At 60.6% G+C, this 115,343-nt stretch carries 108 protein-coding genes (1 of these 108 running past the window's edge); 38 read left to right on the plus strand and 70 right to left on the minus strand.

Annotated features, from left to right (window positions below; translation table 11 throughout):
- Positions 1-455, minus strand: a 455-nt coding sequence (locus RAS12_RS30110) for a hypothetical protein (RefSeq protein ID WP_306951767.1), incomplete at its 3' end; no start/stop codon positions are given.
- On the minus strand, positions 452-967 hold the full coding sequence (locus tag RAS12_RS30115) for a prepilin peptidase (protein ID WP_306951769.1): 516 nt from the start codon (positions 965-967) through the stop codon (positions 452-454). The genes RAS12_RS30115 and RAS12_RS30110, both read right to left, overlap by 4 nt.
- A 515-nt stretch (positions 968-1,482) precedes the next feature.
- Here RAS12_RS30115 and RAS12_RS30120 point away from each other — a divergent pair.
- Positions 1,483-2,211 (plus strand): hypothetical protein, encoded by a 729-nt coding sequence (locus RAS12_RS30120; RefSeq protein WP_306951770.1) that lies wholly within the window; start codon positions 1,483-1,485, stop codon positions 2,209-2,211.
- A gap of 352 nt (positions 2,212-2,563) precedes the next feature.
- Here the strand turns inward: RAS12_RS30120 and RAS12_RS30125 are convergent, their stop codons facing one another.
- Positions 2,564-3,526, minus strand: coding sequence for a GlxA family transcriptional regulator (locus RAS12_RS30125; RefSeq protein WP_306951773.1), 963 nt, complete (start codon positions 3,524-3,526; stop codon positions 2,564-2,566).
- Between the two features lie 137 nt (positions 3,527-3,663).
- On the opposite strand from RAS12_RS30125, the gene RAS12_RS30130 reads away from it, so the two are divergent.
- Complete coding sequence (locus RAS12_RS30130; protein WP_306951774.1) at positions 3,664-4,890, plus strand: MFS transporter; 1,227 nt, start codon at positions 3,664-3,666, stop codon at positions 4,888-4,890.
- Positions 4,891-5,957: 1,067 nt separating this feature from the next.
- Here RAS12_RS30130 and RAS12_RS30135 read toward each other — a convergent pair.
- Genes RAS12_RS30135 through RAS12_RS30150 form a run of 4 tightly spaced genes read right to left on the minus strand, consistent with a single transcriptional unit; the run spans position 5,958 to position 8,559 of the window.
- The gene (locus RAS12_RS30135) at positions 5,958-6,458 is read right to left on the minus strand and encodes an SPOR domain-containing protein (protein ID WP_306951775.1); all 501 of its coding nucleotides are present in this window, start codon (positions 6,456-6,458) and stop codon (positions 5,958-5,960) included.
- A complete protein-coding gene (locus RAS12_RS30140; RefSeq protein WP_306951778.1) occupies positions 6,455-7,156 on the minus strand; it encodes a prepilin peptidase in 702 nt (233 codons plus the stop codon). The genes RAS12_RS30135 and RAS12_RS30140 overlap by 4 nt, the downstream gene beginning before the upstream one ends.
- A gap of 12 nt (positions 7,157-7,168) precedes the next feature.
- Positions 7,169-7,639, minus strand: a complete 471-nt coding sequence (locus tag RAS12_RS30145) for a hypothetical protein (RefSeq protein WP_306951780.1) — start codon at positions 7,637-7,639, stop codon at positions 7,169-7,171.
- Between the two features lie 29 nt (positions 7,640-7,668).
- Positions 7,669-8,559, minus strand: a complete 891-nt coding sequence (locus tag RAS12_RS30150; RefSeq protein ID WP_306951782.1) for a hypothetical protein — start codon at positions 8,557-8,559, stop codon at positions 7,669-7,671.
- 92 nt (positions 8,560-8,651) lie between these two features.
- On the opposite strand from RAS12_RS30150, the gene RAS12_RS30155 reads away from it, so the two are divergent.
- The 12 genes from RAS12_RS30155 to RAS12_RS30210 all read left to right on the plus strand — a co-directional run bounded on the left by RAS12_RS30155 (position 8,652) and on the right by RAS12_RS30210 (position 18,324).
- Positions 8,652-8,867 (plus strand): hypothetical protein, encoded by a 216-nt coding sequence (locus RAS12_RS30155; RefSeq protein ID WP_306951784.1) that lies wholly within the window; start codon positions 8,652-8,654, stop codon positions 8,865-8,867.
- 33 nt (positions 8,868-8,900) lie between these two features.
- A complete protein-coding gene (locus RAS12_RS30160) occupies positions 8,901-9,788 on the plus strand; it encodes a recombination-associated protein RdgC (protein ID WP_306951786.1) in 888 nt (295 codons plus the stop codon).
- Between the two features lie 52 nt (positions 9,789-9,840).
- A complete protein-coding gene (locus RAS12_RS30165; protein WP_306951788.1) occupies positions 9,841-10,245 on the plus strand; it encodes a hypothetical protein in 405 nt (134 codons plus the stop codon).
- Positions 10,246-10,259: 14 nt separating this feature from the next.
- A complete protein-coding gene (locus RAS12_RS30170; protein ID WP_306951791.1) occupies positions 10,260-10,550 on the plus strand; it encodes a hypothetical protein in 291 nt (96 codons plus the stop codon).
- Positions 10,551-10,712: 162 nt separating this feature from the next.
- Positions 10,713-12,785: a DNA cytosine methyltransferase gene (locus RAS12_RS30175; RefSeq protein ID WP_371321325.1), complete on the plus strand. Its 2,073-nt coding sequence runs from the start codon at positions 10,713-10,715 to the stop codon at positions 12,783-12,785.
- A gap of 147 nt (positions 12,786-12,932) precedes the next feature.
- Positions 12,933-13,676 (plus strand): methyltransferase, encoded by a 744-nt coding sequence (locus RAS12_RS30180; RefSeq protein ID WP_306951795.1) that lies wholly within the window; start codon positions 12,933-12,935, stop codon positions 13,674-13,676.
- A gap of 10 nt (positions 13,677-13,686) precedes the next feature.
- Positions 13,687-13,950, plus strand: a complete 264-nt coding sequence (locus tag RAS12_RS30185) for a hypothetical protein (protein ID WP_306951797.1) — start codon at positions 13,687-13,689, stop codon at positions 13,948-13,950.
- Between the two features lie 746 nt (positions 13,951-14,696).
- The gene (locus tag RAS12_RS30190) at positions 14,697-15,995 is read left to right on the plus strand and encodes a site-specific DNA-methyltransferase (RefSeq protein WP_306951799.1); all 1,299 of its coding nucleotides are present in this window, start codon (positions 14,697-14,699) and stop codon (positions 15,993-15,995) included.
- 97 nt (positions 15,996-16,092) lie between these two features.
- Complete coding sequence (locus tag RAS12_RS30195; protein WP_306951801.1) at positions 16,093-16,794, plus strand: hypothetical protein; 702 nt, start codon at positions 16,093-16,095, stop codon at positions 16,792-16,794.
- A 106-nt stretch (positions 16,795-16,900) separates the two neighbouring features.
- Positions 16,901-17,476 (plus strand): hypothetical protein, encoded by a 576-nt coding sequence (locus RAS12_RS30200; protein ID WP_306951803.1) that lies wholly within the window; start codon positions 16,901-16,903, stop codon positions 17,474-17,476.
- Positions 17,473-17,943, plus strand: coding sequence for a putative endonuclease domain-containing protein (locus RAS12_RS30205; RefSeq protein ID WP_306951805.1), 471 nt, complete (start codon positions 17,473-17,475; stop codon positions 17,941-17,943). Before RAS12_RS30200 ends, RAS12_RS30205 begins: the two co-directional genes overlap by 4 nt.
- Positions 17,944-18,108: 165 nt before the next feature.
- Positions 18,109-18,324 (plus strand): hypothetical protein, encoded by a 216-nt coding sequence (locus tag RAS12_RS30210; protein WP_306951807.1) that lies wholly within the window; start codon positions 18,109-18,111, stop codon positions 18,322-18,324.
- Here RAS12_RS30210 and RAS12_RS30215 read toward each other — a convergent pair.
- From RAS12_RS30215 to RAS12_RS30230, 4 genes are all read right to left on the minus strand, one after another.
- The gene (locus RAS12_RS30215) at positions 18,321-18,806 is read right to left on the minus strand and encodes a DUF1643 domain-containing protein (RefSeq protein ID WP_306951809.1); all 486 of its coding nucleotides are present in this window, start codon (positions 18,804-18,806) and stop codon (positions 18,321-18,323) included. The two genes, RAS12_RS30210 and RAS12_RS30215, sit on opposite strands and share 4 nt — an antisense overlap.
- Positions 18,807-18,968: 162 nt before the next feature.
- Complete coding sequence (locus RAS12_RS30220; protein ID WP_306951811.1) at positions 18,969-19,736, minus strand: DNA/RNA non-specific endonuclease; 768 nt, start codon at positions 19,734-19,736, stop codon at positions 18,969-18,971.
- Between the two features lie 89 nt (positions 19,737-19,825).
- Positions 19,826-20,548: a hypothetical protein gene (locus RAS12_RS30225; RefSeq protein ID WP_306951813.1), complete on the minus strand. Its 723-nt coding sequence runs from the start codon at positions 20,546-20,548 to the stop codon at positions 19,826-19,828.
- A 3-nt stretch (positions 20,549-20,551) separates the two neighbouring features.
- Positions 20,552-21,595, minus strand: a complete 1,044-nt coding sequence (locus RAS12_RS30230; protein ID WP_306951815.1) for a nucleotidyl transferase AbiEii/AbiGii toxin family protein — start codon at positions 21,593-21,595, stop codon at positions 20,552-20,554.
- 214 nt (positions 21,596-21,809) lie between these two features.
- Here RAS12_RS30230 and RAS12_RS30235 point away from each other — a divergent pair, with 214 nt between their 5' ends.
- From RAS12_RS30235 to RAS12_RS30245, 3 genes are read left to right on the plus strand one after another with little or no spacing between them, the layout of a single operon-like run.
- Complete coding sequence (locus tag RAS12_RS30235; protein WP_306951817.1) at positions 21,810-22,580, plus strand: MipA/OmpV family protein; 771 nt, start codon at positions 21,810-21,812, stop codon at positions 22,578-22,580.
- A 12-nt stretch (positions 22,581-22,592) separates the two neighbouring features.
- Positions 22,593-23,276: a response regulator transcription factor gene (locus RAS12_RS30240; RefSeq protein ID WP_306951820.1), complete on the plus strand. Its 684-nt coding sequence runs from the start codon at positions 22,593-22,595 to the stop codon at positions 23,274-23,276.
- The gene (locus RAS12_RS30245) at positions 23,245-24,627 is read left to right on the plus strand and encodes a sensor histidine kinase (RefSeq protein ID WP_306951822.1); all 1,383 of its coding nucleotides are present in this window, start codon (positions 23,245-23,247) and stop codon (positions 24,625-24,627) included. The genes RAS12_RS30240 and RAS12_RS30245 overlap by 32 nt, the downstream gene beginning before the upstream one ends.
- A gap of 276 nt (positions 24,628-24,903) precedes the next feature.
- On the opposite strand, the gene RAS12_RS30250 is transcribed toward RAS12_RS30245, so the two are convergent.
- From RAS12_RS30250 to RAS12_RS30325, 16 genes are all read right to left on the minus strand, one after another.
- Positions 24,904-25,236 (minus strand): hypothetical protein, encoded by a 333-nt coding sequence (locus tag RAS12_RS30250; RefSeq protein ID WP_306951825.1) that lies wholly within the window; start codon positions 25,234-25,236, stop codon positions 24,904-24,906.
- A gap of 914 nt (positions 25,237-26,150) precedes the next feature.
- The gene (locus RAS12_RS30255; protein WP_306951826.1) at positions 26,151-29,267 is read right to left on the minus strand and encodes a putative type IV secretion/conjugal transfer ATPase; all 3,117 of its coding nucleotides are present in this window, start codon (positions 29,265-29,267) and stop codon (positions 26,151-26,153) included.
- A 25-nt stretch (positions 29,268-29,292) separates the two neighbouring features.
- Positions 29,293-29,568 (minus strand): hypothetical protein, encoded by a 276-nt coding sequence (locus tag RAS12_RS30260; protein WP_306951829.1) that lies wholly within the window; start codon positions 29,566-29,568, stop codon positions 29,293-29,295.
- Positions 29,565-30,824: a hypothetical protein gene (locus tag RAS12_RS30265; protein ID WP_306951831.1), complete on the minus strand. Its 1,260-nt coding sequence runs from the start codon at positions 30,822-30,824 to the stop codon at positions 29,565-29,567. The genes RAS12_RS30260 and RAS12_RS30265 overlap by 4 nt, the downstream gene beginning before the upstream one ends.
- Before the next feature lie 12 nt (positions 30,825-30,836).
- Positions 30,837-31,493, minus strand: a complete 657-nt coding sequence (locus tag RAS12_RS30270) for a hypothetical protein (protein ID WP_306951833.1) — start codon at positions 31,491-31,493, stop codon at positions 30,837-30,839.
- Positions 31,494-31,525: 32 nt separating this feature from the next.
- Positions 31,526-31,885, minus strand: a complete 360-nt coding sequence (locus RAS12_RS30275) for a DUF6750 family protein (protein WP_306951835.1) — start codon at positions 31,883-31,885, stop codon at positions 31,526-31,528.
- Positions 31,886-31,954: 69 nt separating this feature from the next.
- Positions 31,955-32,470, minus strand: coding sequence for a hypothetical protein (locus RAS12_RS30280; protein ID WP_306951837.1), 516 nt, complete (start codon positions 32,468-32,470; stop codon positions 31,955-31,957).
- A 12-nt stretch (positions 32,471-32,482) separates the two neighbouring features.
- Positions 32,483-33,673 (minus strand): hypothetical protein, encoded by a 1,191-nt coding sequence (locus tag RAS12_RS30285; RefSeq protein ID WP_306951838.1) that lies wholly within the window; start codon positions 33,671-33,673, stop codon positions 32,483-32,485.
- 44 nt (positions 33,674-33,717) lie between these two features.
- Positions 33,718-34,917 (minus strand): DotG/IcmE/VirB10 family type IV secretion system protein, encoded by a 1,200-nt coding sequence (locus RAS12_RS30290; protein WP_306951840.1) that lies wholly within the window; start codon positions 34,915-34,917, stop codon positions 33,718-33,720.
- 16 nt (positions 34,918-34,933) lie between these two features.
- Positions 34,934-36,121, minus strand: a complete 1,188-nt coding sequence (locus tag RAS12_RS30295) for a DotH/IcmK family type IV secretion protein (protein WP_306951843.1) — start codon at positions 36,119-36,121, stop codon at positions 34,934-34,936.
- A 7-nt stretch (positions 36,122-36,128) separates the two neighbouring features.
- Positions 36,129-36,716: a hypothetical protein gene (locus tag RAS12_RS30300; RefSeq protein ID WP_306951845.1), complete on the minus strand. Its 588-nt coding sequence runs from the start codon at positions 36,714-36,716 to the stop codon at positions 36,129-36,131.
- Between the two features lie 41 nt (positions 36,717-36,757).
- Positions 36,758-37,354, minus strand: a complete 597-nt coding sequence (locus RAS12_RS30305) for a DotI/IcmL family type IV secretion protein (RefSeq protein ID WP_306951847.1) — start codon at positions 37,352-37,354, stop codon at positions 36,758-36,760.
- Between the two features lie 2 nt (positions 37,355-37,356).
- The gene (locus tag RAS12_RS30310) at positions 37,357-37,647 is read right to left on the minus strand and encodes a hypothetical protein (RefSeq protein ID WP_306951849.1); all 291 of its coding nucleotides are present in this window, start codon (positions 37,645-37,647) and stop codon (positions 37,357-37,359) included.
- The gene (locus RAS12_RS30315; RefSeq protein WP_306951852.1) at positions 37,647-38,009 is read right to left on the minus strand and encodes a hypothetical protein; all 363 of its coding nucleotides are present in this window, start codon (positions 38,007-38,009) and stop codon (positions 37,647-37,649) included. The genes RAS12_RS30310 and RAS12_RS30315 overlap by 1 nt, the downstream gene beginning before the upstream one ends.
- Positions 38,010-38,313: 304 nt before the next feature.
- Positions 38,314-39,036, minus strand: a complete 723-nt coding sequence (locus RAS12_RS30320; RefSeq protein ID WP_306951854.1) for a hypothetical protein — start codon at positions 39,034-39,036, stop codon at positions 38,314-38,316.
- A gap of 71 nt (positions 39,037-39,107) precedes the next feature.
- The gene (locus RAS12_RS30325; RefSeq protein ID WP_306951856.1) at positions 39,108-39,893 is read right to left on the minus strand and encodes a hypothetical protein; all 786 of its coding nucleotides are present in this window, start codon (positions 39,891-39,893) and stop codon (positions 39,108-39,110) included.
- 424 nt (positions 39,894-40,317) lie between these two features.
- On the opposite strand from RAS12_RS30325, the gene RAS12_RS30330 reads away from it, so the two are divergent.
- The 10 genes from RAS12_RS30330 (at position 40,318) to RAS12_RS30375 (ending at position 49,473) form a co-directional block, all read left to right on the plus strand.
- The gene (locus tag RAS12_RS30330; RefSeq protein ID WP_306951858.1) at positions 40,318-43,107 is read left to right on the plus strand and encodes an autotransporter family protein; all 2,790 of its coding nucleotides are present in this window, start codon (positions 40,318-40,320) and stop codon (positions 43,105-43,107) included.
- 239 nt (positions 43,108-43,346) lie between these two features.
- Positions 43,347-43,832: a hypothetical protein gene (locus RAS12_RS30335; RefSeq protein WP_306951860.1), complete on the plus strand. Its 486-nt coding sequence runs from the start codon at positions 43,347-43,349 to the stop codon at positions 43,830-43,832.
- Between the two features lie 181 nt (positions 43,833-44,013).
- Positions 44,014-45,015 carry a DUF5983 family protein gene (locus RAS12_RS30340; RefSeq protein ID WP_306951862.1) on the plus strand — a complete coding sequence of 334 codons (1,002 nt, stop codon included), beginning with the start codon at positions 44,014-44,016 and terminating at the stop codon, positions 45,013-45,015.
- 138 nt (positions 45,016-45,153) lie between these two features.
- Positions 45,154-45,432, plus strand: coding sequence for a hypothetical protein (locus RAS12_RS30345; RefSeq protein WP_306951864.1), 279 nt, complete (start codon positions 45,154-45,156; stop codon positions 45,430-45,432).
- Between the two features lie 103 nt (positions 45,433-45,535).
- The gene (locus tag RAS12_RS30350; protein WP_306951865.1) at positions 45,536-45,922 is read left to right on the plus strand and encodes a hypothetical protein; all 387 of its coding nucleotides are present in this window, start codon (positions 45,536-45,538) and stop codon (positions 45,920-45,922) included.
- Positions 45,923-45,983: 61 nt separating this feature from the next.
- Positions 45,984-46,499 (plus strand): hypothetical protein, encoded by a 516-nt coding sequence (locus tag RAS12_RS30355; protein WP_306951866.1) that lies wholly within the window; start codon positions 45,984-45,986, stop codon positions 46,497-46,499.
- A 139-nt stretch (positions 46,500-46,638) separates the two neighbouring features.
- Positions 46,639-47,484: an N-6 DNA methylase gene (locus RAS12_RS30360; RefSeq protein ID WP_306951867.1), complete on the plus strand. Its 846-nt coding sequence runs from the start codon at positions 46,639-46,641 to the stop codon at positions 47,482-47,484.
- Positions 47,485-47,665: 181 nt separating this feature from the next.
- Entirely contained in the window at positions 47,666-48,532 is an 867-nt protein-coding gene (locus RAS12_RS30365; RefSeq protein WP_306951868.1) for a phosphoadenosine phosphosulfate reductase domain-containing protein, read from the plus strand.
- Positions 48,533-48,593: 61 nt separating this feature from the next.
- The gene (locus RAS12_RS30370) at positions 48,594-48,911 is read left to right on the plus strand and encodes a hypothetical protein (protein WP_306951870.1); all 318 of its coding nucleotides are present in this window, start codon (positions 48,594-48,596) and stop codon (positions 48,909-48,911) included.
- A 34-nt stretch (positions 48,912-48,945) separates the two neighbouring features.
- Entirely contained in the window at positions 48,946-49,473 is a 528-nt protein-coding gene (locus RAS12_RS30375) for a hypothetical protein (RefSeq protein ID WP_306951873.1), read from the plus strand.
- Here the strand turns inward: RAS12_RS30375 and RAS12_RS30380 are convergent.
- The 13 genes from RAS12_RS30380 to parM all read right to left on the minus strand — a co-directional run bounded on the left by RAS12_RS30380 (position 49,470) and on the right by parM (position 65,854).
- On the minus strand, positions 49,470-49,889 hold the full coding sequence (locus RAS12_RS30380; RefSeq protein WP_306951874.1) for a hypothetical protein: 420 nt from the start codon (positions 49,887-49,889) through the stop codon (positions 49,470-49,472). The genes RAS12_RS30375 and RAS12_RS30380 overlap by 4 nt on opposite strands.
- 163 nt (positions 49,890-50,052) lie before the next feature.
- The gene (locus RAS12_RS30385) at positions 50,053-51,714 is read right to left on the minus strand and encodes a hypothetical protein (RefSeq protein WP_306951876.1); all 1,662 of its coding nucleotides are present in this window, start codon (positions 51,712-51,714) and stop codon (positions 50,053-50,055) included.
- Positions 51,715-51,766: 52 nt separating this feature from the next.
- Positions 51,767-52,393, minus strand: a complete 627-nt coding sequence (locus tag RAS12_RS30390) for a type 4 pilus major pilin (RefSeq protein ID WP_306951877.1) — start codon at positions 52,391-52,393, stop codon at positions 51,767-51,769.
- 74 nt (positions 52,394-52,467) lie between these two features.
- A complete protein-coding gene (locus RAS12_RS30395; RefSeq protein WP_306951879.1) occupies positions 52,468-53,610 on the minus strand; it encodes a type II secretion system F family protein in 1,143 nt (380 codons plus the stop codon).
- Positions 53,607-55,472 (minus strand): GspE/PulE family protein, encoded by a 1,866-nt coding sequence (locus RAS12_RS30400; RefSeq protein ID WP_306951881.1) that lies wholly within the window; start codon positions 55,470-55,472, stop codon positions 53,607-53,609. The genes RAS12_RS30395 and RAS12_RS30400 overlap by 4 nt, the downstream gene beginning before the upstream one ends.
- Before the next feature lie 760 nt (positions 55,473-56,232).
- Positions 56,233-57,621, minus strand: coding sequence for a type 4b pilus protein PilO2 (gene pilO2 / locus RAS12_RS30405; RefSeq protein ID WP_306951883.1), 1,389 nt, complete (start codon positions 57,619-57,621; stop codon positions 56,233-56,235).
- 2 nt (positions 57,622-57,623) lie between these two features.
- Positions 57,624-59,294: a type II secretion system protein GspD gene (locus tag RAS12_RS30410; protein ID WP_306951885.1), complete on the minus strand. Its 1,671-nt coding sequence runs from the start codon at positions 59,292-59,294 to the stop codon at positions 57,624-57,626.
- A 36-nt stretch (positions 59,295-59,330) separates the two neighbouring features.
- The gene (locus RAS12_RS30415; RefSeq protein WP_306951888.1) at positions 59,331-60,221 is read right to left on the minus strand and encodes a toxin co-regulated pilus biosynthesis Q family protein; all 891 of its coding nucleotides are present in this window, start codon (positions 60,219-60,221) and stop codon (positions 59,331-59,333) included.
- Between the two features lie 454 nt (positions 60,222-60,675).
- Positions 60,676-61,902: an ATPase, T2SS/T4P/T4SS family gene (locus RAS12_RS30420; protein ID WP_306951890.1), complete on the minus strand. Its 1,227-nt coding sequence runs from the start codon at positions 61,900-61,902 to the stop codon at positions 60,676-60,678.
- A 1-nt stretch (position 61,903) separates the two neighbouring features.
- Positions 61,904-63,619, minus strand: coding sequence for a type IV secretory system conjugative DNA transfer family protein (locus tag RAS12_RS30425; protein WP_306951892.1), 1,716 nt, complete (start codon positions 63,617-63,619; stop codon positions 61,904-61,906).
- Positions 63,620-63,628: 9 nt separating this feature from the next.
- Positions 63,629-64,102, minus strand: a complete 474-nt coding sequence (locus RAS12_RS30430; protein WP_306951894.1) for a DotD/TraH family lipoprotein — start codon at positions 64,100-64,102, stop codon at positions 63,629-63,631.
- Positions 64,103-64,283: 181 nt separating this feature from the next.
- Positions 64,284-64,778: a hypothetical protein gene (locus tag RAS12_RS30435; protein ID WP_306951898.1), complete on the minus strand. Its 495-nt coding sequence runs from the start codon at positions 64,776-64,778 to the stop codon at positions 64,284-64,286.
- A 2-nt stretch (positions 64,779-64,780) separates the two neighbouring features.
- Positions 64,781-65,854, minus strand: a complete 1,074-nt coding sequence (gene parM, locus RAS12_RS30440) for a ParM/StbA family protein (protein ID WP_306951900.1) — start codon at positions 65,852-65,854, stop codon at positions 64,781-64,783.
- Between the two features lie 267 nt (positions 65,855-66,121).
- On the opposite strand from parM, the gene RAS12_RS30445 reads away from it, so the two are divergent.
- The 3 genes from RAS12_RS30445 to RAS12_RS30455 all read left to right on the plus strand — a co-directional run bounded on the left by RAS12_RS30445 (position 66,122) and on the right by RAS12_RS30455 (position 69,128).
- Positions 66,122-67,642, plus strand: a complete 1,521-nt coding sequence (locus RAS12_RS30445; protein ID WP_306951902.1) for a hypothetical protein — start codon at positions 66,122-66,124, stop codon at positions 67,640-67,642.
- Between the two features lie 389 nt (positions 67,643-68,031).
- Positions 68,032-68,358, plus strand: a complete 327-nt coding sequence (locus RAS12_RS30450) for a hypothetical protein (protein WP_306951903.1) — start codon at positions 68,032-68,034, stop codon at positions 68,356-68,358.
- 2 nt (positions 68,359-68,360) lie between these two features.
- The gene (locus RAS12_RS30455; RefSeq protein ID WP_306951904.1) at positions 68,361-69,128 is read left to right on the plus strand and encodes a hypothetical protein; all 768 of its coding nucleotides are present in this window, start codon (positions 68,361-68,363) and stop codon (positions 69,126-69,128) included.
- Positions 69,129-69,216: 88 nt separating this feature from the next.
- Here RAS12_RS30455 and RAS12_RS30460 read toward each other — a convergent pair whose 3' ends face one another.
- The 3 genes from RAS12_RS30460 to RAS12_RS30470 form a co-directional block, all read right to left on the minus strand.
- Positions 69,217-70,548 (minus strand): hypothetical protein, encoded by a 1,332-nt coding sequence (locus RAS12_RS30460; RefSeq protein ID WP_306951905.1) that lies wholly within the window; start codon positions 70,546-70,548, stop codon positions 69,217-69,219.
- A gap of 38 nt (positions 70,549-70,586) precedes the next feature.
- Complete coding sequence (locus RAS12_RS30465) at positions 70,587-71,666, minus strand: hypothetical protein (RefSeq protein ID WP_306951907.1); 1,080 nt, start codon at positions 71,664-71,666, stop codon at positions 70,587-70,589.
- A 90-nt stretch (positions 71,667-71,756) separates the two neighbouring features.
- The gene (locus tag RAS12_RS30470) at positions 71,757-73,253 is read right to left on the minus strand and encodes a UvrD-helicase domain-containing protein (RefSeq protein WP_306951909.1); all 1,497 of its coding nucleotides are present in this window, start codon (positions 73,251-73,253) and stop codon (positions 71,757-71,759) included.
- A gap of 704 nt (positions 73,254-73,957) precedes the next feature.
- Here RAS12_RS30470 and RAS12_RS30475 point away from each other — a divergent pair.
- Positions 73,958-74,221, plus strand: a complete 264-nt coding sequence (locus tag RAS12_RS30475) for a hypothetical protein (protein WP_306951910.1) — start codon at positions 73,958-73,960, stop codon at positions 74,219-74,221.
- 467 nt (positions 74,222-74,688) lie between these two features.
- Here the strand turns inward: RAS12_RS30475 and RAS12_RS30480 are convergent, their stop codons facing one another.
- The 4 genes from RAS12_RS30480 to RAS12_RS30495 all read right to left on the minus strand — a co-directional run bounded on the left by RAS12_RS30480 (position 74,689) and on the right by RAS12_RS30495 (position 79,258).
- The gene (locus tag RAS12_RS30480; protein ID WP_306951912.1) at positions 74,689-74,976 is read right to left on the minus strand and encodes a hypothetical protein; all 288 of its coding nucleotides are present in this window, start codon (positions 74,974-74,976) and stop codon (positions 74,689-74,691) included.
- A 333-nt stretch (positions 74,977-75,309) separates the two neighbouring features.
- Positions 75,310-75,768: a M23 family metallopeptidase gene (locus RAS12_RS30485; protein ID WP_371321326.1), complete on the minus strand. Its 459-nt coding sequence runs from the start codon at positions 75,766-75,768 to the stop codon at positions 75,310-75,312.
- A gap of 291 nt (positions 75,769-76,059) precedes the next feature.
- Positions 76,060-76,452 (minus strand): hypothetical protein, encoded by a 393-nt coding sequence (locus RAS12_RS30490; protein ID WP_306951915.1) that lies wholly within the window; start codon positions 76,450-76,452, stop codon positions 76,060-76,062.
- A 2,515-nt stretch (positions 76,453-78,967) separates the two neighbouring features.
- Positions 78,968-79,258 carry a helix-turn-helix domain-containing protein gene (locus RAS12_RS30495; RefSeq protein ID WP_306951918.1) on the minus strand — a complete coding sequence of 97 codons (291 nt, stop codon included), beginning with the start codon at positions 79,256-79,258 and terminating at the stop codon, positions 78,968-78,970.
- 225 nt (positions 79,259-79,483) lie between these two features.
- On the opposite strand from RAS12_RS30495, the gene RAS12_RS30500 reads away from it, so the two are divergent.
- The 4 genes from RAS12_RS30500 to RAS12_RS30515 all read left to right on the plus strand — a co-directional run bounded on the left by RAS12_RS30500 (position 79,484) and on the right by RAS12_RS30515 (position 82,324).
- Complete coding sequence (locus RAS12_RS30500) at positions 79,484-79,957, plus strand: hypothetical protein (RefSeq protein ID WP_306951920.1); 474 nt, start codon at positions 79,484-79,486, stop codon at positions 79,955-79,957.
- A 110-nt stretch (positions 79,958-80,067) separates the two neighbouring features.
- Positions 80,068-80,496, plus strand: a complete 429-nt coding sequence (locus RAS12_RS30505) for a helix-turn-helix domain-containing protein (protein ID WP_306951922.1) — start codon at positions 80,068-80,070, stop codon at positions 80,494-80,496.
- Positions 80,497-80,868: 372 nt separating this feature from the next.
- Positions 80,869-81,807: a type II toxin-antitoxin system HipA family toxin gene (locus tag RAS12_RS30510; RefSeq protein WP_306951924.1), complete on the plus strand. Its 939-nt coding sequence runs from the start codon at positions 80,869-80,871 to the stop codon at positions 81,805-81,807.
- A gap of 238 nt (positions 81,808-82,045) precedes the next feature.
- A complete protein-coding gene (locus RAS12_RS30515; RefSeq protein WP_306951926.1) occupies positions 82,046-82,324 on the plus strand; it encodes a hypothetical protein in 279 nt (92 codons plus the stop codon).
- Positions 82,325-82,379: 55 nt separating this feature from the next.
- Here RAS12_RS30515 and RAS12_RS30520 read toward each other — a convergent pair whose 3' ends face one another.
- The 12 genes from RAS12_RS30520 to RAS12_RS30575 form a co-directional block, all read right to left on the minus strand.
- Positions 82,380-84,635 (minus strand): DotA/TraY family protein, encoded by a 2,256-nt coding sequence (locus RAS12_RS30520; protein WP_306951929.1) that lies wholly within the window; start codon positions 84,633-84,635, stop codon positions 82,380-82,382.
- Positions 84,635-85,180: a hypothetical protein gene (locus RAS12_RS30525; RefSeq protein WP_306951931.1), complete on the minus strand. Its 546-nt coding sequence runs from the start codon at positions 85,178-85,180 to the stop codon at positions 84,635-84,637. Before RAS12_RS30525 ends, RAS12_RS30520 begins: the two co-directional genes overlap by 1 nt.
- A 5-nt stretch (positions 85,181-85,185) precedes the next feature.
- A complete protein-coding gene (locus RAS12_RS30530; RefSeq protein ID WP_287145183.1) occupies positions 85,186-86,514 on the minus strand; it encodes a conjugal transfer protein TraW family protein in 1,329 nt (442 codons plus the stop codon).
- Positions 86,515-86,629: 115 nt separating this feature from the next.
- Entirely contained in the window at positions 86,630-87,145 is a 516-nt protein-coding gene (locus tag RAS12_RS30535; protein ID WP_306951934.1) for a hypothetical protein, read from the minus strand.
- Positions 87,146-87,207: 62 nt separating this feature from the next.
- On the minus strand, positions 87,208-88,137 hold the full coding sequence (locus RAS12_RS30540) for a hypothetical protein (protein ID WP_306951936.1): 930 nt from the start codon (positions 88,135-88,137) through the stop codon (positions 87,208-87,210).
- Between the two features lie 574 nt (positions 88,138-88,711).
- Positions 88,712-89,233 carry a hypothetical protein gene (locus RAS12_RS30545; protein WP_287145186.1) on the minus strand — a complete coding sequence of 174 codons (522 nt, stop codon included), beginning with the start codon at positions 89,231-89,233 and terminating at the stop codon, positions 88,712-88,714.
- A 3-nt stretch (positions 89,234-89,236) separates the two neighbouring features.
- Entirely contained in the window at positions 89,237-89,800 is a 564-nt protein-coding gene (locus RAS12_RS30550; protein ID WP_306951938.1) for a hypothetical protein, read from the minus strand.
- Positions 89,797-90,027, minus strand: a complete 231-nt coding sequence (locus RAS12_RS30555; protein WP_306951939.1) for a hypothetical protein — start codon at positions 90,025-90,027, stop codon at positions 89,797-89,799. The genes RAS12_RS30550 and RAS12_RS30555 overlap by 4 nt, the downstream gene beginning before the upstream one ends.
- A gap of 43 nt (positions 90,028-90,070) precedes the next feature.
- The gene (locus tag RAS12_RS30560; RefSeq protein ID WP_306951941.1) at positions 90,071-92,143 is read right to left on the minus strand and encodes a DNA topoisomerase; all 2,073 of its coding nucleotides are present in this window, start codon (positions 92,141-92,143) and stop codon (positions 90,071-90,073) included.
- A 79-nt stretch (positions 92,144-92,222) separates the two neighbouring features.
- Positions 92,223-98,135, minus strand: coding sequence for a strawberry notch C-terminal domain-containing protein (locus tag RAS12_RS30565; protein WP_306951943.1), 5,913 nt, complete (start codon positions 98,133-98,135; stop codon positions 92,223-92,225).
- A 274-nt stretch (positions 98,136-98,409) separates the two neighbouring features.
- Positions 98,410-99,186: a hypothetical protein gene (locus tag RAS12_RS30570; protein ID WP_306951945.1), complete on the minus strand. Its 777-nt coding sequence runs from the start codon at positions 99,184-99,186 to the stop codon at positions 98,410-98,412.
- 29 nt (positions 99,187-99,215) lie between these two features.
- Positions 99,216-100,619: a YqaJ viral recombinase family protein gene (locus tag RAS12_RS30575; protein WP_306951947.1), complete on the minus strand. Its 1,404-nt coding sequence runs from the start codon at positions 100,617-100,619 to the stop codon at positions 99,216-99,218.
- A 247-nt stretch (positions 100,620-100,866) separates the two neighbouring features.
- On the opposite strand from RAS12_RS30575, the gene RAS12_RS30580 reads away from it, so the two are divergent.
- Positions 100,867-101,187 (plus strand): hypothetical protein, encoded by a 321-nt coding sequence (locus RAS12_RS30580; RefSeq protein WP_306951949.1) that lies wholly within the window; start codon positions 100,867-100,869, stop codon positions 101,185-101,187.
- 480 nt (positions 101,188-101,667) lie between these two features.
- Here RAS12_RS30580 and RAS12_RS30585 read toward each other — a convergent pair whose 3' ends face one another.
- The 8 genes from RAS12_RS30585 to RAS12_RS30620 are packed head-to-tail and all read right to left on the minus strand — an operon-like array spanning position 101,668 to position 110,037.
- Entirely contained in the window at positions 101,668-102,630 is a 963-nt protein-coding gene (locus RAS12_RS30585) for a hypothetical protein (protein WP_306952086.1), read from the minus strand.
- The gene (locus RAS12_RS30590) at positions 102,630-105,506 is read right to left on the minus strand and encodes a TraM recognition domain-containing protein (protein ID WP_306951950.1); all 2,877 of its coding nucleotides are present in this window, start codon (positions 105,504-105,506) and stop codon (positions 102,630-102,632) included. Before RAS12_RS30590 ends, RAS12_RS30585 begins: the two co-directional genes overlap by 1 nt.
- On the minus strand, positions 105,503-106,096 hold the full coding sequence (locus tag RAS12_RS30595) for a hypothetical protein (protein ID WP_306951952.1): 594 nt from the start codon (positions 106,094-106,096) through the stop codon (positions 105,503-105,505). The genes RAS12_RS30590 and RAS12_RS30595 overlap by 4 nt, the downstream gene beginning before the upstream one ends.
- Positions 106,097-106,098: 2 nt before the next feature.
- A complete protein-coding gene (locus RAS12_RS30600; protein ID WP_306951953.1) occupies positions 106,099-107,082 on the minus strand; it encodes a thioredoxin domain-containing protein in 984 nt (327 codons plus the stop codon).
- Positions 107,083-107,092: 10 nt separating this feature from the next.
- The gene (locus RAS12_RS30605; protein WP_306951954.1) at positions 107,093-108,619 is read right to left on the minus strand and encodes a secretion/conjugation apparatus DotM-related subunit; all 1,527 of its coding nucleotides are present in this window, start codon (positions 108,617-108,619) and stop codon (positions 107,093-107,095) included.
- A complete protein-coding gene (locus RAS12_RS30610; protein ID WP_306951955.1) occupies positions 108,619-109,203 on the minus strand; it encodes a lytic transglycosylase domain-containing protein in 585 nt (194 codons plus the stop codon). Before RAS12_RS30610 ends, RAS12_RS30605 begins: the two co-directional genes overlap by 1 nt.
- Before the next feature lie 11 nt (positions 109,204-109,214).
- A complete protein-coding gene (locus tag RAS12_RS30615) occupies positions 109,215-109,796 on the minus strand; it encodes a hypothetical protein (RefSeq protein WP_306951956.1) in 582 nt (193 codons plus the stop codon).
- Positions 109,783-110,037: a hypothetical protein gene (locus RAS12_RS30620; protein WP_306951958.1), complete on the minus strand. Its 255-nt coding sequence runs from the start codon at positions 110,035-110,037 to the stop codon at positions 109,783-109,785. The genes RAS12_RS30615 and RAS12_RS30620 overlap by 14 nt, the downstream gene beginning before the upstream one ends.
- A gap of 248 nt (positions 110,038-110,285) precedes the next feature.
- Here RAS12_RS30620 and RAS12_RS30625 point away from each other — a divergent pair, with 248 nt between their 5' ends.
- Both RAS12_RS30625 and RAS12_RS30630 read left to right on the plus strand, forming a co-directional pair.
- Complete coding sequence (locus RAS12_RS30625) at positions 110,286-112,082, plus strand: DNA primase (protein WP_306951959.1); 1,797 nt, start codon at positions 110,286-110,288, stop codon at positions 112,080-112,082.
- A gap of 31 nt (positions 112,083-112,113) precedes the next feature.
- Positions 112,114-112,545, plus strand: a complete 432-nt coding sequence (locus tag RAS12_RS30630) for an H-NS family nucleoid-associated regulatory protein (RefSeq protein ID WP_306951960.1) — start codon at positions 112,114-112,116, stop codon at positions 112,543-112,545.
- Here RAS12_RS30630 and RAS12_RS30635 read toward each other — a convergent pair whose 3' ends face one another.
- The 3 genes from RAS12_RS30635 to RAS12_RS30645 all read right to left on the minus strand — a co-directional run.
- A complete protein-coding gene (locus RAS12_RS30635; RefSeq protein WP_306951962.1) occupies positions 112,546-113,922 on the minus strand; it encodes a hypothetical protein in 1,377 nt (458 codons plus the stop codon).
- Positions 113,923-114,368: 446 nt separating this feature from the next.
- Positions 114,369-115,106, minus strand: a complete 738-nt coding sequence (locus RAS12_RS30640; RefSeq protein ID WP_306951964.1) for a hypothetical protein — start codon at positions 115,104-115,106, stop codon at positions 114,369-114,371.
- Positions 115,107-115,108: 2 nt separating this feature from the next.
- On the minus strand, positions 115,109-115,343 hold the 3' end of the coding sequence (locus tag RAS12_RS30645; RefSeq protein ID WP_306951965.1) for a hypothetical protein. 1,187 nt of this gene lie beyond the right edge of the window; the window shows 235 of its 1,422 coding nt (coding positions 1,188-1,422); the start codon falls outside the window, past its right edge; its stop codon occupies positions 115,109-115,111.

The raw sequence follows: 115,343 nt of genomic DNA on the forward strand, positions 1-115,343 counted from the left end.
AGCGCAGCCTGGCTGGATGTCAACGGTCCAACCTCGACCCTCCAGTCCGCGTAGTTTCCATCGGCGCGCCGAACGATAGCGATGCGGTCATTGGGGGCACCCTTAGCAAGAAGAGCCTTGGCCAACCGTTCGGCTGCGTGGCCATCCCCATAAGCAGCGGACGTGAGCCAGCGTTCCGCCGGCGCTGGCGGCTGTCCGCGCTCGGAATCCCCCGCCCCCGAATCGGCATCGAGTGGTCGCAGCTCGTTCGGCTGAATTGGGGGAAACGGTCCACCAACCAGGCCCGCGTTAGGATCGAGGTGCCGGACTTGATCGTCGGAGGGGCCAAGGGAATTGCGGTCTGTTGTCCGCAGGTCGCGGGGGCGCTCAGTGGCCAGGGAATACACCACCAGTGCAGCGGCGCCGCCGCCGGCCGCCGCAATTGCGAAAGCCAGGATCCAGGCTAGAGATCTCATGGCAACCGCAACAAGAGTAGTTCAATGCCGGCCAGCTTCAAGATGGCCAGAATGGCACCGGTCACCGCCAGCGCAGGTCCAAATGCCATGACACCACGTCGACGCATAACCAGCTGCGCGAATACCTGCAACACGCACGAGCCCAATATGACGGCGGCCAACTCGCCGACAACTAGCCATGCCGACAGGCCCGCGGTCATCTTGAGATCCCCGTGGCCGATGGCCGCCATACGCCGGCAGCCGCAGTAGCCGGCGGCAACCAGCCACACCGCTCCGTATCCCACCACCACGCCGACCACGGCGGTTTCAATGGAGCCGCCCCAGGGCACGATGCCGGCCCAATGTGCGATCAGCCCTCCCCATACGGGTGAGCCAGTAATTTCGTCGGGGAGGACCCTGGCATGAGCGTCGACTAGCGCTCCCGCTGCCAACATGGTCAGATAGAAGGCGAAAGCCACAGCGCTCATCGGCGCCAGCGGGGCAATGGAACATGCAATCCAGATGGCCAGCATGCTCGCGCGCGCGCAGCCAGGCCTCCAGCCACTAGGCGAAGGCCGGCGGCGACGCGCACCCGCTGCATCGCGCGTGCCGTTGATCAAGGGAGCCGCTGGCCCACGAACCGCTCGAGTCCTTTCGCCCAAGACAGGCGGCGGCACACGCTCCGGCGACGCTGTGGCGCGCCTTGCTTTGGCAACTTCGAGTCGGTATGATCTTTGCTCGTTCGCTGTCGGTGTTGAAACACCCGCAGACGTAGCTTTGATGTTTGATGCCTAGTACCGTAGTAGCACCCTGACCCTTGATGCCGGCCCATACCCCAACGGGCGCCGCGCTGATGAGGTGACGACTTCCCAGGCGAACGAACCGCGCACTGTCCAAGCATGGATTGCATTCAGTCCATGAATCTGGCGCGGTATTCCATTTCGTAAATACACAGCCTCTGAGCTTTTTCATCCAACGAAAGCTCAGCGCTTGGCGTTCTTTCGCCTTGTGTGGCTTAACTCCCACTGGGAAACAGGGAATCACCTCCATGACCAATGCACACGTAACCATTCAACGCATCGCAAGCATTGCCTATCACGAAACCGCCGCAGCCTGGGAAAAGCGCGGCCAACGCATGCGCTTCAACAAGGAAGACTTCCAGGAACTGACTGCCGCCTTGTTCGGATACAAGAGTGAGGCCCTGTATCGCAAAGCCATCAAACGGAAGGCCATCCCGCGCTATCTTGAAAGCGTGCAGTTCGTTGTCGGCATGAAAGCGCTCCCGGCCTATACGCTTCCGGAAATTGCTGATGCGACCAAGGTGGAATTGCAGAAAACGATCGTCTCGGTGTTCCGGGAAATTCACCCGGGTGTTGTCTATAAGACCAATCCGAAGTCGCTCTTCAAGGGCAATACGGCGATGCGCATCATCAACAAACGCTTGCGGACGCACGGCGCACGCGAACGGTTCGGGGGCCTCTACGCCGTTTATCCGAAGGACAGTCAGCATTTCACGGCTGAACTGGGGGTGGAGAAGGGCACCATCACTTGCCGGATCGAGGGGTGGGCCTACCCCCAGGCGACGTTAGACTTGCCCGATCTGTTGGCTGGCGTCCCGGGTGCGGAGGCGGTCAAGTTTACCGCCGCGTTCACCCTTCAGAAGCAGGGACCGGGCTTCTACAACAATATGAAACTGGAATCGCTGGTCCCGCTCCCCCGGAAGCGCCGCCGCGATACGATGCGCGCCCATCAACCGGCCGACTCCATCCTGATCTAATAGCCAAAAGCGAACTCAAGGCCGGGACTGGCCATTCGCTATAGAAGCACCCAAGGCCGCATGCGGCCTTTTTCTATCGCCCCACAAGGGAAACTGTGGATTGTCCCGTCGCGCTCTTCCGTAAGGTCGCGAACAACGCGCCGCGCGGTTTAGAAGCGGGCCAGTTGCTCGCGGCCACCAACAGATCTCCGGCGAAACCAGCCGCATAGCCAAGTTGTACCGCCTGCGCAGTCGAAATCAACAGCGTCAGAATCTGCGCAGACCGCGCACGCTTTGCGCGATGCTCGTGTCAATGTCGGGCCGCGCGCCGCGCCCCCCCGGTTGCCCAATGCAGTTCAATGGACGTTGCAGCTCAGACCCGACCTTGCCTAGCCATACGCCGCAGCGCCTGAGGCGGCTGGCCATAGACGCGCAGGAACGTCCGCCGCATGCGTTCGCTGTCGGTAAAGCCAGCACGCCGCGCCACGCTGTCGATGCTGTCGGCCCCTGCCTCGAGATGCGCGCGCGCAGCTTCAGCCCGAATGCGTTCAACCGCCTTGGCTGGCGTTTCGCCGGTCTCGGCCTTGAAGCTGCGCAAGAACTGACGCGGGCTGACACAGGCCACGTCGGCCAAATGCTCGACTGTCAGCGCCGCGCCAAGATTTCCCCGGATGTGCTCCAGAACCGCACGGATGCGTTCGCTGTCGGGAGCCAGGTCCTGCAGCGCCGAGAACTGCGACTGGCCGCCCGATCGGCGGTGATAGACCACCATCTCACGAGCTGTGGCGCCCGCCACGTCCGCGCCCAGGTCGCATTCGACCATAGCCAGCGCGAGGTCGATGCCGGCGGTGATGCCGGCCGAGGTCCAAGTGTCGCCATCCCGCAAATGGATCCGGTCCGCGTCGACCTGCACGTCCGGATAGGTGCGCGCGAGCTGGACGGCATGGCGCCAGTGGGTGGTGGCGCGCAGGCCGTCCAGCAGGCCAGCGGCCGCCAGCACAAATGCGCCGGTGCAGACGCTGGCCACGCGCCGGCCGGCTTGGCGATGACCGTGCAAATATGTCCGCATGGCCGGTGTGACGGCCGCCGCCCGCGCGCCCTCGCCGCCCGGCACCACCAACGTGCCGGCGGGCGCGTCGCTCCAACGCCGAGTTAAGACTTCGACCCCACAAGAACTGCGGACCGGGCCGCCGAGCTCGGACACGACGTGAACCGCATAGGCCGGACCGGCGGTAGTCCGTGCCTGCTTGCCGGCAGTCTGGAACACCGCTGCAGGGCCAGACATGTCGAGCAATTGGAAGTCCGGCACCAGCAGGAAGATGACGTCGTAGGACATGGCGATTTTTAAGGGAATTATGTCATTTACGCCACAGTGTGTGTCGATAAAGTGAGGCCTGTCAAACCCGTGCAGTCCCACCCGGCCGCGCCTGCCGCGCCGCCCTCCCCATCTCGGTCATCCCCATCGTTCCCGCCATGCCGCCTTCAGCCTCCAACACTACCGGCCGTCGCAATGCACGTATCTTGGCCGTCTGCCAGGGCCTATTTGTCGCCGCCATTTCTATCGACCTGACTCTGACGGCGCTGACCGGTCACATGCTCGCGCCCAACAAGGCGTTGTCCACCCTACCATTCGCACTGATCACGGTAGCGGGCGCGCTCGTTACCTGGTTCGCCTCGTTGCTGATGCAGCGCATCGGCCGGCGCAGGGGATTTGCGCTGGGCGCACTGGCCGGCGCGGCGGGCGGCGGCCTTTCGGTATGGGCCGTGTTTCATGCCGATTTCTGGGTGTTCTGCGCTGGCACCGCGCTGGTCGGCGTGTTCCAGGCCTTTGCCCAGTATTACCGGCTCGCGGCGGCAGACGCGGTCCCGCCCGCCGCCAAGAGCCGCGCGATCTCGGTGGTGATGGCCGGCGGTGTCATCGCCGCGATCGCCGGCCCCGCACTGGCCGCGTGGAGTCGTGACCTGTTCGCACCGGTCACCTTCGCCGGCGCCTATCTGATGGTGACCTTGCTGGCGCTGCTGTCGGCCGCGCTGCTGTGGGGCGGCTATCGCGACGCCGAAGCGCCCGCCGCGGCCGGCGAGATCCAGGCCGGCCTGCCAGCGCGGCCGCTGCGCGAGGTTGCGAGCCAGCCAGTGTTCGTCGCCGCGCTGGCCAACAACGTGGTCGGGTCGGTTTCGATGATGTTCATCATGACCGCCGCGCCGCTGGCCGCGGTGGCATGCAGCCACAGCATCGGTGACGGCGCCAACATCATGCAGTGGCACCTGGTCGGCATGTACGCGCCGGCCTTCTTTGCTGGAACGCTGATCCAGCGCTTCGGTCTACCGCGGGTCCTGGGCGCCGGCATGCTGCTGAACGTCGCCTGCTCGCTGATCTCGATGGCCTCGCCGTCACTGCCCGCGTTCTATGCCGCGCTGTTCTGCCTGGGGGTGGGCTGGAATTTCATGTTCGTCGGCGGCACCACACTGCTAGCGCAGTCCTACCGCCCGTCGGAACGCGCGCGCGCACAAGGCGCGGCTGAGATGCTGCGGTATGCCGCTACAGCGCTGGCCACGCTGGCGGCCGGGCCGGCGTTGGACGCCTTTGGATGGGAAGCGTTGAACGCGGCTATGCTGCCGGTGGTGCTGGCGGCCGGCCTGATGACATGGTGGTGGGCGCGTGGCTCGGCCCGGGGGGAAGCGGTGACCGGGCCGGCTTGACCAGCAGGATGCAACTCACTGCGCCACGCCACTTCATACCGGCTGCCAAGCGCTCGACCGACGCTGCCAAACCTTGAGGCATTGCCGCGGCGTCTAGCGCCGGCTTGCTGGTTCCAGCCGAGTTGCAACGAATCCCTTGGACTTCAGTGCCCTACCGACGTCTTTAGGCCGGGGCTCCCTGCCGTAGGTAGCAAGGGGCTCGCCAAATGCCTCGTACACATCGCACACAAGACGCGAACAGAACTGCCCCTGCGACTTATTCCTCCACCGGTTCGGGAGGCGAAGCGCGCGGGCAGCGGCATGAGACCACGAGCGCGTGCTTGCAACACGTAGAAGCAGCGCAGGCAGAACGAGGGCTGCCCCAATAGCTATGAGGCCGGGCTGGGGGCCAAACTCGGTGAGCTTCCAGATGAGCGACGCCGCAGGGATCGTGAGCGAAACGAGGCCGATCCGCGTGAGGCCAGAAGCGACAGCGCTGGGTAAGTCGTATTCCTGACCTTTAAAGGCCAGTCCTGCCTGCTTGAGGCGAATCGCTTCCTCTGGCGTCAAGCCAATCGGTCGACGGAACAGCCACACCTCGTCGTGAAGTGCCAGGAACTCATCCAAGGTTTGCGTCCGAACGCCAAAGCTCTGGTTCGACGAATCTGATTCCGTCCCACTTTTTTCCGGGGGCACAGCCTCCAGCACCAAACCAGATTCGTCGAGGATTACGGCAGCGTGGCTGAAAGGACTCAACGTACCAAACCTGATGAGCCGGCTATTTCGACTACAACGAGAAGAGAAGAGAACATCGCCCGCGGCGAAAATTGAGTGCATGTTTGACCAGAGGAAGCTATGGAAGGACCGGCGTGGGGTTGGATACTCTGTATAACGCCGAGAAACGCGTACAGCAACTTGGCCCACGGGCAGACGTCAAACTGGCCAAACCCCGGCCTCCGCATGGATTCGAACTCGCGGCCGGAATGACGAGTTCATGCTAGTCAGCTTGTTTGGCTCACAGCTGTCGCGGTGTCGACCAAGTAGACTGGGACGGGCCTTCGGGCACCGGCTCCGCATCTGCCGGCAAACTACTCCACGCCGAATTCGAGTCCCTGCGCCTGAAGCAACGACTGCAATTCGACGGCTTGCTCGGCGGTAAGGGGGCCCACCTCCACCCGCCAGTCCACGCGACCCTGGCCGCTGGTACGACGAACGATAGCGATGACGTCGTTCGGGGCGCCTTTGGCGAGTAGAGCCCTCGCCAGCTGCTCCGCGGCCGGGCCCTCCCCAAAAGCGCCGGATATGAGCCAACTTTCGGCAGGAGCCGCGGGTAACGCTTGTGTGGCCTCGGCAGCAATATCATCGAGTGGCAGCAGCTCACTCGGTAGCAGGGGCGCCAATGGCGTGCCGATCAAGCCGGCGTTGGGGTCCATGTGCCGGACTTGTTCATCGGAAGGGCCCTGAAACGTGGGCTCTTCATTGCGAAAGTCACGGGGGCGCTCAGAGGCCACGGAGTACACAAGGAGTGCCGCACCGCCACCACAGAGGGCCGCAATGACGCCGCCGAAAATCCAGGCAATGGCTCTCATTGCACGAGCAGCATAGGGACCGCAACACCCGCAGCCTTCAAGATGGCCAGAAGGCCACCCGCCGCTGCGAGAGCTGGCCCAAAGGCCATCACACCGCGCCGGCGCATGATTAGTTGCGCCACGACCTGTACCGAGCAGGAGATAAGCAGGATGGCAGGCAAAGCACCAGCGCCCAGCCAGGCTCCCAGACCGGCCAGGAGCTTCAGGTCTCCGTGCCCGATCGCGGCCATCCCCCTGCTTACGCAGTATCCGGCGCTGATCAACCACACGGCACCGTAGGCCACCACGACGCCAAGCGTGGCGCCCTCGATGGAGCCGCCCCAAGGAGCGGCACCCGCCATGTGCACAATCATCCCACCCCACACCAGGGAACCGGTTACCTCGTCCGGTAGGATCTGGGCGTCGAAATCTACAAGAGCGCCGGCGAGCAGCAAGGTCAGAAAGCAGGCAAGAGCCACGGCACCGCCCGGTGCCAGAGGCGCGATGGCGCAAGCCCCCCAAATGGCCAAGACGCTCGCCCTCGTTGCGGCGCCCCCACACACCGCTCGGACGCCTCCAGAGAGCAGAGCCTGCAGCGTGGCGCCTGGGTATACGTTGCCATCCATGATCGTCGGCATGCGCTGGCGAAGGCGGAGAACGGCCTCCCCCGCCCCCAGGCCCGCCAGAACCATTGCGCCCAGAGAAATTGGCGTCATCATCAGCACCGTCGCTTAGTGGACCGTGGCGCCGCGCGTTCGCAGGCTGCCACTGCCGCCCACGCCCACGCTCACGCTGCCTTCGATCGAGAGAGTGCTCGACGATTCGTCAGCCACCAGGCGCTTGCCCTGGTGCTGAAAGCAATCCTTTGCCCGAGCATCCATGCGCGCAGCGACATCGGCGGGCAGGAGCCCCTGAGTCGCGCCCGTGGCACGAATCGTGTCCAGGCGAACGAATGCGGTGACCAATGCCCACCCTGAATCGCTCACCTGCAAATCATGCACTGCTTTCATCCATAGGCCGACCAGGCTTATGGCCTCAGGCTTCCAATCCACCTCCTCCGGGGCAGTCTGGGTGAAATGGCAGAAGGCCTGCCCGTACGGCAACAACGGCTCGCTGACCGAGGTCAACTCGTGGGGGGCAGCCGCCCCTTCACTGACCGCACCGCCGGCGTTCGATTGCTGATTGGTTTGGGTAGCAGACATCGGGTAGCTCCAAGGTGAGACGGAATGGATCAGCGTGGCTTGACGGCGTCGAACGCGGATGCTGTCACGGTGAAAAGGTCGTAAATGTCGTGGGGCTTCGGGGGCGCTTCAAGCCACCGCTGCAGGAATGCGGCTCGTGAGGCTGGCTCGTAGTGGTCGTTGTCGGCCGTGGTCGGCGTCAGCGCATCCTGCAGCTTCAGGATTGCTTTGGCTGCCCGGGTATTGCCGCTGGCGAGCGCGTACGCCATCGCAAACATATCGGCGAATGCCTCTTCGTCGCGGCCATTCATCGGTCCCATGCGACCCAGATATCGCTGGTGCGCAAGGAAGCAGTGTCCGGACTCGTGCATGACAGCATATGCAAGCCAGTCTTCCCGATTTTCGAATAAGGAACTGCTCAGACTGCCCGCGCGGCTTCCGTTGAAGAGGATGAAGCAAAAAGGCATGCGGACCTTGTTCACCTCCACCTGGGGATAGAACTGCATGGCCATGAAGTAATTCGAGAAGTTCGAGAGGGGGCGGCCGGTGCTGGTGCTGAGCGCGCGCCCGAGCAGCGGGTGCTCGATGTCAAAGACCTGTGCCTGCAGCGGCGAACTCTCTTTCAACGCATAGCTGGCAAGGGCGCCGCGCAGCAGCGCTTGCGCCTCGCGAACAAAATCCTCCCGCTCAGCTGGTCCCATAGGCGCCCCAAATCGCGTGACCTCGCGCAGACGCCCGTCAGTCGGTTGCTGACGCGCAATCGGCTTGGGCGCCGAAGCATCGTTCGAACGAGAAACAATCTCCAGTTCGACTGTCTGCCCGTCCGCCGGCGTCGCGAGCAGTGCCCCCATCACGACGAGGCAAGAAAGCGCCAGTTTTGTTCTGGCACGTCTTACCGCCTGCATGCCGTGGGCGGGTTGAAAAAAGTGCCCCAGGTTCAAGAGGGCCTCCGTTAAAGTTTTTATTTGTTAGTATGAATCATTATACTGATTCATACCTAATGCTAAAACTTTTACCACACTGGAGAACCGCAATGCCCAAGGCCGTCAATACCGTATGGCACTTCAACCAGGAAAGCCTGGTGGTTCGTTGGGTCAATGGCCGCGTCGAAGCCGTCGAATCGGACAACCTGGCTGGCCAAGAGCGGCGCCCCCGGGCGAGCGCATCCGCAGCCTCTCCCCGCCCGCTGTCTACGCGTCACCTCAGCGCCATCGCATCGGCGCGCTCGGAACAGCGCGTCGCAGCCTGACCCCAGTCGCCGAATCGATCAAAGCCCAAAGACATGTTCAAGAACCTCACTCTCTACCGCCTGCTTCCCGAATGGTCCGTCACGGGAGAACAGCTGCGGGAATCCCTTAGCCGGAACGCTCACCAAACTGGCGGTCTCGAGATGCAGCAGTGCGGCTGGGTTCCCCCGCGTAAAGGCGGCGAGATCTGCGTGATCAACGGGGGCGACCAGTGCCTGTTCGCCTTGCGCGTTCAGAAGCGGCTGCTTCCCTCCTCGGTGGTGAAGCAAGTTGCCGCAGAGCGGCTCGACGAAATCGAGGAAAAGCAGGGCTACCGCCCCGGGAAAAAGCAGCGCAAAGAGGTCACAGACCGCGTGCACGACGAGCTCTTACCCAAGGCCTTCGTCGTTCACCGCGATACCCAGGTGTGGATCGACCTGAAGAACCGCTGGATGGCCATCGACACAGCAACATCATCCAAGGCTGACGAAGTAATTGGCTTCCTGGCCAAGTCTCTCGACCCCTTTCAGATTGAGAACCTGTACGTGGCGCAGTCGCCGGCCGCGGCAATGACCGGTTGGCTGGCAGAAGACGAAGCTCCGCCCAACTTCTCTATCGACCAGGACACCGAGTTGCGTGCGTCCGGTGAAAGCCGCGCCGCCATCCGCTACGTCAAACACTCGATCGACGCCGACGACGCACGTCGCCATATCTCGGCCGGCAAACAATGTACGCGGCTGGCAATGACCTGGTCCAACCGTATCTCGTTCGTGCTGACCGAAAACTTCACCTTGAAATCGATCGCGCCGCTCGACGTGCTCAAGGAGGACTCAGGCCCCTCCAAGGACGAGGAGGAGCGCTTCCTCTCGGACTTCGCCCTGATGAGCGGCGAATTCAATCAAATGCTGACTGAGCTCGTCGCAGCCCACGGTGGCATGAAGTAGTAGCGCCAGCGGATCGACATGGCCCTTGGGCCGCCTTTAAGGAGACCAATTCATGCGAAAGCTATGCATCAATACCGACCGCGCCCCATCGGCTGAAGGTGCTCGGGTCCCCCCGGATTCTGAACTGTGGTTCTTGGATCCCGGGCCGGCTAATGAAGCCATTCATGAACGCTTTCCCGGCGGCGCGGCGGCCCGCGCCAAACTCGCGAGTTCGATCACCGGAGGATTAAGCGCACAGTTTTACTTCTCCATCGGAGAAATCGTGAAAAAGGCAGGCTCCACCTCTTCGTCACTGAAGTTCACAGGCTACGAATTCCGAGAGGCGACGAAGGGTTCACGTAAGGGCCGTTGGATTATTCCAGTACCGGGGACGAAGCGCACCGTCACCGTCAGCTCTGACGAAATCGCCGCATTCGAAGCTGTTCAGCCCGCCGCATCCGCGGCTTCGCGGCCGTGACACGGCGCTACCGCATGAACCCAGCGTCGGCGCTCGCGCTGGCGCAGTTCTATGTGATCGACGCCATCGAAGACGACATCTGGTACCGCGTCTTGCCCGGTGATGACTGGGCAGGCATCACCGCCAAAGCCGTCGCACGAATTGGGCTGCCCCACCTGGTGGGGCGTGAGATTGTGCTGCAAGCGACGAACGGCACCCTACGCACCTTTTCGCAGGCGATGCTTCAACTGTGCCCGCCGCCAGAGAGAAAGGAAGTGCCCGAGACAGAACTGGATCTCGAAACGCTCCTCGACGTTGCGATGTAGCGTGCTTCGCCGCAAAGTTTTCGCGCATGTAGGGTCTTCGATAGGCTGATCACAACCAATTCCACTTTGGAGATCAACAGTGCCCCCGCCCTACTCTCAAATCATTCACGTTTCCCGCGCAGCGCGTCTGGAACGACCCTCCCTCGCACAGGGGGGCCGAGCATGAAGTGCATGGCAAATGCAAGCCTGGCTCAGGGCCCTCAAGGCCTTCTGAATGCCTTCCGCGCGTCGGTGCCGCTGCCCTCCACCGAATCACGCCATACGCGGCGTGCCCGCGGGAACTACCGCCCGACTCGCTCGAAGGGCGACGACCGTCAAACGGATTCTCGCAACCTGTCGCTCGACCTCGGCGACGAACTCATCATCGACAACTTCGCCGGCGGGGGCGGCACGAGTGAAGGGCTGGAGCAAGCCTTCGGTCGCCCCGTAGATATCGCTGTGAACCATGATCCCGAGGCGCTTGCGATGCATGCCCTTAACCATCCCCATACGTTGCACCTGTGTGAGTCGGTCTGGACCGTGGATCCGATCAAGGTCACCGGCAATCGACCGGTGGGCCTTGTGTGGTTGAGTCCTGACTGCAAGCATTTCAGCAAGGCCAAGGGAGGAACGCCGGTTGAGAAGCATATCCGTGGCCTCGCTTGGGTGGCCCTGCGCTGGGCGGCGATGTGCAAGCCCCGGGCAATCGTCACCGAAAACGTGGAAGAGTTCTCGGCTTGGGGGCCCCTCATGCTGAAGGAGGACGGCAAGTGGTACCCGGACCCCAAGAAGAAAGGAAAGACGTTCCAGAGCTTTGTGCGTCAGCTGCGCGGGCACGGGTACACGGTCGAATGGCGAGAGCTGCGTGCCAGCGACCTCGACACGCCCACCATTCGCAAACGCTTCTTCCTGGTGGCGCGGCGCGATGGACGCCCGATCATCTGGCCGGACGCAACGAACGCCGCCCCCGACTCAATGGCCGTCAAACAGGGCCAACTACTCCCATGGCGCACTGCTGCAGAGATCATTAATTTCAGTCTCCCCGCTAACTCCATCTTCCACCGCGAACGGCAGCTGGTGGCGAACACGCTGCGACGCGTCGCTAAAGGTACATGGCGACACGTGTTGGCGAATTCGAATCCCTTCATCGTCCCTCAGACGACCAGCGACGCGGCGGCAGACAACATTGCGTTGACTCCGTTCATCGCCGGTCAGGGCGGCCCCGAATACGCCGGCAAACCCGTGCGCGCCACGCAGCCACTGGGCACACTCACAGCGGAGAACCACCGTGCCCTAGTTGCACCGGTGATGGCTCCTTTACGCGGAACACAGGAAGCCCACCTCCAGGGCGATAGCGTACTTGACCCCATCTCAACCATTTCCGCCGGCGGCACGCACCATGCGCTGTCCAATGCCCACCTAGTCGCGATCGAGTATGGAGAACGCCGGCGGCATGCCCACGTCGCTCACGGGGCGCAAATGCCTCGCGTTGCTTCGGCTACGGCGAACAAGCAATCAATGGTCGCAGCTCATCTGACCCACCTGACGCATCATGGCAACCGGCCGGGTGTATCCCCTGCCGCCCCCCTTCCCACGATTACTGGGGCCAACCGCGGCGAGCAGGTCATCGTTGCCGCATGCCTTGAGCAGGCAAATGGTGGCTTTTACGAAGGCGATGGCCGTGCTGTGGACGCGCCCGCTTCAACCCTAATGGGCTCCGGATCGCAACAACGCCTAGTTTCCGCGCACCTGATCAAGTACTACGGCGAGGGAGGTCAATGGTCGGCTGCCAACGAACCGATCCATACCCTGACCACCAAAGATCGCGTGGGCCTTGTGGAAACTGTTCAAGTTCGCCTGGACACCGTGCCCGCCCACATGCTCGCGAAGGCAAAGGCGTGCGCTCGGTTCTTCCATAAGTACTTGCCGGAGCACTTCCCCACGAAGGCAGACCTGATCATCGTGGGCGGTTGGGTGCTAGTGGATATCACGCTTCGCATGCTGGCCCCGCGGGAGCTATATCTCGCCCAGGGATTTCCCCGGGACTACGTCATCCACGAAATTCCGGATCCCAAAATGCTATTCGTCAACGGGCACCAAGTACCAGGCGATCCACGCGATATCCCCCGCATCCCGCTCAGCAAGACCGCTCAAGTTCGCATGTGCGGCAATAGCGTATGCCCACCAGTTGCCAAAGCGATCATCGAAGCCAATTTTTCGCACGAGGAACATATCGCCCAGCGCCGGGCAGCGTGACGCATAGCCGGCAGATCACTGCGCGATTAGCGTTGGAAAACGCCGCGGAAAATTTTGGCAGTGAAGGCCGGGTCCGTAGACTGAAATCACATTCAAACGAGTCCCGGGCATCCCGGGCTTCACGCCAACATGGAAAAGGAAAACACCATGCAAATCGATCAATCCGTACTTGCAGTCTTGAGCAACGCACGGGCGGAGGGCAACGCCGTCAGTCTCGCCGGCCAGCTGGACCGAAAGCTCTACGAGCGGACGGACAAGGTCCTGCGCGCCGCAGGGGGCGCTTGGAACCGCAAGGCACGCGCCCATATCTTTAACGACGATGCCGCTGCGAGGATCGAGCAGATCATCCTGACGGGCGAAATCGCGGTGCCGAAAGACGAGTTCAACTACTTTCCCACCCCTCCCACCGTCGCGAAGCTGGTGCTTGAACTGGGCGAAATTGTGCCGGGTATGCGGGTGCTAGAGCCCAGCGCGGGCCAGGGGGAACTCGCACGGTGGTGCTGCCGCGCCGGCGGCGTGGTCGATTGCTACGAACTTATGGACGAAAACTACGCGGTGCTGTCGCAGGCTCCATGCTTCTTTGCTGCGGTCCAGCAGATCGATTTCCTGACTGTCCAAGCCCAGCCCATCTATGACCGTGTGATCATGAATCCCCCGTTCATGAAGCAAGCGGACGTGCACCACGTCATGCATGCCCACAAGTTCCTGAAGCCGGGCGGGCGGCTGATTGCAATCATGAGTGCGGGCGTGACGTTCCGAGAGAACCGTCTTACTGTCTCGTTTCGAGAGTTGGTCCGAGACCGCGGAGGCTTCATCGAAGCGCTGCCCGAGGGAAGCTTTAAAGCCTCAGGCACCATGGTCAACACCGTCGTCGTCGCTATCCCGGCGTAGGTCAGCGGACATGAACGCCACCCACGACCTGGTCATGCAGATGGCCCGCGATGCGGGCATTAGCGAAACGGAGGCGATCGCACGCCTCCTCGAGAGCGCTCATGCGGCTCACGATGAAGCGTCTCTGATCGCACTGTCGGCGCTCATGGCGCAAATGATAGAGCTGTACGCGCCCCTGACCGCTGCTGAACTGGAGCTGGTTGCGGAACTCACGGCGGCACCCTACGAGGCCTCTACCTCGCAAGCAGCCTGTGGCGCGGCTGCGGGATTCTAGATATGGCCGACCCACTGCACCTCAAAGGGCCCCTTGCAGGGGGCGAATACACCGCCTGCGGCGTAGCCTTTGACGCCTTCTTCACCGGCGACGCGGACGAGCCAATTATCGTCGCCCCCCCTGGCCAAGTGGCCACTTGCACGGCTTTCCAAAACGCATTTTTAACGCGTCCGCGAGCGGCCTAAGACATTAAGGTCTGGATAGGCGACGCCGGCCGTACCGCATTCTCTTCTCAAAGTTTTCGCGTGCATGCCCGGGTGCGTATCGTGGTTTTGGTACACGATAACCATTCGGAGCCCAACCTTGGCACCCTCTTGTTCCCTATCGCCTCTCACGGCCAAAGATGTCTTTATCGCTGCGCTTGCGGCCGGGCGTGCGGTCCCTGAAGACGAAACGCACGTGGCCTTCGCAAACAGTCTTCTCGAGCAGATCCACAACAAGGGCCTCCGCCTAACGCCCGCGATGAGACTCGACGATTTTCAGTCGCACGGCGAAGCGCTGGCGGCAGCTATCTTGTCCTTGCGGCCGACGCGGCAGTTACCCGCCCCTTCCCCTGCGATCCAGGCGTCGGAAAACGCTGACCTGGGCGCGCTATGGCGGGCCTGCTTAGAATCCGCAGCGCAACGAGTGGCCGCGATGGATCTAGCGGACTTCACGCCTGCCTCCTGCGCGAATGCTCTACTCGCCCTCGCAGGCACCTCCGCACTGGCTCAACGTTCGCGCGCCGGGTTGCACGAGGAAGCCCGATGAGCGCCGTCCGCCCCCTCGCTCCACCGTCCGCGAATTCCTCCTCGGCGCAGCTCGACCTGTTCCAGCATGTGCTCGACGCATATCAAGTTGAGGGCGACCGGCCTCTCACAAACGCGAAGCTCTACCAGTCGGTGGCCCGTAGCGCGGGGCTCGCTGCCGGGGAAGTCGAAAGGACGGTCGAAATTTCCGGAAGCCAACACAGTCCGTTCAAGCGCGCCGTGAGGTGGGTACAGCAGACCATGAAGCACCTCGGTTTGTTGGAGCGTCAGCCGGGAGCGCGCGGTGTTTGGAGTCTTGCCCAGCGGAACAAGGATGGACTGACCGCAGCGCCTGTGGGCAAGAGGCTCGTGGCGTTTTCAACAGACCTCGGCATCGCGATCTGGGGAGACAGCACGCAGTCGTTTCCTCAGCTTGGCCAGCCCATTCACCTGGTCATCACTAGCCCGCCGTTCTTGCTGAGACGCCCCCGCGCCTATGGCAACCCGCTGACCGAGCAGGCGTACATCGACTTCATCTGCTCTGCCCTAGAGCCTCTCGTTTCGCAGCTTGCGGCCGGTGGGTCGCTCTGCCTCAACTTGACCAATGACAGCTTCCTAGTCGGATCCCCGGCCAGGTCCGTAGCGAAGGAGAGGCTTGTGCTTGCAATGGTGGACCGCCTAGGGTTGTACCTCATGGACACCTTGATCTGGCACAACGCGTCCAAGCCGCCGGGCCCGCTACAGTATGCGAGCAAGCGCCGGGTCCAATTGAACACGGGCTATGAACCGGTCTACTGGTTCACCAACGACCCAGAGAAGGTGTTCAGCGACAATCGTCGCGTCTTGCAGCCACATTCGGAACGCCACAAGAAGTGGCTGCGGCAGGTGCAGGACGCCGGTGGGTGTCCCCGCAGTGCCGTGTATGGTGATGGCGCCTATCGGCTTCGGCCCAGCTCTTACACAAATGAGACTGAGGGGCGAATCGCCAAGAACGTCCTGCCGATCGGCCACGCGTGTGCAGACACGCGCCAGTACCGGCGCGACGCAGCGGCACTCGGATTGCCCGTCCACGGAGCGATGATGCCGCTTTCACTCGCGCGGTTTCTGGTGGAGTTCCTAACGCTGCCTGGCCAACTTGTGGTTGACCTCTTCGGAGGTACGGCGAAGAGCGCCATGGCGGCCGAGCTACTCCAGCGTTACTGGATCACGTTCGAATTATTCGCGGAGTATCTTCGCGGTGGCGCGCAACGCTTCCAGCGGTTCCCAGGCTTTCGACTAGGTGAAGAGTTCTCTCTCGGCTTTCCGAAATCACTCTAGGAAGCTGGCGGGCACTCGATCAGGGGTCTCCCCCCAAAGTTTTCGCCTCAGGGCCTGTCTCCGTAGACTGATCAGGTCAACTCTCAAGAAACCCAAAATGAAAGCCTCCACTTACGCTGCGTTCCTCGGTCTCAATGGCATTCCGGTGCGCGAATTGCGGGAACGCACCGCTGAACGGGACGCCTGCATCATCCTGACCGACGACATCAGCATCAGCATCAAAGGTCGAACTTTCGACATCAATCAATGGGTGGAAGCCCAGCAGCAACTCTCCCGCTATTCCTACACCGACAAATGGAAGGCAGCGTCGTTGCTCGCGACGCTCCCTGGTCTCACCGCCCACTTTGTTGTGTCGGAAGACGTGGGGGGAATCGAGTATCAACGGACTACCTTGCTATCGGTCAGTTTCGCGCGCGCCGTGGAGGACGCTCGCGCTATTTACAGGCGGTCCGGTCGGTCGACCATGGTCCAGTTGCTGCAATGCTCTTACCTCCTGCTACTCATCCGGGGGGGCGATGAAGCAAAAGAAGAATACCCGCCGCTGGTCGCCCCTGTTCCGCAAGCGAATCGGGCTGCCCGCCCCGGCAGACGCAGACAGCATGTTGCCAAGCACTTGGCCAACGGAAATCGCCTCTACCGCGGGATTGAGATCGTCCGTGATCCTTCTCGTTCGGCCGAAGCCGGCGGACAGTGGCATGCGACGACTCGCGGCAGCCTCAGTCGCTTCGACAACGTTCAGGAAGCCAAGGACCACATCGACGAGATGTTTGGCAGCAAGCCACGCTCCCCGACCCGATAAAGGAGGGCGGCGGCACGGGACGGATCATGAGCGGCCCAAAGCCGACGATTCGTTCTATTGGTATGAACTAACGGTATTATTAATTTCTATAAATCGGAGGATTCAGATGCGAGTGCAGTTCATCGGAGATTGGCTGCCGGGCCCGCTGCAAGGCACCCTGAACACGATCCATCCAGCCTCTGGTCGAGCATTTTCGCCCCAGCTGTACAAATGGCTGGCAGCGAACGCCCATACGGTCCAGGGCGATGGGCCCATCACGCGCAGCGCCGGCACTCCGGAGTTGTTCCTCGTGACTCAGCGCAGCGTGCTTCACCGCGCGTATGGGCTGGCCATTGCCACCCCGGTCATGGGCTGCTTTACGGGAAAGGACGGCTGCGACTTCCGCGGCGTGCAACTTAGCGCGCTGTGCGCGCCCACCCGACCCGCTCGGACCGTGGGTTACTGGCACGGAGGCGCGTCTGGCCTGCTCAAGGATGAATCTTTCTGGGCCCGCTACGTCGCCTTCGGGCGCTGTGCGCTCGACCCGCAGCATCAGGACGAAAGCCTCGGCGACCGATTCTTCGTAGACGGCACCAAGCGCCGCTGCATTTGGTGCGGACATGAGCAACGGCTATTCACCGGCGATGTTGATGTGGGCGCTGATCGCTTATGGCTCGGTTCGTCGACCTGGAGCGATCTGTGAGGTTGACCCCCCGTGAACTGGCCGCTCTTGGCCGAGACCATCCCTTTGTTCGGCAACTGCAAGCGAAAGGCATCCTGCCCGGCCAGTCGGCGCCAGCGGCGGCCAAGGCGGGGCCGCGGCCCGGTGTGGCAAGTCAAGGCGAAGAGCAGTTCGCTTTGCAGTTGCGCGCCTTGCGCATACCTCCTCCGAAACGAGAGTTCCGGTTTCACCCCAAGAGAGCCTTTCGGTTCGACTTCGCGTGGCCTGACCTGCCCTGCGGCAGACGACTGGCAGTTGAGATCGAAGGGGGCATCCACAGTGGCGGGCGCCACGTCCGCCCCCAGGGATACAAGCGCGACCTGGAGAAGTACAACAGCGCGGTGGCGCTGGGTTGGACGCTACTGCGGTTTTCGTCGGCCATGGTGTTCAGCGGCGAAGCGGTGCAGTCGGTGCAAAATTGGCTCAACGGTACCAGCGGGCCAGGCTAGATGCACGCCTGGCGGCGAGGCCGCTCAACCATTGGGGGTATGAGCTCACGCCCCGCTGTACGACGTGCTCTCCGCTTAGGCAGGCATCGGCACGGGGGCGAACCATCCATCTCCCTTCATGGCAAAGATGGCCATCGTCGTGCGGTCGAAGAGCGCGCACTGGGCATGCGGAAAATCCTCCATCGGAACTGGCTCACCCTGGGAGCCGAGCATGGGGTCCGTGGCGGAAGCGGGGCAGAGACGGTGGTCGACGACCTGGTGGCGCGCACGCCTGATGTGGTGCGCACGGTCCGAGCGCCACTGCCCGCCGGATTCCCCATGCACGCGGCCAACATCAGCCTGGATGGCCAGCAGGCGGCTGCCGACATGCTGGCGGGTTAGCGCCATAGAACCAGTGGGGTGTCGTAGCCCAGCATCACGGGATGGCGAGGATCACCTGACTGGGTCAGGCCCAGGTGCTTGATCGGCTTGCCGCTGGCCCGCAGCAAGGCAAGCATTTCCTCGAGTTGCGGCCACAGTGCGCGTGGCATCTTGCCGCGGCTGCCCCAGCATGGCACCAGGATATCAGCCTCCGCCACGATTTTCTGAAGGTGGCGCATATGGTCTGGCCCACACACCGCAGACGCGCGCGACAGCTCACTGACGTCGGCGGCTCGCAGCGAAAACACATTGCCCACGATGAAGCGCCGGCCGCCGTTGCGCTGGGTGAACCCCCGCATTTTTTTCACGGTTTGATCGTCGAGCTTCTCATCGGCCGTACTTGGATTCACCCCGAAGAAGCCAAACACGTCACCAGAGGTTTGCACTTCTCGGTCCAGCCGATAGCGGTACTTCTCGCAGGGACTCAAAACTGCACTGCTCACGCCAGTCTCCTAGTCAATGTTGGCCGGCCACGGTCGGCCCGGCGCGGGAATTATCCACGTAATCAAGGCGGCTGGGGCCGCCCAGCCAGGTAGGCGTTGACTAAGGACGGCCGGACTCCAGGGGCGGAAACCCGCAGCACACCTGCGCCTTTGCTGGCCACGTCAATAACGGGGGCGCGGTAACCGAAGTTTGGCCACCACACCGACGCCGGGAAAAGGATCGACACCTGCAGCTTCCCTCAATTCGACAAGGCTCAGCTCGCGGTGGGCCTGGCGCGGCGCATTGGCCACCAGGTAGGCCGCTCCAGAGCCGGCCGACGGGTCGTAGACCGCCTTGTACAGATATGCCGGCACGCGCACGCGCCCCCGGCCCACAGTAGGCGAGTTATGCGGCTCCCAGATGACGCCGGTCACAACGTAAATTGGTCGGTGCTTCGCCATCGCGCGGACCGCCTTCTCAATCGCAGCCCACAAATTCCGGTTCAAGTGCGGATCCTGCGGGACGATGTTGCTCAAGAGAAAGCTCTCGCTATCAGCCTCGGGTGAGTCCATGTCGGCGGAGGGGGCCAGGTGACCTCTGTCGAAGCCAGATCCGCGGAAGTCCTCCAGCGTTGCTCGTGCACGCCGGGCGACGCGTTCATCGGGTCTGAAGTCATTGGCGCGGTTCTGGCGTTTGTAGGCGCGGAGCACGCGGTCCGGCGATAGAAGCTCGGCGGCGAAGATCGGCGATTTCGCTTCGGAGGAGTAGACCAAGCCGTATCCTTGGGAGCACAGCTCCATTGCGCCAACAGACACCGACGCATCCATGATCGCTGGGGGGCGTGCGTTGGCATAGTGGGAGGGACAGCGGCTTTCGCCTGCGGAGGCGCTGGCGGCGATCCAGGTGGAGCAGATGAGGGCAGCCAGGTGGCCAGGGCCGAAGATGGTCATAGTGGCGCAGTCCTTTCAGTATGAAATAGAGGTCTATTTCATACTAACAAACACAAAGCTTGCCCCAAAGCTCCGCGGGCACCGCCCCGTCAAGCTGAGTCATCGTCGGTGAAGAATCCATTGTCTTGTGGGGGCGTACCATCCGGCGGAGAGCCCGACCGATCAAACGCCTCCTGATCCAAGCCCCCGACCTGACCAGCCGGCTCGTGGCGGATCACGCCCTCCTCTACGTTCTCTGGGATGTAAAGGTCGTCAGGATCAGGAATCCACATGTCGCCTGTTCCATGCGCCCGGAGATCCTGCAGGGCAGCCATGGGCGTTAGTGAGTCCAAAGCGAATGGTGACTCGCCGTAGCGCAGGATTGCGCCGGCATCTTGCTGCTCGCGGTACCAACTGCGCGGCCGTGGACACAGGTGAACTCCATTGATGGCCATCATGCTGCGACGGGGTGTCACGGCCACATCCACAATCTGCGGAATCTGGGTAACCCAGCCATATGCGTGGAGCACGTGCGCCCCCAAGACAACGGCGTCTGGATACACTCTGCCCACGGCTTCAAGCAGGTTGTCCTGCGGTGAATTCGGGAAGCGCAGCAGGTTGAAGTACATCGCAGCGCGCGGGCCGACGAACTGAATCAGCCCACTACGGGCCATGCGCTTCACCCAGACCTTGGCGACTTCGACGGGCATCTCGTGCAGACGGCAGAGCTCAGAAAGAGAGAAGACGGCCGGCAACTCTCGCAGACGCGCTACCGACGAGACCCGGCGACCGGGCCCAGTGCCGGCGTCATCGGGGATCGTGTGGATGCCCATGTCTCACCCGCGCGGCACATCGCGGGGGGGCGCCGGTCGAGTCCCCTCGCCATCATTCTGGCGCTCGCGAACGAGATCCTCCAGACCCGCGGCACATTCCAGCGCCATCCTGCCGGCATCGTGAATCATCGTGGAGACCTGGCCTTGCCAATAGGAGTCCCACAGATGCACGCCGCCCATCGAATCGACCAGAAACGTCTTGAGCTCGGTTTGTGCCTTCGTGAGGTATTCCGGCGTGCCAATACTGTCCACCCACGCTCGCAGATGATTGGCCGTCGAAAGTGCGAGCGCCTGGTCGGAAGTAAATTCCAGTTTGGGTGCCTGCGCTTGTTCGGGGTCCATCTCCGCGTCGTACGCACTGGCATGGAAGAGGACGTCTCGGGCCATTTCCTGAGGAGTTGGCCGCACGAAGCTCCTTTCCTGTTGAATCCAGTACATATCAAAGATGTCGCGCGCCTTGAAATATCGCCGGTTCGCGACGGCTACGAGCTTGTCGCACATCACGGCATTCAATGTCGCCATGGGCAGCATCGAACTCACACGCACGAAGTACCCCGCCTGAGCCAGCTCCTGAGGTGGCTCAGGCAGCCGCGGCGCGGACGGATAGCGCTCGAGGTAGCTATCTTCGACGCCCCAGAACTCTGCCTTGACCATGGCCTTGCCTAAAAGCCCTGGTTTGGTCATAGACACCGCGTAGCGCGCCATCCGCCCGGTTGTCTTGCCACTGACTTCCAGTTGCAGCGCGGCATCAATACGCGCCAGGTGAGCACGCGCAAAGGCCACGGCGCTGTGAATATGCCTCTCGGCTTCCTGCAGGTGATCTTTCTTCACCAAAAAGTCCAAATCCTCCGACCAGCGTGGGCTTCCCCACCCCAATTTCAGACTCGTTCCCCCGTGAAACACAGCTTCTTCGCGAGTCCAGCGGGACCGCTCTACAAAGCCTGCAATCAGCAGCGTTTGCAGCAGAACTGACCACTGGTGTTTCGTGGTGCTGGGAAGCGGCTGGCGTTTGAGCGGAGATCCGCCACCGAATGCTTTAGGGCTCATGATGCAATTTAAGGGATCTTTTATGTTCCCTTATATTACCTCACCCCAAGACAAATCGAAAGCAGTTGGAGTGAGAGCGAGAAATACAGTCGGTCGCTCCCTGAACTAGTTCAACTGCAAAAAAGGCATTTTTTACTCAGCCTCGCGCCAGTAAGTGTGCGGTAAGACAGCCAGGGCGACCATGCGGACCTGTCTCCCCTTGAGTAGAAACCCCATGCGTATCCGTCCGCTCGTACAAACGTCCTTTTTTGCTGCGCTCGCCTTCACCTTCGTACCTCAGGTTGCCTTCGCGGATGAAACCGCACAAGCCTCGTCTGGCCAATGGGGCCTGGGTTTAGGCGGAGGAGCCGGTCGCCCGGCATACAAGGGGGCCGACACCAAAGGTTTTGGCCTTCCGATCATCTCCTACGACAGCCAACGTTTTCGTTTTGCCGGGACCACTGCGGACTGGAAGTTCGCAAACACTAATCAGCTGAGCTTCTCGCTTAGAACCCGCTACGCCCTGGGCGATGGCTACGATGAAGACGATGCGGACATCCTGGATGGGATGAAAAAGCGCAAAGCCGGCATCTGGGTCGGAGGGGCCGTAAACTGGAAAACGTCGCTGGCCACCATCTCCCTCGAAGTGCTCAAGGACGTCTCGGCCAGCAAGGGACTACAGGCGAACCTGGGCATCGAACGCAACTTCACCGCTGGCAATTTCGTGTTCACCCCGCGCGCCGCCGTCCTCTGGGGCAACAGCAAGTACCAGGACTATTACTTTGGCGTGACTTCCGGCGAGGCCACCCCGCAGCGCGCGCAATACAATGCGGATGCCACCACAAACTTCCAACTGGGCCTGAGAACCACCTACCTGTTCAACAAGAACCACTCCATGTTTGTCGATGTGGGTGCCACCTTCCTCGGCAAGGACATCAAGGACAGCCCTCTAGTCGAGCGTAGCGTCGTCCCGGGCGTGGTTGCCGGTTACATGTATCGTTTTTGATTGCCTCGCCGCATGAATCGAATCGCCCTTGTTGAAGATCACGAGCGCCTGGGTCAGTTGGTCGTCAGAGCCCTGGCGGCGGCCGGCATCCAGACTGATCTGTTTGCGAGGGCGGATCAGGCCGCCTACGCGGTGGCCCACGCCGAATACGCCTTGATGATTGTTGATCGCGGCTTGCCGGACGGAGACGGGCTCGATCTTGTCAAGAAGCTGCGCAGCACCGGCAACCGCCTCCCCTGCCTTGTACTCACCGCGCGCGACGCGCTGCACGATCGCGTTTCGGGCCTGGAGGCCGGGGCGGATGACTATCTGCCCAAGCCCTTCGCCATGCAGGAGCTCGTCGCCCGCGTACGCGCGCTGATGCGCCGGCCCATTCAAATGCAGAGCCTGACCGCCACTTTTGTCGATGTTGAAATCCGCCCCGAGTCTCGCAGCATGATTTGCAAGACCGAGTCGGTCACCCTTCCGGCGACTGAGCTGCAGATCATGCTGACGCTGGTGCGTGCGGGAGGCCAGACCGTGCGACGCACGACGCTAGAGAAGGCAGCATGGAGTTTTCATGACGTCACCCCAAACGCGCTCGATGTGGCGATCCACCGAATTCGCAAGAAACTCGATGCCATCGACAGCAAACTACAGATCGTCAACATTCGTGGGCAAGGGTATGCGCTTCAAGAATCCCAAAGTGCGTCGTAACCTTACTGTTCAGCTTCTGTTGGCTTCGGTGGGCGGGCTCGTAGCCGCCATCGCCCTGGTAGGCATGACAGTGGCCGTCCTTCTCGACTGGCAATCGTCGGCCCTCGCTGAGATTGGGGTGAGGGACAATGCGCTGGATATTGCCGCGAGCGTCAAGTTCGACCCGTCTGGTTACCCGGTAGCCGTTGACCTACCCGATGACCTTGAAAAAATGTTTGATGGGTTGCCGAAAGACGCCACGTTCCGCATCCTCGATGCAACGGGCGCCGTCCTCATCACCGCCGCGCCGAGTCCTGCGCTGACGACAATCACCGCCCGCATGACCGGGCCGCCAGAGGTCGGCACCCTTTTATTGGACGACGACTTCGCGTTTCGAGTGGCCACGGTGCCCATTGACCGCGCGCACGCCACGTTTTATGTCCAGATGGCTCAGAGCGAACGACTGACATCCATGGTGCGACTCACCGACAGCAAGACCGCGCTCCAAGTCGTGATCATTACCTGCCTGCTGGCCGCCCTGGTCTTCGGCGTGGCCATTACCTTGACGCTCAAACGCATGTTGCAACCGCTGCTCGATGCGTCGACCGCCGCCTCGCAGATCTCAGCCCGCAATCTTAGCGAGCGAATCGACGCGGCCCCGCTGCCGCAAGAGCTCAGCCCCCTGATTGCCGCCTTCAACAGTGCGCTGGGTAGACTGGAAACGGGATATCGCGTCCAGCAGGATTTCCTGGCAGCCGCGGCTCACGAATTGAAAACACCGCTGGCGCTGGTCAGGGCGGAGATTGAGTTGAGTGATATCCCCGCCAGAGAGGCGCTGTTGCAAGACATCGACCTTATGAGCCGCCAGGTGCACCAACTGCTGCACCTGGCCGAGGCGAGCGAAACCCATAACTACGTGTTTGAACCATCGGACGCCAATGCGGTGCTGCTGGATGTCGTGCAGTATCTCGAGCGATTGGCAGAAAGGCACGAGGTCCGCATTGAGGCGCCGCCAGCCAGCACATCGTTTGAACTGGTCGCCGATCGCGGCGCGCTCTTCACGCTGCTCAAGAACCTGATCGAAAACGCCATCCATCATGCCCCCTCGCATTCCGTTGTCGTTGTTCACTGGTCGGGGAAAAAGCTGCTTATCCAGGACGAAGGGCCGGGGATTGCACCTGGCAGCATGCCAAAGCTATTTGACCGCTTCTGGAGCGGCAAAACGGGCGCCCAAGAGGGCGCAGGCTTGGGGCTGTCGATCTGCAAAGAGATCGCGCTCGCCCACGGCTGGACCCTGAGCGCGCAGAACGCCTCCCCCCAGCCGGGAGCCGTCTTCACCGTCGAAATGCCGCGCGGAAAACTCAAAGAGTAACCTGCCATGACCCCATCCTCGGCGCAGGCCTGGTGGCCACTATCGCCTGCGCTAGCCGCGCGGCGCGCCGGCGTCGCCACCGCGGTCATCGAACGCGGCCAGAGGAGCGCGCGCGTCAGCGGCATCGGGGGGAGGAGGCTTACAGATAGCGCCAGCGGCCAGTGAGGTCATCCCCGTCGCCGCGATGGAAAAGGGAGCCTGATTATGTTGGAGCGGCGCCGCGCTGCCAGATGGGACGCACGACGCGTGCCAAGACTATGTGGGCTGACGCTGTACTCAGCTTTCGGCTTGGGAGGCGCTCTTCAGAGCGGCGCGATAGTCAGCAATGATCAAATCAAGGACTTTGAACTCCCCAAGATGGGTGCTTTCCTTGCAATAGACCAAGAACTTTAGCCGCGTGGATAGATCCACCGGCGACACGCCATCGTGCCTGCATGGCAGGCGGCCGCCATGAAGGGGCGAACGATATGCTTCAGCAGAGGCGGCCTGCTCAGGAGTCAGCCAGTATTGGAACTCAGCTTTGGGTCCGACGTCCGCCACCAACCTCTTGCTAATACGGCCGGCTCCGGCCTGCGACGACAGTACACGATGAACATCATCGGGCTTCATCCTCGTCATCGTCCGTACGAGCTTCCCCGGGACGGCATTTTCTCTTCCTACCGCGCGATCCAGGAGGAAGAGCATCACCTGCGCAGTCTTAGACTGGCGCGGCACTGGATCAGCTGGCGCATCCAACCCGCTCGGTGCAGATCGCGCAAGTAGCAAAGGACCAACCATCAGAGTTACGGCTGGATGCAGAGTGCTGTTCGCACGAACGGGGTGATGGGCTGGGTGCCCTCCCCGGAACCGGACTGGAACGAGCCATAAGACATGGGGGTGAACACCCCAGCGGGACAAGTGGTGGACGTCCAACATCCGCCCCCCGGCTGGCATACCTGAAAGCCATACCGAGGCGCGTCCTCGTAACCGCTCATCGTATAGAGCACAGTGCCACGAGCGACGGTAGGCAACACGACACATTCTCCCTGAATGTCCGACCAGGGATCTGCCTGGGACACACCATTCGTGAATGTCTTCACCAGTCGCGTTTGGAAGCGGGCCCCGGCATAGCCGGCGCCGCATCCCCAGGTAACGGTCTCTGTGCGAGCATTCGCGATCGAGACCGGAATTTGCTGCCGCACCGACTCGACATCTTGGGACCACGGAGCCTTCGAGTTCCCCACGGCAGCCCCAGGGCCCGTCGAGTCATCCCGCGGCAACTGGGTCGTGTCCGCTGCCCAGGCGCACGCCAGGCTACTGCTCATGAACAGGACGAAAGCCGCACGAAGCTGTCGGCCGAATTTTGATTGCATGGTAGTGCACCTCGAAATCGAATCAGTTGTCCGCAGACTGGCTAACTCTATTACTCGTTATGAATCATATGTATTGTACATACCTGCAATTCGAAGCCGCAGCACTCGGACGTGCAATTTCCCTATGCAAACCCGCTCTGAAACTCCGATTCATCGGAGTCTTTGCATGCTTCAGGCCGCGAGTTTTTCCAGTGCCCGCGCCGCGATCTCGCGGCCAACCGTTACCGTAAGCCCCCCGTCCTCGACGGCCTCATCCTCACCCATGCGCAGCTTTCGCGCTTCAATCAGCGTCCGGGCAGATCCACTGGGTAGCTGATCCGTAAGCGCGAGCAACGCTTGCCAATAGTCGCCGCCCAGCTGCTTTGTCGTCTCCGCGCGCACCGCCGCATCAATCGCTGAGCTGTTAAAGGCCCACAGTTCCAGAGGCGAGGCCGTGTGATAAAGCAGTTGGCTCACGACGCCTTTCACCGTCTTAAATACGGCAAAGATCGGGCTGCCCTTTGGGGTGGGGCCCAAGCACTTCGTCATGATGCATCGGCGCTCGGAGTCCGTGAGGTTGAAAGCCTCTTGCACTTCGCGCCCCTCTTCCTCGCTGCCGGCGCCCAAGATAAACACCGATGCCATAGACTTCAACATTGCGGGAGGTACGTCGCTAAACTGCTGCGTCACCAGGAAAGGGAACACCTGGTACTTTCGACCCGTCCGGTAGTCAGAGTCGATCAGCTCCAGCAGTGGTCCCACGCCTTTCGCAAAATGGAACTCGTCATACTCGAGGAACTTCGGAGAGGTGTAGATCTCACGAACCCGAGTCTCGTGATAGCGCAGGTACCGCGGCGGGCATGTCGTCGCAAGCTCGTCCCATCGCAAAAAGTAGTTCCGAGCCCCCACATTGCGGCCAAACATCATCATCACCGCGGCGCGCCGACGGGATTCCTCATCTTCTCCGCCAGAGACCAATTCTTCTAGGTCGATCGCCACAACGCGCGCATCGTCCAGGTCAAACTGGGTCACCGTGGACAGCAGCGCGTAATCGGCTGCGGCGGCACCAATAGCCCGCGTGAATACAGCAAGGATGGACTCACCCGAGGGTGTGGGCGTCGGTTCGCCCGGACGATCATATTGGTCGCGCACAGACTGCGACCGCGCTGCGGTGATCAGATCGTAGAGGACAGGCACCGCATAGCGTTGCACGACGACTGCCTCGTGTACTTTGCCATGGTCGAACAGCTCATCGACCAGGTCATAAACGCGGCGTCCTTCCGACTTCAACCCCAGGTCGTCCATCACGCGCGTCATTTCAGGATGGTTGGCCCGTTGCCAACGCTTCACCTCGGGGCTGTTGCGCGAAAAAAGCTCGAAGACCGCATCAATCACGGCACCGATGAACTTGCCGCTCTCCGGCCCAAGATTTGGGGCCATAGCCGCAATAACAAAGCGCTGGAAATCGCGTTCGCGTTCGGTGGGCCGATCAAAGCCCAACTGCGTATCGAAAGGATTGCTCGCATACTTCGATTCGTTTCTTACCCGTACAGAAACTGCCTGATGACGCTTATGTGCAGGCAGGATTGAGCGCAGAAGGGCAATGTTCAGGGCCGAACTCATCCCGAAGTCTGTGATGGTGATGTAAGGCAGATCCTGGAGGCCCGGACCCATCGCAACACTAAAGTTCAGCGAATTCAGCAGAAGGGATTTCCCGCGCCCGGGGGGCGCGATCACGCACCCACCAGTGTTTGCCTGGAGCGTCGAGCCAAACGCGATAGGAAAGAGCTTGCCGAACTCCGTACGCAGTAGCAGTTCCCCAATACGCCATGGTGAGGCAGCGCGAAAAACCGGAAGCGCTCGTACCGCGGCGGCCAACGGGGTTGGTACAAAGGGGACAGGGGACCGCGAAGCGACCCCAGGGGCAGCGGCCAAACACAGCTCTGCCGGCGCGCCTGATTCGTTACTGACGGTGCTCCCACCCCAATTCTGAACCTTGCTCTTCAATTGCGACGCGCGCGCAAAGGATTCCGATTCAGACTTGTGAGACCAGGTCGTGAAGACGCCACGAAGCGCAACGGCCTTTGATCGATGTGCGCGCAGGTGGTCCCAAGCCTGTTTGATGGACCGGTTGTAATCTCCCATCCCGCCAAGGAACGCCGCCATCGTCGAGCTGGCCTTTTTGTATCGCTCTCCATCAGGATATAGCTCAAACGACACCGCGTAGGGAAGGCGGCTGCCATCACTGGAACCAACGTCGCTCACGCTTCGAGCGAGTACGTTGAACCCCGGGGCCGGGTCCTCCGCCGGGAATACATCCAACGAGAAGCCTACGTGGGTCGTACCTTCTCGAGTGACCCCTTCGTAGTCTTTGAAGAATTCAATGCTGGGGGCAGTCAGAAGTTGTCGTCCAAGGCCTAGCGGAAGTAGGTCGGCAGCGTCAGTGCTACGGGCGCCGGCCGTCGCAGCTCCCCCCTTTCCTCCCAGTAGCGCCGGCGTCCAACCTTCCGGTGGTGACCGCCCATCCAGGAACGAACGCAGAACGGGCAAGGTCTCCGAAGATGGCATTACATCACCGATCAGCCCAATACCTGACTCGTGATCGGTCAGGTTCTTCATGAGCGTTGTCATGGCTGCTTCGTGGCGCATCGCCATCAACGGTGGGATGCCAATAGCATTCTGGGAAAACTGCGAATTAGCTCCACGAATCGCGTCGCGCCCGAGCCCCGCCTTCACCTTTGCGATCTCGTCAGCAGCTCTCTCGGCTTCGTCGGCGGACAGGCCGCTGCGCAACGTGAACAAGCCCAACACAATGCTCTCGTCAACGATGACACCCGAGAGGGCGCGGGCCTTCCGCTCCAACCAGACCTTCATCCGCTCGCCAGCTCCCATCCGACGGGCCGTCGCAAGAGCGGGCTGAAAGGCCTTCTTCAGGACATCAGGCGCGCCTTCCGGATCGGACCGAAACCCGACCACAATCCGATGCTGTCGAGCCGCCCCAGGGCCCAACACATGCTCGAGTGCGACCTCCAGCTTTTCCGCGAGCGCGTCAAACTCCTCCACTCCGATGTAACGCCCTCGCCCTTCGATTCTGATGTACGACACCAAGTCCCGACTTTTCGTGATGAGCGTCTTATCGTCGAACGTCGATACAAGCGAGATCGCGCCTTCGGCATCATTGCGCCAAACCATGCTGATGAAGTGCAAGATGGCAGATTCAATGCTGTCACGTTTCATCGTGCAGGCGATCAGAAACAGGATCTGCATCACGATCAAGAGGACGATAAGAACAATCGCGGTGGTACTCACTGGGGTGGACCTTAAACGTCAAAAACTAGTTGACCGCAGCGTTGCGGGACTTTGCAACATCACGAAGGGGAAGCACGTTCAGGATGGAATCCTGCGAGGGTTGCTGGCCATCCAGCGCGAGGTATAGCTTCGTCAACGCAACCACGGCGCCAACCGCGTCCTCCATGGCCACACACTCATCCAGTCGCGACTGCGTTCCGGCATCTGCGCGCCGAAACCGCTCCGCCAGGCCGTCAAACGGGCTGACAGCTTCGTCGTTGGGTTCAAACGAGAACTTCGGAAGGCGGGGGAGCGTGCTCATTGCGCTTGTCCTGGGCCGCCTACCGGATACTGAAATCCTTCCAGCTCCCAGAAACGTTGAGCCCTTTGCAAATCTCCATCTTGCAGTCGTAGCACGATGGAGCCTTCTCCGAATGACTCAACATGCAGCCCGTCTTTATGCGCACGCAGCGCCAGCTCGTGCATCAACGCCCTGTCCATAGCACGTAGCCATATGCTCCACACGTCGGCCTGCGTCACGTCCCGATCAGCCACATGGCGCGCGGTGGCCAGCGCCAGCCAATGACAGTGGGCGACCAGGCCGAATGCGTATGAAAGCGACCGCTCAGCGCGTTCAATCAAAGCGTCGGGTAGCAGCGCGCGCGACGGAAGCGGTCGGGTTCCGTCTTCGTCGACGAGAAAGCCGTCGGCTTGGATCTCCATAAATTCGGACAAAGAGGCAAGCTCCGGTTGCGAAAACCAGCCCCTGCGGCGCGCGTTGCGCCCCCCCTCGAAGCCGAGCGCCGCCAGCGTGACGGGCGAAGGATCGTCACATCCCTCCCGCAATGCGGCATCGGCTCGAACGAGGCACGGGCGAGCGAGCATTTCTTCAAGTACCGGCACACCGGCTGTCCCCTGCACATTCACCCAGTTCTTGCCAACGGGGAATTGCATCTGCAGCATTTGGCGCGCATACGCCATTCGGTTGAAACGCAACGTCACGAAACGTGTGCCAGGCCCAAGCGGCCAATCACCCCATTGTGGAATCGCGCGCGCCTGGTAGGCGGAAGTCAGGACATCTCTCTGGCTGGGGAAGCTTTCCACGCCGCTGAGAGGCCCACGGGGAAGACCTTTACCGATATCCTGGTATAGGTAGTCCCCCTTCAAGCCATGTACCCATCGATACGCAGAGCCCTGCCCATAGGCCGATGCGGCCGCGCGCAGCGCGCGATCCAACACGCCCGCCACGTGGGCAGCCGCACCGTCCGACAACCGCCCATCAGGTTGAACATCCAGCCCCAGATCGCGGGCGATCTCTTGAGCACTGGGCCCAACAAAGGCAGAGCAGCGAAAATTTCTCCTGCGCCGCAGGGGCTCATCCGCGGACCCTAGGTTGGTAATCCACAGCACGGCCGGATCCAGATCCCCAATCTGCTTGAACCTGCTCACCTCCCCATCGGGAAGAAAGGCCTTTCCACCAGTGGCCAAGTTCGGTTCGTCAAACTGCACGAACCCGGAAAGTGGAACGACCCCAGCATCTGCACGAGCTGCCGCTGCCTCATCACCAATGATTGCCATTGTCCTAACCCCTCACTTCGGCTCGGCATCGCCGGGACCGTCAACCATCAAACGACGTGTGGACTGCGTCAGCTCGGTCCACCTGTCACAGTTCATAAACTCACCATGGGATTGGCCAACTTCGGCCTGCAGCTTTTGCATGAGAGCAGGAGAGAAAACCAGCCGTAGTTCAGTCACGTCCCGCATTGCATACTCGCCATCCGACAGAAATCCCATGGCCTCGCGATAGGCTGGAGCCCTCATGGACCCGTATCCGTGCTTCGCGTCGTACATGCGTGCTTGAAGACGCTGTGAAACCTGCATTGCCCGCTCCCGTTCACTCGGATCCTCCAGTGCTACCGCAAGCGCCCAGTGCAGCAGGTTCATGTCCGTCGCGCAGATCTCCGGAACAACTGCAACAAGGCTCTGTGTCGCCATGTCCCGCCCGCGATTACTCGAATCCTTCTCCCCCGCAGTTGAATAGCTGGCGCACAGTTCACACTGATGCTTCTTGCTCTCGGCGTCAGCAGAAATTGCGAGAGCCGTCGGAACGGCAATCCCGCAGCTCTCACACCGGACCGTGAGCGGACCAGTCGAAGAAGCACTCGCCTCTGGATTTGATGCCTTCGGCCGCCGCATCGCGGCAACGGCCGAAGGCCCTCGGCGGATGGACAAAAACAGATCCTTCACAGCACAGACTCCTGGGAGAACGTCAGCTCGGCCTAGAACAGGCTCTTGCCGACGTCCCCTGATGTGGCGCCGAACGTTTCGTTCACCGAAGCGATCACAAAGCCCAGGACGATCAGCCCGCACCCGGCTCCCATCGCCGTCAAGATGCGCCCGACGCTGATATCTTCGCCGCGGTCACCAGCCTTTTTGCGCATGAGATTGAATCCGTAGATCACGGCCGCGACCCCAGCAAGGACGGCGCCGATGATCAGCACTTGCGTGCCCACCTTGGCCAGGTCGATCGTCCGATTGCCGACATCGATCAGGTCGGCGCGCGCAGTGGCCATGAGGGCCAGTTGAGCTACCGCAACGGCAAGGCTCCGAGCCGTGCCAGACTTCCAGATTTTCTTCATGTTTCCTTCCTTAAAATGCCCGTGTTCCCGGGCGATAGTTCTACTGAATCGCACAACTTCGAATTCCGTTCAGCCCCTTCCCCACAGTCCTCCTATGTTGAGCGCTATGGTCCCAAAGATGATGTGCCAGAGTCCTCTCCACATCAGGTCCCCTGGTTGGTTTGGGCTTCCGTTGGACATCTCTCGCCATAGCAAGAGCCCCCTAAACACTGCTATGGCGCCGAACATCGCCACCCAACTAACGATGGCCAGCGCGACCCGGCTAAAGAACTTGCTTTGAGACACCTGAGGCGGCAAATAGGAAAGCGCGCTCGCCGGCGGCGTCGGCGTGGCGCCAAACAGCAACTGAATGACGTCGGTGGAGAACCCGGCGAGGCGGAGGAGCATGTAGCCAAGCATGAAGTGGGCAACGACCGGGCCGAACAGCGGTCGGCCCTCGCGCTGGCCCTGAGCTTGGGCGACGCACATGCGAAGGCCCTGGTAGACGCAGAACACGCCCGCAAGGACCGCAAGCCCCACGAACACCATGCGCATGATGTTCTGAGTGAACGTGACCGAGCCGTCGAGAAAGGCGTCCAAGTTCATATCGGAATTCCGCTAGCGGGGGTGAATCGTGCCAGCGGTTGTCACCACCTTCATGCCATCAAACGCGGTGACCTTAGCTCCTCGGACCACACTGCCCACTCGCACCGCGGCCTCCAGCTTGTTGTCCTCGGTCATTACCCATGCGATCTGCGTTTCTCCACCGGTGGTCGGGTACGCGCCCTTCACCCACAAGCCGGCCAGTTTGCCCACCTTGGGCGTACTGCCACTGCTGACTCGGTTAGCACTGCTTGCTTGGGCTGTGGGCTTGGCTTTGCTCGCATCCCCGCCGCGCGCCGGTGGCGCCTTCGCCGAAGAGGTGGTTGCCTGAGGCTTTTCGGTCGCCTTCTCCCCGATCGCAGTCACGCCCTTGAGGATCGCCTGTTGTCCGGCCTCCAGAGCAACAAGTCGCCCCTGCAGCATTGCCACTTGGCTGTTCAGCTGCAGAACGTTGGCGGCGACAAGATCCATACTCGATTCGAGGTTTCTGCCCGCGGATACCTGTTCGGCGCGCCCCTCCATGCCCCGCGCTTCCGATCGGCTCGGGGACACTGCGGCCGCACTCATTTGGTCGTGGTCGGTCCGCCGATCTTCTTCGAACTCGGAAGCAGCGTAAGCCGACGCTCCCCGTCCGCGGCCTGTGGATTCCGGCCCTCGGGTGACCGCTGCTTCGGAACGCCGCTCGTCCTCCAGTCGCTGCTCGACAGGGGGGGGCGCTGCCGGCGCCATTGCCCGCTTTGGCGGCGGGACCCGGCCAGGCTCAGAGCGATCCGGAATCTCGGGCACGAATGCGTGTTGCATCGTGGTCTCATTCGCCGGAGCGGCTGCGTTTCGCGACGTCGACGGCTTGAAAAGGAAGACATATACAAGCACGGCCACGATCGTCAAGAAGGCAGCAACAGCCGCGCCAAAGATCAAATTCGATCGACGACGCTTTGCCTCTTTTTTTGCTTCGTCGTCGTCTTCTTCCTCGTCGACGTCTTCCGCAGGGCCGTGCTCATCATCGTCGTGGGTGTGCATGCCGCCCGCGGAATGGGCTTCGTCGTCCCGGTCCTGGTGATCTCGATCTGACGGGTTCCCCGATTCGCCGGTGCCGGCTGCCTCGCTGACAACTTCCCATGCGTCAGCTTGCGCGACTCGTGGATCAGTGGCGGTGCCCGCCGGCAGATCAGACTGCGTCGGATCGCGTTGGTTTTCAGTGCTCATTCAGACTTTCTCCGTGTTGGTCGGCGTTTCGCCAGTCTTTCGCGTTACTTCGCGTCCTTCGCATACACCGGCTGTTCGAATCGAATTCCCAGCGGCGTAAATTGAGGCAAGGTCATACGGTTCTTTTTGGCCGCTCGGCGCTGAACCTCAGCTTCCGCGACCTGCTGCGCCTTAGAGATCCCCGCTCCAATACCGGAGTTCTTCGCGTCCTCACGGCTCGCGCGCTCGTCGCTGACGACGATGTCGCCGCCGATACCCGTAGGTACGTACTGGGTGGCTGTTCGCCCGCGCTCAGTGAAGTAGGTCGCCGCGCCCCACAAGCCAGAGGAAAGGACAGGCATCACAAAGCGGTCAAAGAACCGATGATCAACGTCCGCCCCCATCGCGCGCGATGCGGTTTGCTCATTCACGCCCACCGCTTGCACTGCGTAGAACTTTCCGTCGAATCGCATCGACGTGAACCCCATTGCAAAGTCTTCCTCGAACACCACAAGCTTGCCGACAAAGGTGGCACCTGCCAGTGGCCCACCAGTGATCCTGGCAGTGGCCTCGTCCGTTTTGTCTGTGTCGATCGGGCTGAGCAACTCTGCGGGATGAATCTCCTGGCCGTTCGTCAGATCCCGGCCACGTGATGCGCTCGGGTCGACAGCCTTAGACGCAGGCGACGCAGCGGCCAGTGCCATCGATGCTCCAGCCTGAGTCCTGGCCGCCGAGTCATCCTTGGCCAGCACCTGCACCTTTTCGGCTCTGATATCCATGCCCCTCGTAATCCGTTCGATCTGACGCGTCAGGCCGACGTTGTCTTGGCTAGCCTGTGCGCCGCTGCCTCCAGACATGCGGCGGGTTGTCGGCAGGCCGCCCTCGGCCGCCGCAGAAGCTTGCGGTGGCTCCACGGGCGTAGATAGCCCCAACGTCCCCTCATTGGGGATGTAGGTCCTGCCTTGTTTCCTGGCAGCCTCGGCCTCGTCTTGGAAGACCCGGTTTTGCTTCTCCTGCATCGCTGGGCTCAGCTCCCGTCGTACCTCGCCGGTCCCGTTGGGGTTAATAGGACCAAGCGAAGAGGTGGGCTCACTCCCCTTCTTGCCGCCAGACCCGGCCCACCAGGCCAAGCCGAGCGCAATGAACACGCACACAAACAGCATGACGCCGACAAGCACCAGGTTCCGTTTGAATCCCCGAGCCGTGGGGCGCGTCTGAGACGTCTCAGGTTTGTCGGTGCCATCCGCTCTTTTCTTGGTTGTCATAGCGACTTCTCGTTTGTCATTGGTGAAGCCGACCCTTCTCGGCAGCGGCAACCGTTGGCTGCAGGCCTTTGATGCGGAGCGTGTGGGACACGCCGCCATCGGTGGCCACGGCCACGATCGGGGTCGCAGGCAATTCGTAAACAGCCGTGCCATCAGCTGCTGGCATGCGCTCGTACCAGGCGGGAGACGACACCAACCCGGCAATCCGCAGGATCAATCTGCCGTCCGGCGATTGCCAGGCGCGTGCGCCAGGTACACCGGTCACTTCGAGCCGGCGTGCGCCTTCCGGAGTGCCGCCATACAGGTAGCCATCGAGCTTCGCCCCAACTGTCGGCAAGCCGCTTGCTCGACCGATCTTTGTCACCGCACCTGGCGAAAGGGACGGGAGCCGCAAGTCAACGCGGACGTCCGTCGTGACCTGCGCCGGGATCACGGTGAACGACCACGCGACGCTCATTCCCTCGAGCAGGACGCCCACGGAGGCGATCTGGTGATTGCTGACTGCTTCGATGGAAAGCGTGCTCGGTCCCATGCTCTCCACAACAATTGCTTCCTTGTTGTAGTTCTTCGTCGCAACGACGGGCCAACCGTTTCCCTCCCGATCGATGATGTTGATCAGGGCCCCCTGCCCTGGTGTGATCTGCACTACCTGAGGCCTCGCACCAGGTGACAAATCGATGTCGTAGGTCACCGAAACAGGGATCAGGTCCGATTTGATGGGAGCGATCTCGGCGGCCTGACGCTCGTCGACCTGTTTGCGGAACTTGCGAATCTGCGCGGGGTCCATTGGCGCAACCGAGTCGACGGCCGACTTCACGAAATCTACATTGGGCGCCGGCAGCGGTCGGCCATCCGAAATTGATTGATCTGCCGTGCCTTCGCCTCCCCGTGGCGCCGCCGCCTGGCCCTGCTCACCTTTCGTCCCGGCTGTTGCAGATGCCTGTGATCCAGCGGCTGCCCGCGTTGCCTCCGCCCCCTCTTCGCCAACACCTTTGAGGTCGTCAACCGGCGGGGCATTGGAAACCTGCTTAGCACCTCGAATGGGAGTAGCGGCAGAGCGCGCCCCCGCCTCCGCCTCCGCCGCAGGATCACCCTGCGGAGCAGCTAACACAGATGCAGCAGGTGAGGTTAGGGTGATAGCACTGGCGAGCGCGATGACGATCGACCATCGCACGCCGGTTGGTGCCGAGATAAATTTGCTCATGAGGCCCCTACCTACGCGGAGTCAACGGCTGAACAACCGGAACGACGTTTTTGCCGCTTCGGGCGATTTCGTCGAATGCACTGAAATGGCCACACACGGTGCCGCAAGCGAAGTCGTTCGGTGCCTGATGGAACCAGACCTCAAAGTCCGAAAAGTCTGGGCCGAACTCGGGCACGTTCATATCGGCAAAAGCCATGTGCTTGGTGGCGAGTTCATTGTTGTGGTGATCGACTGCTCGCATCACCTGCAGCGCGACGTGGCTGTCGACCAGGTCGTCGGTCGAAAGGAGATTGAAGTTGGTGCGCACCGTATAGAGGCCAAACGCATATCCGAGGGCCAGGTCGCTGGGCGCCGTATCCATCAACTGCATGGCGGTGCCGGCCGAGCGCATCTCCGCGCCATTGAGCCCGCCGAGCGCCCTCCACCATTCGGGCCAGTGCTTGCTCAGAGTCTGGTGGACACGAGACATAACGATGCCTCGAATCTTGTGAATGCCCTGATTGTTCACGCTCAACTTCCGCTCCTTAATCCTGTTGCTGCCGGCCTTGAAAGCCGAGTCGCTAAAGTGTTCTGTAACTTGTGCTTCGAACGTCATGCCGAATGCCACGCGCGCCCGCCCATGCACCTCCGGCATGGCTACCGCGGCTTTCGCGGCTCCAGCTGGATTGTGTGTACCGAAATCCCGCGCGAATGCTCCTCTGGCGGAACCTGCACCACTTGCACGCGAGCAACTCGCTCCCGCGGTGAGTACGCCGCGCGCTGGCCTTGGAATCTGATCGTGATCGGAATCTCGACATCCCAAGCAACGCGTCCGTGGAAGAGATGGGCCGACCGGGACATCAACGGAGCCTCCGTAGCTGCACTCATCACTGCCCGCTCCTTGCGCATTTCGTCCAGAATCGGCTCGAGCTGCGTTTGCAGCATCCGTCCACCTTGCGTCGTGTAGAAGCGCTTGGCGTAATTCAGGGTTGGGATGTAGTTGACGAAATCGTGGGAGAAGGACGAACGCAAGGCCTCCTCAGCAAAATCTAGAACTCGAGAGTCCGAGACGTTTTGCTGATCCAACGGCGCTGGCCGCATGACCTGCAACTTATCGTTGACGGCGATCGGGATCTGCTTCTCGCGACTGGCCACAGTCAGTAGCAATCCGTTTGTGGCGGTGCTGACGAACAGCGCTGACCCCAGGATGGTGATCACCAAAGCTGGTGATGTTCGCTTCTTCTTATCTGCCATCTCTACAGCCCACCGTTGCGAAGGATGGTCATTTCTTCGGTAATGGCGACGGGCACCTCAGGACGCACGCCGTCAGCGTATGTGGCCGGGAGATACACGGCGCCACCCGGAGCGTGAGCCACAACCACATCCTGGCCAACGTACAAGCGGTAGGCTCCAACAAAGCTGATGATTGCGCTCGCTAAGGCGCCAAACGCCAAGTACAGCGTCACCTGGTGGGCGAGTTTCCCGAACCGTTGGAGTAGTTCAAGGGCTTCTTCGTCGGTCGCGCTTGCGTCAAGGAAATAGGCCATCACACTGCCTGGGCCAGGGAGCGGCGGCCGACCTGAGTCGAAGCCAGAACAGGTTTCTGCCCTGGGGCGCGGAATTGCTCCCTAAGCCAGAGCAAAAAGCGCGCTTTTCGGCGAACCTCGCTGCGGCAGCGTCCCGAAGGACTGGCCTTCAAATTCGCGTCCCGAGTGAACTGTTGCCAGATCGAGGCCGCTGCGGTTTCGGCGAGGCCGATCTCTATGAGCGCCGGCGCCACATAGGTCGGCAAATGTGGAGGAGCAACGAGCGGCTTGGCCAATGTGAGCGTCCCGTTGCGCAGGGATTGGACGACGAAAGCGCGAACAATCGTCGCATCGTCGCTTCGGAAGTCGGCCTGCCCGTCCAACCAATGGAGATCCGGGGGGCTTTCATGATCAGCGCCGGTCTTCCGCGCGCTACTCGATATCGGGGGGGCCACAGAACCTCACTTCCAGCTGACTTATTTATTGGGATGAATAAACATAATGAATCATACTGGAAACAAAATTTTGCCCGCAACACGATGTGCCACCTTTTTGCGTGCCGGCTGCCGGGTCGCGGCACCCAAGGGTGAGGTAGGGAGCCGGCGTCGGATACAGATAGACGCAAAGCTTGGCCGAAATAGAAAAGGGCGCCTCGCGGCGCCCCCTTCTCGGTCCCTGATCAGCCTGTCAGGGCTGGATATCTAAAATAGGTGACGGGTTGTACAGATCAATGACATCTGCGTCGAATCGCATCGTGACGACTTTCGACTGAAGCTGATCCTTCTCCGGCATGCCCGGCACACCAATCCGCCCGATGTAGCGAACAGCTTGGATCTTGGGAAACTCGTCAAACAACTGCTGAAGCAGCGCTGGAAACGTCCTGGCCATGAACAGAACGTGCTCGTGCTTGCGATGGAGCAGGGATTCAGCGATCTTTTCCATTTCGGACCGCTCGACGCGACGCAATTTACTGAGCTGCTCGTCGAAATGGACCCTGAAATAGGTCAACACGTCGCTCGTGATAGTGCGATCGTTGCGCGTCAAATCCAAGCCAGGCGTCTCGTCGAGCGGCATCAGGTTGCCGACAGAGAAAGGGAAAGAGAAGTCGATCCGCTTCGGAATCTTCGGATGGTACTTCTCGTAAAGCGCCGTGCTATATCCCCCTGCCGACTTGCTCCAACCTGATTTAGCGATGTAGGTTTGAAGTGGCTCCCGAAAGCGAAATAGTTGATCTTCCCCGTCCAGCAGATCAACACTCAACTCGCGCAACGAGACGCGCAAGGGCGCATCTTCAGTCGTGGACGGATCAATCGGACAGTAGGCCTCGAGCTGCTGCCGGCTCGTCTTCGGCGGCGCAGCTACGGGCTGTACGATTTGCTCGGATACTACCGAGGCAGACTTGGTTTTCATAGATCCTCAAGATTGGACAACACGGAGGCATCGCGCGGCAGCCAAATAGACCCCGCGCCATCCCTCACCCGTCATTCCGCACTACGCGCCACGCGCGAAGCGTACCGCTCCTTCACTTCTTCGTAGAGATCACTTTCAAAGGGATCTTCCCGGGCGATTTTCTCCAGTACGAACTCGGCCTGCGGCGAATGGCCGACACGCCGTTCCCAGCAGAACTGCGCCAGGGCCTTCAAATCTTGATAGGCCTGCTGGGGAGAACACATGACCCCCCGCTCGAAATCACCCATGTTGGCGGCGTCGGCTTCGCGCAGACGTGACATGAGCACTCGCAGCGAAGGCTTGGAATTGCTCCGCGTTCCGTTAACCATGGCGTAGCGATTGTTCACGTTTCCGTTGAGGATCATCGGCAACCACTCAAGCACCATGACGCGCAGGCGGGACAGCAAATCCGCCCGCGCTCCACCCATGTTCAGCCAATGCGCGGAACCGTAGTAGGCGCCAATGTCCTGAAAGAGCCAGTCGGTGAATCGGTCGGACTTCCAATGATCTTCCTCGGCCACGATTCGCAGCGACAACGGGTGTGGACGCGCAACGTACAGGTGCAAGTTCATCTCGACTTGAATGTCGACAAGACCTGGCCGAGCAATCGCCTCACGAAAGCGAACTTCCTGAGGGGAACTCACCCCCAATATTTCAGCGCACTGGCGCTCTGTCATTTGGAGCGGGCCTTCCCGCAACAAGTTGAGCTTTTCGCCGGTCAGCGGAAAGTCTGCCGGGTCAGCGACCTTACGCAGGTAGTGCTGCAGACGCGTCGGCTTGGTCTTTGAGGGATCGAAGTACTGGAGTTCTATCGCCATAAAAGGTTCGGTTGCGCGTTAGGCCGCACGTTAGTGTTTTTGTTTGACCGCAATCCTCGCTCTGGCATCAAGCCACGCCGGCAAATTGCGCGGCTGACGCAATTCCTGCGGACCCATCGCTAAGAAGATGAATCGTAAGGATCATACATTCTTTACATTCATGGCAAAAGGGCGCATGCGTTTCAAAACGCGTCAACCTCCTTGCCTTTTGCCGCCTAATCCGCGCCCCCCTGAGCGCTGATCGAGCCCTATTTTGCGTACACTACAACGTTTTTTCAAGACGCAACTGCGTTTTTCTAGTTATTTCGCAAAAATTCTTTGGAATGGGGTGGCGATCTGTCATTATGAATCGTACATCTCATTCATCAATTAAACCAATGCCGTGCCCGCCCGATGAGGCGCCGGTTTCTTCGGAGATCTTGCAATGACAATGCCCAAATCGCGTCAGCTCGCTTCTAAGCTGGCCCTTTCGATTCTGACCCTTGCCATCCTGTCCGCGTGCGGCGGGGGTGGTGGCGGCGGTGGCGGCGGTGGCAGCGGTGGTGGGAACCTTCCGGGCACTGGCGGCAATACCGGCGGCGATACCGGCGGCAACACTGGTGGCGGCGACACGGGTGGCAATCCGGGTACGGGCTGGGTGCCCACCAAGCCTTCGCCGACGCCGCCGTCTGCCGCGAACTTTGACGGCACTGGCGTAAAGATCGGTGTGTTGGACACTGGCTTCGACGCCGATCCGATGGCCAATCACCCCGCTGCGGTCGCTAGCGCACTCAAGGAAGTGATCGCGCCGGCATCGGCAGAAGCGGGCACCCACGGCGCCATCGTCAGCCGGGTGATCGGCGGAAAAGACATCGGGGATGGTTTTCCGAAGGGGATGGCCGCTGGGTTCAGCCTGTATCAGGCGAATCACCCGACCGCGTTCTCGAACACTGACTTGAGCACCAACTTGGCGACGCTGGCCAACCGCGGCGTCAAGATCGTCAACAACTCCTGGTCGTTCCCCACCAGCCCCCAATATGCGTTGCCTGGCGGCGCAGAGGCTCTGCCCGGGTCGAACTTCCGGAACAACTTCCTGTGGGTGTTCAACGACGCTGTTCTGCGCGATGGTCAACTGCTGATCTGGGCCAACGGTAACGAAGGGCAGGCAAACCCGTATGTGGGGGCTGGTCTGCCCTCCATTGCTCCGGCCCTAGAGCGCGGCTGGCTCACTGTTACCCAGTTGCAAGCGGACGGAACCCTCGCCCCCTGGTCGAACCAGTGCGGCGTGGCGGCGAACTGGTGCGTCAGCGCCGAAGCGCCAGCCGGCCTCACCGGCACTTCGTTCGCTGCGCCGGTCGTCACTGCTGCAGCAGCGCTCGTTTCCGAAGCTTATCCCTGGATGGACAACAGTGCTTTGCGGCAGACCATCCTGTCCACGGCCGACGACATGGGCGACCGAGCCAAGTTCGGCTGGGGTCGACTGAACGCAGATCGCGCTGTGCGCGGCCCCGCTAAATTCGACACGAGCCTGACGCTGGGTGGTGATTTCATCGCAGACTTCAACACCTATCGCTCGCAGTTCTACAACGACATCTCCGGAAACGCCGGCTTGACCAAGAGCGGCACCGGCTCTCTGGTTCTCTGGGGCCAAAATACCTACTCGGGCGGCACCACGATCACCAAGGGCACCGTGGAGTTGTACGGTAGCGTCAGCAGTGACGTTAATGTCTTCGTGGAAGGCCAACTCGTCTCCGATGGTGGCGTGGCCGGTGCTTCGGTTAACAACAGCGGCGTGGTGCAAGCCCGTGGCGTTGGTCTTCACATCAAAGGCAACTACAACGCTTGGACGCCGCAAGCCACCTTGACGACCCAGTTGGGCACGACGGTCATCGTGGACGGACAAGCCGACCTCAATGACTCCAAATTGGTCGTGGAAAAGCCCGACGATCAATACGTCGTGAAAAGCAAGGAAACAGCCGTAAAGGCGGGTCAAGTTTCCGGTACGTTCGGTTCGGTGACAGGCGGCGCGGGGCTGCTCTATTCCGTGACTGCCAACTACACGCCCACACAAGTCGATCTGGACGTTGCACGCGCAAACGTTGTCAGTGTTTCCCAGGGCCTGTATGCCGGCCAAACTAGCCGGCTTGCAGCGGCCGAGGCCGTGGAAGCCGCATTCCAGGCCACCGACGCAAAGGTGCAGGGCGCGCGATCCAGCGTGAGCGATGAATTCGTTGTTGTCGCTGCCAAGCTTCAAGCCGTTGAGAGCGCACAATCGCTGGCCACGACGCTCGACAGTGTCAGCGGCCAGCTCTACGCCTCTTCGCAAGCACTGACCTTCCAGCAATCCCAAGCCGTGAACCGTGTGCTGACCAATCGCGTTGACAACCTCTCCATTCCCGGCGCCCAAACCGGCGGATGGGTGAGCATGGTCGGCGGTACGGGCAAGCTGGAACAGTCGGGCTTCGCCAGCGCCGACACCAGCCTCTTCGGCGGCCAGGTGGGCTTCGACCACCGCGTCTCGGAAAAGGGAATTCTCGGCGCTGCGCTGACCTGGTCCGAAGCCAAGGCGGACTTTGACAACTACGGCGGCAAGTCGAAAACTCAAGGCACTGGCCTGTCTGTATACGGTCGCTACGGCGCCGACGTGGGCACCTATCTGGCTGGCCGCGCGGGTTACGAATGGCTGAAGTCCGACGTTAAGCGCGACATCCTGGTTGACGGTGCCGACCACGTGAACAGCGGCCGCACCGACCGCCTTGCATCCCTGTACGCGGAACTCGGCCATGCGTTCAGCTTGAACGGTGCGCGCATCACGCCGTTCGTTGGCCTGTCTTACGACAACCTGAAGCGCGGTGCCATCGACGAAAGCGACAACGCCTTCGGCCTCAAGGCTGACAAGAAGTCCTACGATCAAACGGCTGGTCTGCTCGGTCTGCGCCTGCAATCGTCCGTTGTCTCGTGGGCCGGTGGCCAAACCACCTTCACGGGCTATGGCGCATATCGCTACGGCAATCCGACTGACCTGGACTTCACCGCAGCGTTCTCGGGCGCTCCGGACGCGGCCTTCAAGGTCAAGGGCATTGGCCTGCAACGCCACACCGGCTGGATCGGCTTGGGAGCCACTTCGCAAGCTGGCGCAGACCTGTCTTGGTTCGTGAACTACGACATGCAACTGGGCCGTGGTGGTGTCACCAACAACGTATTCTCGGCTGGACTGCGTTACGCGTTCGACTGATAAGAGCAGGATCTTGGGGGGCGTCCTGCCGGCGCGCCTCCTTTACCTTTGGCGAGGAGCGTACTCCTCGCCTTTTTTTTGCGCGCCAACTGTCAAACTGATGCTCGGCCGTGAAAATTTTGGACAACCGCATGTGTTGGATATTCTGAACTGGTATGCCTGGCCATCCCTAGATGGCCCCACTATTCCCTCGGAAAACTAGTGGCATAGGCATCTATTCATTCCAGGTTCAGATCCACATGAAAGCCATCGCCTTCCCTTCGTCCATCCAAGCAGCCGCGTTCTTGGACGGCATCCAGTACGTGAATGACGACGCCCTGACGCCGCTTGGCATCAAGCAATACCCGAACGGCACCGCCGAAGCACTCCTCCAAGACACCGACGACGCGGAGGACGACTCCGGCTGCATGGCGATCCCCGTCAGCGATCGGGAGCTGTCTCAAAACTGCTCCATTCCCCAACCGCCAGCCGCCGATGGCGACCCTGTCCTGCTGACCCAAAAACATCAGATCCGAGATGCCTTCGAGCGAGGCTACCAAACGGTCTTGGGAGAGAGTCAGGCACAGTCACAGGACGCGCGATGCCCCTTTTTCCATGCGGGCAAGACTGCGGCGTGGCGTGAGCTGGTGGAAGGTGGTGGACGCGAAGCGTTCAACAGCAGCGACGAGTACTGGCTCGAGTTCCTGGAGCAATGGGTGCTGGCCGCACATCTCTTGCGCGGCTAGGACAGACCTAGTTGGAGCGGCGTGCGCTCATGCGGCGTGCTGCCGCGACTCGTCGCGAGGGCGCAAAAAATCGCACCGTGCAGCACGGCACTGGCCGAAATTTTGGAGTACATCTGTACGTGTGTACCATGGGAAACAGATGGAAGGGCGTGTCGCCCCCCGCTACTACTGAGACCCAGAAATGTCCAACGCGTACTCCCTCGCCACTTGCATCCTCGTCGTTCGTCGTTGCACGCCCGTCATCGAAACGCTATTTGGAGGCATTGCCCAAAAATTCGAGGCGGCGCTGCCCACTGACGCCATGCCCTGCCCCGATGGGTTCCAGATGTTTACGTTTCATTTGGAAGATGGCGACGGGATTTCCGACAACGAGCCGATCCGCGAAGCGCTGCGTTGCCTTCACCTCACGTATGGGCTTTCGCGCACCTCCGATGACCTAACGGCAGAAGATGCATTGCGTGGCCTGTGTGCTCATTTCGGGCTGCCGGACCACCCCGTAATTGCGGCACTTGGAGCGGAAATGCAAGACGACCAGGTAAACATCGAGACGCTCGGCAAGCTCGCGGAAGCGCTCAACGACGGTCATGACCTTTGGTCTCTCTCCGTCCAAGAGGGGTACTGGGCTGATCGACCCACAGAGGGAAATTTCGGCGGCCTCGCGCAGTATCGGGGGTCGCACTTTGCCGGTGCCTTCGGCACCAGCAGCTCACTCGCCGCTGCGCGAGATTTGCAGACCTTGCTTAGCCAGGCGGATATCTCTGCCGCAGCGGAGGTGGTCTATGTGAGGGTTCGACGCATTCTGGCGGCCGTCCGGCAGACAAGCCAGCGTGCGGCAGTCCTCGCGCAACTGCGGCTGCTCTTGGCCGAAAGCGATTCTGTAGAGCAGTGCTCCGGAGCACGAGCCGGCTCCGTGCCGCATCGCTACACCTCTGTAGTGATCTCCACAGCTCACGTTCCTGATGAGGACGAGGCGCGCAACTATCTCGCCGCGAAAGGTGACGCAATCGAATATGGCTGGCTTTGGAAAGTACCGCCTCCCCAGGCCGAAATCCGAGATTGCCTTGAGATGCCTGACTGGTTGAAGCCCATTCTGGCATTCGCCGATGCCGAGCGGATTGATCGGATTGAGTTCGACGGCGACGGTGAATTGATCGAGGGCTTACCCATCTACGAACACACCTGATTTGCGCCGCGTCGGGGGCGGGACGCACCGCCCCCAATCGCCCTTCGCTCCATAGGAGAGACCGAGCGCGCTATTTGATTTATGTCCCCTCACCAAGCGCGGCGTCCCGCCGCGAATCAATGCAGGATGGTGCCTAGCATGTCGAACGATGATCGCTACTCCTACGAGTCCTATATGACTCGTCTGTTGAACCTCTTGCTGGCATCCGGCCCCAACGCTGCTGTTGTCCTATCTGAAGGCATAGCCGCCACCCTCGGAACCGATGGGTTCATCTTCGGCTTCTACTACGAGGAATCGAGCGAAGAAGAATTCGACTTTGATTCAAGCGCGTGGAACGACACCTCTTGGGACGGCGAAACCCATGCAGAAACGTGGTCGATATTTGTCGCCCCCACGATATTCACTCTTTGGCCCTGACCGGCCTGCGCGCCCGCGAAAGTTTTGGCTCAAGGCCCTGCTTCTATAGCCTGGTCTACATCACTTTCCTGTGCGAAACCGCACGTCTAATGGGCCTCATTCCATGACCATTCTCGTCCAGCCTCTGCCTCAACCGCGCCTCATTGCGAGCGTCCTTCTTCCAATCATGGAGCGCCAACTAAACAAGGTAGGCCCCCAAGAAGCGACGACATGCGATGTTCAGGCGACGTTGAAGGCCATCAAGCAGGAAAACGCCATCCTGATGCGTTGCCGCCAAGAAGATCGAGACGGCGAGACGGTGTTGGTGAGCCAAGAGCAAGCTGGCCAGCGTCGTGGAGTGGAGAAGGTTGGCCCTGATGAGCACCACATGGCCTTCCAGGTCATCTGCGTCGCGGAAGAGGAAGGTTGGACACACATCACCACCCACGATGAGTGGATCTACTTCTACCGGCTCGTAGATCGTGACGAAATGAGTGCTCTCAACGAATAGCCCCAATACCGCCACAGAGGGCCTGAAACGGCAGGCCCTTCATTAACTCAGGACCACACCTATGAACACCCTCGAAAATCGTCCCTGGCGCGTCATGCTGCCCTGGGAACAAGCGGATGAAGGCTGCTTTGATGTCGACGTCATCGCCCCGGACGCAGAGAAGGCCAGCCTGGCGGCCGCCACGAAAATGCTCGAAGCGGACACCGGCGCCGAATTCGACAGCGAGGAGGATCGCGACAAATGGATTCGCGGCCGCGCAGAAGCAGCATTGCTGGTGAGCGACCTCCGTAAGGACGCTCTCCAAGATCTACGAAACATCCTCGCCGTCGAACTTGGCCTTGACACCGAAACCGATGGCGCGCCAGAGATTTGCTGGAACGCCCTCAAAGCACTGGCTCGCTTGCACCGTCATCACCTGCTTGCAAAGCAGCCCGCAGAATGCGACCGCCTGGCTTACCGGATCACGCGGTCCGATGGGGATGGCGCAGTAACCCATGCTGGGTCGCTGCATTCCATTCATGCAGCGGTGCGGGAGGCTCGATCGCACGGCGGCGCCTACGCGCTCAGTTTCCTCTGATCATCTACATGGCGTGTGCGCTAGCAGTTCGCCAGCGCACACGCGCCGTCAACCCCAATTTTTCTAGCGCAGAAATTTTGGAATTCATTTGTCCATGTGTATTCTGGTTCTAACCCCTCGGAAGAACTTCGGAAGAACAATGGCAAAGACACCTCATCCCCGCCACACGGACCACCATCGCGCGGTCACCCACCTGCTCGAATCATTTCGCCCTCGCCATCGACTTGGCCGTGTCTGGGAGGACTTCATCGCCAGCGCAGCCTGCGCGATCAGTTCGGCCGTCGAGCCTGTCCACCGCCAAGCCCGAGAACTTGCATATGCGCAGATCAGTAAGCGCTACTCCGCCGACGAAATGTCCAAGTTTGCGGAATGCCTCGCGCATGTGGTCGGCGCGCTCGAGGACCGATATCAAGACTTCCTCGGCAGCCTGTACATGGGCCTAGATTTGGGCAACCGCAATAGCGGCCAGTTTTTTACGCCCTACGAGGTCAGCCGCCTGATGGCGCAGATCAACTTCGGGGAGAACATGGCTGCGCGGGTCGAGGAACTTGGCGGCTTCGTCACGTTGATGGACCCGTGCATTGGCGGAGGCGCAATGGTCATCGCGGCGGCAGAGCTTCAGCGCGAACAAGGCCTCTCGACCCACATGACGATGCACGTCACGGGCGTGGACATCGACATCACCGCAGTACAGATGTCCTACATCCAGCTTTCGCTCCTGAACGTACCCGCGATCATCCTTCACGGCAACTCGTTGAGTCCCGATCCGTACAAGGGTTGGAACACGGAAAGCGCATGGCGTACGCCAGCTCACTGCCTTTTCGGCTGGGGAGGCCGCCTGTCTGCCCGGGAGCAGCGACACGCGTCGTTGCAGGCCGAAGCACCGCGCGCGGCGCCGGCGCAGGAGACCGCGCCGCCCGCCGGCCGACTTGTCGCAGCCTCTGCCACCGGGCAACTGAACCTCCTCGAATCCCTGGACGTCTAATGAAAATGCGCCACCGGCGGATTAGCAACGCGCTGATCCTCAGTCCAATCGATCTCGAACTCGACCACGGAGCTGGCTTCATGCTAGTTGGGCTCTACCCCTATAACCACAGCAAGGGGTCGCGCTGGCGCCCAACCCGCTGGCCGCGCCGCGCGCCCAAGGCCTACGGAGCGTGAGCGCCATGACGCCTATCCCCACTGAGATCCATGCGCTGATCGCGCGCGGCGGCCTGGTCGTGGTCAACCACTCTGGCGGCAAAGACTCGCAGGCCCTCTACCTGGTCTTGCGGGCAATCGTCCCTGCGGACCAGCTGCTCATCGTCCACGCCGACCTGGGCGCCGTCGAATGGGCGGGCGCCGTGGGACATATCTTGGCCACCACCGATGGCGAGCGGCTGGTGACCTGCCAGGCCGCCCGAGGTTTGTTGCAGATGGTCGAGGCCCGTGGCAAATTCCCGTCGCCCCAGCAGCGTCAATGCACCAGCGATCTGAAGCGCGGGCCAATTGAGCGCACGATCCGCGCCATCACCCGGGAGCGCAAGAGCAAAGGTGTCCAGGCCTGGGGACTAGTCGTCAACTGCATGGGAATGCGCGCACAGGAATCGAGCAGTCGAAAGAAGCTGCCCGCGTTCAAGTTTAGCGAGCGAAACAGCAAGGCTGGGCGCGAATGGTACGACTGGCTGCCAATTCATGACATGACGGAGCAAGAGGTCTTCGCCACGATCGCCGCTGCAGGTCAGGAGCCGCACCCCGTCTATAAGCTGGGCATGCGGCGCTTCAGTTGCGTCTTCTGCATCATGGCCAGCGAAGAAGATCTCCGGACCGCTGCGCGTCTTGCGACTGAGCACCCCGAGTTGCTCAACGACCCACATCTATATCGAAAATACGTCGACCTCGAACGGCGAACTGGCCAAGTAATGCTTATGCCGACCAAGAAGCATGGCCGGCGGAGCCTTGAAGATGTCACCGGCGTCCGTGCGCACGCCGCGCTGGTGCCGACTCAGCTCTCATTTCCGGATTTCTCCCATGCCAGGGTGGCTTCAGCCTGACTCTGGACCCGCAACAACCGCATCTCACCCAGCTGCACACGCCAATCTCACAGGAGGCACCATGAGCGATCAATTTAGCGACCTGGCCCACAACCAACCGGCCACTGCGGCCACTCCAGAGTTGACACCGAGCACGCTCGCCATCCTCATCGAGCTCGCGAACGGCTGCGCGGAGGATCGTGCCAAATGGGGCGCCCCCGGCTCGAACGACCGTCAAGGTAGCCGCTACTACCTTGAGCTCATATCCCGGCAGGCACGTCCTTTGACCGTGAAGGAAGTTGACGACGCTGAGACTCGGGGACGCCTTCTCCAGATCGCACGCCATGCGATCGAGGCGGTGGAAGCTCTGGACGGTCGGCGCGCCGGTGGGCTCAACTAGAATGGCGCCTGCGACAAACATCCACGCACTTGACATGACGACTGAATTCTCAGAAACCCTGACCACAGACCAGTTTGCCGCGCTGGCAGATGTCGCCAGGTTGGATTCGCCAGCCCTGCGCGACGCGATGAGGCGGATTGTTCTCGTTGGGGCGCAACGGCTGGACGTCGCAGTGGAGCTGGGCGTCGGAAAGGCCACGATCAGCAACGCCATCAGCCGACTGCGCGGCGCCCTTTCCATTGCTCACGCGGCCCTTCCGGGTCGCGGGGGCGCGGCACCCATGCCTCTCGCCGAAAACTCGCAATTTGACGCGCTCTGCCATATTGCACGGTTGCGTCCGCAGGAAGTCGTCGCCACCCGCGCTATGGCCGTCGACGGGCTTTCACCTGAACAGGCCGCCCACGCGGCGGATTGCAGCATCGCGACTGCAAAGGGGGCGGCTGGCAAGCTGCTTGCCGCGCTCGACCTTGCTGCTGCCGCAGCAGCGGCCAAGCGCCCCCCAAAGTACGAATGGGCCTCTCGCCTTGTTCCCTACGCACTTCCCAAGCAACGACTGCGCTAAAAGGCAGGCATCATCGCCAGTAGGTCGGCAATGATGGTGGAGGGACCCAGCGTCGCGAGGGTTACTAGCCCTCCCCCTATAGCCGCCAAAAGCGCCACCGCGCAGATCGCACGCCGGCGGCCCTGAACCCGACGTCCCTGCGTGCGCAACAGAATAGGCGCAGCCGCGTTCTCGCAGAGGTGCTCTGCCTCCTTCACCAGCTCACCCACAACAAAGCTTGCGATATACGGGTGCCGGGCACGATAGAGGGCAGCCTGGCCATCGCCCCCGCCGGCGGCGCCCACCAGATAGTCTGCAAGCGCCTGGTCCCCGTCCTCAGCGCGCCGCTGAAGCGCCGGCAATTGCAGCGCGAGCACGAAGGAGCCAAGGTCAAGACGCGCGCCCTGCCTCTCCCGCTGCCACACCAGCGAATCCACGACGGCGCACCAAAGGGAAAACGCTTCCCGCATCGTGGAATCACCACAGCGCGGGCCCCCTGATGGCAGCCCTAGACGTACGGCCATCCACCGCTTCAAATCATCTGCCCGGGCGTTGCCCGGCGGCATTGGCGCCGACGTGGTGACGTGCAATGGGCAAGCTTCAGTATGCATAGCTGCAATACATCAGCGCGATGGCTTGCGCGAGTTTCGGATTCCCCGTCGTCTGCCCCCAGTCCGGCGCATTGACGCGCACGACCCAGTTCCCACCCGAGCTATCCACCACCCATTGCCAAGCAGGCCGGTTTGAATCAAACGAGCGCGGCACAAGGTAAATGAGCGCAGACCCTCGGTCTCCGCACGAGGGCCGGGCCACGACTTCACCGTTCTCTACGATACGGGAAGCCACGAGGGTCAGCGCCGAGTACTGGTCCGACAGCTTCCGCCAATAGCCGTTTCGGCACACCAACGTCCCCGCAGTGCCCTGAGCGAGCGAACCGGGAATGGTCTGGGTACCGCAGGCGTCGCCCTCTGACGCAACCCGCAAAAACTCCATCCACACAGTTCCTTGGGTTCCCGCGTCGTTGCAGTAGGCCACGCCACCTTGCGTGGTGAGGGCCATCATGCCGAGCTGCTCTGCCGCGCAGGACTGGCCGGCGCGCACGGTCGCAGAAGGATTGCGAAGACGCAACTTCTGCGCGTCGAACTGTGTGCTCTCTACCCTGGTGTCTGTGCCGTCCTGGCGGCGAATGGCCACTCCCGAATTCGTCCCCAGCTTGATATCCAGACCATCGTCCTCACCAACGGCCGTGACAGACGTCCCCCGGACCCGCAGGCCTTCATCGGTGTCGACCAGGCCTCGAGTGGTGACGCCCAGGCTGCCGTCGACCACCGTCTGCTTGGAGCCTGCAAATTCCCCCTTAGATGCCTGGACCAACCCTTCGCAGCTCACGATCACCCGTCCTTCCGGCCGAAGCTCCACGCAGTGCTTACCAGTGCCGTCATCGCCCACGCCCAGATCGCCGCTCACGTTGACGATGTTCAGATTTGTCGTGCCCGCAACCGACAAGTTCCCCTGTAAGTCCGGATCTCGTGTATCTCGGATGCGCACAAACTGCTCATACATCGTAGTGTCGAGCAGCGAATGGATACCCACGATCCCGTCGGTTCCCAGGTCCACGGGATTGGCAAAGGCTCCAGTCGCCCCACGCAACTCCGCCGGATTCTCCAACTGGGCCGCCATGCCGTACCCGGCAGTAGACATCAAATATTTGCCCACCATTGCCGAATCGCCAAAACGGGCGACGCCCGAGTTCAACGGCCGGGAGGTATACGCCATTGCATCGATGCGACATTGAGTACCCGGGCAAGTTGTACCGCCTGACCGAATAATCTTGATCATCGGCACATTGCCCAGCGGCGCCGTAGACGGGAACCCGCCAGGCACATTCTTGGCGCGCCGCAAGTCAAGGAGGCTCAAGGAAAACTCCTGGCTACCGTCACCCAGCGTTCGCTCCAGGCGAAAGGATGGGTAGCCAGGCCTCCCCGATCCTCCCGGCCCTGCACCCGCCCCCGCACGCACAGCGTCGTAGTTTGCCCGGGCAATGTCATCAAAGGTGCTGCTTAGGAACGCATCGAGCCCCCCCTTTATGCTAAGCATATAGGTACCCGTAAACTCGGCGATTGTGTCATCGAGTTCGGCTTTGACTTTACCGGCGCCGTAGACGGCAAGAATGGCCAGAATGGCAAGAACGGTCGTCAGCTCCGCCGCCACAAAGCCAGCCAGGCGCTTAGCCCGCACCAAAGGACCTCTAAACTTCTTCATGGCAACTCCTTAGGCCATCGAACGTTCCAACCCCACCTTTCCCAACCTTCCCCTAGCGCGCGCCGGCGTTGACCTCGTAGTTGCCGGCGGTGAACACGACAGTGTTGTTCTCTCCGTCGACACACGCGGCGTCAGCATTGGTCCCACTGAAATTGACGGGTGTTTCTGTGTTCTTCTGCTCTTGACCATTAATGGAAATCTTGCTGGCGTCGCGAGCGAGAATCCCCGCCAGATTTGCGCACGCGATCTGGTGAACCTTGTCGAGAGTGAGGGTGTATCCCTTTCCACCATCCACCGCTGCATAAGCAACCACTCCGCCGCTCCCGAGGTTGTGCTGCACGACGTACGTCGTCGTATTTGACGAAATCGTGGTCGAACTAGAGATCGCGAAGGCAAAGGATCGCTGCGTCGCGTTCGCAAATGCTGTATTGGGGTCGGCCGCGGCGCTGGCGTTAACCCGATTCCGCACCATAAACCGCCGCAGGTCCTCCGCAACCTTGGGGACCTTTCCGTCGATGAGATACGAATCAATCTTCGGCATCGTGTAGATCGCCAGGATGACGATGATTGCCAGAACCACAGAAAGCTCGATTGCGCTTAGGCCTTTGGCCAACTGGCGTCGCCTTCTCGAAGGGAAGGAAGAGGCCCCGGTGCCGTGCGTGATCAGTTGAGATGTCATAGTTTTCTCTTTCCAATGAATGAGCCTGATTGGCTTGTGTCTGAAACGAACAAGAGGGAAATTCTTTGCGCCCGTCAGGACGTCAGGTAGAACATTTGGAGCGCGCGCCGCAGGATCTCAATCGTCGCGAAGTGCCACAACGCGATACCAATCAGCCCACCCAAGGCGATCGCAAACATGGACCAACGTACGATTGCTGCGCGCTTCGCGACGTCGCTCAGAACACGCACCTCAATCTGTCGACGGGTCCTCTGAAGGCCTTCGTCAATGCCATGCGACACGCACACATCCGAGAGATAGAAGTACAGATCCCGAGGGAGAATTCCCGTGTCAAACGTCTCCGCCCCTGTAACGTGATCCTCTTCGATCCGCTCAAGCATCTTCGCTATGTGCCAGTTCAACCACGGATTTTGTGGGTCACTCAGCATCAGAATGCCGTCCCGCATGTTGATCGTGTTTCCCTGGCGAGGCTTCAAAATGACCGAAAGGGTCATCATGAAGCGGATAGCCTGAAAATCGCGATATGCCCTCCAAATGAATCTATCTTCCAATCTCTCGCGGATTGGACCCGTGAGGTTTCGGAGCGACCAGTGCAACAAGTACGCGAGCACCCCGAGAAACCCCAGGATAAAGAGGAGATTCGCCGCTAAGAAATTGGCGGCTGTCCGGAAGCTGGCAGCTGCTCCCGTCCACATATCTGCGGGGAGCATGCTGAACACTTCCTGCAGCCTCGGGTAGGTCACAAATGCCATAACGAAGAGCATTGCGATGCCAACGATCAGACATAAGCCACCGGCAAGGACTGTCCAAAAGAACCCTGATTTGGATCGGTCCATCAGACGGGTGTAGTCCGTTAGGTCTCGAAGGCCTTGCTCCAGCGCACCAGGCCCTGAGAGCTCAGATATCCCAAGAATGAGTTCGTCCTCATCAGGAACAATGCCGTGAAGCGTCTCGCTGACTTTACCCACCCCATCGGTGACTAGACGATCCGCGATGTAATTCGAGAGATACCCTCGCTGGGTGGAGATACCGCCGTATCGCTCACAATCATCCTGCAAGATGTTAATCAGCGTCTTCTTCCCAGCGGTCGCCTCCATGGTGTCGCAGAGCGTCTCGTAAAAGTCTGCGCGCCGCTTGCGGAAGCCTCGCACGGCTAGATAGTGCTTGATCGACAAATCGCCAAGCTGACTGAACCAATCACGCATTGGGCCGATCATGCTTTCCTCCGTCTTGCAATCTCTCGAGCGATCTCCACGGTCTCAAATGCCTTGAAACGCGGTTCAATCTCTCGCGGATCCAGTTCGCCCTTGAAGGCCTTGTAGACGGCGCAATCCATCGCAGACTTTCCATTCATATCGGGACTGGTGTAGTCGAGATCGGTGCGACCAAAGTAGTACCGCTCAAGCCCGGCGTTGTCTGCGCGGCGAATCAGCTCCAAAGCGTGATCATCGATGGCGGGCTCGATCATCTCTGCAACCACCGTGCGGTCATTCAAACCGAACAACTCGTGGAATCCCTGCTTCTGGCAAACCTTGCAGCCGTCAGGATTCCGCACCTTGACATTAGTAAGCGCGTCAATGCCGTAGAGGCGATCAATGCGGTCCGCATAGCTGCGCCAGTAATCGCCCTCACGGAATTGAGCTTCGGAGTCCTCACCGCCCTCGCGAATCAGATACTCAAAGTCGTGTTTACACTCGCACAATTTCGGCACCAATGCCTGATATACGAGCAGTTTGAGAACGCCATTCGATGCCAGGAAATCACGTGAAACACCAATCACGTCCGAGGCCAATCGATCCGGGATCTGCACTGCGCGGCCCGTGTGTGTGGTCGTGTACAGGTTCGTCCCAGACGAAGCAAGATCCATAAATGCGCGTCCAGTCACCAAATCACGAATCTCTCCAATCACCAGATCGTGCATCGCACTGCGCTTCACCGCCTTCAGCTTCTCAATGAACGGATCGTCAACGCCTGAGACCCAAGTAATCGTGTTATGAATGACCCTCGGCAGGATGTACTCCACCGGATCCTCGAGTGTGATGATCTTTCGAAAGGCCGGGATTCCTCGAATTTTGGTGGCCAAAGTCGTAGACTTCCCGGAACCCACGATCCCAGCAAGCACCACCGCCCCGCCATTCGTCATTCGGGCGCGCCGCATCATCTGCACTTGCCCAGGCAAGTATCCAAGCTCCTCGAATGTCTTCCCTTTTTCTTCAACGTCGAGGTGCAGAATTCGCATGGTCACGGAAACGCCAGCGTCGGCTGCTAAGGTAGCCCAACGCAGCATCACTCGATTTCCGTTTTTCAGGACGTGATTGCTTCTCCCCTGCTGTTCCATCAAGGGCTGGAATGTCGCCTGAGCGGCACCCTTTACCTCCATGAATGCGACGCGCAACAGTTCCTGAAGCTGTTGCGTCGGCATGTTGGCAAACTGCCCTACAGAGACATATTTCCCACCCACGGAGAACTTGACCTCCGAGAAAGGGCGCGTGTCGAACACGTTGACGTGAATGTCAGCGGCATTGTGCTTGGCCCCCCATTCGAGCATATCCTCCAACAGACCCATCATGGCGGTTCGTTCCGGGCTGATGAGGATCTTCCGCCGACTGCCGAGCGTTTCCTTGTTTATGTGCTCTCGAATAATGGCATTCAGAAGGGCCGGAACTGTAACGACTGCTCGCGCCGGGTCCGCCATTGGCCGCTGCTGCTTCTGTAGGACAAGCTTCTGAACCTCGTCGGCCTCGTCGGAGTCCATGTACTCGGGGAGGCAAAGAAGGATCACAGTGTTGTTGTCCAACAAGACCGGGCATACCTTCGACGCGATTGCGGGCAAGAGATCCAGGTCCTTGTTGAGCGCCCGCTCGAACCGAATCTTCTGCGCGAGATCGTTGTCCGACGCGATAACGGTCGGCCCAGAAAGCTCACTGTGCCTGCCAGCGCCTTCTGCACCGGCCACGCGTTCAGTATTGGACAGCCTCGGCTCCCCTGAGCGCTGCTCAATGCGCGCGGGCCTGGAGGCGGCCACTTTCTTGAGCGCAGCCTCGGGGGCCGCTCGGCTGGCGGGCGCCGTCCCTTTCAAGCGAGGCTCAGCCGGAGGCACTCGCTTCTTTGGACTGGGGGTCCGCCGTTTCGCAGTCGCCGGTCTGGAAGAGAAAATGCTAAGAAAACCCATGGATTACTGCTTCCTTGAGCGGGGCTATTTGGAGAGGAACGGAGGGGGCGGGGGAACTATTCCGAGCGATCCCGAAATTGCCGAAGTGCTGTCCTGGCGAGGTGCGGCAGCACCGTTGCGCGCGTTGAACACAGGAGTTTCACCAGGCCCGAGATTCGTTTCATGCCGGTAGCAAGCCGTCTTGTTGCCTTCGGACACGCCAACGGTTACGCAGCTTCCACTGATCAACTTCAGTCGAGGCCCACTCGAATGGCCAACTGCGTACGTCCGGCCACTTCGAAACTCGTACTGCTGCCCGCCATACGACACAACGGCCGTTAACTGACCTCCGACGCCGTAAATAGCTTCCACTTGGGGTGCCGCTGGCGGAGGGGGAGGTGTGCGTGCCCGCTGCTGGATAGAGTGCTCGGCTTGCTGGCGATCGGTGGCTTGACGCTGGGCCTCAGCTTGCGTGGGGAGGCCTGCTTCCCGGCGCATCTTGTCAGCCGCGATGTCTGCGTCCAGTTGTAGGAGATGGCCGACCTGTCCTTTGACGTGTTGCAGAGCGGACTTCTCCGCCGCCGCGGCAGCAGCGGCATTAGCGGCGCCTTGGTTCTGCGCCCATCCAGGCGAACTCGCCGCCGCGATCGCAATGGCCATGGCGTACTTCAATCCGTCCATCGCACGATTACTTCGCATTTTGAACATACAGATCTCCGTTCAGTGTCATTTTTAGTGGGCTGGAGTTGAGAGAGACGTCGGCGTCAACGCGATCAATCTTTATCGTTCGGATCGCGGTCGGGGTGCTCTCAACCTCCCAGACGGAAAGCGACCGCAGTGGGCCTTCGAGCACGAGCGGTATCGCACCGGGAACCATCACACTGGACGGCTTCGAAATCGGCTTTCCATTGCCGTCAAACGGCATGGCCACATCCCATGCCTTTGTGCTCGGTAGCCGAATTGACGTGAAGGCGGGCAGGATCGATTGCAGCTGGCTCACCGGTGAGCGAAGGATCTTTGCGCGCGTCGGCAGGCTTTCTGGAACCACTCCCGCCTTGGTGCCGACGCTCTTAAATGTCCAAGCACCCGTGGCTGTGCCGAGCGGGTCGAACTCCGCGCGCCACCCCGTGGGCAAGGCAGCTTCGAATTGATCATTCGTGGCGCCATAGCCCATACGCTGGAAGGTCGCGAGGCATTCCCACATGGAGCCTGTAGGGGAGCACGTCGCGCTGTGCAGTTTCCAGCCAGCTACCTCTAGTGGTACTGCGATCAGTTGCTCATAGAGGGCCTCTACGCTTGTCACGCTGTCGACCCGCTTTCGAGCAGCCTCCTCTTGGACAGCGGCGCGCCACGCGCTCTCCGGATCCTGCATGTTGGCGCGAAGCTCCGCGAGACGGCGGCTGCGTGCGAGCGAGTCAAAGTAATCCCAGGCCGCGTTCGCCCCGAAGAAGACCAGCATCAGCAAAAAACTGACCTTAACTGGCTTGGGAAGCTGATCGAGGCTGAATCGACGGGTCTCGAACGGCTTAAGCTCCACATCGAGCAGCTCTTCGAGCGAGATGTGCTCCGTATGCGGAATGTCGAGATTGCTGAAGAAAGACCAGTTTGGCCCCATCGGCTCGAGGGCTTCTGCTTCTTTCTGGAGCTGATGAAGCCGCTGGTAGGCCATATCCTGGTCGGCGTAGACCAGGTCGCCATTCCGTCGGATCATCCCGTTTTGGCACAGAACTATCCAGATTTTTCCATCGCCCAGCTCAAAGAATCCCACAGCGGTGCCCGCCGGGCGGAAGATCGCAAACGCGGCAGCTGCTGGGAAGATCGCATTCTTCCCAACCTGCTTCATCTCTGCCCGCACCAGCTTGACCGTAGCCAAGCCAGAATGACCACTCTTGGTAACGAGTGCGTAGTGCGTCGCCTTGAACTGAGCGGCGTTCCTCCGTGCTGCGGACTCGGCCCGCCCCCCAATCAAAGGGCTCCAGTCCGCACCGAACACAAGCATGCGGTTCTCATCCTTCACCAGCACGGGCGAGAACGGTCCACGGGATTTCGCGGCTTCTCCGCGGCGCCAGATCGCCATAATCAGAGTCCTTCTTCCACCTGGGCGGTGACGATGATCAGGTTGTAGAGCTTCTGATTGTTTGTCGTGTTGGAGCCGCCGAAGAGAATCGGCGCCTTCTCATCGAACCGTTGGCGCGACGTCTGGTCCTGGTCCTTCTGGAAGCCTGCAATCACCAGAGGCTGGCCAGACTGCAACGCCACCTGCTGCACCATGCCGTTGCCGCGCACGGTCAGCTGCTGAATTTCGATTCCGTTCTTCGCGTCGCCGAACTTGATCGTTTGCAGCGGGTCATTGATCGTGCTGTCGTAGGAGATCGTGAGCAGGATCTGCCCGTCGTCCTGTGCATCGGGCACGATGGTCAGAAACTGGCCAACGGTGACATCTTTCTGACGGACGGACACGTTTGGCACCGTGCTGAACGAGCCGCTGCTCGAATCCGACGAACTCAGGCCTGTCGTCTGAACCTCGTTGATATACGAAAAGGTCTTTCGATCCGCATAGGTGATCGGACGGCGATTTAGCGCCGACAGCGGGATTGCCGTCGAGCGTGTGGTTGCGCCGATCTCGTCAAGCGCTTGGATGATTGCGTCCGACCCCTTGAACGGTCCGCTACCGACCGTTCCAGACGCAACCGTGCCAGCCGCAGCGCCCACGGCACCAGTCGGAGCTGCGCCGGCGGCTGCCGCGCTAGCGGTCGCGTAGACCAACTTCCAATCGATTCGACCATCATGCTGGTCGTTCATCGACACCACCACTTCCTCAAAGACCAGCCGCACTCGTCGCGTCAGCATCCGATTCTCACGTTCGAGGAATTCGTCAATGTTGCGCAGAACTTCGACCGTATCCGTGACCACGATCGAGTTCGTGCCGCTCGGCTGCGCGACAATACTGCCCGCCTTGCTCAGGAACGGCTTCACCTTGCTCATAACTGCTTCAATAGGATTGACCTTTTCGTCCCCCTTGAATTCTGTCTTCGATGTTGAGTCGAAATCGCTGCCAGACTTGCCATCCGCGCCACCGCTGCCGCCCGACTTTCCGTCCAGCCCAATGCCCGCGTTGACCGTAGCGGTCGTTAGCAACGCGCGCACGTTAAATGCCTTCGTTTCCACGCGGTAGAACACAATCGCCGCAGTCTTGTCGTCGTACTTCCAGTGAACGGCTAGACGGTTCGCCACAGCATCGAGTGCTTCCGCGAGGGGCCGTACGCCGTCGGGCAATTGGGCCACGCTCGGCATCGCCACCAGCGGCGTCAAGTTCTCCGACTTCTCACTCTCCAGCCGAGGGGCGAAAGCTTCCTGCGCCATTAGTGCGTCCGGAGTGACACGTGTGTTGATGCCGGTGGCGAGCTGGATTCGTTCCGCGATTGTCTGCAGCGAGGTCGGGCCGCCCTTGAACATGAGCGCGGTGTTCACGTCACGTCGAAGCGCCGCCGGGAGAGTTACTTCCCGTCCCAACGGGACAGATTTGCCGACGATCCAGGGCTTGTCCACCTGGTTGGCCTGCATACGCCGGTCACGGTCCGTGATCCTGGACTTGTAATCCCCAATCTTGGACGCCACGTCGTCACGGGCGCGCCTGGACGCATCTAGCACCTGGTCGGATTTCTGGATGGCGGAGCATCCGCTTAGCGCCGCGAGCGCTACCACCAGGCCTACCGTGCGCAGGACGAAGCGTTTGTCATTCATCTTCATATGGTTCTCGGTTTCCGTGTTTCGTAGGGCCAGGCCTTAACGGCCCCCAGTGCGATCGCAAGACTCGGTGTAAGGAACGACCCGGAGGACCTTGTTGGTGTAGAAGCAGCCATGCACAGGCGTGTCGCCCAACTCGCTGGATGACAGCAGGTCTTGGACGGACTGCTTGAAGTCGGGACTGAACGTGGCCGAAGCGGTCAGCGGGATATCGACTTTGACCTGCCAGTGTTCAGGTTCAAAGGTCCAGCCTGCGGCCTTTGCCCAGCGCACTAGCGTGCGGCGCAAATTCACATCGCTCACCGATACGGTGAACGGGGGGCGCGGTGGCTCCGCGATCGGGGCCGCTTCTGCCGCGGTCACTTGGCCTGCGGTGGAAAGCGCCAGACCAGCGCCCGGCCCACCCGCGGGGGCGGCCGGCCCGCCGGCCAGGTCAACGACGCGGAAGGTTTTCAGATACCGCTCAATGCGAACGCCAGCCTGTTGCGCGGCAGAGGCCAGAGCGGCCTGGTAGGAAGTTCCGGACGGCAAGACGACCATGCGAGAGAACGCCGCCGAATCGCCATCCAGCTGCACCGTGCCAATGACTGGCGGAACGGCCTGCATGATGGCGATGGACAGCGGCATTTGCCCCGCCGCGGCTGAGGCTGGCACAGGCGCCAACCAGGCCATCTCGGAAAACGAGCCGCTCAGCACCCCATTCGGTGCCGCTGAACCTTGCGACGGCTGCATGGATGCAGGTGCTGTCGTGAGAGTCAAGGGTGCGCCCCCGATCGGCACGGGCGAGGCACCCGGCTGGAACGGGACAGGCGCCGGCGGGGGCGGAGTCCGTTCGTCGATAAACGCCAGGGCGGGTGCGCACAACGCAGTTGCGAGCACGCCACCCAAGAGCGCACGAAGGGTGTGGATCGGCATCGCGATGGGCTTCATTGGCTGTTCTTCCTCGTGGATTGGTCAGTACGTTTCTTGCCCGTTGCGGGCGTCTTGGCGCGTGCGCCAGCCGGGCGCTCTTGTGCGTTCTTGGGTGACGACGGAAACCCGAAGGCGGCCATCTCATCGTCGAGCTTGATAACTGCAGCTTGCAATGCGAGTTGAGGAGGCGTGGGCCTGGACATGCGGCGCACGTGCCACATGGGACGTGCGTGATAGATGCCACCACGAAGCCAAGACCTAAAGCGTCGCAATGCCCACCCCGGCGTCCGCCGCTTACTCCGGTTCAAGTACAGGAACCAACCACTGATCGCGAGGGCCACGGGCCAGGCCACATAAGAAGGAATGGCGTCAGGTGTTGCTGCCGCAGGAACGAGCGGTGCCAAGATGTACGCCGGAACATCGGTGTAGGGCAGCCCCACATTGAGGGCAGACTTCGTCCAAAGCGCGCGCTTCATGCCACGGCCTTTACCTGGTACTCGTTCTCGGGTAGCGACTGACCGTCAATACCGTGAAGACGCAGAAATTCCAGCGCCTCGGAAGACGTCATGCCCGTGATGGCCAGATAGGTACGGAACGTCATTAAGCCTTCTCGCACCTCTGGCAGAGCCTGGAGCCGATAGGCCGCGCCGCGGGCTTCGACGATTCCTCGGATCTCACGGGCGCGGTCCTTGAAGTCGACAGCTTCGAGCTTCTCCTGGCACTCTCGGTCCATGAGCACCCACGATTGGAGGGAGTGTTTGCGCCCGTCCCTCCCTCGATAGAGTTTTTGCCCAACGACCAGGCGCAGCACTTCTATCAACTGGGAAGCGCGGTCCGGCTGGACATCTTCAGGGAACATGTTCACGACCCGCGTGAAGTAGTTGTCCGGGTTCTTGCAATGGGCCGTGTGGTAAGTCGCATGGCCAGTGGAGGCCATTTCAAAGCAGGACGTCATCGACGCTCGGTCACGCGTTTCGCCCACGACGATCACGTCACCTTTACGGCGCATAGCGTTAGGGCCCGCCTGGTCATACGATTTCAGATGTTCACCGATGATGACCTGCACCGGCTCAGGCATGCGGCCGCCGGCCAGGCCGTCGTAGATGTACTCCTGCGTGTCCTCATAAATGAGAATCCGAACCGGATCGTCGCCCTCAAGGCGAGCCCGATTGGCAGCTGCGAGAAGTGTGGTCTTGCCGGAGCCGGTGGTGCCGATGACGGCGACCAGGCCTTCCGACACAAGGAAATTCTGCCGCAGTTCATCCGGGAGCCGGAGGTCTTCGAATTTCGGGGGCGTTCCCGGAATGCGGCGAAGGGTGATGGAGAACCCTTTGGAGGCTCCGTTGATGTAGCCAGCGGTCGCATTCCCCCGGAAGCGAATCCAAGTTTCCGCGTTTGGCGTTTCCTGCAGTACCGCGGCGAAATCGAGAAAGTCTCGGTCCAGCAGGCGCGCACTTCCCGTCGAGGAGTTGTACAGGTGAGCTAAGCACTGCTCCAATTCCCTGTGTTCCAGCCGCCGATCGTTCAAGCAAACCCACTTTCCTTGATCGTGACCGAACAAGAAATCCTTCGACTGAAGAGTCAGGTCCGAAATGCCCATCGCGTGCGTCTTCTGGAGGACGAGCTCGAGCTCCTGCCTTGTGAAACTGGGCGGCAGATCAAGCTTCTCCAACTGCCGCGCGCCGTCAAAGAGTGCCATGTCAGCTCCTGCTCGCGCGGATACGGAGGGTCATGCCAGGAACGACATCAGCAGGCCCCTGCAGGCCATTCTTTTGCAGGAGAGCCTGCCAGCTCACCCCGAAGCGCGCTGCGAGCGAATAGGCTGTATCGCCCGGTTGGACTGCGTAGGAATCCAACGCTGCCGCCGCCCTGTTGGGTGCTGCCACTTTGGCAACGGCCGTCCTGGCCGCTGGCGCCGGTGTCCTCATCTCCGTTGTGCGCGCGGATGAGGTAGCCCCCACGCGCTGCTGCACGCCGCTTGCGGCGGCGGCATAGGCGCGCTGGAATTCGTCTGCAAACGCCTTTGCGTAGATCTCGGCGCGCAGCCGCGCTGCTTCCTCCGCTGAGGGATTGGCGCCCGTGTGCTGAGTAGGCGGTGCCGACATCGCGCGCGGCAGTTGTTGCTCGGCGGCCTGCTCCCCGTACGGCAGCAACTCGTAAGGCTGCAAGCCGGACTGCACCACCATCTGAGGCGCATGTCGGACGGGAAGCATTGCTGGGAGGTCTGCGTTGAAGGCCGCACTGCTGAGCATCGAGGCGGCCGTGCGGTAGGGGTTCACCGCGGGCACCGGCCTGGGAGCATATGCGGAGGCATCAGTCGCCCCGCCATCTTGCCCAATGCGAATTCGGATCACCTGCTCCTCTCCAACGGGAGCGGCCTGTGGCTGTTGCATTGCCCCGTTCCAGCCAGGAGCTGCAGGCGCCGTTTGCGGTGCGGCATTCGTCACCGGTGCTGTTTGAACGACGCCATTCGGAACAATCGGGGGGGCGGCGCCTTGCCCAGAAGCCGGCACGTACGGCTTGAAGGCGGGGTTGGCCAGATTTGTACTCTGCGAGGGGATGGATGGCGTAGGTGCGGTGCCGGTAGTCGGCTTCCAGCGACCTGTATCCGTGTTGAACGCGCTCGGCACTGTGATACGAAACACCGTGTCGCCGACAACGATCGTGTTCGGGTCCGTCTGGTTGACGACATCCTGGGATGTGGCCAGCCGCGGAAGCGACACGAGTCCACGTCCGTGCAGTTCATAGAACGTGCGCATTCCCAGATAGGTTCGTTCCAGGCCGGCCAGGTTCTCTTCGAAGATCCGTACAGCCTGCTCGCGCCCCTGGAGGTAGGACTTCTGAACAATGTCCTGCCAGTACGCGCGCTCTTTGTCGTCCTGAGGCAGCAGTTGTGGGTTATCGGGCAGGTCGGGGGCGTCAGACTGGGCCAACAGCCCCATCAGCAGCCAATCGCGCCACGACGGCGCTCCGGTGAAAAAGCGAGCAGGCTCTTCGAGCTTGTAGACACTGCCCGCAACACGCATCATCTTGCCGCTTTCACCGAGGGAGGCGGAGTTGTGGGATGCCACGACAACGGGAGGCAGAACACCTTGACCCATGACTAGATCGCCGAATCGGAAGGTCCGATCCATCGTGCCGCCCATATCGTTGACAACTTGCAGGATCTCGTTCGCGGCCTCGATCATGCCGGTCTGCGTGCCAAGGGCTTGGGCGGTCGGACGCAAGATCGCCTCCCGAACCGGTGATATTCGCGGCGCCGCCCGGCTTGCGGAGGCGTTCATCAAAGAATTGAGCGCCTCGCTCTGCTGCGCGAGGGCGCCGCACGGCGCGCCCGCGAACGCTGCGGCAATCGCCGCCCCCAGCAGAATCTTGCGGAAGCCTTCCGCCGAGCAATATTGCTGTTTCGCTTGCATGCCTATGCCCTATCGGTACCGAAGTTCCATGTACCCATCGCCGAGGACGACGTTCGCGCGCTGACCGAATTGCTTGTCAACGTCGCGCAGCAGATCGAGGTAAGCCGTCTGCGTTGCATTGACGTAGATGTAGATCGGCATGCGCGGCTGAGGACCGGTCACCGTGAACTTGAGAAACCGTTGGCGAGCGACTTCGTTAAGAAAAACCGCGGCGTCCCCCTGCCAAGCCACCGAGATCGAGTCGCCTGCAAAGTTGGGCCTCGGGGCTGCGGCATCCGCGGCATCGCTCCAAGTCGGCTGGGACTGGACGCGCCCCAATGCACCTTCCAGCTGGAGTCGCACCGTCTTAGCCGTCTCCCCGGGCTTGCCGAGGTTCTGACTCTGCGTAGCGCAGCCTGTCGTGGCCAACACAGCGACGACCGCCGCAATGCGAACGAACTGCTGGGGATGGAAAAAACTCGATAAACCGTAGGGTCTGGCCATTAGCGAATCCAAGCCTTTAATAGTATGCGTCGTAATAATAGCTCATACTAAAACTCAGACCGTGACATGTGGCACACAATTTGAGTGCCGGCTGTGCGCCCGCGATCTCAAGAAAAGGGGGCGCTGTCGCGCCCCCTTTGAACTTTCACCGGTGAAAGCCCTCGAATTTCACCAAGATTTTTCATTGAATGAACGCATCCAGCACCGGATCAAAGACTTCTGCCTCGTTCACCTCCCTCCGGATGGGCATGGGCTTGGGGGCGGAGAGGGGATGAAGGGGGGCTGGCGTGGGCATCGAGGGCGCGACCTCGCGATGCGCCTCCTGCCGCGGTAGCTCAGCATGTTGCGTTGCAGCGACAGGATGGGCGGTGCGGAGCGAGTATGCCGAAGGCGGCGTTTCGTGGATCATGGGCGCGATACGCTGCCCAGGAGGCAGGCCTGGCGCTGAGTTCGCTAACGCCAACTGCAACGCCCCATCTGCCAGGCCCTGAATTTCACGCGCGCCGATGCCCGCAGCCTCCACCGCCATGCCCAAGCGCACCAAGCGACGGATCTCCCGGACCAGACCACCGCGCCCCTCCCCGTCCGCCCCCACACGATCAGCCAGCGGCATCAAATCCGGGAACTGGCTGAGCTGAAAGCGGACCATGTCCGTGCTGGGTTGCTGCTTGGCCATGCCTACATTCTCGCGCGCTGGGCCGCCAGGAACGCGGCTTTGGCCATACCCCGTGCGTTGGCGAAGCCCGGATCCACAGGGACGAAAATGGCTTCCTCCGGCAAACCCGGGAAGACGCGGCCGCGGAACCGTGCACCCAACAATTCCGCCACCCCACCCACGAACAGGGTGCAACCGAACTGCGAAGCGTCCTTCAGACGCTTGGACACCTCGAAACGGACCTGGTCGGAGAACTCTTCGAGCATGCCTTCGACCAGCTTGCTCACGTCGTGAGGTTTACCGTACAGACGGTACTCCCCAGTTTTCACGGCTTGCTCCAGGTACTTGATCGCAATGTCCTGGCCCAGGCTGAATTGCTTGCGCAGTTCCTGGTTCAGCCGGTCATAGAGGGTAAGCGCACCCACATCCGCGGTGCCAGACATGTCCTTGTACAGCCCCGTCCCGCCCTCACGCACCACAGCGATGTCGAGGGTCTTGCCCCCGCCGTCCACGACCGCGATGGGCGCCGAATTCGACAGTTCGTGAAAGTCTTGATTCACCTTTCCTTGATCGTCGTAACGCTGATCGAAGAACGCCGCGACGGCTTCGGAGAGGACCTGGTGCGTTTCAATCACCGGGACAGGAACGTCCGCCAAACAAGTGATCGGCTTCAGCAGATTCTGGCGTTTTGCGTCGATCAGTTCCTTGTTCGGAATCTCGCCCAGATAGAAGCGATCGACCGGCAGGCCAGATACCAAACTGGTGGGGCCCGTCACACCTGCTTGGCGCAGAGCGTAATGCACCAGCGCGCGGTTGGTGGCCGACGTCGGATAGTCATTGGACCTCGTGTCTGCAAATTTTCCGAGCAAGTCGTCAGCCGTAATCGTGACGTACTGGTTGTCGGAGGTCATGTAGATCTTGTCCAAGCCTTCGGCGGTGGAGCTCTCGGTCAGGCCTGCTGAGGTGAGCTTGCCCGGCCATGCGCGCGCCGGCATCACAAAGGTTTTGATCGGCGCACCAGGTTGCATCACAGCGATCTTGATCGAGTGGTGCCCATCGTCACCGCCAACGGCGTTCAGGTTCTTTTCTTTGCTCATATCGGAGATGCATCAATCCAATTGGGGTGGCGGACCACCGTAGGGGGCTGGGGCCGTCCCGTGGCACTTAGCCAGATGAAGGTCCCAGATTCGCGACAGTTTCAAATTTCCTGTTTGTATGAACCATTATATTGATTCATAATGAAAACACAAAGCAAAGAGCGGCATTTTCTTCCACTCAATGACATTCGCAATGTCATTCGACGTCGATAGACCAGCCGCACCGGCCATCGCCAGCGCTTCGCTGGCTCTGCAAGGAATCGTGATATGCCCCCCACTCGTTCCCTGATCGGCGACGACATACGCAGCTCCTGGCGCGAATTCGCCCCCCTCCTGATTGAACTGGCACGGCACAACCTGCCCCTTCTCGATCGAACATGGGATTTGCGCCCGGAATGGCGCCTGCTGCGCGACGCTCTGGTGCCCATGCTCCTCGGGACGCCCTACCGGTTCGTGCTGCACCGGCCAAGCGGGCACCGTCACCAGCCAACGCTAGATACTGAACTGATCCCCGACGCGAATCGCTGCCTGAATCTGATTCGCGCGAAGATCTGGCAGCGCCTTGGCCCCCGCTGCAGCGTGCATAAGTCAGCGGCGATGATTGAGCAGATCATCCAGTGGATGGAGCATCTCACCCTTGGCTGCTCGATGGACCCGGAGTTGATTCAAATGGATTTCGCAATCGACCTGCCGGAAGTGGGGTCGATCGTCCACCACAACAACAGGTACGGCCTGGTTCACGCATCCGCCGCGGGCTCCACCCCCACACTGGTTTCGAACATGGCTGCCACCAACCGCGTCGCGGCCCTGGTCGACGACAAGTTCCAAGCCCTGAGGGACTGGTTGGGGGCACAGCCGAATGGCGTGGAAGATCTCGCCAAACTCCTCTCGCAGATGGCCTTCGAGCTCGAAGAGCTTCGATTCGGTACGAACGTGAGTCATTCGCTGCCCGAGTACATGAGCGTGTCGTTCTCCATGTACGACGGCGAACAGATAATGGTCCACCGCGTTCGCGTGCGGAAGCGCGCCCCGACCCCAGTCAGCCAGTTTGATCAGCCGGCAGTCCTCGCCAGCCTTCATGTGCGGCGTACCACCTTGCTGGGTCAGCGCCGTCAACGTAGTCTCGCCGGCGCGCTTGCGGCCTTTGTGCCGCAGCCCCAAGAAGCATTCGACTCGAGCACGGTCATGGCGAAGCGCTGGCGGTGGCTGATCCACTATCCCCACGCCCTGACCACCCTGCGCTCAGTTCTCGAATCTCTCCCGCTGAAAGTATTTGGCGAGCCCCGTCACGTGCTGGAGTACGTCAACCTCCAGGTCGACATCGCAATTCTGGAATCCAACTGGGAAGAGAACGCTGAATTTTCCGACCTGCTTGCACAAGCGCTGGATCGGCTCGACCTCGCTCGGGACATGGACCAGTGCGACGATGATCCTGACCTTGTGTCTGCCGAACGCCAAGCCTCCACTTGGTGGCTATGGTTCAGCGTCACCGGTGCCCCTCTTTGGGCAAAGCGAACGGCTGCATGCTTGGACCAAGCTCAACAGCCATTGGCGTCTGCAATGTCGCGCGCTAGGCAGAACGCAACCGCCACTGGCGTGCCCCTGGAGGCGGCGTTAGATCAAGCGCTGCGGGAAAGTGGCCACGACCCAGAGGGCCTGCTGACCCCTACCAAGTCTGATCCGTTCTACTCCGACATGCTGAGAGCCTTCTCGGGTCCGGCGCGGCCGTTTGGCATACCGATCCTCGCGTCTCGCGTTTCCGAAGTTGGCCTCAGGCGCGTGGCCTGACGCTGGCCCCACGCGGTGCGCATGCACGTGCCGACGACGACAGGCGAGGCTTCTCCCTGCCAAATTCTTGGGAACCAACCCTCGCCCCCGTAACCTGGTATGTAGATCGGGGCACAGCTCCGACACCGAAAATTGCTGACCAAAGGGAGCGGTACCCTCTGATGACCCAAACCACCTATCTCGCCCAGCGGAAGGAACCCCGTCTCCAGCCTTGCCCATTTTGTGGGCTCCCGCTGGATGCGCAGTGGAATTGTCCGAATCCCAAGGCGCGCTGCCGCACTGACAGCTGCAAGGGCAGCCAACTGCCTGTGCTGAATCTTGACAGTCCGCAAGACATCGCCGCTTGGAACAGGCGCGCAGGGCGACCGGCCGATTGGACGTCCACGTCAATGCCGACGCTCGATCAGCGCCTTTCTCCGGAGCAGATGCGCGGCACCGGCGCCGGAGAGCTCTACTACAAGTATGTGGTGGCGGTACTGGCTCGATATCGCACTATGGTCCCTGCCAACAGACGCAACGGACATGAAATCGACTGGGTGCGGCTGCGCGACGCAGCAGTATCGGTACGGAATACCTTCGAGGGGGCGCTCCCCATCTCTCACTCTCGGAATGCGGCCCACACCGGGCGGCGCGCAAACGAGGTCCACGACGGGCTGCTGACGATGCTTGATGCGGCCGTAGCCGCCCAGCACGCGCACCGCGGCGCGAGGTGGTGACCGTGGGCTACATCAATCCATTACTCCGCCTCCCCGCCGGCCAGGCGCTCCAACGTCTACCGAAGGCGGACCGAGCGCGCATCGAATCCGTTATGCGCGAGCTGCGTGACCAGGCGAATATCGAGGCGGAAACGGCATGGCGCCGGCGAAAGGCCCCAATGGCGGCCTACTGGCGCGCAGTCAGTACCTACGCGCGCCATGTCGCTCATGCGCTCGCCACCCAAGCCACCACGTGCCTTGGCCAGTTGGACGCAGAGGGCATTGCAGTGGCCACCCTAGAACGCGTCAACGGGGCCAGCTTGCATACTCTTTTGCCGGCCGCCGCTTCCCTCCCAGACGGCGAGTACGAGCTGTGTTTGTGCTCGCCCGCACCTCCGGTGAGCGCCTCAGTTTGTGGATATGCGAATCCGGACGGCTATGTTCTTGTCGACAACCTGACCGGAAAGCCGGGCGGCATCACCACGTTCTTCGCGCCAAATTGCTTGGAGCACGCCAAGCACGCTCAGACGCAAGGGACCGGGAAATCCGTAGCGCCTGTCTTTCTAAACCAGACGGCGACGGCCCAGGCAAACGCAGACGCACGCCACGAGCTGAGCCGCCTTGGATCGATGGCGCACGCGGCGCTGAGCCAGGACGAACACGACGTGCGCAACATCCTGGCGGACCTGGCCGAACGCCTGCTCGCCCTGGCCGGTGGTAGTGCTCCGACACTGCAAGGAGATGGGGATCATAGAACTCCCCGCTTGAGGCGCGGGCGTCCTCCTGAATGAACTTTCGCCCCTATACCTATAGATATAGAGAACCCATTCGGCAATGGTCATGAAGCCTCCGTGAAATTTCTACGGAGGCTTTTTTCCCTTAGTGTCTGGGGCGATCGTAATCGGGGGCGCTGCGTTCCACAGCATGCTCCGTTTCCCGCTGAGGTTGCCAGCCAGGTTGCTTTCCCAAGCATTCAATCAATGCAGTGGCTGTCGGCGCAGGGCGCGAACGTTCTTCGACGAGCCTCATGATGGCCACGTCCTCGAGACGGATTTTCTCGACGTCATCCAAGCCCGCATTTTCAGGGCGGCTTCGCTCAACCTCCAACCAACGCATGACGGCTTGGGCCTCCCCTTCGGTCCACCGTGCACCGGTCCGGGCTGGGCCGATCACGCCCAGGTTGGATTCGCCGGCCGCCAACCAGTCAACTTGGGAGCAGATCAGCTCAGTCTCGCCCCCTATGAGGACAAGGGGGCGATGGATGATCGCGACGGGCGTATGCCGTGGCCAGGCCTGCCGATCGTCATACCAAGCCTGCTCACGCTCTTGATAGAGCTGACCGCGTAACGCCAGCCAGTCTCTGGGAGTCGTGAACAGCAGTAGCTCGGCTCCAGCATCACGCGCCGCGCGTTCCATCTCAAGGCGGCCCTGCTCGGAAACCGGCGCATGCCCCAGCACCTCCCCTGAAGACTCATCGACCAGCGCGCTACCGATCTTTGTCGTCCCCACCGGAAGGCCGCGATCGTGAATGGAGCGACCCGCCCAGGTCGACTCCGCCATCAAGGCAACGCGCCCCAGCGCGGCGCGCTCCGGATGCGCAGACGCCTCGGGCGAGACCAATCTTAGGCGCTCCACGCCGAGGACAGAAAGCACCTCGCTTCCGGGCTCGTCCCAGGACGCGGAAATCAGGGCCCGCCCGCCCCCGAGGTCGATCTCCACCGCGGTTGCGCGCACGTCCGCACCGGCACGCACGGCCGCCCACTCTCGTTCCGTAAACACCGAGCCGAGAGGAATATCCTCAGGGGCACCATTGTGAAAACGTAGCGTGGGTTCAGGAGCGAAATCGCGAGGGTTTGCTCGAGACTCTGGCCGACGCCTGGGGGCCTCCGGCGCATGGTCTTCGAAGTCCCCTTCCCAGTATGCGGCGCCATCATCACCGTCTTGATGCGAAACGGGCGCCTCATCCAGCCAGGCGGGAGGTTCCAGCTGGACGACGGTCCCGTTATCGACGTTCGCGTCGACGTTCTCTGGGGGCGCCACCGCGGGGACTGCATGGGGTACATCTGCCCCACCCACAACCTCCCGCGCGAAGGCCTGCGCCGCCGGCGCTGCCGCGCGCGGCGTCGGTCGAGATGATGCGCCGTTCACAGGCATCAGCTGCGTGTCGGTGCTTACCAAGCCCGCACCCGGGATGTTGAAGCGAATCACCATAGTCGCTCACCCAAAAAAGTAGTCGTGCAAGGTCTGGATCACCCGCGCTCGCGCGGGCGTTCAATTTGCTGGGGTGCGTCCGTCGGCTCGTCATCGAAGAATCCGTCGTCGACCAGCGGCGGTGCTGCGATGACCACCTGCTGCGGAACGGGCTGGGCAGCCTCGGGAAGATCGACTTCCGCAATATCCGGTGCGGAACCGGACACATCGTCGGTCGAAGGCAGCGCGCGGGCGGTCAGCTGCTCTACCTCCTCCTGACGCTGCGCATAAGGTTGGCCAACGTTCTCCAACTGGAAGGCGGTAGGGTGACCCAATGCCAACACCAGCTCCCGCATCGTCGGATCTTGGGCAACCAGATTCGTGTAGGCCCGCGCGAGCTCGGCCGTCGGAGCATGAACACGCATGCGCAGCACGCCATCCACGCGGTCCTGGGCGACATCGGTCGGGTGCGTGGCCGTACGTGCTTCCAGAGTGCCAAAGACGGCGTCCGGAGGGCACGGCACGACGTCGCCGGCGCTCGTCAGGGTGACACCCGCATGCATCCGTCCGTACGGTTGTTCCTGGATCGCCCAGTTGGGGACCGTCCCGATCGCGTTTTCACCGTTATCGTCGTCCGACGACATCGACGAACGCCACTTGACCTGCAGGCCATGGGCATTCATGGGACTGACAAAAGCCTGTTCGGCGCCAGCCTGCTGCAAGATCGCGTCGATCGCTTGGAGCGCCGTGTCGCGGTCATGATCGAGCATCTGCCCGAGGGCGCTGTCAGCTTCGCTTGTGGCCCGCAGGCTGGCATACATGTCGGCCCAGCGTGCGCGCACCATGGCGGCCAGGTTCACCTTCACCACCGGCAGAAGGGCCTGCGGCACGCGCAACACCGCCACCCCACCCGCTTCGGAATTGCGCAGAGTGGCGGGGAGAAAGCGTTCGTCGGCTTTGCGCAGGGCGGGGTCGATCTCAAACGTACCGTCACGATAAGAGCCGTACGCGCCTTTCAGGATGTTGGTGAGTTGCACACCGCTGGGGCCGGGGACTGACCGAATGACGGCCAGGTCGACCATCTGGCTTGCCGCGACGGCGCCGGGGGCGGCGGTTTGGGTATCTGCGATTTCGGGCACTGAAGGCTCCTAAAGGAAAGATGATCTGCCACTGCAGGTCTGGTTGAATTCGATGCACGGGGGGCGCGCGTTAGGCACCCTGAGAGCGCGCTACGGCCGGTCGGCCATGGTCATGAAATGGGAATGGAGGTGCTGCGCTGCGGCTTCCTGTTGTCTAAACCGCTCCTCCTGCATCCATGACTGCAAGCCGGGGTTCGGCTGTACGCAGTACTTCGCGCGAGAAAGCGCGACATACAAGAGGTTGATTTCCTGTTCGTCTTCCGGGGTCACCTCGCCCGACTGGTATGCCGTCAGAGCCCGCTCGAACGACTTGTCGAAGTCGTCGCACAGCTGCACCTGGGGGAATTCGAGGCCTTTTGCACTATGGCCCGTCCCCAAACCAATACCGGCCCGATCTATCGTCTCGGACACTTGCGCGTTGATGCGCTCCACGAGATCAGGGATGCGATGCTGGTACTGCTCCACCAGCGCGTGGAGAATTCTCGCGTCTGGATCGTTCGTGCTTTCCGCATACTTCCGCAGCTCATCCCAGCTGTAGATTCCGCGGAAGAACTCATCCTTCGCATCATTGGTGCGGCCTTCCCACAACGCGTAGGCGTCGAGCAGCATATGCACGCGGTACTTCGCAATTCCGCCCACCCAGTAGATGGGAGTTTCCTTCGATTCCACGTGAGCTACAGCCATCTCAAAGAGCTTGGCGTTGGTGCGCGCCAGGTAAGTGGTCGTCGCCGAATCATCCCAAGAACGGTCCTGGCCACACCCCACGACTCGTGCAGGTTCATCCGGCTTGAATGCCGCCAACAACAGGTTGACCTTCTCTGCCGTCGCCGGCCCGAAGCGCCACGTGTTCGTCAGCTTGTGGACCGAAGCGCCCGCGGGCAAATCCTGAAAGATGTTGTATGCGCCGCGGAATTTGTAGATCGACTGGTGGGGATCTCCGATGATCAGGAGTTTTGCCCCGTATTCCAACTGCTGACGAACGAGTGCTGCCATCAGGGGATTTCCGTCCTGGGCTTCCTCAAAGATAAGGCGGTCGAAGCCGAGATTCGGCCTCGCGAGGATGAAGCGCTTCAGGTATCCGTCGTGAGGAATGCGGCAGCGCCCAGCCGAGTTGCACATGTCTTGCCATAGGGCATTCGCCTTCTCGGCGCAAATCTGCAGCTTGGCCTCGCTCACCCGTGGGTCGGCAGCTCGCGCGCTGACGCTATGGACCTGCGCGTCAATCTCGGGGGCGGTGTCTGCGAAGAAGTCCTTGAACATTCGTTGGACGATGGACACATCATTCCAACTCAGCTTGTTGCCAGTTAGGCCCAGAACATCCTCGGTGATAGTGCGAGCATTCCAGAACTTCGGCACGCGAGCCCTTGTGCGGGCATCGAGACGCGCGTAGGCGAGGGCATGGCCCGTCCGACACTCCACATGGTGCCGTGGAAAGCGCCCGGCGGCTTCGTCGGCGTTCGCTTTCGCAAAGCACACATACAACGCCTTCTCATGCGGCCTGGCCAGCGTAAAAGCGATCGAAGCCGTCGTCTTCCCACTGCCCGCCAGGGCAACCGCCACAACGACGGTCGACTCATCGTCGATCACGCCCTGCTGCTCCTCAGTCGGCGTGACCTGTAGGCGGACGCCGTGACCGGATCTTGCCGCTTGGCGGGGCGCAACAACTCCACCGTGGGCATCGCGCCGATATGCCGAAGGTCCGGCATGTCCCGAAGGCGTTCGCGGAGGAGACAGCCGCTCGGAGGCCTCACGGGCGACGTTCGCCCGAGACTCGACCAACCTTTGCGGCTGTTGCTGAACATGCCGCGGCACTGGCTGTCCCCCGACCATGCCCACGCCTGGCACCACAAATCTAAAGCGAGGCGGCGCCACCGACGTATCCGCCTCTGTAGCTACCATCTCCGACGCGTCGAACTCGGGGGGCGCATCATCATGCCGAAGAATGGCCATGGGCCGCACTCCATTCATTTATTTGTATGAATGGGAAGTTTAATTCATACCAAATAGGTGGCTATAGGACGCCAGCCCTGTAATCCAGATCGGGGCGAAGTTTTGACCGCTGGCCCAGCGCACGCTGTGAGCCTTGTCGCACACCTTAGGACTCAGGTTCGTCAGAGTCTCTCGGGCCGACCGTGCCCATCGTGCTGGGCCGTCACTGTCAAAACTTGGGGGCGCTCCCCGGGCCCGGTAGGCTGAATTCTGCGCACGGGCCTCTCGCCCCCGCCGGCCATCCAATCTGTTGCGATGGATCAGGTGTGCCGCTCCCCAGACACCCAACCGCAGGACCAGTCATGCAATCCGTGATCAATCAAATGCAGATCATTCTGAAGCTGCAAGAAGACCCCGAGGCCTCCACTAATGGCCAGGTGTTGGAAGCCTTGCTGGATTTTTCCGGCACGTTCCCGAACGTCATCATCAAGCTGCAGGCGCTCCAATCTGACCTATCCGCCGCCTTAGACAATGCGCTGCTCCACCACGGGCATGCCATGCCGGCAGCAGATGCAGTGCGCCGCCGGCAGCTTGTGGATCGTGCCGAGGGATACGTCGCTCAATGACGCTGAACTCATGGCGCAACTCGCCAGGGGGCGGAATACCAGAGTTGGACCGGGAGGCAGTTCCCCATGCTTTGCTCGCGCGCCCCCCACGAAAGACCGGAACTGACTGCTGCCCACGTCAGCGAGAGGAGAACGCCGGGCCGACAATAGCAAAGCTTTCGCGCGCAGAAGCGGCCCCGTAGACTGAATCCAGCACCCATGGCGGAACTGGTCTCTGCCAAGTTGTCTCGAAAGCCATGGCCAGCGTCTGAGGCAAACGCGCCGGCGGCCGAGGCCGTGCGTCACGGCAGAGCTCTGGAGTCGGGGGGCGGCGTGCCGAGCCGAAGGACATTCAGACGACGGATATCGAGGGCTTGCCGCGCCAATTCTCACCGGACGCCCCCAGCGGGGCTACATCGCCGAAGAGCTTGAGAGAAACCGCTCCCACACTCCGTAGGGTCAGCTGGCAATTTCTAGATCGGTCGTTCTCAGCCGCTCATCCCAGGCCCGCTGCGCCCAATCCAGAGCTGGTGCAGATGGGCGGCGTGGAGTATCGCCGCCGCTCGATACTCCGGCTTGAGTTCCAATTCATCGTTCCGCAAGTCCCCATCGGCGAGATGAAACACGACGCCAATCGCTGCGGCAGCGGCCACGAACGTGAGCAGGTCTTGCGCGAGCTCGTGGGCGTTGCTGGCGCCCTCGCCGTGGCGCGCGAACAGTATCTGCCCAGTTTGGGCATCCAGAATGAATGGGGCGGCGTTCAGATCTGCGATCATCAACCATTCGTCCCGCCAGGCGGCCACGCGCTGCCCATTCGACGCATCCCATCGGTAGCCTGCCTGCAGCTTCCATAAGCGTAGCAGCGGCGCGAAACTTATTGCGGCTTCTGACAACGTTATGCCCACCGGCCCGATGTTCTCGTGATAGGTCTCACCCCAGGGGCCGATCTGCTCTTAGAACTCAGCCAGTGATTCAGGTAGGGGAATTTCGCCCGTCCACGCGGTGCGGGGTTGGGGGCGCAGTTCGCCGAACAGGGAAAACTGTTCTCGGATCTTGAGAATGGAAATCATGGCGGCGCGTTGGCAAGCCTGGAATGCGAATGCCGGGAATTATCGCCGCTCCGTGAGGCTGCGAGAAATCGAAGGGGCTGCCATGAGCAAGCCGTAGGGGTTGATTGCCCCGCCGTCATAGACTCCATAGTGCAAATGCGGCGGTGTGCCCTTGGCGTTGCCAGTATTGCCGACATACCCCAGCACATCGCCCGCGGCGACCAGTTGTCCGCGTTGGATATCCGCATAGCCGTCCAGGTCTGCGTAGTAATGCCGCTGGCGGCCGGGCCCCAGCACCCACACCACTTGCCCGCCCAGAACGTTGGTGCCGACCTGCATGACGACGCCTTCCGTTGTGGAGAGCACGGGCGTCCCGCGGGCCGCGAAGATGTCGATGCCTTCATGCCTCCGCCCCCCCGCGCGCGCCGCCCCCCAGGTATCGGCCAGCCGGGCAGGCATCACGCCTTGCACCGGAACCGGCAATGCGGAAGGCGCTTCCTGCCATGCCAGCCTCGCCATGTGCCACGGCGCACGTGCCGCACCAGGTAGCCGCGGCCATACCCAAACTGCCAACGCAGCCACTAGGGTCAGGACGACCACACGCCGGAGAAAACGCCGTACAGGGAGTGCGGTCATGAATGGTTCGACGCCTGGCACCCGTGGGGGTTCCCCGCCCCCCTCACCCCACCGTTACCCAGGCACCGGCAGGCAGCCGCCATGGTGGGTGCGCGGGAATGCGGGCGATCTTTGCGTTCGCCCCGCCGCAGCGGTTATCGAATGGGGGCTGCAAACGTTCGACGACTTCGCACTCTAGAAGAATCCGTTGTCGGCGGTAACGCCCTGGACGGTGGCGGGCGCGGTAGGGGTCTCCTGGGCGCGCTCGCGCTCCACAGACTGCTCCTTGGGGCGGACCACGCCGGAGCGCGCCTTTCCTATCGGCCCGTAATAGGCAGACGCCTTCCTTGGCGAGTTGCCCATCTCCACCGCCGCCGCGGCAAGACCGTTTCGCTTCTTTCGATCGGCCCCAAACTGCCCACGTGCCATGTAGAAGGTCAGGCTGATGCCCAGTTCTTGACACACGTCGTACCGCTTGCGGTCCATCGCCTCATAGAACGCAGCATATCCTCCGGGTTGCGCGCAGCCGCGCGCAACGTACCCAAGGAATAGATCAACCCAGAGGCGATCCTCGGGGTCGATGCGCACGATTCTCTCTCTGGGCATGTCCGGGGGCGGCGCAGCCCCGACCATCGACGGAAGCGTCTGCGCCGCTTGACGACGCTTTGCGCTTCTCACCTTAAGGTCGAGCGAGCCGGGGGCGGTCCAATTTGCCCGCGGCCACTCACTGGGTCGCAGTCCCGCAGCTTGGAATGCTCGCATGGCAACAGTGACGACTGATGCAGGATCGAGTCGGTCGCCCTTCCGCTGCCGCGCCTGAAGAGCTAGGCGCTGTGTCAGCAGGCGCAGATGCGCTGGAAGGACATGGCGCCGCCTGGTGGACGCCGCCGCGTAGAGCCGCTGTGTAGTGCCTGGTCGCACCCCTTTGAATCCGTCCCGAGGCGAAAGCGCAGCAAGGTGCGCATCCGCCTCTAAGGCCTCAGGCGATCCATCTTGAGCGAAATAGTCCCTCAAGGCTGCGCGCCTGATCATCCACGTCCCTGGACGGATCCCGGGGGCGTGGTGAACGAGCCAGTCCACAAGCGCTTGGAAGTATCCAGGCCGGGACGGAGTCGCGCCTGTGTGAGCTACCCCCCGCTGTATACGCGCCAACGCGCGAGCGTAGGCCTCGGTCGTGGACGCCATAAGGGCGCGCGCTATCGGGGGCGCAGACGCTTCTTGAACGGGACTCGAATGGGCGCTGCCGCCTTCTATGAGCTCGGAGCGGGTCGCGACCACTTGAGGGGAGGCTCCACCAGGGACCATCCCGCCTTCGGAACGATCATCCATCAGAGAGCCTCCAGGTCAACGTGGATCACACGGAGACGAGGCCAAAGCCACGCCTGGACGAATCCGGTGGTGGTGCCGCAATCGTGCCTGTACGGGCTCTGCCTGGTCGGAGACGCACTGTGATTGGACCGCATCTGATCGCATGCGCCCACGTGGGCAACCACGCCATCCTCAGAGGGGCCGCACCGACGTCCGCCCGGGTCGCGCGGGCGCGCACATAGGACGGACCCGCCGGGTTCGCATCCGTGCGAGAAAGGCCCCCCCAGAGACGTATCCGTCTCGAGACAGGCTTCGTCACCGGGGCGGTTCCTACCCATGACGAAATCGAGCGGCGCGGTCCCGTTCGTGGCGCTGGCGTCTCTATGGACCCGCCCAAGGCACGTAGTCGGCTGGGCACGGGATGCCAGGGCACGCGAGCGACCAAGGGCGCCTGCGCTCATTGGCGAGGTCTGAGGGGGCGAGCGCAGGTCCGAACGGTTCCGGCGGCTGGCGGGCCCACTGACGGCTGGCGTGCGGACGTAGGGACCGGATATGGCGTCGTGCGAGTCTGGAATGGGCGGCCGCGCGCCGGAACGTGCCAATACGGGTGTGCTTTCGCCGGATAGCGGATTCTTCCCCATTAGTGGGATGTGCTTTTTTCGGAGTAATGCGACGTGGGGCAAGAAATCACCTCGGAAACGGCCTCTCGAACCTCTGCGTCTTAGCAGCAGGATCGCAATTTCTGGCCATTATCTGCGTTTTGCGAACGCGACCTGGCGCAAACGGCACACGATTTTCGAATGTAATTTTCTCGCCAGAAATTTGGTGACTTTCGAGTCAAACCTCAGAAATTCACCCAGTAGCGTCTAAAGCCATGATCTATTGGACATATTCCATTCACAGAAATTGGAAGATGCTGCATAGGTGGCAACGCAAGCCGAATTTCCAATTTTCGCGGGAAATTCGCCTGATGTATGTGAATGACAGTGATGGGTAGTGACGCCGACAGACGACGCTCAAGGCAAAAGGATATGTCAGTGAATGTCATTGACCGACAATTGCGAATCGGTGCCCCAGAGAACGCGCGCATCCGCAGACGAGAAGGCTCCATTCCCTTCCCGTAAAGACTCACCTTAAGTGATGACCCGTGCCTTCCTGTATTTGCTCACCTATGTAAGCGCTCATGCTCACCTCAGAATCGGGCATCTCTGTGCGGGAGGCGAACGCTACCAAACCTTCGCTGATCTCAAGTCCGGCTGGGGCCCCCAAACATGAGTTGTGAGATGAATGAATCGGAACTGCGGGCCAGGGGTGTTCATCACCCGCCTCATCCAACCCGCCGATGTTGTCGTGACATTCACGCCGGAACTGATGAGTCGAACGATCCGAACGGTCATCGGTGCGGACATCTCACGCCATGATTTGCGTTGCCGTTTCGAGCGTGATCAATTTGACCAGTGATGGAGTTCACGCACGCAACCAGGGGCAGCACATTCTTGAGCCAGGATTGCGGGCTACGTGCTTCGACCAGTGCTTCCGCCGACGAGAGAGCAATTGCACTCCGTCGTTTCCTTCGCTAGAGCTGCCGTCGACACTCGATAGTCAAGGACCGGCGCCGGTGTGAGTCGGGTTCGGATGCCGATTGAAGCTTCCTGCCCACCGTCGACTTGGTCGGCGACGGTCTTGTCATTTCCAACCCGGCTAGCACATGGGCTTGAGCACCGATGCAGTGTGGGGTGCGGGGGGTTAAACGAGGCGCAAAGGCCACAGAGTGCCGAAGGTCCCCCCAAGGGGACTAGATTTCAGAAGATTCTCGAAGTTCGCGGAGCTCTTCCATGACTTCATTCAACACTGACTGCGCACCGTCAGGAGCACCCTCGCTATAGGCTAGGACCAACAACGTGACGGGGTGCACCCTTAGAACCTCACAGATGTCCGTTAACTTGCTAAGTGTTGGGCTTTTCAAATCCCGCTCGAGCACGCTCAGATACGTTCGGCTCGATACATCCGAGAAGGCTTCCTGGCTTAAGCGACGGGCCTTTCTCACCGTTCTCAATGCCGCTGCAAGAGAGTGCTTCGCTGCCACTGCTGGGTTCCTCTGTAAACCCGCATAGCAACGCATTGCGCTCTATTGAGCTACAAACTATAGTGTTCATTTCAAATGTTTACGGTTTGCGTCCTTTTATTGTAACTTGCATGGCGTCACCTACGGCACAACCTTGTTATGACTACTCTTGTTAATAATGCGTCTTCGTCTACGACTCCCCAACCCATAAAGTTGAGGCCGCCGCCGGCGCGCAGCAGCGTTCTCATGGCCCCTCGCCGCGCCGGCTATCAATCTTCGCCGGCGTACGGCCCCGGCGACAGAATGAAGGGGTGGATGCCGGTACCCGTCGAGCTTCTCGAAATGCTGGATGTTTGGAATACCGCATGCTCTGTGGCAGCGAAGGCCGCAATTTTCCCCAATGACCGCCTCTACTGGGAGGAGCGAGCGCAAACGCTGCGCGCACTGTGCGAACGTATCCGCGCCAGGCACAACGGCATTGCCGCGAGCGCGGCAACCGAAGGCGGCCAACGAAATAGCGGCTGGACATTCGTTCCCGCTGAACTCGTCGAAATGTTGGAAGATCTCGACACCGCCTGCATCCAGGCAGGTGCTGCAGAGCAAGCCCAAAGCGCTGGCATGGGCATCAACTGGGAAGAGTGCATCGACACGCAACGCGCCGCGCGTCGGCTGATGGATAGCGCAGCTGCTCCTGCGCGCCACGTTCCTTTGGTGCGCTGATCGCACGCCGAGCCCATTGCTATGGAGTGGAATCTTGGCGTTCAGAACCTATCGCCGGTCCCCTCGCGCGACACCCGATCTAAGGCCTATCTCCGCGGCGGCTCGTATTCATGCGAGCCCAGAAGAAGACCTGGATCGGTCCACCTCGGCAGTTGATTCGCCTGGCTCGCTGGCAGGCAGATGGGTGGACTGCGATAGAAATCAGTGCTAAACCATCGAAAACAACCATTTTCGGTGTCAACGCAATGAATAAAGCCCCCGGTCTTGCCCCTGAGACCAAAAAACGACTGACCCTGTTCGCTGGGCGTCTCAGGGCAGCACGAAAGGCACGAGGTTGGACACAAGAGCGTCTGGCCACCGTCGCAGGACTCGGCGTGTCTACGGTACGCGCGGTTGAGCACGGCGAACCTACCCCCGCCATGGGGAGCTATCTGGCAATCCTATGGGCACTCGACCTGGACAGCGCCGTCGACCTTCTCGTTCCTCCCGATCTCTCCAACGGCGGATCTGGTTCGCCTTCCATCGACACGAATTTCTGAGGACGCAACGTGGCTCGACAAATCTACGTTTGGACCTACCTTCCCGGGCATTCTTCGCCCGTGGTTGCCGGCGCCTTTCAGCACACCGAACTCACCTCGTCTAACGGTAGAGGCGAGTTTGCGTATGGTGAATCCTACTTGGCCCGATCCAACGCGGTTGCGTTGTGCCCCTCGGTCCCGCTGGGACGGACACTGTTTGCCACTACAGCCAATCGTGGCTACTTTGGATTCCTGCTCGACGCGGGCCCGGACTCTTGGGGGCGCGCGCTGATCGACCGACTTTACGGGGAACAGGACCAGCTCGGCTACCTTCGATTGTCCCAAGGTGGAGTAAGAACGGGAGCGCTGCTATTTAGTGATTCTCCTAGCGCCGTGGACTCCACCGCATGGTTGGCATCCATCAGCGAGCTCGAAGACATTCATCGTGCTGCTCGTGCCGTGGAGCAGGGTCAGCAATTGCCCCAAGACGCCGAACAGCTGCTACGCCCGGGCCTGTCTCTGGGGGGCGCCCGGCCAAAATGCTCCGTGCTTGCCGAAGGCCGGATCTGGATCGCAAAGTTCCCAAGCACGAAAGACGCACCGGATTTGCCCGAGGTCGCGCGGCAGGAATACGCCATGTATCTCCTCGCCAGGCGCGCCGGCATTGATGTGCCCAACTGCCGGTTGATCGAGGTGGGCGGCCGCGCTGTTTTCCTGACGGAGCGATTCGATGTCAACGTCCTTCCGGGGGGGGAATTCGGACGGCTGCGCTATGCCTCCGCGCGCAGCGCACTTGAAATTCCCGACCTTCCGCCGTCCGCACACGGTAGCTATCCCGGGCTCGCGCGGCGCATGACCAAATGGAGTGAAGATCCCGCGGCTGACACCCGCCAACTCTTCAGGCGCCTAATTTTCAACATCGCCACATCCAATACAGACGACCACGAGCTCAACCACGGTTTTGTTGACGGTCCAGACGTGTCCCGGATTGACACTCTGCAGCTGTCGCCAGCGTTTGATCTCGTTCCGTCGGTAGTGGCCACGGAACGCGTCTATCAGGGCATGCTCGTCGGAGATGAGGGTGCTCGATCCACTTATCAGAACGCCGTGAGCTCGGCAGATCAGTTCCGTCTCACGCCGGCGCAAGCCTGGAACATTGTGGAAGAGGTTGCGCAGACGGTCGATGAGCATTGGCGCCAAGCACTACAGGACTCTGGCGTCGATCCGCAGAACTCCGAGAAGCTGACTAGAGCGTTCACGCGGCATAAGAGCGAAGCAGTGGAGCGGCCAGCCCCGCCGTCAAGATCGGTGACGCCTGATCGTCCAAAGTGACCAAGGAAGCCAAGGCCGTCCTGGCACACAATTCCACGCGGCTCAAAAGTTTTGGAACGGTCGTCGACCTCTGTAGCATGTGTGGTGGGATGCGACATCATCCGGCGCGAATGCCTGGCCAGTTAGATTTCGAAGACCGAAAAGGCCCGCAAAGGCAATCCGATTGACCGACGTGCTTGCTAGCGCCAACACCATACAAATCTGTTACATTCTTTCAATCTAAATGGAGCACGAAATCATGACCGCACATCGAACCAGTGGATTCCATGACCTGGTGATGTTTCTCGCGCGGCCCAAGACCGTCATCATTGGCCTGATCATCGGCCTCGGCGGTGGCTACATCTTCGCCAGCAACTCGCTCGCGCTAATTGTCCTGGTGCCCATCGCCGCCGCCGTCGCGCTGGTGCTGTTGGAAATAGGCATGGGTCTCATACCGCGAATATTTGCCTTCATCATATATCCGAACTATCGAATGAAAGTCGTAGATGCGATTCGCGAAGCATGGAATGGGAAATGACACTTAATCTGCAGCTAAAACGAGAAGGCCCCGTCAAAATCTACGGGGCCTTTTTTTATACCTTCACCATTCCGATCCCAGACGTACCAGCCCAACGCATGGACGTGTGAGTCATCGATTCGATCTTGTGATCCATTTCCCGGCCAAATCGCGCTTCAAGCTGTGACCCGATCCAGCCCAACGAGCGATCAGGAATCTCATACACCATGTTGTAGATCCCTTGCACCATCACGACCTGCCAGACCATGAAGACAGCCAGCACGCCAATGATGGTGGCGATACCGGTCACAGAGTTGCCTTGCACATTCGCCAATGCCGCAGCAAACATCTGATTGAACAGTGTGCCCAGCATGATGAGCATCGCATTCGCGATAAAGAAGCTCACGACCATCAGCGTCGGGCGGATCAGAACGGCGAGCAAATGGGTGTATGCCCGCTCGGTGCGCGATCCCATGCCATCGCCCTCACCGGAAAGGTGTGAGAACGCCCCAAGCTGCATCGCGACCAAGCCCTCGACGAAGGTGGTGAAGTATCCGATGATGCTTGTCATCCATGTCAGGAACGGAATGAACGGCACGTAGATTGCCAAGACTGCCCCTACGATGAACATCGCCATCCCCAACTTTTCCAAAAATGCGATGGCGTCGCCGCCCATAAGTTTGGCAAGTGAGCTCATGGCTCGATTTGTCGCGATCTTACCCGCGGCCTCTGCTGCGGCGCTGACTGCCCTGCCTGGCCCAGGTAGGTTTTTCAGTTTGTTGGCGAAGTACGCTACCTGCGGCAACGTCATGAGCCAGTCACCGACATTTTTTGCGGCGATTATCGGATTCACTAAGCCCTGCCCACCGCTGTTCGCCGAAATTCCGTCGATCATGTAAAGCGCGATGGCTTGGCCCATCGAGCAATTCCCCGTGGATGATTCCCAGGAGCTAAAAAGGCATTCGGACGAAGACTCGGCGGTTTCCCGCTTGGAATTGAGCGCGGCCAAGGTATCCCGAACCACATCCGTTTGAGGGACATCGCCAAGCCCAACCGCACTAAGCGCGCGCTGCCCCAGTCCACGAATCTGATCGCCCAACTCGCCAAAGCTGAAACCGACCCGATTCCCCGGGCTCGTAACGCTCACCGTGTAGACATTGGCAGCATCCACAATAGCGGCATTAGCTTCGGCAAACGTAGAGTTCCAGGCACCTAGGACAGCCCATCCATCTCGCTTGATGGTCTTGATAACTTTCTCTCGAATTGCCGATCCCTTTGGGACCAGTGGCGCGATGATCTCCTTCCATGCGAAGTTGACACCCTTGCGCGAAAGCTCCAAGTTCTTCGTGGGCCAATCCGGTATTTTCGTGCCGTTCTTGAGTGCATTCTGGTAGCCCGAAAACCAGTCAATCGCAACAACATTGACGGCCGCACTCAGCAACCTCAACTGCGTAACCGACGCCTGCCTTCCTGCCTTGGCAATTGCAGCATAGTCAACCGACGCCACGCGATAGGCCAGCATCGACTGAAGTCCGGAGTCAGAACGTGCGTTATCGGTTGCGAATTTGTTCCCAGACAGATTTACCCCGCCGCAAAGACGTTCACCGTAAAGGCTGTTCCGACGTTTTCCGTCATCGGAGCTGAGGTTGTCAACAAGCAAGTTTGCCGTGCTATACCCGTCAGGCTTGTCGTAGGCCCGGTTGGCCAATACACACACTTTGCTCATGAACAACGCGTCTGCCACATCGGCGGCGAGTACGCCCGAACCCAGCGGCTTCACCATCGCTTCGGATTGCACCAAAGGAGCGTAATTCGCAGCGGCATCGATCGACGCGTGTAGGGACATATTGGCCGCTCCAATACCCAGCAGGCCCGTCCACATCATCACTGCTTGCGCCGCGGAGAATCCTCCGAAAACGGGCAGCATCCCCGCTACACCGACGGTGGTTCGAACGGGAAACCATGCAGACGACATTCGTTGGCCAAGTACGCGTCCCTCATGGGCAGACGTCAAAATTCCTGCACCGACGTTGTACGTGAACCAAACAACGCCAAGCGCCATGATCACCAGGTTCGAGATCAAGAAGACATGACCGAGCAACGTGTCAGGTGTGCCAACCTCCAAGAATGGATTCTGTGCGAATTGGCCAAACACCATCCGGAGAACTTCATAGCTCTTGTCGGTGTCACGATTAATGGCCTGCTCAAGCTCACCCGTGGTCGGCGGCCGTTGCTGCGCTAGTGCCGCCTGGGTCAGCAAAGACATGGCAACGAGGAAGGCGGGGGTCAACCATGATCGACAAATCGACATCCGCGAGGACTTAGCTTTCATCAGACCATCCCCTCGCGCGGCTGATGCCGCTCTGCCCTCGATGTCTCCCGAGCATCGGTGTCTTTCTCTCTTGGCGAATCGGCCGCCACCTTGTCTGCTTCCAACATATTCAGAAAGTGCTTGCGGAGCTGTTTGAGGCTGATATGCACGCCTACGAGCGCTTCAAGGGCTTTAGCTTGGACCATGTGAGGCTGCAAGAGCGCAGCGCCCTGCAGAACAAGTCGCATGCGCTCCAGGTCTCCGTCGAGGTTCCGCTTCACATTGCGCAGATCATCCAATCGCTGGGCTTCAGCTTCGCCAGGCATTTTCTTCGTCTGCTGGGAGATCCAGTCGTGAAGATTCAACCTGGCATTGTCCAGTCCTGCGGTCTTTGCTTCGAGCCGGCGCAAGAGGTCGGCCTTCGGCTTGTCCTCAACTGCGCGACGAAGTTCCGAATAGCTCATTTCCACAAGGCGAAGCAGACGGTCTGGCCTCTTCGATATGAGGTCCATCAGGATCGCCGGCATCTTCTCGCGCCAGCGATAAGTGGTTCCAGTCCCTTGCATATCTGTTACTCCACCGCGGTTGCCGCGTCCTTGGACTGTTCTCGAACTCCATCCATAATCTCGCGCATCTCGACACGCACCAGCGAGTTGTAGATTTGCCCTAACAGCATGTTGGTCTTTCGCGACTCCTGCAGGGACTTCACCTCCACGTCGTGCCGAGCCAAGCTGATCAGTGTGGCCTCACGGGCGATCACCGCCGCATCAAACTGGCTGGCAAAATCCAATTGCCAGGCGGGGTTTAAATAGCGGCGCTCGACCTCCAGGTGTTCCAACTCCTCCACGGAGATCCCCACGCTTGCCCAGTTCGGAGCATTTTTCTTCAGATACTGCGAAACCCAGGCGCCGGTGATTGGGTCAGCCGTAAGCTGCTGCAGCATCGGGATCGATTCCTTATCCGGCGAACGAGCGCCTATGTAGTCTCGGGTGGACTTGCTTCCCATCGAGATGCGCGCGTCAAACGTCGTTTTGAGCGCCAAGTAACCCTTGCCCTCGCGTGTTTTCAGGTCGAGCTTCGAGGGGTCCTCGATCTGCTGAGGCTTTTCGAGGTGGTAAATAAAGGAATTGATCGCATCCTGCTCCTGTTTCGAGGTCCCTAGGGTGCGTTGATGCTTGAAGCCTTTGGCGTCACGGGACGCTTGCGGCCCATCGAATAGTGTTTCGGCGCGCACGTCTGCCTGGTAAAAGCCCGTCATATTTCCAGCGATCCAGCCTGCCGCCTTGCACCAAAGTTCGCGAAGCGGATTGCCCGCACCGTACGTCTCGCACGCTCCCTTGGCGGTGTCCTCCACCTGCTTGTTCGTCGACGGTGCGGGCGCAATGCCATTGCCACGATCAATCGCCGTAGCCATTGCGACGCTGACCGTCGAGTTTCCGGTCATCGCCACAGGAGCGCCGCCTCCGCCGTATCGACCGCCCGACTCAGTCGAGCTGGCGCCGGCGCCACCAGATTTCGAGCGCGCAGTAACCGAGCACCCGTTGGCCTGCTCAAGCGCCGCGTCACGCCTTGCCCGTTCCAGTTCAACTTGCGTTTGCCGATTGGTCTGTGAGTCCAGCTCCGAGCCTTTGGAAATGGCGTTCGTCAGTGCCTCAGTCTGTGAGCCAGTGGACTTGTAGATGGCTTGAACGATCGCGTCTCGCGCGTTCTGGATGGCCGCGACCACAGATTGAAGTTGGGCAAGGGTCTGCTGCACGCCTTGGTAAATCATCGGCGCATAGCCATCGGCGACGTATCCGCCCCCGGACGCCGCGGCGGTGCTGAATGTCAACGCCAGCGCCCCCGCAATCGCATTGCGCCGCAAGCGTGTGCCACGCGGGCTTTTGGTCTTAGCATCCATCAGGAGCCCTTAATCAAATGGAATTTCAGATGCGACCGATGCTCCCTCGCTTGCGCGCGCAGCAGGCTCACTAGGCGCGCACGGGCGGTGCGACTTCGCTTGGACGCGCGCGAGCTCATCGACGGCCTCCCATGGCACTCGAGAGTGCGTCATATACGTTATCCATCGATTCGTACGACAACGGCACACTGTTGCTCAAGGGCTGGTTCTGCAGGCCCTGCGACTGTTGCTGCACGCTGTTGCTTTGAAACGCAGGCGCCGGACTTATCGGTGGGGTGTAAACGGGAGCCGTGCGTCCTGGCAGTTGGCCGCCGGCTCCTCGCCCTACGCTCTCAAGCGATGGGAACTTGGGCAGGCGGCCCTGACTTGCCTCGCGAGTCATGCGGCAGGCCTCCTGGTTCAGACTCTTGATGACGCCGCTCAAGTCGATCATTTGCCCGCCGATCGAGATCGAATTTCCCACCACATCGCCAAAGTCCACCATGCAGTCGAGCATGCGCTTACCCGAGTTGGAAATATCCTGGTCGACGGTGTCAATCTGCTTGTCACTAGCCTGGCGGCGCTTTTCAATGGCCTCGTCCAGTGCCGGGTCGCATGCCTGAGTCGATGCGTACGCACCAAAATGCGCCATGAGTACAAAAAGCGCCACAGCGCGGCGAGTTCCGCCGCATCGTTGTGATTTCGTCAAAATATTCAGCTCCGATCCCGATCTATCACCCGCGCCACTGGGCGCGGTGCATCTTGGTTGGGTTCCTGTAAACGCTCACCCAATCGCATCAACTCAGGGGCACTACGTTCGATCTCGTTGAATTGCGCGGCGGCCTTGCGCTCCGCGCTGGCGACTACCGATTCGAACGTCCGGCCGAGCGCATTCGCTCTGGCACGACCCAAAAGGTCAGGAGTCGCCTCGGTGCGCAGCAGGTTTACCGTTTCAGTCCGATAGATGGCGCAAAGGAGGCTTGATGCGCGCGACAAAGCCCCCTCCCGCCACTTAGCCATCATCAACGGCGAGGAGATGTCAGGCTGCGCCTGCTCCACAACCCGACGCACGCTCTGCAGTAGCCGGTCGCGTACGGATCCGAGTGGCTGGCCATAAGTAAAGGGCCGGTCGGCGTCCTGGCTGCCAGCGCCCAGATCGAAGAAGCGCCCGTAATGCAATCTGGGGTCCTCGAGCGAACGCTGCACATCCCAGGCGATATCGAACGACGCCGCTCGCAAGCGGTCCTCGGCGTACTGCAGCTCGCTCTCGTAGCTGCCATAGTCCGGGCTGGTTTGCGCCAACAGATCGATGATTTCCTGGGACACCAGCGTGGCTCCCGCATCAAGCACCTCCTGCGCTACCTGGCGGAAGGCGTCCGCGGCCACTTCACCTGTCCTGTTGTAGTGGCGCGCGAGAGCAAAGGCGGTCTCCTTGAGCATGGTGGCCTGCAGGGAGCGGCGCGCGGGGGTCTCTCCTGCTGCTGCCGCAGTCAGCTCGAGAGAGACGCGGTGGGCTTCCGTAATCAGCGCTGCCAGGGTCTGCTTGTTGGGTTCACCCGCCGTCGCCGGACGACCTCCTGCCCCCTCCACTACCGCCGATACCAGCCGAGTCAATACGCCAGCAGCATGCCGGTTGGCGACCACTTGTCCACTCTTCGTCGAGTCGCTCGCCGCAGCTTCGACACCAGCGGAAGTGGGTAGCGGTCGAGCCAATGGCGCCGAACTATGCAGGCCGTGCGCGGACGCTCGAAGGTCCGGCGGCGAAGAGGACGCCTGGGGAGCAGACCCTTCAATAGCCGTACGTCCACTTTTCACGATGCCGGGCATACCCGGAATGCGAAAGCCACCGAATTTTGGCGATGCTCCTGGTGCCGGCGCTGCGGTAGCCAGCGCCTCGCCCTTTACATCAGCCTGGCGCCGGAGTGCAGGCGAGGGCGCCGCCGCCCCTCCCGCCGCTTCACCGCGAGCAACGCCGGATGCGTGCTGCCGGCTTTGCTGGATGTCTGCCGGCCTCGGTGGCGAGTCTGCGCGTGCGGCAGCAGGGCGCCGGTCTAACATCGCCGGAGGGTCTGGCAATTCTTCCACGGACTGGAATTCGGACGGTTCCAGCTGTGCCAGGCTCAACTGGCTCTGCAGTTGCTCCACACCATCAGGGACCGGCACGACCGGCGGAACGGCACGGTACCTGCCGCGACGAGCTTGCTCAAGAAGTCCGGCACTAGGCATGAGACTTCTCCTGGGGCGCGTGGCGCTCCCCTTCAACGAAATGCAGCGGAACTCGAGTAGCAGGCCAGCCCGGCGCGGCGGGAAGATACAGAACATCGTCCTGCAACTGCACATCCAGGCGCTGATACCAGTCGACCATTTCCTCTACTTCGACAACTTGGCGTCGGTCCCAATCCAGAAGCGAGTCAGCTGCACGGGCGATCGCCAACATACGATGAAGGGACGCTATGTCACGGCCAAGCAGGGGCCAATTGACCGCCAGGCCCACCAGGCTTTCCGGCTGCACCAGGAAGCTGGCACCCGTTACCAGACCGCGGTACTCGGGGAACAGCCCTTGCCACACTCGCTCGGCCTGCAGGGCGATCAGAGGCCCGAGAACGTTGGATTCCAAGGCATCATCGCAAGCGACGATGCTGCGTCGTTGCGAGCCGTCCTCCTGTACGGTAAAGGTGAGGCCTGCTTCAGTGCCCAAACGCTTCAGCAAGCGCCCCCCGCAGATGAATCGGTTGTCCATGGGCTACATCCCTCCCATCCGCTCTCTCGGCAGATGGACGACGGCTTCTGGCAAGTCGTAGGTAGGCACGTGTTCGTCATCGCCAATTTCGCGCGCAGCGATATCTGCTTCGCGCTGCTCCACCGCACGCCAGTAGCGATGCACGCCAGCGCCTGCGGATGATGGGTCTTGGGAGATGCGCGCGGCCCAGTGTTCCGCACTGAACTGATCCAGGGGCGGGCCAAGCCAATCCAGGAGAGTGTCGAAGGGAAATGGCCCGTCCTTCTCAGTGAAGTATGCAAGCGCGGCGTCCTTCGCTTCCGGCGTGATCGCGTGAACGACATCGTCGATCGCCCCCATCAGCATTGATGCCGCGAGCTTGCGGAAGCCGCCTTTGTGAAACCGGTCCTCGTCGGCCGAAGTAAGCTCGAGGATTGGGCCCTCCTTGTTGTAGATCTTCTCGGCGGCTGCCGCGGGGGCCAAATTCCAAGCGCCCGGGGAGGCATCAAGCGTGAAGTGCTTCCCGAAGATCTCCTCCGCCACAGCGAACAAATCGAGTTGGCGCGGATCAGAGCTTTTCAGTTTCATGCCGTCACCTGCACCAGCTTGGCAATGTTCTGCCGGCGCACTCTGAGATCTGCGCCGGAAATTCCAAGACGGGCAATCAGCTCCATATCCGTTTCGTCAGTGCAGAAGAAGTCCCGGAAATCTTGACGCTGCTCGGGAGTCCAGCTCGTCGACGCTTTCACGACGCGAGCGAGAAAGCTGGCGGAGCTGCTGGGGTGCGGCGTCTCAGTGGTAGAAGCAAAGGACATATCGAATCCAACAAAGATGAAAATGGGGATGGCAACCAAACAGCTACGCGGCCGCTCGGCGGTTGTCATCCAAGTACTTAATGACGTGCTTGATGAGTTGCTTCTGCTGCTCAATCACCGCACTCGCGGGGATCTGACCTTTCGCAACGAGCGAGAACAGGAGCTCCCATTGAGCGGTGATCGCGATGCTGGTCAGATGTGGGGGAAGCAGGCGAAGGGTTTGCCGCCCGACGTCAGAGATATGGACCGTGCGCTTTTTTCCAGCGCCGGCCTCGATCAGCAACCCCATGGTGATCACGTCTGCGATCGCGCTGGCCCTGGTCCGAGATGTACCTATGCCCTCCGTCTGGCATAGAACTTGGCGAACCTCTTCTGCCTTATCTCGTGAGGGGTATTCCTCATCGCGCACATAACGGTGTGCATTCAACATCGCTTCAGCAAGCGTGGCTTGGTTGAACGCACTCGGAGGTCCAACTTTCTTGACATCCAGGCGCGCCCCCGCAGCTTGGACCTTCGCACCCTCGTGAAAACGTGAAACGTCGACCGCTTCGCTGGCGCCGTCAGCGTCATCTATCGCGTGATCCGACAATGAGCGCCAGCCCGGGCGTGTGGGCTTCCGAGCCAGCGCACGAAACACATCCTGGCCGAACTGCACCGTCAGCACCGCAGAAAGGTAGGTATATGGGCCCATAAACTGCGCCACATACCGGTTGACGATCATTCCGTAAAGAGCCGCTTCGGTATCGTTTAGGCCTACTGGCTCAGCCCCTGTTGGTGTGATCGCAAAGTGTTCATCCACCTTGCTGTCGTTGAAAGCCGGCGACTTGTAGTTGGCGTCGACTTTTTCCAATGCGTTTTCGAGGCCAGGCACGGCGCCTGTAGCGAACCTCAATGCATCCAGGATTTCCGGCGCGCGCTCATGCATGTTTTCCGGCAGGTACTGACAATCGGTGCCCACATATGTGATGAGCTTGTGCTTTTCGTAAAGTCGCTGCGCCAACTCCTGCACTTCTTGCACAGTCAGGTCCAGCTTCTTAGACGCATCAACCAAAAGCGTGCCCATCGAATAGGGAAGCGGAGCCGCATCGGCCTTCTCCTCTGTGGAGGCGCTCGTGATCTCGCCTGGCTGTCCGCGCGCCAGGTCAGCAACGATGCGGTCGGCCAGTACCTTGTCCACCAATTGGCCTTTGCCGTTAAACGCAGGAGAAGTCTCCGCCCCAAGGCGCTTGAACCAACGCAACTGCGTGCGATCGGCAAGTTGAGCAATGGGGACGTACGTGTCGTATGCGACGAACTCAGAAATTTGCCGGTCCCGCTGCTCGACCATCACCGCTATTGCAATCTTGACGCGGCCTAAACCGATGGCAGGCGCCCCACGCTCACGGCGGACCAAAGATTGGACAGCCATCGAGACATTCATGCCCAAAAGGTAGTCGCACTCTGCGCGCGCTGCTGCTGACGCCCGGAGATTCACCCAAAAGTCAGAACCGTTCGGTTCCAGAGTCTGGACGGTCGTCATCATCGCCTTGTCGCCCGGGTCGACAATGCGAATCCGCTTGAATCTTGACTCGGTGGGATCTTGCTTCAACCGTCGGATGACGATTTCGTCGAAAATCAGTTGACCTTCCCGGTCGATATCGCAGGCGTTGACAACTTCTTTTGCCTTGCGCAACAGCTGTTCCACGATCTTCAACCGCAACGACTCGACCGGCTGACCATTTTTTGTCACCGGTTTGCCGTCTCGCGTGAGCTCCGGCTTGGCCACGTGCAAAAGCTCAGGTGGGAAAAATGGCAGAAAGCTGAAGAAATCCCAACGGCCGAGTTCCTTGCTCTGCTCGACATAGCGCTGGTAGCTCTCATAGCCACGGGGCGGCACCAGTTCCAGCATGTGCCCAAACACACTGGTGACCGCGATCATCTTTCCCTTCCAGTTCAACAGGACGAACCCGTCCGCCCTGCTGGTAGAGGAATTGATCCAATGCGCGCCCAAAGCGCGCAGCGCTTTTTCTACGACGGCTTGATTGCTCGGCTTCTCCGCAACCCATAGCTCGTCCAGCTTCGTCAGCTCTGTCGCCATTTCGCCGCCTTTTCGATATGAATTGTACTTACTATTCATATTGTATAAGCGACTTGAGCCGAAGACTGTTGCGGCGGCAGGGAAACTGGTGCTTCGCCCGCCGCCAGACCCGGGCGACTTACATTGCTTGTGCCTGAGCGCCAGCAGGTTGGGGAGCGGAAAGGGCCAGATTGTGCTGGCTGTCTTCGGCCCCCGCGCCATGCTCAGCTACCGCGTTTGACTCCGCTTCGGCGGAGTCGAACGAATCCCCTACTAATTCTCGGTTCCGCTCCCGGCGAGCCGTCTGGGCGTCCAGGAGTCGCTGGCGCTCGGGTGCCAAGCGCTCTGCCACTTCCTGGAAAAACACGACCTCTGATTGCCTGGCCAGTTCTGCCAACTTCAAGTCCTGTGGCCGCACATACAGTTGGAGACCGACAGCCCGAATGACCACCGCGATAAATCGCGTGCGGGCCTCCCTCCCCTCCGGCAAAGAGAACATCAAGGTGGTGTCTTCCTGCTCCCGCGGTGTTCGCGCCGCCTGGGCGGTAAGCGACAACGGATAGGGCTCCTCCGGATTGTCGGTCTCCCAGTCTCGTCTGTCCGCTTCCATAGCCGATTTCACCATTCGAACGAAGCGGGCTTTTTCCCGCTTCTCCACTCCGAAAGCTACAGCGCCCCTCCCTTCATTCGCGTATGGAGCAATACCGAAAAGGTCAATAAGGCTCTGTCGGCGATCACCTTCGTGCATGGCGGCCTTAAATGACATCGGAACCTGCAGCGTGCGCGCGACTTGACGATCGTTGGGCGGCAAAGCTGCAGCCCAGTCCAAGGTTCTGTGCAGGAAATCAGTGATCATCAACGGATTGTGCAGCCGGATGGGTAGACGATGAAGATTGATATCCTGCCGCCCGAATGCAGTCGCGCGCACCTGGATAGCCCGATGGCGCTGGCCCGTTTCGTCGGTATAAGTGATGGCCATGCCCGCCTTGGTAGCTTCGGCCCACTCCGCGGCCTGGAATAGGTTCCCGGTCAGGAGCTTTCGGCGCATGGTCACCGGTCCTGGGGTGTGATCACCAAATCGCCGCTCTAAGCGGGCGGTCTCTCCGCGTGCATCAAAATCGAACATGTGCGTCTTGCCCACCTCGACCTGCGCAAAATCCGGCGCCATGCCCGCACGCTTGAATAGTGATGCCGCGGTCAGCACGGTGGGCTTCTCGTCTCCCGGACGCACAAGGTGGTATTTCCACTTCGAGAACACTGCGGCATCTTCGGGAGACGGTATCTCCACCTTTGCGACCGTCATCGTATCGCCAACGCTCCAAAAGGTCTGGGTACTCGATCCGGCAATCTCACGAAGAGTGAGTTCAGTCCCAGGTACCAGCTCGGCCATCACCGAACGCAAAAACAGCAGGCGCCAATGTGCCTCCTTGACCCCATTGTCCTCTGGTTGGGACAGGGCTTCATCGATCGTAGACCAATCGGTCCGCTGCATCGCAATGATGCGCTTTCCCTCCAAAATCCGCCCGGCATTCTCGACGATTGACGCTATCGAAATCTGCCGCAAGCGCTCATCTTGCGGCAGGTAGGCCCGCTTGAACATTTCCACCCATGTCACGCCGTCTGAGGGTGTACGGCGGCCAACCACTTGCAACGACACCGCCTCATCCTGATCGAGGCGCAGACGCAACTCCCCACCACTGTCGCCCTTCACCTGCCACATGGGAATGTAGGGGGCCCGGCGAGGAACATAGGCCACGAACCTGTCATAGACGTTCTGGCCACCGCGTCGAATTCTTACCGGTACCCAAGCACCGGCAAGTGCAGCTCGCCAATCCGATCGAACACCTGCCATGCCAGTCTGGCCAGCCCTTTCGGGCCCTTCCGACCTGGCCACACTCGCGGCTTGCTGAAGCTGTTGAAGGACGTCCCGAGCCTGCCGCCCTCGACGAACGTCCAGCGTTTCATTCTGTTCCCCAGCGTAATCCGCAACCACCATAGATCTGCCGGCCACATGTGACGCCAGGGGCAGGAACTTGGCCTTGCTGTTTGCCACCAACGCTGCGTTCGACTCGGCGATGGTCTCTTTTAGCGCGCCCCAGCCAATAGGTTGGTAATCCTTCACATACTCGACTGTGCGAAGAAATACCGGGCCGTCAAAGGCCGAAAACAGTTCCTGTGGAACCTCACCTGAAGGTCCCCAGGCGCGTTCCTCTTCCACGGTGCGCGCGCGCCAGTCTCGATTGCGAATGTTGGCGCTGCCCTCCCCGGACAGCTCCCGACGGACAAGGGCGTCATCGTAGGCTGCGAAAAGATCGTCGTAGACTTTGTCCTGATCGTCAGGGTGTAGCAACGCTATGCGCTGCGTCACAAGATTGGCCAGCCCAGCGCGTTCCTTCACTCTGGCCACGTCGATGCTTAGGCGACTCATCACGCCCGGGTTTTCCAGCAAGTACTCTTCGCAGACCTCATCCCCGACGCTATTCAGCATGTCAGGAACATCGTCAATGAGCGCCGCATTCTCGCGACTTGAACGAACGTTCACTGACAAGCCAGCCAGCTTGCGGTTCTGCATCATCAGATTTCGCAGCTCTCCCCGCAATCCAGTTGTCATGATGCTGAGCATCGGCCCAACAACCTGATCAAAGCGATTAACTCGGCCATACAGCTGCAATCGCGAGGTCGGATCCTCCTGAATTTGGTACTCGATCAGTTCGCGCCGGTCCTGATTGAGAAATCGCGGTGACGCATGCATAGATACGCCCGTCGCCCCCGCCCTATTAAGCAGCGCGACGTCGATTCTGCCGTCATTAAAAGCACGCACCGTCGCCATGACGTCGGTCTTCTTCCTCGCGCGTTTCACGACTCTCCACGGACCTGCAAACCCACGGTAGGGATTGCCGCTATCGTCGACCGTATTGGGTCGATGCAGCGCGAATTGGCGACCTGACACCTCGCCCACCCGGTAGCCTGCCTCCTCCAGCCGAACCCGGATGTAATCTGCAGGGCTAATCGGAAGGTCTGGCAGCGATTCAACTCGCGCCATGATTGCTTCGACTCCTCGGCGATAGGCCTCCACTTGACCGTCGCTCACGCCGGGAACAGCCGAGATAGAAATTACGCTGCTTTCCCCGGCTCCACCGGCTTCGGGGTCGTCACTCTCCTGCATTTTGACGCCCCCCAATCGCTTGAGGAACGAGTGCATCAGATCCTTGAGCATCGGCATACGCACATCGGGCACAACCGACGTCCGCCGTTGGGAGCTCAGCTGGTCAGCAAGCGCGCGAACATCGACGTCACCCTCTCGGGCGGCGATCGCGGCTTCGATTCGCTCCCGCTCCTCCTCAATAAACCGGCGTACCAGAGCTTCGCCTGTGTCATCAAAGATGATGACCGGCCGACGGTTCGCCCGAATGGACTCTACGGCGCGATCCACTGTCGCATCCGCCATCAGTACAGCCAGCGTGCGACGCATCGCCTGATAAAGGATGCCGCCCGTAGAGAAGCTGCTCTGGAAGAAGCTTCCTTTGGCTATCGGGCGCCCAATCTGCTCAACCAACCGACGGCGTTCATCCTGTACCGTCGCCAGTGCGTCGACCTCGCCGCGCTGTGCCAAGTCTTGGATGCGGCGGTCGAGATTTTCGAGATTCTCCTTGGCCTGTGCCACCCATGCAGTGCGAGCCTCGTGTGCAGCGCGTAATGCGCCGCGCGTGGCGCTGTTGGCGCGGTGCAGCAGCTGTTCAACTTCTCCACTCAGCAGAGACATCATGCCGAGTATTTCTGAGACCTGCGTCAGAATTGCTCGGTTCCGGTCAAAGTGCTGATCGTCAACCAGCACATTCGCCTCAAGCTTGGAGAGGTCATGTTCACGTCGATAGAAGGCACCGTCGCGTGCGAGCATCGAAGAAAAGACCTCGGCGAACTCTTCGCCGCCCCGCTTCATTGCGGCGGTGACTTGGCCGATATTGATCGACTCTGGAAAGGCGCGCACATAGATATGGAGATTGCGAGCGGTTTTTGCCCAGGTCGCCGTTGCATACACCACCCCCCAGCTGCGCTCGCTCAACATGCGGACATAGTCCGCTGTATTGCTATCACTACCTGCAGCAATGTGTGCCTCATCCAGGATGACCAACGCGTCGGGGCATTGCGTTAGCAGCCAAGCCGCCTTAGCGCTATCCTCTCTGCTGATCTGGGAATAGGTCAGCATAACCAGGTTGACGCCCACCGCGTCGAACGACAGGCCCTGCTCCAGAATCGAGTTCATCCTGTCGGTGGACGTGGCGGTCACGAGCACTTCATTGTCGGCCATGATGTCCAAAATATGGCCGTCAGAGTTGAGTGGCATCGGGCGAAAGCGCGCCCACTCATCAATGTCGATCAGATCGCGGGCGAGGTCCGAGAACAGGTTGGCCCGATCCGTCACAAATATGACCGGCCTTCCCTGCTTATTGGCCCAAACCGCGGACGCCGCAATTTGCCTGCCCTTTCCGATCCCGGTGTCATCACCTACGATCACCCCTCTGCCCTTCTGTAGACGGCTGATCATCATTCCGATACCGTCCACTTGTTCGGCGGAGAAGCGTTCGGCAAGGGTCTCCATTCCCATCCCGAGTTCGTAGGCAACGTACTCGTCCATCGAACCCTGCTCCTCCTCCACACGCGCGAGCGCATAGTTCAGAGACGCCTGTAGATTCTTCGGCACCATGGTTCGGGCTTCCCCGACCCGAGAAAAGGCCACGTAGGGGCGCTGGAGCTCATTTTCGAGAGTGCGATCACTGATTCGCACCAGGTCATCGGAAGAGGGGCGCTGCCCGCGCGAAATGAGCAGCTCGTCGATAACCGTCTTCAGTTCATCCCAACTGTGACACGCCTTCGGTGCGGGTACCGCGCGCGCCTGCTGACCAGTCCGCAGGGGTGCGGCAATCACCAAGCGAACCCCACCGTCAACACCCGATGACCGGGTCAGGGCGGCAGGCACATCCAAGATTGCTTCGACATCTGCCTGGCGGCGCATTCCATCCAGCAATTCACGCTGCTCGGCGCTCAAGATCCCGAGCCTGGTGCCCTCTGAGAGCCTTGATACCAGAGCCACTCCACCGCCAGCCCGCACCCGAGATGTCTGGTGGATCATGTCCCGAAGATTCTGGACGGCGTCGGTGCGTTCGTGCTGCCAGTTTGTCTGGAGCACCATAAAATCAAGCCCTGCCGACGACCCATCATCGCGCTGCAACACCGCCTGGGTGGAGGGTAAGGCATGCTCAATGACGTCATCCGATCCGACGACAGTGATGTCAGACGGAACCATTAGCGCGCCAGCGCCCGTGAGGTCCCCTCCCAGGTGGATTCGGCGAGGCTCGCGCTCGCCGGCCGGGTGCTCGGCACGAGCGTCCTGGTGCAGACCGAGCGCCTGGTTGATTGCCAGAGAGAGAGGCAGCGGCAACCACGCATCTTGGCCTCGCCCCGGCGGGATAGCCATATATTCGGTTAGGCGAATCGCATCGCCCCAGGCCTCCACTGCGGTTTCGTAGCGCTCCTGCAGATAGCGGAACTTGGCTTCCTCCAGCGCCCTCCTCACCTTTGCTCCAGGCAGAGCGCCCGGGCCAGCCTGAGGCAGTACGGCGCCGATGAACCGCTCTAGGTCCCCTTCCCGTTGGACCTCACCTAGTTCGATACTGCGAATGAATCCATACGCGCAGTCGACCAGTCCTTCCTCATCGCCCGCACGAAGAAACATCGCCGCAGTGCCGCGGCCTGAGTCACTTTCGTACAGCAACGCATCGCTTTCTGTCGCGACGAAGCGCCCAGATCTGCCGGCAAAGACGCGATGGCCGGCGCTGTTTCGCCCAAGGTAGTCTGATTCTTGCAGCGTCTGCCGCAACTCACGAAGCCGCTCTTCTTCCGCCTCATTGGCATCCTGGGGAGCAGCTTGGCCTGCGGGCTTGCGGAGTTGAATCAAGAATGCGGCGGCCGGCATGTCTCGCGCCACCGCATTCGGCCAGATTCGCTGGAATGTGGCCGCAGAGGTGGTTGCGCCGGAAGGAAATGGCATCATCAAGTGCGCACCACTGCGGCTTGAAGTGAACCCGAGCTCTTCGATCGCCCTGCGGAACGCTCGGCCCTGAGGCGAGACCCCTTCCAGCACTAGATGTCGCCGTCCCTCATGAGCGAGGAGCCGCAGCCGCGCGCCCGCCGGGTCCCTCAAATCAATCCACATTGGCATGTCAACCTACTCCCTCTTCCATCCGGCGCAACCCCCAAAAAAAAATAGGGGCGGGCAATGCTCCCGCCCCTCCACTGCCATGCTTTCGTCACTTCAGCGGACAGATCTACCCACGCTGCCCCTGGTACGCCGACTGGGCCCGCCCGCCCGTTCGGTGATCTTGTTCCGTGGGATAGTCTTGCGAATCGAAGTGCTCCGGCAGATCGTCTGCGGAGATCTCGCCAGAGTGCGCAGCCTGATGCGATTCAGCGTGAGACCGGCGGTTGAAAGAGAACTTCAGCCCATGAAGGGCAGCAGTCATCCATTCACGAGCGGCGGAGTAATCGCGAGACTCCGTTGGCCGCCCGGTGGTGGGATTAATGATGAAGGGAGCGTCAGGACCACGCGTCAGCGGCTCCTGCCTATCGTCAACTCCCCAATTCGGCTGAAGAATCTTGTGGCCATTCGCGCTGACAGGGACCGCGAGCTCAGGGTCCTTCCGGATGTATGCGTTCCCATTGCGGTCCTTGCCCTCGGTTCCCGGCCGAAAGACATAGGCCATGATGCGAATTTCATCGTCCGGCCGGCAGGCAAGTAACTTCGCCACAAGGTGCCCAGCGGCGAAGCTATAGGCTTCCGGCCCACCCGTGGCAAATTGCAGCGCAGTACCCCGCTCCTCACCATCGTCGGCAAAGTAAAGCGTGCAGGTCTCCATCATTTTGTTGCCAACCGCTTTTGTGCGGACATGGACGTGACGGATCTGACCGCCGACACCGTGCACCGGAGAGAAGTCAGTGAAGTCTTTATTCGCCAGTGACATACCCAATGGGGCCTTGGCATTCGCGCCGAAGGTCAGTTGGATATAGTCGGTCGGTCTTCCGGATGTATTCGAAATAATGGCCATTCGTGGCTCCTGAAATTGGATGTTGCCGGTTACCCCGCATCGCGATCGACCGGACGGAGGATCGGTGGGGGAGGTTCAGAGCCCTCCAAAGGCTCAGGTAAAAATTCGGGCTGATCAGGCCGGGCCTGATCGCGAAACCAGTCCAGATCTTCCAACCAGTCGCCAACCCGCTGTGCAACCCCGGTTGCACTGCGCCAGACCGGCTTTTCGGTGATCACCAGGCTCGGATCAACGTTGTGTTCGGACAAGACTTGGTGGACTTTGGCCGGGTCAAGCTTCCGACGCATCACCGAGTTGAGATCGATGCCGGCGGCCTCTAACACTCGAGCGACCGCATCGGGATCGAGCTCGCTCTTTGCTTTGGCTTTGCCAGGAACTTGGCACTCCGCGATAACCTCGGGCGGCAGATGCTCGCGGAGGCGCTCATCGTCGATTACCTGTGTAGCGGAGCAACTCATGAGTTCGGGAAAACTCAATCTCTCAGTGCCCAGCCTGTTGTTGCTTAGATCGAGCAGGCCGTTCAGCGATTGCCTGACAGCGTCAGCCTCGTCGCTTGCCCGCTTTGCCACGCCGCTCAGCAATGCAAGGCGTTGGACCAGTGGTAGGGCCGCTTTGCGCAGATCGTCCGTGATGGTTCGCTGCTCCTTCACCACGTAACGGGGGATGCGGCCCTGCATTACCTCGCCCCAGTAGTGGTCCCCAGCTTCCCGAATCGACTCGCAGAGTTCTCGATCAACTGGTAGCGCATTCAAATGAAGTGCGCAGTTCTGATAATCGAACTGCACTAACAGCAGACCATCGACCTCGATGCCCTGCTCTTCACAGAGGATCGCGCCTTGGTTCAGCTGGGCTGCGTACTGGAAAGAGATATCGTCGGAAGCTTCGACCAAGGACGGCGCCTTGTAGTCGGCGAGGTAGCGTCCATAAAGCTGATGTCGCTCGCCGCCCACGACCATAGGCACGGGATGCTTAATTCGGCAGAGTTCATCCGGCGAATACCGCATCCATTTCAAGCCACCTACCGAGTTCTTTAGCCGCTCGAATTCACCTGGCAGTCGTTCCGCGCTGCACTGCGCGTAGAACATCTGCCTGATGACGGGCTCCATGACGGTGCCGCGGTACGTGCTTTCATTACCTTCGTCCGGCAGCTTCTTAAGCAGTTTTCCGAGTGCCCAGTCATGTGCAGAGAACTCGAAATCCGCACGAATATTCCAACGATTTCGGACCAAGCCTCCAATCTCGCTACCACCGATGCCCGAGGCGCGGCGCATATGCCACATGGCCTCCTTCGGACGCACGTGCGCCATGTATTCGATCCACTCACCAGCCTCTCGGCTGTCGATGGCGCCACGCTGCGGCAGAGAGTCGCAAACGGCCCAAAGTTCGCGCTTCAACGCATCGGCGGCATCTGAATTTTCGAAGCTGGTAGGCATGTGGCAGGTCGTGCTCTGGGAACCGGAAGCCGCACAATCGGCTAATATCTGAAATGAATTCTAATGCCAATTCATACTATAAGCGGCGGCCACGGGATGCGTGGCGCAGCGCGCGCAGACCAAGGAGCCCCCTTTTGTTCTTAGGCAATCACGCCCAGGCCGCGGACGAAATCGCCCCCCCGTCGGACTCCGTTTCTTCGGAGTCTCTGCAGCTTGGCGAAGGGCCGAGCTCAATGGGTGAAAACCGATGAGCGCCGGCCTACTTCAAGAAGAAGCGTCGCTACGATCCAGGGTGGCACAGTTGGAATCGGAAATATCACGCCTGCGCCGAACCCTTGACCGGGCAGGAATCTCACCGGACATCTCCGCGCATCAAATTTCCGAACTGATGCCCAAGCACGAGCACATTGCCATCGTCCAAGAACTCAAGCGAGCACTTAGGAAGGTCAGCGACGAACTCACGCGCGAGCGCGCCCGCAATCAAAGCCCCAACGAGCATCAGAGCGACTCCGCTTCAACGGACGAAGACTCTGACTGTTCGGTGGATGAAGCCCACGCAAAGAGTTAACGCCCCCCTGGAGCCCACGATGACAGCACCGAAAGATGGATACACTCCCGGCAGTTTCAGAGAACTAAGCGCATGGGTTGGCGCCGCCGGCGCTCCTGCCCAGGTAGAGGTCACGTTCGACGGCCAGGGGCGACGAGAGAGCGATGCTATCGTTCGGGTGGACGTCACCCGAGCACTTCTCACGGCATGGGCGAAACTTGCCTATGGAATGGAGACCTTGGGTTTGCGCTATGCAGAATCGCGTCGTGACACTGGCCTTTCAGAGCCGGGAGGCGTCCTAGTGTTGGCCCGCGATGAACACAATGGGGGCCTGCTCATCGGCTGGGAGACAGCACAGGGCATCCAAGTGGCTTCTACCCCTGTTACCCAAGTCCTCCAAGGCATTGCAGACGCATGCCACGGACAGATCTCGGCAATCCGGTTGCAGGCAGGGTCGGAGCGCACAGCGCCGACCGCGCTCAACAGAGATCGCCCTCAAGGTTAGCTTCGGATCCCGACCGACGCAGTGACCGCGCGCAAAGCCGCATTCAAATCCGGAACGCCCATTTCGCCGGCAAAGAATACTATCGGCCGCATCCCCGCCATCAACACCACCTCAAGGTCGTTGTTCGTGCAGCGCTCGAGGTGGCTGCGCAGCATATCGTGGAAGACTGACGCCGACACTCGCCCTCCCGCCCGTTGATGGCGACAGTGTTCTTCGGCCAGCAATCGGGCGCCGACCTGCCCCTCAACGGACCTGGCCGTTTCGTCTAATCTAACCAGCCCGCCAGCCCGACTGACCGGCACCAATAGGGCCGCCCTCGAGAATTGCGCCATCGACCAGGTGGTGCTGGGCCGATTGCAGATCGCCGTGATTGCTGCCTCGCCAGCGGTCCGAAGCAAATCTTCACCGCACGCCGCCGTAGCCCAGTCGCTGCCGTTGACTCGAATCGATGCCTCAAACACCCAGCGGCTCTGCCGCTCAAACTGAGTCCAAGCCAGCTCTCCAATCGAACCAGCGTCTGAATGAGCAGCTTCGAGCGCTGCCGCACCACGAACGCACCGCTCCAGGACCAGTAGGCCTGCAAGACGCTCATCAGCTGCGACCAGCTTGCGCTGCCGAGCGGCTCCGTCTAGCAATCCCTTCGCCCAGTCCACGCCCTGAGTCAGGCTAGGAATCGACGTGACCAGTGACCGTCCCGCAAAGCGGGCCCGGTAGCGGCTCTGGTTCGCCTCCCCATTACGCCACGCCGCCGCATGCTGTGTAAGCACGTCCACCGCAGTCGCAAGCTGCGGCCGCGCGGACTGATGCATCGCCGCGGAGAACGCCGCGGCCGCCACGTCGCGTAGGAGTTTAGCCGTAGCGCTGAAGTACGGCGCATAAGACACATCCATCGCGGCGCCCCTGCCCCTGTTGTCGAGATGATGCGATTCACGCTCCGGGCCCGGATCATGTTGCGGCATCAAGATGTGATATCCAGCTTGTCGGAAGTGGAGTGAGAACGCTGTGCCCCCGGAGCTGCCTGCCGCTCCAGGTTGTCGAAGAAGTCATCCACATCTTCCAACGAAATCCGCTCACGGGCCACTGTGTCGGGAGTCGTGACAACGGACACAACCTTCTGCATCGTGTGGGCACCAAGCTCCGGCTCCGGATTGCCTAGAACTTCCTCGACGCGGGCCAGACCGTCCAGCGAATCTTGATCAACGCCGACCACAGTGCCATCGTCACTCCGTGGGGTCAAAAGCATGTTGTGTGCCTGCATCAGCGAATCCGCGATGAATGCAGCATCATCCGCGCTCGGAACCGAATCTTGGTCGAGTTCCGGGATTGCGTTGTATTCGTCGTCTAGTGGCACCATGTCCCACACGCTGGCGCCCATCGGCGCGGCGAGATCCAGGGCGCTGGGCGCGGCCGGCAATGCAGGCGCGATGCTCAGCGGCGCTGGCACTTCGGCGGCCGCTATCGCCGCGAGTCCGCCCAGGGGACCAAGCACCGAATGGCCGGCCTTGCGGATCAATGCCATCGGATCAGGAGCTGCGTACGGATCTTCCTCAGTGGGCCCTGCGAGATCGACCGCACGATCAGGATGGGCAGCAAACACAGCGGCTCTCGCTCCCATTTCCCCGCCCGCCCCGCGCTGCTTCGATGCGCCCTCTTTCGGAGGGGCTGTAGTCTCAGGAGCAAAGGCAGACCAGTCACGAGGAAGCGCATTTGAGAGCCCTAGCGCGGAGCAGGCTGCCTGGTAAAGGAGTACACCGCGCTCGATTCCCACGACCGTTCCAGGCACTCTCGAAGCGGCCTGCGATATCGCCTCGACCATAGCCACGCGGGTGACCTCACCGCGGGGGCTCTCTTCGCCACGCAAGATCCTCAGAAGCCGCACCCCTCCGTCAAAGTCGCTTTCCACTTTCGCAGAGGGAACAGGCATGCCTATCGCCCGTATGATGTCTCGAGTCGGCCGATGCACCTGCAGAAAGCGATTTACATAGAAGCTCTGATTGTTCAGCTTCTTCAGCCAGTCGCCCACGTAGAACGTTCGAATGCGACGAAGGATGCCGTTGGAAATCAGAACAGCCTGGCCCTCCGTCATCTTGTTCATTTCTTCGAACGGAACTCGGTCGACCTGCTGCACCGTGAGATCGCGGTTCTTCCGCCAACCGACCTCTCCACGCTCAAATCCACCGACTACGGCAACCCAGGCTTTTCCGATAAATGCTGCTGCCAACTCGTAGGTCTTTTTCGCGTCGTCGATCTTCTGGAAGATCTTATTGACGGTGTTTCCCAGCATTGCCCCAGCCTCTGCGGCGCGAGAGCCTTCCGACAGCTTTTCCGTATCTTGAGCCAGGGCAAGCATCGAAATTCCGAGGGATCTCGCCTGGGCAAACATCACTGCGATGCCATCGGAAAAATAATATCCGAGCTCGTCTAGTGCCGCTGGAAATGGATACGGCGCATTGGTTGCTTTCGAGCCGACCAGCTTCTCGTACGAACCTTCAAGGCCTGCCCCCAGGTTCTTCGCCATCATCACCCTCAAGCAGGCGATAGCCAACTTTCCCAAGTTTTCCGCCTCTTGTGACGACTTTTCAAGAGAGGGAATCAACATGAAAAGGACGCGGTTGTGCAGGGCCACGTCGACCATGTCGATCTCTGGGAATGTCTTGCTGAAGATGTGGCTATAGGTTTTGTCGAGCAGATTGAGCACGGGCATCAGCTGATTGATGCGATACGAGTGCTGCTCGAATGCAATGTTTTCTTGCTCAAGCGAGGCATCAGCCGACGCCCCGCCAGCCTTGGCAGGTCCTCGCGCCCCCGCAGGAGCCGTCGCCTCCTGCGCTCCTGGAGCCGCCGCTTGTCCACGGCCATTCTTCTTGAGCAGTCGGTCCACGCGATAGCCAGGACAACCTGAATCCAGGTAGTTCTTGATCCCCACGAACCCGTACGACCATTGGCCCCGATTCTTCTGAGCTTCGTCATAGCCCTCGAGATACAGCTCCTCGAACTTCGGCAGCGACAAATACTCGATTAGCGTTGATACCGAGATCGTCATCCCTTGCGTGTCGCGCTTGTAGAACAGAGCAACGACAAGCACCCGCCAAACGTTAATGGCCTTCTCTTGCCACGACTTTCCATCACCTTCCGCCTTGTGCAGAAGGTTGATTCCCATCTGAGTCCCTGTGTCCGCATCAACGTCGTAGAAAGGCGCAAGGCCGTTCCCGATCTTCGTGCGTGAACGAGCGACCTGTTGAGGACTGCGCCCCCCAAGTAGGAAATTCAAGTAGAGGACTGAATGATCGCGACCAAAAGCCTTACACATCGTGTGGCCATCGGTGGGCAACTTATTGTCTGCCTTGCCGTCCGCAACGAAGAAGCCGCTTCCCCAACAAAGGGCATTGAACATGATCCCTTTCAACGTCTCGGTCTTTCCGCTGCCCGTTGAGCCAAAGATCGCCCAGTGCCGGCGGAGGCCGTCGTCTCCGATCCAGGCCTGCTCGAAGTCCTCGTAGGGCGAGCTGGATCGAACCGACCCAATCAGCGCGATCCCGTCGCCCTGCTTTCCCGTCACAGGATCGTAGAACGGCTTGCCATCAACGTGGCCAGGGTATCGGTACGGCAGTTTTTTCCGTAGCGTAGCCACGAAAAAATGCACGAAGAGGTACACCAGGAAGACGGCTGGCGCCGCCACTGGCACCAGGTTCATGACGCAGACAGTACCCGCCAGCATCATCCCAAAGTTGAATGGATTGGACAGCCATTCGAGCGCCTTATCAGACGACGGGCGGACGTCCACCACACGTCTATGAATCGGAATTTCGTGCCGCGTTTCGACCTGGTGGCTCACGTAAGTGCCCCCTTCCCGCCATTGTGAACAGCCCTCACGTCGCCCCGAATGGCTTGATACGTGACCCCTAAGGCACCTAGCCACCCTACCGCCAGGGCCGCGCGCACACCTTCCGACTCCACCAACCCGCCAATCTTCTCAAGATCGAGGCAAGCCGGCCCTTTCCGCCGGCGCGCTGGTCCAAACGATATTTTGGGCGTCAGGGTCCAGTCGGCAACTATCTTGCAGCAGCCCCCCGCCAACCAACCAGCCACGGCTGTGTCACCGGCGCGCACGGCGCGCGAAGGAGGAACTTGGCGCAGCTCGATCAAGACGTCTGCGACCGCAGCCTCCATTGCACGCAATGGTCCGACCATGCCCGCCAGCGCTTCTACCAGGTCAGTCATCGCATTCGCTTTAATTCGGGCCTGCACCAAGCGCTCAGCCACCGCTTCAACGCTAAGGCCTACGGTGGCAGGGATTGACATGACCGCCTGCCTGTCACCTCGAACCAGTGTCGCGACGACCTGATCCAACTTCGCCTTGCGCGTAATCGAGGCGATGTTGGCTTCGACCCAACCACGCTCTATTCCCCGGAGCATTTCACGCATGGTCACTCTGCTTCAGGAAATTGCAACCAGGTGCGCAGTTCGGTCGTTTCGTTGATAGGTCCGCTGAGCCTGCCACCTGCCGAAACCAGCGTAGGAGTTTTCTTGAACCCCAACTTCGAGAAGAGCGTCAGGGTTAGAAAAGCCTTCTTCTTGCTTGCAGGCGACGCCGGGTACTGGGAAACAACCTCGCGCGCGCGAGTTTCGTCGAAGGCGGGGTCCATGAAGGATTGCCACAGTCTGCCCGCGGCGTGTCCGTTCCGGTCGACTGCTTCGAAATAGCTTGCGATCAGCTCCGCGGAGAGTTGACCGCGCACCCCGACGGGAATGATCACGGGACGCTGGGCTACAGGCAATGCGTCGATTGCTGGCTGCATTGCGTGGCAATAGGGGCACAGCGGGTCAGCGAACACGAACCACGATTCAGTTGAAGCCGGTGTTCCCAACGGAATACCGACCGCGGCGCCGATCGTCTGGATTGTCTTCAGCTCATCGGCGTTCAGCTGGGGCTCGCCCGCAGGTGCGCTCTCGTTCAGAGTCATCAGCGCGGATGCGGACGTCTGCTCCGGCTGATATGTGCTGCTAGCAATTGCACGCTCACCCGCAATGAGTGTCGGCGGTCGATTCGAGGGCGTGATCAGCGCGAAGGCGAGGATGCCGGCGACAAAGGCGCCGGCAGTCCGCCACCATGACGCGGGGGTAGCGGCGCGGTTGATGAAATTCCGACGTACCCAGGCCTGCGCAAAGCGATCGGCACGCCGCACCGAACGATAGGATCTGCCGATCTGCGTCCTTTCGGTCTGTGCATCGCGGGGCGCTACATAAAAGCGATACTCCTCACCTTCTTGTACCACCTCCGCGCAAATCTTCGAGAAGCCTTCTTGGCTCCGAATTTCGGCTCGATAGGGAGAAGTTTTGAGTTGCTCATGAACAAGATAGCCCGGCCATTGAGAGACGGACAATGTCCAGGCGGTTTGGGGTGCGGTCATAACTATGTTCCTACGATTTAGCGGCGCCTGGAGCGGCACCAGGCTCACCAGCTTCAGCCAGTGCTTCGCGAATTTTCTGATCCTCCGACGCCTGCATTATTCGAAGCTGCTCTGCAGCGAAGTGATCGAAGTCGCTGTCTTCGGTAATTGCTTCAGGCGGTGGAACGAGCGGCACGACCTCTGGCTCAAGCGTCTGGCGGGCCATCGTCCAAACATCCTTAGACTTCCACATCTGATCCTGATGATCGTCGTCCACGCCGTTGACCCATGCGTCGAACTCTTCTTTGAACCCTCTAACCACCTCGGCGACGAAGATGATTGGCATCTTGGTTCCAACTTCGCCCCGCTCTCGGTCCTTGTCGTGCACCTCGCACAAAGGCAGGAAGCCTTCTTCGAGACTGAGCCTTTCGAACGGGTGCTGGCCCATAACCGCCACGGCGGATTCAGCGTGGGGGGTATGTCTGCCGTGAGTGTCCAGAACAAAGAAGAGGATGCGATCCATAGGCCGGAGCCACACATAACGCCATGATCCAATCTTTGATGAACGACCGGCGAGCTGCTGAAGCTCAAAGAGGAAGGTGTATTCCCAATGGTGCATTTGAAGCAACTGCTTCACCGAAGTGTGGTCCCGGTATCTGTCGAACATTTCTTGCACGATGGGCAAATCTAAACGCGCCATGCCCTCGCGTGTGCCATATGCTGACCAGTTCAAAGCCCGGACAACCTGTTCGGCCTCTGCACGTCCCTCGGCGCCGTTGAATGCACCGGGAGCTAACAAGGCAAACATGGCCTTGCCGACGCTGCTCAAACGATCGACGAACGCACGATCCGCGTTCCTTGCGTCCACCGCCAAATCGACGATCTGTCGGCCAAGATACTTGCTATGACGAATGCGCTCGACCTTACCGCCAGGTCCAGGCACTTCGATGAATGTGTAGCTGGCCAAGTATTGACTAAAGCGTTCTTCGTTGAGACGCCTGCCCGGCTCAATCGCCGGTACACCATTAACCTTCGCCCGCTGAAGGACTTCCATCGGAGATACCTGTCGGCGCCACCGTTTAAGCTTGTCCTGGACCAGCTGCTTCTGAATGCACGCGATAGGCGCGATATCAGTTGTGAAGTGCATAAGCTCCCGCACAAGGAGTTCAGGCGACATCTTGCGTTGGAGATTCTGCGACCTGGTGCGTCGCAGGAACAACCTCGCGCCGATGAGCAGCACCCATCCCGTCAACACGACAGACAGAGGACGTAGCGCGGTGTGCGCATAGCTAATCCAGTCAATGAAGCCAATTCGCGTTGGGAAGCGCCGCGCCAGCCGATACATGGCCTCGAGGTCAAAGGCGACCTGCTGCGTGTAGTCGAAAGGCAACCAGCCCCACGGCCTTCCCAACAAGTGGAACCATGGCGCCGTGTAGAACACGATGCGATTGCTGGCTACGAGCCATAGTGTGGAGCCGAGGACAAGGGCGATGCCACAAAGGGCCACAATCCAGAAAGCAATCGAATCCTGTTCCTTCTCACCTCTTCCCCGTGCCATTACTCGAAGCGCCCCGTGGCGACCATGCGCTGATATGCCGCCCACACCTTGCGCACGTAGACCTTCTGAATCTCACGGATTCGGGTGTCTGCGGTCGGCACAGGCAACGCGCCACCGTGGTGATAGACGGCGACGCTGCACCAGACAGCGTCCGAATCGCGAAAGCCGCCTTTTATGCATCGATTCATTTCACTTCGCAGTGCGTAGGCGGCAGACATGATTCCTTGGCACATGTTGTTCCGCAGCGTGTCCAGCGGAATCCCGTACTTCTCGACCATGTACTTTGCCCAAGAGTTGGTGTTGAGCTGCCCGACGCCTATGTCGCGCGTGTCATTCCGATTCACACCTACGACGCCTGCTTTACCGCCGGATTCCACCTTGAAGATCGCCAGGAGAATGTCGGAGCGAAGCTGATAGCGCCCCGTGGCTTCCTTCAGGCAATCGGCGGGCATCCGCGCAGGCAGCGCTATTCGCGCGGTTGCCCCCTTTGCTTCTTGAGCTACGACCGGGGTCGAGATCGCTGCTAAGCCACCTACCGTCAGGCACAGTGCGATAAGCGTAGAGGAGGTGAGTTGTTTGATCATCTCGAGAACGCTCAGGAGGAAAACAGAAATGCCCAACGGTCGCGATGCGCAAAGAACTCGCGAGCCGAGAGCAGCCGGCGTTCGTCAATTTGCGCCTGGTAGATTGCGTGATGGACAAAGAGGCTTAGCCCCAGCGCGGTGATGGAGAGGCCAATAATGATCACGGCCACCGGGACGTACGCCAAGTAGCGGAGAGTGACGACACCGAAGACGCTCACCGAAAGGAAGATGATCGAAAGCAAGAGCGCGACGAACTTGGCGCGCACGATTGCCCGACGCTGCTGGCGAAGTTGGGGTTCGGTCCACCCGTTGGCCCGGTACAGGCTCTCAAAGGCGGAGGCCGAATCGGGCGCATCGATGAAGTTGGAGTCAGATTCAAGATCAGGCTTCATGGCCATAGTGCGCCCAAGCGTGCGGAGCGTCCCACGCAAGCGCTTCATGGACTTTCCCGCCTCCCGATAGGGACGCGACACTATTTTCGCCGTTCCAATAACCCCTCGCATGGCGAGTCCGCGGCGTCGCTTGGTTGGCGCCGCAGCCTTCGCTTGCACAAATTCAGTTTCTTCAGTCGAGACTGGCTTATTGGTCGTCATAACGTTCCGTTTCAAGGGCGGTGGCCAGGCGTGCGAGGGTGGATGGCTTGAGCAGGTCCGAATAGACGCGGGCTTGGGCTAGAAGCTGCTGCCAAGCGCCCGACAGCGCCAAGGCGGGGAGCAGCCGCGGGCGCCGGTGCTCCACAGCCTGCAAGATCTGAAGGATCGCGCGTCCACTGAGCTTCGGCAGAAGCCGGCTGTCGACCTTCTTCAGGTATGCGGCAACGCGTACATCGGACATCGAATCCTTAGACGCAAACCACATAACAAATCGCTCGACTGCTCTCGCTTCGATGCCCGCTCGCCCGAGAGGGGGCGGGGTACTGAAGAGGATCTTTGCCAGTTGAGTGTCAAAGATGGCACTTCCCGCGGGGGGCGCCTGAGTGGGATGTTGCCGCCCTGCACTTGCTATTGTCATCATTCGCCGCCTCCCGCAATGTATTTCAGTATGTTTGATTATACTAATTCATTCTTTCGGAGGCGGAAAAAGTGGCAATTATCAGGAACGAGGGCGGTGCCCGGGCTCCACGGATTCCTGACGACGTCGTCGATCAGGTTAAATTGCGCGCCGACGAGAACATCGTCGATGTGATCGGTGAGGCTGTCGCTCTTCGAAAAGCAGGCAACAGCTACGTGGGACTTTGCCCGTTCCACTCTGAGAAGTCGCCATCGTTCAACGTAGTCCCAGGAAAGGGCTTCTTTTTTTGCCATGGCTGCGGGGCGAAAGGTCGCGCGGTCGAGTTTCAGCAGCAGTACTTCGGTATGCCCTTTCCCGACGTGATCCGTGAGTTCGCGGGCAGATTCGGCATTCGGATACCAGCAGACGGCAGCGCATCGCGAGTCCCCCCCCAATCGCCAACTGGTCTCCGCCGGCCGCCGGCGCCTGTCGACCAGGATGTTCGCCCTTCCGTTTCGAGTGAAAGACGCGATTCCCTTTCGGCCGTTTTGGGCGAGGCGCTCGAGTTCTTTCGTGGCCCAGCAAATCACGACCGTCCGATGTCCGCATCTTTGCGGACTTGGGCCGAAACGCGGTGCCTAACGGATGAATCTCTCGCACGCTTCGAAATTGGCATCACCTCACGGGGATGGCAAGGGCTACGTGAAGCCTTCGGGAGCCGATATGACACCGACCAAAGGCTCCTGGATGCCGACCTCGTCCGCGAAACGGACGATAAGACTCGGCGATATGACACTTTTCGAGATCGCGTCATGTTCCCGGTCCGGGATGTCGACGGTACTCTCGTGGGATTCGGCGGGCGTCGCCTTCAAGATGACGAAAAAAACGAGCGCACACCTAAGTACTTGAACACCGGCACCACTGACATCTTTCACAAAGGGCACCTGCTGTATGGACTGAATCTCGCAACGCAATCCATTGAAGACCGGGGCTATGCACTGGTTGTGGAAGGCTACATGGACGTTGTTGTGCTCGCCCAGTGGGGATTCCCGAATACGGTGGCCAGCTTAGGAACCGCATTCCGCGGCAGCCACTTGAACCTGCTGCGTGGCTACACATCCGAGGTTGTGTATTTATTTGACGGTGATGCCGCTGGCGAAAGGGCAATGTGGCGCGCTGTCAAGGAATCGCTCCCGTACGCCGATCGAGTCAACTTTCGGTTCATCACGCTAGACGGCCAAGATCCGGACGAATGGGTGCGTTCGGTCGGCCCGGATGCTGTGCATGACGCAATTGTCCATGCTGAGACCCTTGCCCCATACTTCTTGCGTCGAGTTCGTGAAATGCTCGCTCAGGATGGTGCCAAGGCGACAGAGTCCACCGCGCCGGACACCGGGCAGCAGCGCCCCGGCAGCTTCGGACATCAAGATCGCACACAGGAGTTCAAGGGGCTGGTATCCCTCATCCCGCAGCGGTCCCACCTACGCCAATTCTTGGATCGAGAGGTCGATCGCATTCTCGCACCGGCACCGGAGTCCAAGCGTACGAATGCTGTCGAGCAGAGCCAATTGGCAGAGTTGCCGGCGGAAAAGCGGCTCGCCATTGCAGCCATGCTCCAACCCAACTTAGCTCTGCAAGTCCGGCCCGCCCTCCTCGCCCTACTGCCCAATGGCCACCCGGCCTGCGGTCGGATCATTGATCTGTACGACAGAGGGATAGAGCAAGGCCGTGCCCATGGCCAGCCTGCACGGCCTCCTGCTGACCTGGCATGGGCGCGTGTTACGCTTACACACACACCCGAACTGTTAACCGAGTTGCTCGCGCCCACGGAAAGTCCGCATCAGGTCGATCAGACCAGAACTCGGGATCGCTCGGCACCCAGCCAGTGAAGCCAAAGCGCGAGCTTATGACGAGCCCCGAATGGCCACAAAGACACGCCCCCTTTCTCTCGAAAAAGTCGACAAAGAACTTGCTCAGCTGAACGCCCAGCGCGCAAAGCTGATCCAGACCCAGCAGGATGCGATCCTGCATCAAATTCGCATGTACGTCGCGAAGGCGCTGGAATGTGGGATCTCGCCAAAGCAGTTGGCAGAGGAAGTCGGGGCTATCACCCGAAAGAAAAGCCAAGCGGCCGACGGAAAGCCCCGACGCGGGCGTCGCCCGCTTGGAATCACCAAAGGGATGCGGCAATCCTTGTCGAAGCGCCCCGTTCCGATGAAATATGTGTCGCCTGAAGGTCAGGAATGGAGCGGCTTGGGGCGTGCGCCTGCTTGGATTGCCCCGTATGAGAAGGAAGATCGCAAGCAGTTTCTCATAGCGAGCCCGCCTTCCACGACAGCCGCCGATAGCTGATCAACCACGCTCTCGTGCGTAGTCCCGAGCCGATTCGGCCGGCTCCGCCTCGTCACCGCTGTGGGCGGCGCCGGCATCGAGCAGCGCAAACTGAGCCATCGCTTCATCACGCGACATTGCCCCAGAACTGCTTTCATTGACCGCAGACGGGGTGATTATCGGCAAGGTTTCTGGCTCGACGCTGGGGCTCGCCGCGGCGCCTTCATCCGCGGTGACCACCGTATCGCGCTCCGGGGTCGCCACCGCGGCGGTGGGCGCCGACGAAATGCCTTGCGGAGGATCATCGGCGGCATGTCCGTGGGGATGGTCCGCCTCAGCCTCGCCTGTCGGCGCCGCACGGTCAGCTTCCGACGCAATGTCGCCGTCCCGACGATCAGCATCATCAACGTGCTTGAGCGGGGCCTCGTCTCCACGGTCTGACTCACCCATACGGTGCACCTCCGCCGCAATCTCGTCTTCGTCGGGCGCCGATCCCATGCGTTCCAGCGCAAGGGATTTCCGCCAATCTTTGCCGAGGAGATCGGTCAACGAACTGTCCATTTCGTTCAGGAGCTGCTCCTGCAGGGGCGTGTCTGCGGCGCAGCGGTATACCTCGCGCGCAGCCTCGGCCATTGCCGCGCGAAGCTGATTCAACTCATCTAGATGCGGCTGATGGCGCCCAGTGATGTCCTTGACCTCATCCGCGAACACCGCGGAGATGTCTCTTGGTTGGATCACGCCATTCTGCAATAGAAGGGCTGCCGCCGTATGGCCACCAAAGACCGTGCACTGGCCCTGATGTCGTGCCAACCTCAAGTTCAAAGCGCCGCCATATGCGGCCAGACTGTCCTGCACCACGCGGGCTCTGCTCCGCAGGGAGTCTACAAACGCCGCCATGAAGACAGCAGTCTGTAGGTTGGAGTTTGAGCCGACACCGTCCATACGATGGCGGACCTGAGGATCCTCGGCCAGGCGAACCATTGCGGCCGCCACAACATCCGCTGTAGTCGCGTCGGAAGGAGTCTCAGACGCGTCTTCCGAATCACTCTTCGCCGGCATGACGCTGGTCTTCATGCCATGACCTGTCTTACCGGCCGCCTCCGCCTGCAACTTGCTGGCTTCCTGGTCTGCGGCCCTAGGTTGTGCGTGCACAGGCGCTTGGACCTGCGCCGAAGGCCCGGCGCCCGATGCTTCGGTCGACCGGAATCGGATACCGCCTGTCGGCTCCTGTCCGTGTTGCCGGTCGCCTTCAGCGTCCTCCGAATCCTTCGATCTGTCGTGTAAGCCAAGTCGTTCGAACAACATGCGCAGGATGCGCATCAGCGCCTGCATCAGCCGCATGATCACATTAGGATGCACCGCGCCAAGTTGAGGCGTAGCCGCAATCGTGTTTTCCACCTGGCGTGCAACTTTTTCAGCCTGTCTAGCCGCCCAAAACTCGGCTAGGCGCCGGCCGCTCATGCCGTCAACGGGTCGCCTGATCCGATCTCCAAGCGGCGGCTGCCTACGCTCGGACGATGTGGCGGCCTGGCGCGGCGGGGGCGGAGCACTCCGTTCACCCGACGGTACCTGGTGCGCCTGTTGGCCCGGGTAGTGATCAGGTTCAGGTGAGGTCCCTCCAGGCAACGCCCAGCCGCCATCGGGTGGCGGATTCTGTTGAGCACGGTTCGGAGGCACGGTCGTGCGTGTGCCTGCCCTGCCTTGTGAGGGTGGCTGCGCAGGCTGCGGCGATTCGCGCCCCACCGGCCCTTCATCCCTGACGATATCCGCTTCGTCAGGCATGTCATGATCAAACTCTGACTTCAACAACATCATTGGCTCCGTTTTTTTTGCCAGACGAAGGTCTAGGCGTTCCGTGTAATTGCGTTCTGCAGTTGCGCAACAAGCCTGCGCGCCTCATCAAGCGCTGCAGGCTCGACCAAGCTCAGAATCTTCTCTGTAAGGACTCGCTGCTCGGCGATGTTCTGCTCCGACCGAATGACCGACTGCGTTGCATTTCTGTCGACGCGATCGAACGCGGGTTCGGGCCTACCTTGCGCCCTGGCAATCGGCTTTCCGGATGGCGGAGGCAGGAGCTTTTGCTTCGGATCTCCAAAGCGGCAGGATGTCTCGTCGAGGCGGTTCTCCAACACTCCCTGCATTTCCGCTCGCCACGTATGGAGGCAGAGCGAAAATGCATTTGGAATCGGATAGAGAACGCGGCCTCGTGGAGCCGTGAGAGGAAATTTCCCGAGGAGCCAAGCTTCCGCAGTGCTGCCGTCGCGAAAGGGGCCATAGAACACGTAGGGGGCGAACCGGTCGCCCGAAGGCATCGCGATGATTGCTAACGTCCGTCCAAGAATTGCCTGCTCGTCACCGACCCACTGCACCTCTGCGATCGAGTGGCGCGTGGGGTCGAACAAGTCCTCTTCGGCCGCTAAGCTACGTACCTGTCCTACGGATGAGCCTGGCACCGCTACAAGCATGCTTTGAAGCACAAGATCGAAGGGGCTCGGCAGTGGGGTGCCTTCTTCCAAGACTGCCCTTCCCTTCTGAATCAGGTAGAGCCGCATGAAGAACGGACTCTGAACAGGGACGTGCATGGCTATCCCCCGCGCGAACCGTTGGCCGGCGTCGCGTATCTACCCCGTTGCCGTTCGCGCTCCACAATCGCATCGGCCAACTGCGCATACTCGGAGTACATCAGATCGAAGTCGATCCGCAGTCCGGCAGCCCTTGAAAATTCATGAAGCGTTGCAACCTCTGCCAAATTTCGCTGGGCTGCTTGGCGTGCGATTCCAGAGTCCGGATTAAGTGTCGCAGTCACCGTCGAATGGTCC

It is taken from the genome of Achromobacter seleniivolatilans (assembly GCF_030864005.1).
Taxonomy (GTDB): domain Bacteria; phylum Pseudomonadota; class Gammaproteobacteria; order Burkholderiales; family Burkholderiaceae_B; genus Achromobacter; species Achromobacter seleniivolatilans.

Coding starts and splice junctions, on each gene's coding strand:
- RAS12_RS30115 (WP_306951769.1), bottom strand. CDS start 967: ATGCTGGCCATCTGGATTGCATGTTCCATTGCCCCGCTGGCGCCGATG.
- RAS12_RS30120 (WP_306951770.1), top strand. CDS start 1,483: ATGACCAATGCACACGTAACCATTCAACGCATCGCAAGCATTGCCTAT.
- RAS12_RS30125 (WP_306951773.1), bottom strand. CDS start 3,526: ATGTCCTACGACGTCATCTTCCTGCTGGTGCCGGACTTCCAATTGCTC.
- RAS12_RS30130 (WP_306951774.1), top strand. CDS start 3,664: ATGCCGCCTTCAGCCTCCAACACTACCGGCCGTCGCAATGCACGTATC.
- RAS12_RS30135 (WP_306951775.1), bottom strand. CDS start 6,458: ATGAGAGCCATTGCCTGGATTTTCGGCGGCGTCATTGCGGCCCTCTGT.
- RAS12_RS30140 (WP_306951778.1), bottom strand. CDS start 7,156: ATGATGACGCCAATTTCTCTGGGCGCAATGGTTCTGGCGGGCCTGGGG.
- RAS12_RS30145 (WP_306951780.1), bottom strand. CDS start 7,639: ATGTCTGCTACCCAAACCAATCAGCAATCGAACGCCGGCGGTGCGGTC.
- RAS12_RS30155 (WP_306951784.1), top strand. CDS start 8,652: ATGCCCAAGGCCGTCAATACCGTATGGCACTTCAACCAGGAAAGCCTG.
- RAS12_RS30160 (WP_306951786.1), top strand. CDS start 8,901: ATGTTCAAGAACCTCACTCTCTACCGCCTGCTTCCCGAATGGTCCGTC.
- RAS12_RS30165 (WP_306951788.1), top strand. CDS start 9,841: ATGCGAAAGCTATGCATCAATACCGACCGCGCCCCATCGGCTGAAGGT.
- RAS12_RS30170 (WP_306951791.1), top strand. CDS start 10,260: ATGAACCCAGCGTCGGCGCTCGCGCTGGCGCAGTTCTATGTGATCGAC.
- RAS12_RS30175 (WP_371321325.1), top strand. CDS start 10,713: ATGAAGTGCATGGCAAATGCAAGCCTGGCTCAGGGCCCTCAAGGCCTT.
- RAS12_RS30180 (WP_306951795.1), top strand. CDS start 12,933: ATGCAAATCGATCAATCCGTACTTGCAGTCTTGAGCAACGCACGGGCG.
- RAS12_RS30185 (WP_306951797.1), top strand. CDS start 13,687: ATGAACGCCACCCACGACCTGGTCATGCAGATGGCCCGCGATGCGGGC.
- RAS12_RS30190 (WP_306951799.1), top strand. CDS start 14,697: ATGAGCGCCGTCCGCCCCCTCGCTCCACCGTCCGCGAATTCCTCCTCG.
- RAS12_RS30195 (WP_306951801.1), top strand. CDS start 16,093: ATGAAAGCCTCCACTTACGCTGCGTTCCTCGGTCTCAATGGCATTCCG.
- RAS12_RS30200 (WP_306951803.1), top strand. CDS start 16,901: ATGCGAGTGCAGTTCATCGGAGATTGGCTGCCGGGCCCGCTGCAAGGC.
- RAS12_RS30210 (WP_306951807.1), top strand. CDS start 18,109: ATGCGGAAAATCCTCCATCGGAACTGGCTCACCCTGGGAGCCGAGCAT.
- RAS12_RS30220 (WP_306951811.1), bottom strand. CDS start 19,736: ATGACCATCTTCGGCCCTGGCCACCTGGCTGCCCTCATCTGCTCCACC.
- RAS12_RS30225 (WP_306951813.1), bottom strand. CDS start 20,548: ATGGGCATCCACACGATCCCCGATGACGCCGGCACTGGGCCCGGTCGC.
- RAS12_RS30230 (WP_306951815.1), bottom strand. CDS start 21,595: ATGAGCCCTAAAGCATTCGGTGGCGGATCTCCGCTCAAACGCCAGCCG.
- RAS12_RS30235 (WP_306951817.1), top strand. CDS start 21,810: ATGCGTATCCGTCCGCTCGTACAAACGTCCTTTTTTGCTGCGCTCGCC.
- RAS12_RS30240 (WP_306951820.1), top strand. CDS start 22,593: ATGAATCGAATCGCCCTTGTTGAAGATCACGAGCGCCTGGGTCAGTTG.
- RAS12_RS30245 (WP_306951822.1), top strand. CDS start 23,245: ATGCGCTTCAAGAATCCCAAAGTGCGTCGTAACCTTACTGTTCAGCTT.
- RAS12_RS30250 (WP_306951825.1), bottom strand. CDS start 25,236: ATGAAGCCCGATGATGTTCATCGTGTACTGTCGTCGCAGGCCGGAGCC.
- RAS12_RS30260 (WP_306951829.1), bottom strand. CDS start 29,568: ATGAGCACGCTCCCCCGCCTTCCGAAGTTCTCGTTTGAACCCAACGAC.
- RAS12_RS30265 (WP_306951831.1), bottom strand. CDS start 30,824: ATGGCAATCATTGGTGATGAGGCAGCGGCAGCTCGTGCAGATGCTGGG.
- RAS12_RS30275 (WP_306951835.1), bottom strand. CDS start 31,885: ATGAAGAAAATCTGGAAGTCTGGCACGGCTCGGAGCCTTGCCGTTGCG.
- RAS12_RS30280 (WP_306951837.1), bottom strand. CDS start 32,470: ATGAACTTGGACGCCTTTCTCGACGGCTCGGTCACGTTCACTCAGAAC.
- RAS12_RS30285 (WP_306951838.1), bottom strand. CDS start 33,673: ATGAGCACTGAAAACCAACGCGATCCGACGCAGTCTGATCTGCCGGCG.
- RAS12_RS30290 (WP_306951840.1), bottom strand. CDS start 34,917: ATGACAACCAAGAAAAGAGCGGATGGCACCGACAAACCTGAGACGTCT.
- RAS12_RS30295 (WP_306951843.1), bottom strand. CDS start 36,121: ATGAGCAAATTTATCTCGGCACCAACCGGCGTGCGATGGTCGATCGTC.
- RAS12_RS30300 (WP_306951845.1), bottom strand. CDS start 36,716: ATGACGTTCGAAGCACAAGTTACAGAACACTTTAGCGACTCGGCTTTC.
- RAS12_RS30305 (WP_306951847.1), bottom strand. CDS start 37,354: ATGGCAGATAAGAAGAAGCGAACATCACCAGCTTTGGTGATCACCATC.
- RAS12_RS30310 (WP_306951849.1), bottom strand. CDS start 37,647: ATGGCCTATTTCCTTGACGCAAGCGCGACCGACGAAGAAGCCCTTGAA.
- RAS12_RS30320 (WP_306951854.1), bottom strand. CDS start 39,036: ATGAAAACCAAGTCTGCCTCGGTAGTATCCGAGCAAATCGTACAGCCC.
- RAS12_RS30325 (WP_306951856.1), bottom strand. CDS start 39,893: ATGGCGATAGAACTCCAGTACTTCGATCCCTCAAAGACCAAGCCGACG.
- RAS12_RS30330 (WP_306951858.1), top strand. CDS start 40,318: ATGACAATGCCCAAATCGCGTCAGCTCGCTTCTAAGCTGGCCCTTTCG.
- RAS12_RS30335 (WP_306951860.1), top strand. CDS start 43,347: ATGAAAGCCATCGCCTTCCCTTCGTCCATCCAAGCAGCCGCGTTCTTG.
- RAS12_RS30340 (WP_306951862.1), top strand. CDS start 44,014: ATGTCCAACGCGTACTCCCTCGCCACTTGCATCCTCGTCGTTCGTCGT.
- RAS12_RS30345 (WP_306951864.1), top strand. CDS start 45,154: ATGTCGAACGATGATCGCTACTCCTACGAGTCCTATATGACTCGTCTG.
- RAS12_RS30350 (WP_306951865.1), top strand. CDS start 45,536: ATGACCATTCTCGTCCAGCCTCTGCCTCAACCGCGCCTCATTGCGAGC.
- RAS12_RS30355 (WP_306951866.1), top strand. CDS start 45,984: ATGAACACCCTCGAAAATCGTCCCTGGCGCGTCATGCTGCCCTGGGAA.
- RAS12_RS30360 (WP_306951867.1), top strand. CDS start 46,639: ATGGCAAAGACACCTCATCCCCGCCACACGGACCACCATCGCGCGGTC.
- RAS12_RS30365 (WP_306951868.1), top strand. CDS start 47,666: ATGACGCCTATCCCCACTGAGATCCATGCGCTGATCGCGCGCGGCGGC.
- RAS12_RS30370 (WP_306951870.1), top strand. CDS start 48,594: ATGAGCGATCAATTTAGCGACCTGGCCCACAACCAACCGGCCACTGCG.
- RAS12_RS30375 (WP_306951873.1), top strand. CDS start 48,946: ATGACGACTGAATTCTCAGAAACCCTGACCACAGACCAGTTTGCCGCG.
- RAS12_RS30385 (WP_306951876.1), bottom strand. CDS start 51,714: ATGAAGAAGTTTAGAGGTCCTTTGGTGCGGGCTAAGCGCCTGGCTGGC.
- RAS12_RS30390 (WP_306951877.1), bottom strand. CDS start 52,393: ATGACATCTCAACTGATCACGCACGGCACCGGGGCCTCTTCCTTCCCT.
- RAS12_RS30395 (WP_306951879.1), bottom strand. CDS start 53,610: ATGATCGGCCCAATGCGTGATTGGTTCAGTCAGCTTGGCGATTTGTCG.
- pilO2 (WP_306951883.1), bottom strand. CDS start 57,621: ATGGCGATCTGGCGCCGCGGAGAAGCCGCGAAATCCCGTGGACCGTTC.
- RAS12_RS30410 (WP_306951885.1), bottom strand. CDS start 59,294: ATGAAGATGAATGACAAACGCTTCGTCCTGCGCACGGTAGGCCTGGTG.
- RAS12_RS30415 (WP_306951888.1), bottom strand. CDS start 60,221: ATGAAGCCCATCGCGATGCCGATCCACACCCTTCGTGCGCTCTTGGGT.
- RAS12_RS30420 (WP_306951890.1), bottom strand. CDS start 61,902: ATGGCACTCTTTGACGGCGCGCGGCAGTTGGAGAAGCTTGATCTGCCG.
- RAS12_RS30425 (WP_306951892.1), bottom strand. CDS start 63,619: ATGCAAGCGAAACAGCAATATTGCTCGGCGGAAGGCTTCCGCAAGATT.
- RAS12_RS30430 (WP_306951894.1), bottom strand. CDS start 64,102: ATGGCCAGACCCTACGGTTTATCGAGTTTTTTCCATCCCCAGCAGTTC.
- RAS12_RS30435 (WP_306951898.1), bottom strand. CDS start 64,778: ATGGCCAAGCAGCAACCCAGCACGGACATGGTCCGCTTTCAGCTCAGC.
- parM (WP_306951900.1), bottom strand. CDS start 65,854: ATGAGCAAAGAAAAGAACCTGAACGCCGTTGGCGGTGACGATGGGCAC.
- RAS12_RS30445 (WP_306951902.1), top strand. CDS start 66,122: ATGCCCCCCACTCGTTCCCTGATCGGCGACGACATACGCAGCTCCTGG.
- RAS12_RS30450 (WP_306951903.1), top strand. CDS start 68,032: ATGCCGACGCTCGATCAGCGCCTTTCTCCGGAGCAGATGCGCGGCACC.
- RAS12_RS30460 (WP_306951905.1), bottom strand. CDS start 70,548: ATGGTGATTCGCTTCAACATCCCGGGTGCGGGCTTGGTAAGCACCGAC.
- RAS12_RS30475 (WP_306951910.1), top strand. CDS start 73,958: ATGCAATCCGTGATCAATCAAATGCAGATCATTCTGAAGCTGCAAGAA.
- RAS12_RS30480 (WP_306951912.1), bottom strand. CDS start 74,976: ATGATCGCAGATCTGAACGCCGCCCCATTCATTCTGGATGCCCAAACT.
- RAS12_RS30485 (WP_371321326.1), bottom strand. CDS start 75,768: ATGGCGAGGCTGGCATGGCAGGAAGCGCCTTCCGCATTGCCGGTTCCG.
- RAS12_RS30500 (WP_306951920.1), top strand. CDS start 79,484: ATGGCCCCTCGCCGCGCCGGCTATCAATCTTCGCCGGCGTACGGCCCC.
- RAS12_RS30505 (WP_306951922.1), top strand. CDS start 80,068: ATGCGAGCCCAGAAGAAGACCTGGATCGGTCCACCTCGGCAGTTGATT.
- RAS12_RS30515 (WP_306951926.1), top strand. CDS start 82,046: ATGACCGCACATCGAACCAGTGGATTCCATGACCTGGTGATGTTTCTC.
- RAS12_RS30520 (WP_306951929.1), bottom strand. CDS start 84,635: ATGAAAGCTAAGTCCTCGCGGATGTCGATTTGTCGATCATGGTTGACC.
- RAS12_RS30525 (WP_306951931.1), bottom strand. CDS start 85,180: ATGCAAGGGACTGGAACCACTTATCGCTGGCGCGAGAAGATGCCGGCG.
- RAS12_RS30530 (WP_287145183.1), bottom strand. CDS start 86,514: ATGGATGCTAAGACCAAAAGCCCGCGTGGCACACGCTTGCGGCGCAAT.
- RAS12_RS30535 (WP_306951934.1), bottom strand. CDS start 87,145: ATGGCGCATTTTGGTGCGTACGCATCGACTCAGGCATGCGACCCGGCA.
- RAS12_RS30545 (WP_287145186.1), bottom strand. CDS start 89,233: ATGGACAACCGATTCATCTGCGGGGGGCGCTTGCTGAAGCGTTTGGGC.
- RAS12_RS30550 (WP_306951938.1), bottom strand. CDS start 89,800: ATGAAACTGAAAAGCTCTGATCCGCGCCAACTCGATTTGTTCGCTGTG.
- RAS12_RS30555 (WP_306951939.1), bottom strand. CDS start 90,027: ATGTCCTTTGCTTCTACCACTGAGACGCCGCACCCCAGCAGCTCCGCC.
- RAS12_RS30560 (WP_306951941.1), bottom strand. CDS start 92,143: ATGAATAGTAAGTACAATTCATATCGAAAAGGCGGCGAAATGGCGACA.
- RAS12_RS30565 (WP_306951943.1), bottom strand. CDS start 98,135: ATGATGCCATTTCCTTCCGGCGCAACCACCTCTGCGGCCACATTCCAG.
- RAS12_RS30570 (WP_306951945.1), bottom strand. CDS start 99,186: ATGGCCATTATTTCGAATACATCCGGAAGACCGACCGACTATATCCAA.
- RAS12_RS30575 (WP_306951947.1), bottom strand. CDS start 100,619: ATGCCTACCAGCTTCGAAAATTCAGATGCCGCCGATGCGTTGAAGCGC.
- RAS12_RS30580 (WP_306951949.1), top strand. CDS start 100,867: ATGAGCGCCGGCCTACTTCAAGAAGAAGCGTCGCTACGATCCAGGGTG.
- RAS12_RS30585 (WP_306952086.1), bottom strand. CDS start 102,630: ATGCCGCAACATGATCCGGGCCCGGAGCGTGAATCGCATCATCTCGAC.
- RAS12_RS30595 (WP_306951952.1), bottom strand. CDS start 106,096: ATGCGTGAAATGCTCCGGGGAATAGAGCGTGGTTGGGTCGAAGCCAAC.
- RAS12_RS30600 (WP_306951953.1), bottom strand. CDS start 107,082: ATGACCGCACCCCAAACCGCCTGGACATTGTCCGTCTCTCAATGGCCG.
- RAS12_RS30605 (WP_306951954.1), bottom strand. CDS start 108,619: ATGGCACGGGGAAGAGGTGAGAAGGAACAGGATTCGATTGCTTTCTGG.
- RAS12_RS30610 (WP_306951955.1), bottom strand. CDS start 109,203: ATGATCAAACAACTCACCTCCTCTACGCTTATCGCACTGTGCCTGACG.
- RAS12_RS30615 (WP_306951956.1), bottom strand. CDS start 109,796: ATGACGACCAATAAGCCAGTCTCGACTGAAGAAACTGAATTTGTGCAA.
- RAS12_RS30620 (WP_306951958.1), bottom strand. CDS start 110,037: ATGTCCGATGTACGCGTTGCCGCATACCTGAAGAAGGTCGACAGCCGG.
- RAS12_RS30630 (WP_306951960.1), top strand. CDS start 112,114: ATGGCCACAAAGACACGCCCCCTTTCTCTCGAAAAAGTCGACAAAGAA.
- RAS12_RS30640 (WP_306951964.1), bottom strand. CDS start 115,106: ATGCACGTCCCTGTTCAGAGTCCGTTCTTCATGCGGCTCTACCTGATT.